The sequence below is a fragment of the Janthinobacterium salmonicoloratum genome, from assembly GCF_051380845.1.
GTDB lineage: Bacteria > Pseudomonadota > Gammaproteobacteria > Burkholderiales > Burkholderiaceae_D > Janthinobacterium > Janthinobacterium lividum_F.
The window spans coordinates 283,010-368,188 of the sequence record NZ_JBNYXV010000005.1; the positions used below are offsets into that span (position 1 = coordinate 283,010).

Below are 85,179 nucleotides of genomic sequence, written 5' to 3' on the forward strand. Positions count from 1 at the left end.
CCATGCGCCTGCCTAGCGCAGGTTGCCCGTATGGCCGAGCGAATAACGGCCCGGCTGCGGCCACACGGTCAGGCCGTGCGGTTCCTGGCCGACTTTCACCTTGGATACATCGCCGCTGTTCGTGTCGATGCGGTAGACCACGTCGTCGAAACGGCCTGACAACCACAGATACTTGCCGTCGGCGGACACATTGCCCATGTCGGGGCTGCCGCCGCCGGGAATCGGCCACTGCGACACCACTTTTTCGCTGGCGAAATCGATCACGCTGACGCTGCCCTTGCCGTTGCGCTTGCCGTGAATGCGGTGCGTGCCGCGGTTGGCCACGTACAGTTTCTTGCCATCACGGCTGGGGTACAGCCCGTGCGCGCCCACGCCCGTCTGGATGAAGCCGATTTCCTTCAGGGTGGCGCCGTCGACGATGTGCACGCCATCGGCGTCCATGTCGGCGATATAGAATTTCTTGCCGTCCGGCGAGATGCGTATGTCTTGCGGCATGCCCTTCTTGACGCTGCAGATTTCATTCGCCGGGCCGCCCACGGGACCGGACTCGGCAAAGCGCTTGGCCGGCATCTGCAATTTCAGGTAGCCGTCGACCTTGCGGCCCACCAGGTCGATCTTGGCGATGGTGCCGTCGAATTCGCAGGTGAACATGGCGTAGCGGCCGTCATTGGAAAAATCGGCATGGTTGATGCCGCCGCACTGGGGCGTGTCGATCGAATATTGCACCGCCATGGTCTTCGGATCGCGGAAATCGAGGCGGTGACGCGCTTCGGCCACGACGATGGCCGACTTCCCGTCCGGCGTGTAATACATATTGTAGGGATCATCAACGGGCACTTCCTTGCCCGGCTTCCCCGTCAAGGGGTCGATCGGCGTCAGACTGCCCTTGTCCGTGCGCTCGGCATTATTCGCCACCCACAGGGTGCGCAAGTCCCACGACGGCACCACGTGCTGCGGCCCACTGCCGACCTTGAACTTGTCGACCACTTTCAGGCTTTCCTGGTCGATCACATAGACATCGTTCGAGCGCAAGTTGGGCACGTAGACTCTGCGCAAGTGATCCTTGACGACGGGGCTCATATTGCTGCTGGCGATGCTGCCGTACACGTTTTTCGGATCCACCAGCGGCGGCATGCCCGGCAGCGGGGAATAGGCGGCTGCCGGCGCTGCGGCGGCAGGGGCAGGCGTACTGGCGCCGATGACCTGGCTGGCCACGCCCAGGCCTGCCAGTGCGGCAGCCAGGGCGGACAAGGTGACGATGGTGCGTCGTTGAGATTTTTTCATGTGATTTCGCGTCGTTTCGTTGCAAAAGCCGGAAGTTAAGCACTTCCAGCGGAAATTATTGATTACGTTGCAGCAGTTGCCGGATGGCGGCCACCGAAGTGTCCACCTGCAGCTTGATGCCGATCTGGCCCAGCTCAGCCGTGGCACGCGTGGCGTCGCCACGCACGCCGTCCGCCACACCGGGCTTCGGTCCGTGGGCCATGGCTTCGCTGCGCACCAGCGACGGATCCGTCGCCAGCATCAGCGCCGCGTCCGCCAAACCCGCGTGCAGGCCGATCTCGGCGCTGCTGTGGCCCCGCTTTTGCAGTTCGGCAACATAGGCCGATTGCGTGATGTCATAGTAGTCGAGCAAGGCGTAAGCACGCGCATCTTTGGCGGAAGAAGCTTTTCCCCAGGCACGATTGAGCTTGTTGGCCACGTTCTGTTCGTTCTTCTGGTAGCCGCCATGGTCGCCGAGGAAGATAATGTCGCGGAAACCATGCTGGCGCAGGCTGGCGGCCGCCCCTTCCAGCACGGCTTCGAAGGCGGCGGGCGGTATCGAAATCGTGCCAGCAAAGCGCATGTGGCCGGCCGGCGGAGAAATCGCGCCTTCCGGCACGTAGGAAACGACGGGCGCGACGATGGTGTTGCCCAGCTTTTGCGCGATCTGCTTCGCCAGCATGCCGGCACGCACATTGTGCTTGCCCAGCGCGATATATGGCCCGCTCTGCTCGACGCCGCCAATCGGCACCAGCACGGTGGTAGCGCCGTGATCGATACGGCTGCGCAGCTCCGTGCTGGTCAGCTCTTCCAGCATGACACTGCTGCTGGCAGGCGCAGCAGCCATGACGGGCGTGACCAGCAGATACGAAAACGTCAGGGCGAACAGGGAAACGAGGGGCTTGCGTGAAAGGCGGAGCGTGAAAGGCGCGCAAGGCGCCGTTCGCTGGGAGAACTGCAGAGTCATAAGCCAACATCTTTCCGAGGTCAAAGCGTGGCGCCATGCCCGGCCTTGCCAGGCAAGCTGGCTGCCACGCAAGAATTGTATTCCATCATGACGGGAACGGCACGTTAATTTGACGCGGCAGTTTGAAAGGAATTGACGAGGGGAAACTATCTATCAGGCTGTTGTCGCGTTAGCCCTGTCCGCCTCGCCATCATGGAGCGTTTCCTTGCGTTTCTCGGCATAGGCCTTGAGCGAGCGCATCGTTCTGGGTAGCCCTTCCCGAACTTGCTTGGCAACGCCTGGCCCGAACAGAAAGGCAAGCGCTCCAGTGAACCACACGCGGTGAACGACTTCCGATCCGCCATCTACCACGGCAACCGTGTGCTCGAAGTGGATGCGAAACAGGGGGATGTAGCCCTCCACGGTGAACGAGCGGCCTGCAGTACGCTCGGTGACAAGCATCGGAATACCCATCCCCTTGCTGGGCACTATCCTGCCCTGTGTTCCAACCGCGAATGCTCCATTGAGCCGGGCTTGCTTTGTATCCGGATCCCACAGGTGCCATCGGTCGACTTCGCTCCAAATTTGGTCGATGACCGTGGGCGGGACTGCAATGCGGATGCTTTCTTCGATATGCGTCAATTGGGTATCTCCCTATCATTTTGATGAAGTTGAAGTAATTGAGCCTTCTATCCGGCGCCGTGCAGCATCTGGATATTGGTCAGCGGCATAGCATTCATCATGCAATGTCTCCATGATCATTGCGCCAGGCAAAAGATACTGCGCTAGCCGAAACAAACACCGCGGCTTTTCCTTTGCATCGACAAAAATAGACTTGCCGGGATTGGAGGATACACTGTAGTTTGTCGGCCATATCAATATAATTGAATCTTGGCGGTATTTGTCGCAGACAATGTCAGGCCGTGCTGGCCGTAAGAATATTGCATTTTAAGAAACTATGGAAGCAACACATTGGCGGGTTCAAGAGCTGAAGCATCACGCAGCGGATATCGTTTGGCTTGATGCCGAGGGTGCTCGCCGTGCGTATGATTTAGTGGGCCTACATGACTCGAAGACGCATCTCGGCCTGGACATTAACACCGTTGGCTCAATCGAGCGGCTCGAATTCGGCAATGATGCGGCCGTCGCGACCAAGTGGTTACGTGCGCGTGTGCCGGAAATTCAGCAGGTCGTAGTGGTGTTTGGAGAAAACGAATGTTTCTTATGCAGCAGCGTGTTCCTGATCGAAAACTGGTCGGATATTTTTGTCCCTTCGCGTGACGACGCGATGGTCTATTCGAACGACACGCCGCTTATCCTGTTTTATTGCCATGAGAATGAATTCGAGGTGGGGCAGCGCATTGTTTCTGATGAAAGGTCGCGTTCGGCCAAAAGCGGACGGATTGCTGGAACGCAGATATTATTTCAACTGTAGTGGAGGCGGGAATTCAAAGCTATCTATTCGCATCGTCAAACGAAGCAAGTGCAAGCGCGTCTTTGTCGTTTGAAGCATTAACGGCGGCAGCCGGTGACGAGCTTTTCGAGGTTACGCTCGCTAGTGATGGTGAATTGGAGTTGCTGATGGGTTTGCTTGGCATTGAACCATTGCACTCCATATCGTTGCGGTTTAACACTGAGTTCCTTGCGCTCTTCGATTATTCCGACAAGTTTTTACCGCAACTGACTCAGGAAGACTTTGACGTATTTTATGAGAAATGGCTACGATTGACTCACCGGAATTCAAGTATGGATGAGTATGGACAGCTATTGTTTCTTCAAGGGCGGGCCGCTAGTTGGAACAGGATGGCCAGCAGATTCATACTCCGCGTAGCCCCAGTGGCATCAGCGGAGTGACTCCCACCGACCACAACGGGACGATCAAGCGCACCCCGTGTACTGGATCGGCAGCTATGCAGCGGCCCATCGGTCCTGAATATTTTTTCTAAACTTACCACCACCATGACGATTTCCGAATTTCTCACCGACGTTCGCACCCCATACATTGACACCTTCGCACGGGTCGCCACTCAACTTGTATCGCATGTAGAGCCGGCATACAGGCAAAGCGATGGATCGCTGGCCGTCGAAGGCTCACTCGGCCTTCCTTGCAGAGTCGACGTCATCCCGATGGAAGGGAACACTGCGGGCCAGACGATTCAAGTCGACTCTGAGACCCAGTTGGAGTTTGATGTAGTCACTTTTGCGTCGGGTGCAGGTACAGTGGTTCTTTCACCGTTCGTTTGGGATTGGATGCCACTCGAAGTGCTTGGTCTGAGCCAAGAGGCCGCTTCAAACGTCTTTAAGTCCTGGTTCCTGAAGTGGTTCGACACCGACGACGAAAATGCACCTACCGAAGAAGGCCTTTTCGGCGTCGTACACTTCATGTCTGAGCTGGAACCCACGGAGGCGGGTTGGAGAGTTACGGTGGATCTTGGCTCGTCGCCGGTGAGCGCAGTTGAAGACCTCTTGTTCCAAATATTGGATGCCGGTGCATCTCAAGTTCGTGTCGGCTGACCCCGTAGTCAATCGAATGTCTTGGCAAACTGCAAGCCCGTCCCTTTTGTCGAGAGTTTTTCTCATAAGTGTCGCGACAGGGGGCATCACCTCGACCAGAGAATGCCCGCTTTGCGACGACAGAACAGATTAACCGTTCGTCCGCTTTGGGGCGGAACCTGCCAACGACGGCAACCGGCCAGAAGCGGACGGTCGCGTTTTTAACCTTTCCTTCGGCCGAGCTTAGCTGCGCAGCTGATCATTTACCTTGGGCTACTCGTGAGAACAAATTTTCATTGCACCTCGATCGAAGATTATGGCAACGGCCGATTAGCAATTGTTCGTGGTTCATTATCGTCGGGAGCTGTTTCCCTAGGGATGTCACTTCAGATTGGATTGAGCGGCACATTTGGCATGACGGTTCCAATCACTGGCATACTCGATTCCGGCGAGCTATTGATTGACTGCGACGATCAGGAGGGCGTGGAGATGCTTCTTGCATTTGATGTGGCGAACGAAGATATCGACCTTGGGTAGAATTCAATATCGCCAGGCCTGCGTTCAGATGTCCGTTTTGGGGCGGAACCTGCCGATGACGGCAACCGGCCATAAGCGGAAGTTCACGACGTTATTGAAGTGTAGTTAAAGGTTGTCCTATGATTAGTAAAGATAACGCTCCGGCAGCATGGGCCATACTGATGTACGAGCTTGAAGATGCGCAAGAACACTTGACCACGCTCATATCGAAGATGAGTAGCGAGGCTGACTACGATGAGGTAAATCTTCGCATTGACCTCGGCCATGTGTTTGCGCACTTGAACAGGGCTTGGCATCTGCGTGACTTGACGGAAGACCTCGATCAAGAGCAGTGGCAGCGCGCCGGCCAATTTCCCAAGGACTTAGACCCGATATAGTTCGTGGACGATTGGCTGGATTCGGCCATTTCCAGACGGTCACTCCTTCCCTGTAATTGATATCGTTCTGTCCGAAATTTTTTGATAGCAGCATACGTTGATTGTGAACTCTACTTGATTGGCATCTTTCATGGATATCCAAACACGCCTGCCACTCCTCGTTCCGAAAGCAATCGCCTGGGCACAGGAGCAGTCTCATCTCATACTGCGCAGCGGCTTTACCTTGAATGAGAAGGGACAGGCGCTCGCGACGCACGTGGGCGTTGCGAAGCCTGGACTAGTCCGAATCAAGCACGTCTCGGAGCTGCCGATGCCGGAAGACCCGTTGCTGCGTGAAGTCGTCGATGCTACCGGCCTAATTGGTCCGAACTTGGCGGGAATGACCCTTGGCTATGGCATTTTCATCGTGGAGAGATATGCTGATGTACGGCTCATTTCCCATGAGCTGCGCCACGTACAACAGTACGAGAGCTTCGGAAGTATCGAAGCGTTCATGCTTGTGTACTTGGCCCAGATTGCTTCCGTAGGCTATTACGATGCACCGCTTGAACAGGATGCACGCGCCTATGAAGTCGATGCGATCTAATTTGGCAATCGACGAGCACGTCGTGTCGATTGTCGGTCGCCCGCCTAATGTCCATCGGTCATCACTGCTGCTTTGCAACTTCTTGAGAAGTAGCTTCGGAGCGTAACCTGCCAACGGCAGCCACCGGCCAAAAGCCGACGCTCGCCGTGGCAGCAAACAACTTGTAGTCGGATAGAGGTTTGACGATGCGAAATACATGCAGTATATGCGGTCGAAAACTGGACCAGAAAGATGACCCTCTATCAGTTGACTGTGGTGGCGATTGTTGGGGCTGCATCGGCGAAATTGAAGCAGACATGGGCGACGAGTATTCGTTAACCAAGGTCAGGGAGGAGTTGGCGAAAGAACTCCGCCCACGATGGGTTGATACGAGCTCCAATTTGTCATCAGAGGTTAAGAAATAACAAGACGGCTATCGGCCACAAGCCGACATTCGAGAAAAATAAATCTAGCTCACAGATAGAGTTTTAGTTTTTAATTCGCAACTCACAAACGAGGCATCTGATGATCCTACTGAAGTCGTCACTGGCATTTCTTTTCGCTGTTGCTGTTTCTGTTTCTGGCTGCACTACAACCCAAGTAGCTGGTTCCTGTCTAACCTCTCCGGGTGGTGCCTGCTACGCAGGACCAGGCGGACCACTGTACGCGGGTCCGGGCGGTGCCATGTACGCAGGACCTGGTGGTCCGCTATATGCAGGCCCAGGTGGTGCTTGTTATGCGGGTCCCGGCGGCGCTTGCCAGACCTTGAATGAGACAAGCAAACAATGCCCGTCAATTTGCAAACCCGTGGTATCGGCAACGGCCCCAAGCAACTGACACCCGTCAGCTCGCTAGCCAGCATCTTCATACCAAGCCGTCGCATTAGCCTTAGATGATAGTCAGGTATGCGGGCGGAACGCCACCAACGACAGCTGCCGGCCACAAGCGGACCTTTAAATGCAGCCAGCACCTAGAGCGAAATGACTCTCAACTAATGATCAAGCTTACGGATTTACAAAGTTCTCGCGCAGTTGTTGACGACCTTGCACAGGCCTATGATTTCGACATCGACCGCGCTTCCCGGGACTATTCGTGGATAAGATTCACTCCGGAACACAGGTTCCTTGTGATCGCAGGCGAAAGCACGGGCGGCGCATTTCTCGCGTACGGCGACGGCGACTTCGACCAAATGCCAATACTTTATGTAACGTCCGAAGGCCAGGCGGGTAAGGTCGCTTCCAATCTCAGTGAATGGCTCGCCATCGTTGTAGCAGTACCTTACTGGCAAGACTTGCTCCATTTTTCGGGCGGTGGCGACCTAGCAGAGATGCGAAGAACAGCTGAACTTGTAAACGGAAGATATGCAGAAGAAGTCGCAGACAGTACGAGGACGCATTTGATGAAGGTCCTGGCTATGCAAGAGATTTCGGATCCCATCGCGGTTTTTCATCGCAACGTTACTGCCACCGATTGCACCGTTGTTGCTGCGGATGGCTGGCGGTACGAGTCACTTTTCAATAAGTTCAGATCGGACGACTTGCGTATCTGAAATCAGTTGGGCAGCAGTGATCGTCCGGTTTGGGGCGGAAGCGGACGGAGCCGATTAGCGCTCTGAATTGCCGACAGTAGCTTAGACTCTCCTGATCCATCGTTCTTGAATGATAAGAAACCGATGGATCGTGCTATGGGCCTGGGTGCCCTGCCAGGCGCCGGGGGAGATATCTCGTAGCTGCCTGATCCAACGGCGAGATCGGGTCCGACCTGTCTATCCCCTGCCCTACACAGTCTTTCGCCGCGCGCAGGCAACAGCTGGTCTTCCCTCGCCATAACAAACGGCGAGGATGGCATATCCGACCGAGTCGGTAGCAGAGCGCCTGCTTCTGCGCGCTATAAGTTGCCGACGACAGGTGCGTGATTACGAGCAGCGCATTGACGTATCAGAAAACATGATTGACTTGGCAATGGGTTCGCTGCTACTGCATCGGCTACATTTCCGCCAAGTTATAAACTGTCTCTCAGACCGCGATTTTCAGCGTGGGAATTTATACCGTACCAGCAGCGTAGGTCCCTTGCCGCTGGGTGGCGTCAGCAGTATCTCGTCACCCGGCTGCATCTCTTCATACATCACCGTGCAGCAGGTCGGCATCGAATGGCCGCGCGCCGGGTACACGCCAACGTCGGTGTGCAGGGTCGCAGCGCGCACGTCCACGCTGGTCTCGCCGGCCTTTCCTGCTTCTTGCAGCAGTTTGCGCAGTGCGGTGACGAAGTCCCCTTTGCTGAGCCTGGCAGGGGCTTGGTTTGCTTTCGGGCGAGCGGTTGCGTCGTTTTTCATGGCAGTTTCTTTCAGTGTATCCATTCCCGCCACTATATCATTCGCCCCTAGCGGCATCTCCTGTATGAGCTCTCCCATGGTCTCAGTAAGCGTAAAGTCAGCGCCGTCTTGAGCCTGGCGTTGATTTGGCAGATGATGGCATCACACCGCTGGGTAGCGGCATGTTTTTTTAAGCTGAGGGGAGCTGTGCGGCGCAGTTCCAGGGCAGGAAGTCGTCGACCCGGCTGAGCGGATGATCGGCGATATTGCTTGCGGCGCCCCACCCTACCATCAGATCCAGGGCGAGCAACATGGCAGTCTGCTGCTCTGTCCCCGGCTGCTCCTCTCTGCTTTTGTCGGCACTGACCCCGCTGTTTTTGTAGGTAATGCTAGCGCCGCGTAGAGATTTTGGTGAAAACAAACGGCCTAGACCAAGCTTTCCACCGTCCGTCGCAAATCCAGGGAGCCTCGGGCAACGCTCGATAAGATTAGCCCATCCAATTAATGAAAGGGAAACTTATGCGCATTCGTCTATGGCTATCGCCAGTCCATGCTTCAAGCCGCGCGCTACGCCTGGGAGCCTTACTGGGGGTGGCGGCATGTAGCGGCTCCGCCCACGCGGGCGAGTCCGATATAGCCGGGCGTATCGCCGGCGGGCTGCGGCCGCGGGTGGACATCGCAGGCGAGCCGGCGCAGACCTTCGATATCCAGCAGCGCCTGCGCCGCTATAAGGTCTCCAGCGTCAGCGTGGCGGTCATCCGCGACGGCAAGATCGCTTGGGCCGGCGTCTACCGGCAACCGTCCGCACCTGCGGCCAACACCGACACGCTGTATCAGGCCGCGTCCATCAGCAAGGGCGTGACCGGCGTGCTGGCGCAGCGGCTGGCGGGCAGCAACAAGCTCCAGCTCGATGGTCCGGTGGACGTCTGCCTGCGGCCGTGGATCCTGCCCGCCGGACAGCAAAGCCCCGAGCATCCGGTGACCTTGCGCAATTTGCTCAACCACACCGCAGGGGCGACCGTGTCCGGCTTCCCCGGCTATCCACCGTCGCAGGCGATCGCTACGGACCTTCAGGTATTCAAGGGCGAGCCGCCGTCGCTCACGCCGGCGGTCGTCATCCAGACCATCCCGGGCGCCGCCTATGCGTATTCCGGCGGCGGCTACACCATCGCCCAAGTCGCCATGCAGCAATGTCTGCGCACGCCTTTTGCGGAGTTGATGCGCCAGCAAGTACTTCAGCCGCTGCGGATGCAGCGCAGCACATTCGCGCAGCCATTGCCGGCGGCAGAACACAACCGCGCGCGCGGCCATTACGCCGATGGCAGCGAAGTCGAAGGCGGGGCCTTCGTCTATCCCGAACTGGCGGCCGCCGGCCTGTGGACCACGGCCAGCGACCTGGCGCGCTTCGCCATCGGTGTCCAGCAGTCGTGGAAAATCGGCACGGACTTTCTGAGCCCCACCAAGGCGCGCGACCTGCTGACGCCGGCGCTGAACAATTATGCGCAGGGCTTCTTCGTGGTCGGCGATGGCGAGCACAAACGCTTCATGCATTCCGGCGGTAACACCGGCTTCAAGAGCACCTACGCGATGTATCTCGACAGCGGCAACGGCGTAGTAGTAATGACCGACGGCGACAACGGCAGCTATCTTGGCGGCGAGATCGTCAAGGCGGTGGCGTCCGCCTACGACTGGCCGGACTTCAAACCTCGCCTGGCCCAGACGGCGGCGCTGGACCTGGCGACGGCCACACGCCACGTCGGCATCTACCAGCTCGACAATTTCGAGGGCCGTTTCGCCAACCGCTACGAACTGCGCTTCGACGGCAAGGACTGGACGATGGTGATGCCGGACATCGGCGCCACCCGGCTGGTGCCGACCGGCAAAACCAGCCTGGTGTCCCCCGAGACCGGCGATATCATCGAACTGACGCAGGATGGCGCCCAAGACCTGCTATTGATCGGGGGGCGCAAGGCCCACCGCAGCCCGGACAGCTGAATCGTCGTCTTTTAACGAAGTATCGTGTCGAAGTGCGTCAAGCTTTCTTGCGCCGAGAAACCGATTGGACATAGTCTTCATGAGTAATTTACGCGTGCATAGCGTCTTTCGTAACGTTATATGAATGTCTGCTGCTGGCTGCAAAAGCGGACTCACACGTCCAAAAGCTAGACAGCCCCCCCCTGACTAGCGAGGAGCCGGCTGTTACCCCTCCTTCCGCCTTGCCAGCCCGGGCAACGTCACGTCCCGCTTACAGCTGCCGAACATCAACGCTCCCACAGGATAAAGCGCCACCACCAAAACCCCGGCGTACCGGGGCCGTCACAAAGTTTAAGCGCGTGCGCTGCGGCCGGGCAGCGCCAGGCGCTGGCCGACGGCAGGTGTAACCCGGGCCGGCGAGCCGCCCGCCACTTTCAACGATTTTGCCTGGGTGTCGCCACGCAGGCGGAACACGGCCACCACGTCGACCAGTTCCACGGCGCGGTCTTGCAGCGAGGATGCGGCGGCGGCGGCCTCTTCCACCAGGGCCGCGTTTTGCTGGGTCACCTGGTCCATTTGCGCAATGGCCTGGTTCACCTGCTCGATGCCGGCACTTTGTTCGTGGCTGGCGTTGGCGATGTCGCCCATGATGTCCGTCACGCGCAAGATGCTGGCGACGATTTCTTCCATCGTCGCGCCAGCCTGGTCAACCAGCGCGCTGCCCGTGTTGACCTTGTCGACGGAATCCTCGATCAAGCCCTTGATTTCCTTGGCGGCAGCCGCCGAACGCTGCGCCAGGTTGCGCACTTCCGTGGCCACCACGGCGAAGCCACGGCCCTGCTCGCCCGCGCGGGCCGCTTCCACGGCCGCATTCAGCGCCAAAATATTGGTTTGGAAGGCAATGCCGTCGATCACGCCGATAATGTCGGCGATCTTTTTCGCCGATTCATTGATCGAGCCCATCGTGCCCACCACTTGCGCCACGACGGCGCCGCCCTTGCGGGCCACGTCCGAGGCGGACACGGCCAGCGAGTTCGCCTGGCGCGCATTGTCCGTATTCTGGCGCACGGCCGAGGTCAGCTCTTCCAGGCTGGAAGCGGTTTCTTCCAAGGAAGACGCCTGCTGCTCCGTGCGCACGGACAAGTCCGCATTGCCGGCGGAAATCTGCGCGGCTGCCACGCTGACCGTATCGGCCGAGGCGCGCACGGTGGCGATCACGCCGACGATGCGCTCCAGGAATTTATTGAAGGCGGTCGCCGTGCGGCCCACTTCATCCATGCGCTCGACGGGCATGGCGGCGGACAGGTCCAGCGAGGCGCTGACACGCTCCAGTGTGTGTTCGATATTGCCCAGGCCACCGCTGATGGTGCGGTAGATATGCCAGGCCAGCGCGCCCGTCAGCAGCACGGCCACGCCCAGCACAGCCAGCATGGTGTTGAACGCCGTGTCGTAGGCGGCCAGGCTTTCCGCCTTCACGTCGTCGACCAGCTTGTTGTTGTAGGCGATATGGTCATCCATGCTCTTTTTCGCGGCGGCGGCCGTGATGGCCAGTGGCGTGCCGGCCAGCAAGGTAGCGCGTACGCCATCCATGTCGCCCGCGTAGGCGGCGGCAAAGAATGGCGCCAGCGCGCGGCGATAGGCTTCCATGGCGGCCTGGTCGGCGTCGAGCATCTTGCTGTCCGTCGCGTCGTACAGGCGCTCGGCACGATAGGTGGCGATGACCTTGTCAAAATTCGTATTGGCATCGGCCACGGCCTTGTCCAGCGCCGTCTTGTCGGTCAAATTAGAGAACACGGACAGGCGGTAGCCGGCCAGGCGCGAGTCGGCCAGGAAACCCTTGGCCGCATTCAAGCCCTGGATGCTGGGAATGATGCGGTTTTGCACGGTATCGAAACGCTCCTGGGCGCGCTGCAGCTGGATGGCGCCACCGGCGCCCAGCAATAGCAGGGCCAGCAAGGCGATGGTCAGGGTCAGAATTAATTGCTTGGTGATATTCATGGTGTTTCACAGTAAAAAATGTGGCCTGGCAAGGCCAGGCAGGATAAGTAGCTGCCGATCAGGCGGCCGGGGATCGGTGGCTAGGCCGCCAGCGGGGAAGCGTCAGGCGTGCGGCGCAGCAAGTCGCCATGCTGGCGGCAAAACGCCAGGCCCGCCTTGTGGCCCACGTCGAACAGCAACTGCATGTTCGAGCTGGACCAGTCCAGGGTGTCGGGCCAGTGCTGCTCCGGAATGCCGCCCATCAGGTCGAGCTTCAGCAAGCGCCGCTTGGGCTGGCCCGTGCTCCTGTCCGTGTTGTGCTCGAGTTCAAACAGGCGCAGCTCGCTCTTGGAAATTTTCACCAGCGGCGTGATGATGGAGCGCACCCAGGCGTCGTACAGGTTGCGCGGCTTGCGCAGCAAGCGCTCGTCGCCCAGGATGTCGAGGATGACCAGAGTGTCGGCGTCATGGTGCTCGCCCTTGCCTTCGATAAACGGATCGAAATTGAGCGTATCGAGCGCCGCGCCTTCGATGTAATCGTCGCCAGCGATGGTCGTGGGTGCGTACAGGAAGGGAAATGACAGGGCCGCACGCACATGGATGGCTTCGATCTCGTGCTTGCCCCAGATTTGCATGCGATGCTCGCTGAGGTTGTAGGCATTGATGTAGAAATCGGGGCGCATGCGCGCCACGCCGGAGAAATCCACGGCTTTTTCCAGGAAAGGCAAGTGCGCGCACAGACCCAGGCTTTTCGCCGACAGGTCCGATGGCGACAGCGACGACACCATCAGCTTGCCCCAGTCCGACCATGCCGTGGGCACGCCCGCAAACGTTTGCTGGAACGCCTGAAAAAAAGGATTGTTGGCCGGCGGCTGGAAGGCGTCGCGAAAGGTGCTCGCGTGCATGCCCGGCTTCTGGAACACCTTGTAGTTGATCGGGATCATCTTGTAGATGCTGTCGGCCACGCCCGTGTCGGCCCAGCTTTGCAAGGCCTGGCGCGGCGTGGCTTCATGCGGCGTCGTGTAAAGCAAGCCCATCAACACACCGGCGCCCGAGGCGGAAATGACGTCGAACTCGATGCCCTCGTCGAGGAAAGCGGCCAGGGCACCGGCGATCAAGGTGGAATTTGGTGCGCCGCCACCAAGCAGCAGACCTGTTTTACGAGCCGGTTTCGCTGTCGCGGCTGGCGCCTGATTTGGCGGCGTCGTCATCACTGTCTTCATGCACACTCCCTGAACGGAACGGGGTTACCACCCCTTAATTGTTGGTTACTACACGCTTATGGCGCCTAATCCTGCACATGTTCCCGCAAGCGGCCAGCCGATGCAATGTTGCAGAAACAGATATGAAATTAACATAAATAAATTCCTTATGGCAATTTCCATAACGCATGACCGGTATTCAGGAAGGCCATAAGCTGATGCCGTGCGGCATGGCGTGATGCGGCGCAGCAAATATAAATCTAACGCGGTTAGGAATAATCGCTTTGGGGTAGGAATATTCCCCAACCAGCCGCCAGTGCGGCGGCCAGGGGCATCAAAGGAATGATGCAGGGTCGGGATGGGGTGAAGAAAAATGCAGGTGGGTACACAAATGGTCAACAAAGACGCGAATTTTGGGCGACAGATGGCGGCTCGATGGCCACAGCACCCAGAACTTGCTCGAGTACAGCAAGTGTTCGGCCAGCACGGCTTGCAGTTCGCCGCGCGCGATGGCGTCGCGCACGATAAAGTCAGGCAGGTAAGCGAGGCCCACGCCCTGCGTGGCGGCGCCGATCAGCGCTTCGATATTGTTGCAGGTCAAGGCCGTCGGCAAGCGCAGCTCGCCGCCGCTGTCGCCCTCGGCGCGTTGCAGCGCCCATTCCTGTAATTTTCCCGTGGTGGGAAATTTATAGCGCACGCAGGCGTGCCCTTCCAGCGCGCGCGGCGTGGCCGGCACGCCATGGCGGGCGAAGTACGCGGGAGAGCCCACGATGGCAAAGGCAAACGGCCCCAGCTCGCGCGCCATCAGCCGCGAATCCGTCAGAGTGCCGCTGCGCACGGCCACGTCGACGCCTTCGGCCACCACGTCGACCAGGCGGTCGTTGAAATCGAGGTCGAGCTCGATCTCCGGGTACCGGCGGGTAAAGTCCGCCAGCAAGGGCAGGATGATGCGGTAGCCGATCACGGGCAGGCTGACTTTGAGCTTGCCACGTGGCGCCTCGGCCAGGTGCGACAGTTCCGCCTCGGCATCACCGAGGTCGGCCAGGATGCGCTGGCAGCGCTCGTAAAACAGCGCGCCCTCGTTGCTCAGGCTGATGCGCCGCGTGCTGCGGTTGAGCAGGCGCACGCCCAGCTTTTCTTCCAGCCGCGCCACGCTCTTGCCTACGGCCGAGGCCGACACACCGAGCAAGCGCCCGGCCGCCACATAACTGGACGTTTCCGCCGCGCGCACGAAGGCGGCGATACCGTTCAAATTATCCATGACACCTCGATTGGGGAATATTTGTCCGCTATGAGTGGATTTTCAACCACTTTTTCATGGATTGCGTCCATATTATCATCAGATTCCCTCTTTTTGGAATCATTCCCATGGATACGAATCACCGTATGAAGCCTGCCTCCCCGGCCCGGCGCGCCTTCGTGCTGGCCGCCGTCTGCCTGGCCGCGCTATGCATGCCGCTCAGTTTTACGGGGCCGGCCATCGCCATTCCCGCCATCGCCGCCGACCTGCACGGCACGCCGCTGGCGCTGGCGTGGATCACGAATGCCTTCATGCTCAGCTTTGGCGGTTGCCTGATGGTGGCCGGCGCGCTGGCCGACCGCTACGGCCGCAAGCGCGTGTTCTTGCTGGGCATGGGCGTGTTTTCCGCCGCCGCGCTGGCGCTGTCGGCCGCACCGGGCCTCCTGTGGCTCGATGTGCTGCGCGCCGTCCAGGGCCTGGGCTGCGCCATGGCCCTGTCGAGCGGACTGGCGGCCCTGGCGCAGGAATTCGAAGGCTCCGCCCGCACGCGCGCCTTCAGCCTGATCGGCACGGCCTTCGGCGTGGGCCTGGCCTTCGGCCCCTTCCTGGCAGGCATATTGATCACCCACACGGGCTGGCGCGCCATTTTTGTCGCCACAGCCGCGGCCGGCCTGACCGCCCTGCTGACCGCTGCGCGCGCCATGCGTGAATCGCGCGACCCGCAAGCCCAGGGCGTGGACTGGCCCGGCGCCCTGACGTTTACCGGCGCCCTCTCCTTGTTTACGTATGGCTTGCTGCAGGCGCCCGACAGTGGCTGGGGTAGCGTCGCCAGCCTGGGCCTGCTCGGTGGCGCGGCCTTGCTGCTGGCCATTTTCATCCGCGTGGAGCGGCGCGCCGCGCGGCCCATGCTGGACTTGACCCTGTTCCGCTTGCCCGCCTTTGCAGGCGTGCAACTGCTTGCGGCCGCGCCCGCGTTTTCCTTTGTCGTGCTGCTGGTATTGCTGCCGGCCCGCTTCATCGGCATCGAAGGCTACACTGCGCTGGAGGCGGGACGCATGATGATCGCCCTGTCCGCGCCCATGCTGGTGCTACCTATCCTGGCCGGCATGGCGGCGCAGCGCCTTGCCCCCGCGCACATTTGCGCCAGCGGCCTGCTGCTGGCGGCGGGCGGCTTGCTGTGGCTGTCCACCTGCGCACCGGGCCATTCGCCCGCTAGTTTGCTGGGGCCGCTATTGCTGATCGGCTGCGGCATCAGCCTGCCCTGGGGCTTGATGGATGGCCTGGCCATCAGCGTCGTGCCCGTGGAGCGGGCCGGCATGGCGGCCGGCATCTTCAATACGACGCGCGTGGCGGGCGAAGGCCTGGCGCTGGCCATCGTCAGCGCGCTGCTGGGCACGCTCACGATGGCAGCGTTGGGCAAGGTGTCCGGCCTCGCCCCGGAGCAGGCCGCGCTGGCGGCACCCTTCCTGGCATTGGGCGAGTTGCGCCATGCCGGCACCCTGCTGCCGCAGGCCGGCGCCGCCGAGCTGGCGCAAGCGTATGGCACGGCCTTCCGCCACTTGCTGTATGTGCTGGCCAGTATTACGACAAGCTCGGCCCTGCTGATCCTGGCCTTCCTGCGTCATCCGTCCGACGCCATGGCGGATACCACCGCACTGCCCGCCTGTAAGCTGCGGAACTAAACCCTCGCACTGATCCACCACCATCCACTCTGCCGTACACGGCGGCGCCCCAAGCGCCGCCGCCCTTCCTGATGTTTCTCCGCAACACCTCAAAAGTGTAAGAAGAATTCAAAGAACAAAACGAGTTTACTTATCAAAGCGCTTTGAACTATACTCAAAGCGCTTTGAAACATATTTAAAGCGCTTTGGTTGTGCGAAGTGATGCGCGCCGATCCCACACCTATAAAAACACTGGAGACACAATGAACAAATTCTTCTTGAAAGCGTTGCCAGCGGCAGTGCTCATGGCCTTGAGCGCGTCGGCCCAGGCTGCCCTGCCGATCGACTTCGGCGGCTACATCCGCTCGGGCTTCGGCACCAGCAGCGAAGGCGGCAAGGAAGCGTGTTTCGGCCTGGCCGGCGCATCGTCCAAATATCGTCTGGGCAATGAGTGCGAAACCTACGGCGAACTGAAATTCGGCGGCGAAGCCTTCAAGGCAGCCAACGGCACCACCTTCCGCATCAATACCCTGGTGGCGTTCTCCGTCAACCAGAATCAGGACTGGGAACAATCGGACCCGTCGTGGCGCGAAATGAACGTGGTGGCCGACAAGATCGGCACGGGCGCCTTCGCCGAAGCGCGCGCCTGGGTCGGCAAGCGCTACTACGACCGCCAGGACGTGCATATCACCGATTACTACTTCTGGAATAACAGCGGCCCTGGCGCTGGCCTGGAAAACATCGACCTGGGCGTCGCCAAGCTGGCCTACGCCATCGTGCGCACGGCCGACGACACGGACAGCAAGCGCATGGGCCTGTCCCACGACTTGCGCTTCTCCGGTATCAAGGTCAACCCGGATGGCGAACTGACGCTGGGCCTGCAATTCAATCAGAAACGCAACGCGCAAGGCGCGGCCCCCATCGCCAGCGGCCATTTACTGACCATCATGCATACGCAAGGTAATCTGCTGGGCGGCTTCAACAAGGTGGCCTTACAGTACGGCAAAGGCAGCGCCGCCAACACGGGCGGCTTCAGCCTGGGCGCCAGCAAGGATGACAAGGTCGTACGCCTGACGGAACAGATCATGATCCAGCCCAAAGGCGCCTGGTCGGGCATGGGCACCTTCGTCTACGAAGACAAGGAAACGGCAGGCGTGAGCAGCAAATGGACGTCGATCGGCGCGCGTCCTATCTACCACTTCACGGACAACTACAGCCTGGCCGTGGAACTGGGCCACGACATCGTCAAGCCGGAAGGCGGCGAGAGCCGCAACCTGACCAAGCTGACCTTCGCGCCGCAACTGTCGGCCGGCAACAGCTTCTGGTCGCGCCCCGTGCTGCGCGCCTTCTACACCTACGCCAAATGGAACAAGGCAGCCCAGTCGGCCGCCGCTGCGGAATCGGCGCTGTCGTCGACGGGCGTGTTCGGTGGAAAAACAAACGGTAGCTCCGTCGGCTTCCAGGTCGAGTCCTGGTGGTAATCGCAGGCTTCTAGAACGTTGGCAAGCGTCCACGGACGCTTGCCACTGGCAGCAACACCGCCCGCTCTCCAAGGGGCATGCTTTAACCGGACCCACCATTTCGCCGCTGCACGCGATGGCCGGCAGCTTCAATGTAGTGATTCAGCAGTATCCTCTTTTAGCGCGGGCGCCCCTGGGTTTGCCCGCGTATTTTTTTGGGCGCTGCCGCCGGTCGTCATGACCCTGATCATTCCGGCATTTATCAGATAAACTACCCCTAATCGCATTGCACTGCTCCGCTCCCGCCCACCGGCAGGACGCTGCCAGCGGCAAGACCCATCCAAGATAGACCCCGACTGCAGCATCCATGAACCTCAAAAATCTCGCCAAAACGCTAGGAATATCCGAAACCACCGTCAGCCGCGCCTTGAATGGCTATCCGGAAGTGAGTGAACGCACGCGCGAAAGGGTGCTGGCCGCCGCGCAGGCGGCTGGCTACCGTCCCAATCCCATGGCGCGCAGCCTGGCCGTGGGACGCACGAATATCGTCGGCATCATCTACCCGCTGATGCCGAACGACCTGGCCGACCCCATGTTCATCGAGATCGTGGGCGGCATGTCGGAAGCGCTGGAAGCGCAGCAGATGGACATGATGATCGCCCCCGCGTCGGCCACCAATGAATTTCACACCTATGAACGCATGGTCAAGGGGCGCCGCATCGATGGCCTGATCGTCGGACGTACCAAACCGTTCGACGAGCGCATCGCCTACCTGGCGCAGCAGGGCATGCCGTTTGTCGCGCATGGCCGCACGCAGCTGAACCAGCCGCACGCGTGGTTCGACTACGACAACGAGGCGGGCATGGGCCTGGCCGTCGAGCGCCTGGCACAGCTGGGCCACCAGCGCATCGGCCTGATCAGCGCCACGCCGGACCTGAATTTCGTGCGCCAGCGCGTCGAAAGTTTCCAGCACGCCATGCAGGCGGGCGGCCTCGCCGTCGACCCGGACAACCTGGTCGACAACGCGCACGACCGCCGCGCCGGCTACCAGGCCATGCAGCGCCTGCTGGCCCGCTCGCCCCGCCCCACGGCCGTCATCGTCGATAATCACATGTCGGGCGTGGGTGCCGTGCGCGCCCTGCTCGACGCGGGCATCGCCATCGGCCGCGAGATGTCGCTGATCGTCTGGGGCGTGATGGAAGATTCCCTGGCCGGCCACAACGTCACTACCGTCGTCCAGCCCGACCCGCGCGGCGCGGGCGCGAAGATGATCCACATGCTGCTGGCCCTGATGGACGGCACGCCCGTCACCGACTTGCAGGAACTGTGGCCGTGCGAACTGTTGCCAGGCGAGTCGGCGGGACCCGTGCCGAACTAAGCGTTTCCCCCTCCCTTACGCCGCCGGCCGCCTGGCCGGCAGCGCCGCATCGTTGTCCTGAATCACCCTCATAAAAAAATCGTATGTCTGGCGCGTGTATCGCTTTACTTTTCAAAGCGCTTTGAACTATACTCATTTCATACCCAAAGCGCTTTGAATTTTAAAATAAGACGTTAGCCTACCAACCAGCAGCGCTGCCCTGATAGCCAAGGCTACAGGCAACTTTTAAGAAATCATTCATGCCGACCATTCAGAACAATCTCGCCCACCTGCCCGCCGACTGGTGGCGCAGCGCCGTCATCTACCAGGTATATCCACGCAGCTTCCTCGACAGCAATGGCGACGGCATCGGCGACTTGCCCGGCATTACCTCCAAGCTCGACTACATCGCCGCCCTGGGTGCAGATATCGTCTGGATCTCGCCCTTCTTCACGTCGCCGATGAAAGACTTCGGCTACGACGTGGCCGACTTTTGCGACGTCGATCCCATGTTTGGTAGCTTGGCCGATTTCGACCGCCTGGTGGCGCGCGCCCATGAACTGGGCTTGAAAGTGATGATCGACCAGGTGCTGTCGCACTCGTCCGACAACCACCCGTGGTTCGTGGAAAGCCGCTCCAGCCGCGACAATGCCAAGGCCGACTGGTATGTGTGGGCCGACCAGAAACCGGACGGCACGGCGCCGAATAACTGGCTGTCCGTGTTCGGCGGTTCCGCGTGGCAATGGGAGCCGCGCCGCGGCCAGTACTACCTGCACGATTTCCTCGCCAGCCAGCCCGACCTGAACTTCCATAACCCGGACGTGCAGCAGGCGCAACTGGACAACCTGCGTTTCTGGCTGGAACGCGGCGTCGATGGTTTCCGCTTCGATTCCTGCAACTTCCCGTATCACGACCAGCTGCTGCGCGACAACCCGCCAGCCGCGCAGCGCGACGCGAGCAGCGTGTCGGCCATCAACCCCTACGGCATGCAAGCGCACGTGTACGACAAGACGCAGCCGGAAAACATCGCCTACCTGCAGCGCGTACGCGCCGTGCTCGATGAATACCAGGCCATTTCCATCGGCGAAGTGGGCGACGACAATGCGCTGGCCACCATGGCCGCCTACACGGGCGCCGACAAGCTGCACATGGCTTACAGTTTCAACTTGCTGACGGCGGAATTTTCGGCCGCGCACATCCGCACGCAAGTCGAGGAATTCGAGGCCCAGGTGGCCGACGGCTGGGCTTCCTGGTCCGTGGGCAACCACGACAGCGTGCGCGTCATGACGCGCTGGGGCGGCGAGAACCCGTCGCCATCGCTGGCCAAGGTGGTGCTGGCCGTGCAGGCGGCACTGAAAGGCACGCCGTGCCTGTACCAGGGCGACGAGCTGGCCCTGACGGAAGCGGACATTCCTTTCGAGGCGCTGCAAGACCCGTACGGCATCCCGTTCTGGCCACAGTTCAAGGGCCGCGACGGCTGCCGCACGCCGATGCCGTGGGTGGCCGATGCGCCGCATGGCGGCTTCAGCAGTACCACACCGTGGTTGCCCGTGCCGCCCGAACACCTCGCGCGCGCCGTCAACGTGGAACAGGACGATGCCGCGTCGCCGCTGCGCTTTGCGCAGAATATCCTCGCCTGGCGCCGTACCCTGCCGCAATTGCTGCGCGGCGACATCGTCTTCTTCGATGCACCGGAGCCCGTGCTGGCCCTGCGCCGCGACTTGCCTGGCCAACCGTCCGTACTGGCCGCCTTCAATCTGGGCACGGAAGCGGTCACGTTCGCCTGGCCCGATGCGGCGCCAGCGGCCGACCTGGCCGGTCACGGCTTGCCAGGTAACAAAGATGGCCAACAGATCAGCCTGCCCCCGCATGGCGGCTGGTTCGGCACCTTGGCGTAAATCGCAGGCTTTGGCGGGCATGCCGCCAATTACAATAACGAGCCCCGCGCATCAGCGGGGCCGAATTGACAGATTGAGGACGACAGACATGGCTGGACTGAAGTTAACAGGCCTGAAGAAGGCATATGGCGACGTGCAAACCCTGCACGGCATCGACCTGGAGATCGCCGATGGCGAATTCATGGTCTTCGTGGGCCCATCGGGTTGCGGCAAATCCACCTTGCTGCGCAGCATCTGCGGCCTGGAAGAAATCAGCGGCGGCGACTTATTCATCGGCAAGACGCGCATGAACGACGTGCCGCCCGCCAAGCGGGGCATCGCCATGGTGTTCCAGAGCTACGCCTTGTACCCGCACATGAGCGTGGCGCAAAACATGGCGTTTGGCCTGAAACTGGCCGGCATGAGCAAGGTGCAGATTGCCGACGCCGTGCAGCGCGCCGCGCAGATCCTGCGCATCGAACCTTTGCTGGAACGCAAACCAAAAGACTTGTCGGGCGGCCAGCGTCAGCGCGTGGCCATCGGCCGCGCCATCGTGCGCAAACCCGACGTCTTCCTGTTCGACGAACCGCTGTCGAATCTCGATGCTTCCCTGCGCGTGCAGATGCGCATCGAACTGGCGAATCTGCACCGCGAATTGCGCTCGACCATGATTTACGTCACGCATGACCAGGTCGAAGCGATGACCCTGGCCGACCGCATCGTCGTGCTCAACGCGGGCCGCATCGAGCAAGTGGGCGCGCCCCTGGAGTTGTACCACCATCCCGCCAATCTGTTCGTGGCCGGCTTCCTCGGTTCGCCCCGCATGAACTTCCTCAAAGGCAAGATCCACAGCTACGCCGACGGCGTGGCCACCATCGCCACCAACGCGGGCGGCATGCTGCAGGCAGTCCTGACGCAGCCGCTGGCCAGCGGCACGCCCGTCACCGTCGGCGCGCGCCCCGAACATGTGCAGGCGTGCGCGCCCGGCGCCACTGCCGCCATCACAGCCACCGTGCAGGCGGTGGAAAAACTGGGCGACATCAGCTATCTGTATGTGCAGGTACCGGGCGGCGACGAACCGCTGGTGGTGCGCGCCGATGCGGAAACGGACTGGGCCATTGGCCAGAGCGTGGCGCTGCAAGTGGCGCCCGCCCGCGTCCACGTGTTCGACGAGCATGGCCAGACCCGTACCTGACACCCGGCTTTAAGGGGCCAGGCGCTACAGGCGCCGCCTGGCCTGGTTGTATCGTTTCAGCCTTGATACTTAACATAAAAAAAGACACTGGAGATTGACATGTCCTTCACATACCCGAAACGCAGCTTCATCAAAACCACCCTGATCGCCGCCGCCCTGGGCGGCATCGGCAACCTGGCCGCCGTCAGCATGGCAAACGCGGCCGAAGCAGGCACCCTCTTGATCTGGATCAATGGCGACAAAGGCTACAAGGGCCTGGCCAAGGTCGGCGAGGAATTCACCAAGAAAACGGGCATCAAGGTCGTCGTCGAGCACCCGGAAGATGCACCAAACAAATTCCAGCAAGCGGCCGCCGCCGGCAAGGGCCCGGACATCTGGATCTGGCCGCATGACCGCATCGGCACCTGGATCGACGCCGGCTTGCTGCAACCATTGACGCCAAGCAAGGAAGCGCGCGCCGCCATCCTGCCGCTGGCCTGGAACGCCTTCACGGTGGGCGGCAAGACCTGGGGCTACCCGATCTCCATCGAAGCCGTCGCCCTCGTCTACAACAAGGACCTGGTGCCGAACCCGCCGAAAACCTTCGAGGAAATCGCCGCGCTGGACAAAAAATTATCTGCCCAAGGTAAAAAAGCCATCCTGTGGGATTACACGAACACCTATTTCACATGGCCTTTGCTGGGCGCGGGCGGCGGCTTCCCGTTTGAAGTCAAGGCCGATGGCCGCTACGATGCGGCCAAGACGGGCGTCAACAATGCCGGCTCGCAAGCAGGCGTAAATGCGCTGATGACCCTGATCAACAGCGGCGCCATGCCGAAGGGCGCCGGCTACGCGGAAATGGAAGCGGGCTTCAACCAGGGCAAGATCGCCATGATGATCAACGGCCCATGGTCGTGGGACAACGCACGCAAATCGAAGATCAACTTTGGCGTGGCAACCATCCCTACCGTCGCCGGCAAGGCGGCCACGCCATTCGTGGGCGTGCTGGGAGCGATGATTTCGAAAGCCAGCCCGAACAAGGACCTGGCCACGGAATTCCTGGAAAACCAGATGCTGCAGCTGAATGGCCTGAAAACCATCAACGCCGACGTCCCGCTGGGCACGCCAGCGAACAAGGTGCTGTTCGCGGAATTGAAAGCCAATCCGAACATCCAGGCGACGATGGAAAGCGCCCAAGCGGGCCGCCCGATGCCAAACAATCCGGAAATGGGCCGCTTCTGGTCGTCGATGCAATCGGCGCTGGAAAACATCACGCAAGGCCGCCAGACGACCAAGGATGGCCTGGACGCGGCGGCGAAGCGGATCACGACGGCGAATTAAGTCATCTCTAGGGGCTTGCCCCTGCGGGACCGGCATGCGCGCCCTGGCGCGCATGCCCCCCAGGTCTTTCACCATCTTCACAGGTATCCCATCGTGCGCAAGTTTATCGGCCCTACGGTATTGACCATCAGCATGGCGCTGGGTCTGTATCTGCTCTTCATGTTGTACATTTCCGGCCAGACCATGCTGGCCGCCGTTTTCCTCGGCTTGCTGACCTTGACGACGTTCGTTTTCACGTCGCCGCGCGCCTATGCCTACCGTTATCTGTTTCCCGGCATCATGGCGGTGATCGTTTTCGTGCTGCTGCCGATGGTGTACACGGTGTCGATCGGCTTTACCAATTTCAGTTCGCGCAACCTGCTCACCTACGAGCGGGCCACGCAATACCTGCTCGACGAGACGCAGCGCGTGGAAAGCGCCGGCTATGCCATGACCGTGCATGCCGACAACAAGGAATACCGCTTGCGCCTGGAAAGCCCGGACACAGGTGAAGTGCTGCTGACGCAGCCGCTGGCCCTCAAGCGCGCCGTGCCCCTGAACGTGGAAGTGGCGCCGCTCGATCCCGTGCAGGCGCCCGTGCTGGCCCCGCCGCTGCCCATCAAGGACATCATCGCCCTGCAAAAGGATTTGAAGCTGCTCACCCTCGTGCTGCCGAACAAGATCGAGCTGCGCATGGTGGGCTTGCGCGAATTCGGCCCCGTCGCGCATGTCTACAAGCAATTGCCCGACCAAACCCTGAAGAAAATCGCCACGGGCGAATTGGTCAAACCGAACTTCAAGACGGGCTTTTATGAAATGCCGGATGGCACGAAACTGGAGCCGGGTTTCAAGGTCAACGTGGGCTTCGCCAACTTCGTGAAGATTTTCTCCGATGAAGCGTTCCGCGGCCCCTTCCTGCGCATTTTCGTCTGGACCATCGTCTTCGCCCTGATCAGCGTGGCCACCACGACGGGCCTGGGCATGGTGCTGGCCGTGCTGCTGAACTGGGATGCGCTGCGCTTCCGCGGCTTGTACCGCACCCTGCTGTTCCTGCCGTACGCCGTGCCGGGCTTCATTTCCATCCTCGTCTTCAAGGGCTTGTTCAATAACAACTTTGGCGAAATCAACCTCGTTCTAGACGCCCTGTTCGGCATCAAGCCCGCCTGGTTCTCGGACACCACTCTGGCCAAGGCCATGATCCTGATCGTCAACACCTGGCTGGGCTACCCCTACATGATGGTGGTGTGCATGGGCTTGATCAAGGCGATCCCGTCGGACTTGTACGAAGCTTCGGCCCTGGCCGGCGCGGGACCGCTGACGAATTTCTTCAAGATCACCCTGCCGTTGATCATCAAGCCGCTCACGCCCTTGATGGTGGCCAGCCTGGGTTTCAACTTCAATAATTTCGTGCTGATCAGTTTGCTGACGGGCGGGCGTCCCGATTTCCTCGACACGACGCTGCCTGCCGGCACGACGGACTTGCTGGTGTCCTATACCTACCGCATCGCGTTCGAGGATTCGGGCCAGAACTTTGGCTTGGCCGCCGCCATCTCGACCCTGATCTTCTTCCTCGTGGCCGCGATTTCGCTGGTCAACATGCGCCTGACGCGCATGAATAAAGCATAAAGGACAGACCATGGCTATCGTTGTCGACCGTTCCAACCGCTGGCGCATCCTGGCGGCCCACGTCGCCGTGATCGCGCTGATCGCGCTGGTGATGTTCCCCTTCCTGATGATTTTGTCGATCTCCCTGCGGCCCGGCAATTTCGCCTCGGGCAGCCTGATACCGCCCGAAATCAGCTTCGAGCACTGGCGCTTGGCGCTGGGCATGTCTTACCAGGCGCCCAACGGCACCCTGGTCGAACCGGACTTCCCCGTGCTGCTGTGGTTGTGGAATTCCATCAAGGTGGCCAGCATGAGCGCCACCGTCACCGTGCTGCTGTCGACCACTTGCGCATATGCGTTCGCGCGCATGCAATTCCGCTTCAAGTCGCAAACCCTGTCCGCGCTGATGCTGCTGCAGATGTTCCCCGCCGTGCTGGCCCTGGTGGCCATCTACGCCATCTTCGATGTGCTGGGCAGCTACGTGCCATGGCTGGGCATCGACCACCACGGCAGCCTGGTGCTGGCCTACACGGGCGGCATCGCCCTGCATATCTGGACCATCAAGGGCTACTATCAAACCATCCCCGTCGAGATCGAAGAAGCGGCCAAGGTCGACGGCGCCACGCAGTGGCAAGCGTTCATCTACGTGCTGCTGCCGATGACGGTGCCCATTCTGATGGTGGTGTTCCTGCTGTCCTTCATCGGCGCCATCATCGAATACCCGATCGCCTCCGTGCTGCTGCATGAACAGAACAACCTGACCCTGGCCGTCGGTTCGAAGCTGTTCCTGTACGAGCAAAAATACCTGTGGGGCGACTTCGCCGCGGCAGCCATCTTGTCCGGCTTGCCCATCACGGCCGTATTCCTGCTGGCACAAAAATGGATGATCTCCGGCCTGACGGCTGGCGGCGTGAAGGGCTGACCATGCGCAGCCCCCTGACTACGCTGGCCGCCCTGCTCCTGTGCGCTTCGGCGCAGGCAGGGAGCTTCGCTGAAAATCCCATCGTTTACTTTGCCGTGACGGACCGTTTCGCCAACGGCAATCCCGGCAACGACCACAGTTATGGCCGCGCCGCCGACCCGCAAGGCGGCGACGCGGGCAGTTTTCACGGCGGCGACATCGCTGGCATCACACAGCAACTCAAAGCCGGCTACTTCCGCGACCTGGGCGTCAACGCCCTGTGGATTACGGCGCCGTATGAACAGATCCACGGCTGGGTGGTGGGCGGCAAGCAGCAATTCCAGCACTATGCCTACCACGGCTACTGGGCGCTCGACTACACGACCATGGATGCCAACATGGGCACGCGCGAAGAATTGCGCGAGATGATAGACGCGGCCCACGCGCAAGGCATCCGCGTGCTGTTCGACGTGGTGCTGAACCATCCCGGTTACGCGGACTTGCGCACCCTGGCGCAATACAAGGTGCCTGTGCTGTGGCCGGGCCATGAAAAGGCCGTGCTGCGCGACTATCACAGCTTCATCGACTACAACAACTTTGAATTCAAGCAGTGGTGGGGCCCGGACTGGGTGCGCGCGGGCTTGCCCGGCTATACCGACGGCGGCAAGGATGATTTCACCATGCAGCTGGCCTACCTGCCCGACTTCCGCACGGAAAGCGGCAAGGCCGTGGGCTTGCCGCCTATCCTGCAGCGCAAGGCCGACACGCGCGCCGTCGCCCTGCCCGACACCACCGTGCGCGCCTACCTGGTCCACTGGCTGGCCGACTGGGTGCGCGAATTCGGCGTCGACGGTTTCAGGGCCGACACCGTCAAGCATGTGGAGCCGGCCAGCTGGCTGGCCCTGCGCGCGGCCGCCACCGATGCACTGAAAGACTGGAAGGCGCGCCATCCCGAGCAGAAAATCGACGACGCGCCATTCTGGATGACGGGCGAAGCGTGGGGCCACGGCCCCGAGCGCAGCAGCTGGCATGACGCCGGTTTCGACTCGATGATCAATTTCGACTTTCAAAACCGCGCGGCCGACGACTGGAAAAGCATCGATGGCGTGTACCGCCAATACGCGGGCTTGCTGGGAAAAAGTCCCCGCTACGACATCCTGTCGTACATCTCCTCGCACGACACCAGCCTGTTCCCGCGCGAGCGGCTGAAACATGGCTTGTCCGCCCTGCTGCTGGCGCCGGGTGGCGTGCAGCTGTTCTATGGCGATGAAAGCGCGCGCCCGCCTGGCGCCGCGCCCGTCGGCGACGAGCAGCAAGCCACACGCTCCGACATGAACTGGACAAGCATGGATGCCGCCACCCTGGCGCATGCGCGCAAGCTGGGCCAGTTCCGCCTGCGCCACCCTGCCCTGGCACGAGGCGAGCATCGCTTGATCGATGAAAAACCGTATGCGTTCGCCCGCGTGATGCAGGATGACGCCGTCATCGCCGTGCCCGAGGCGCAAGGCGCGCTCGTACTGAAAGTGCACGGCGTGTTCACCGACGGCACCAGTGTGCGCGACGCCTACACCAATCAAACCTACATCGTCAAAGATGGCGCCGTCGCGGTGAACGCGGCCGGCACCGTCCTGCTGGAGAAAGCTGCACCATGAGTACCTATGACATTTTAGTGGTCGGCGGCGCCGGCATCGACACAATAGTGCGCGTCCCTTCCCTGCAATTGCCCGTGGCCGATTCCGTGCACGTGCCGCCCATCCACGACTATGTGGCGCACACGGGCAATGGCGTGGCGCTGGGCTGCCATGCGCTGGGCTTGCGCTGCAAGTTCATCGACTTCATCGGCGACGATGCGCAAGGCGCGGCCATCCTGCAGCGCTATAAAGATGCAAGACTCGACTTTTCACATCTCGTCGAACCCTCGGGCACGCGGCGCAGCGTCAATCTGGTCGACCCGCAAGGGCGCAGACTGTCGTTATACGACGGTCGCCATCCGGCAGACGTGCGCATGCCGCCCAACTTCTACCTGCCCTACCTGGGCCCGGCCCGCCACGCGCACTTTTCCATCATGGGCTGGGTGGCCGAGCTGTTCGACGATGCGCAAGTATGCGGCACCACGGTGTCGACCGACCTGCACGACTGGGATGGCGTCAACCCGCACCACAGGACATTCGCGCTGCGCGCCGACCTGGTCTTCCTGAGCACGGCCGCACTGGGCGAACGCATGGAGTCCGTCATGCGCGCAATTGTTTCGGAAGGCCGCGCGCAAGCCGTGGTGGCCATGGCCGGAGCGGACGGCGCCTACCTGCTGGAACGGGGCAGCGCGTCCATGCGCCACTATCTGACGGCAGGCTTGAAATTGCCCGTGGTGGACACGAATGGCGCCGGCGATTCGTTTGTCGCCGCCTTCCTGCACGCCTGGCTGGGCGATGCAGGCCTGGACACTGCCATGCGCCGCGGCGCCATCGGCGGCGCGTTTGCCTGCGCCCAGCGCGGCACGCATGAACGGTTTATCGGGCTGGCAGAGCTGCATGACTTATATCAAGACAGCACTAGCTTATGACTTAATATTCTATCAAGCGTAGCATCGAGCTAACGGGCGCATGGCACAATGGCTGCGGATTTCACCATCGCAGACCATTCGAACCGGAGACCACATGAGAATCGAAACCCTGGCCGTGCACGCCGGCTACACCCCCGACCCGACCACCAAGGCCGCCGCCGTCCCCATCTACCAGACGGTGGCCTACGCCTTCGACAATGCCCAGCATGGCGCCGACCTGTTCGACCTGAAGGTCGCCGGCAATATCTACACACGCATCATGAACCCCACGCAGGACGTGCTGGAAAAGCGGGTCGCGGCGCTGGAAGGCGGCGTGGCCGCGCTGGCCGTCGCCTCGGGCATGGCGGCGATCACCTACGCGATCCAGACGATCGCCGAAGCGGGCGACAATTTCATCTCCGCCAGCCAGCTGTATGGCGGCACCTACAACCTGTTTGCCCACACCCTGCCGCAGATCGGCATCGAAGTGCGCTTCGCCGATGCGCGCCAGCCCGAGACCTTCGCCGCCCTGATCGATGCGCGCACCAAGGCCATCTTCTGCGAATCGATCGGCAACCCACTGGGCAATGTCACCGATGTAGCGAAACTGGCCGAAATCGCGCACGCGCACGGCATCCCGCTGATCGTCGATAACACGGTGCCCAGCCCCTATTTATTCCGCCCCATCGAGCACGGCGCCGACATCGTCGTCCATTCGCTGACCAAATACCTGGGCGGCCACGGCACCACCGTGGGCGGCGCCATCGTCGACAGCGGCAAGTTCCCATGGGCCGAACACAAGGAACGCTTCAAGCGCCTGAACGAACCGGACGTGTCGTATCACGGCGTCGTCTACACGGAAGCGTTCGGCCCCGCCGCCTTCATCGGCCGCGCCAGAGTCGTCCCGCTGCGTAATATGGGCGCGGCGATTTCGCCTTTGAGCGCCTTCCAGCTGATCCAGGGCATCGAGACCCTGGCCCTGCGCATGGACCGCATCTGCGACAACACGCTGGCCCTGGCCAAACACCTGAAACAGCATCCGAAAGTCGCGTGGGTCAACTACGCAGGCCTGGAAGACCACCCGGACCACGCGCTGGTGAAAAAATACATGAACGGCCGCGCCTCGGGCATCCTGTCCTTCGGCCTGAAACTGGCCGCCGGCGAGGATCCACGCGCGGCCGGCGCCCGCGTGCTCGACGCCCTGCAGCTGTTCACGCGCCTGGTCAATATCGGCGACGCCAAGTCGCTGGCCACCCACCCGGCCTCCACCACGCACCGCCAGCTCAATCCCGAAGAACTGGCCAAGGCGGGCGTGTCCGAAGACATGCTGCGCCTGTCCGTGGGCATCGAGCATATCGACGACTTGCGCGAAGATCTGGAACAGGCCTTGAACGCGGCCTGAGGACCTGCCTCAAGCCGCCCGCAGGGGTCTTCATGCCATCATCGACGGCATGAATTCCCCTACCTGTTGCCATGCGCCTGCGCCGGCAAGATAGCAATCCGGATCAGGCAATGCGCAATGCCGGGACGAGCGCCAGTGCTTCGAGCGCTACTCCGCCGCCACGGCGATGGACCCGGCCACCGCATCATGCGGCCGCCAACACTTGTGCCACCTGTTTGACCCTCTCGGCCACCGAACCTGACACATTGACAAAAGCGATCCCTCGCCGCGCCAGCTCGGCCTGATACCAGGCATGCTGGCGCGCACGGAAATCCTCGTCGCGGCGCGTGCCGTCCTGGATGAACGGGAAATCGGGGGCGCACAGCAGCACCAGGTCGTAGCGGTGTTCGGCCAGCTGCGCCAGTTCCTGCTCGGCCCTGCCGAACATCTCGACGCAGTAAAAATACGTCGTCATGGGCGATGTATCGCAAAAAAGCCAGCGCCGTGCAGCCAATAGCGCCTGCGCTTCGCGCCGCAGCTGTTCCCGGCCGATCTTCAGCAAATCATCATAGGCCAGCACGCCATCCTGGCTTTCCCACAGTTCGCGGCCATATTCAGCCACCCATTCCGTCTCGAAATGCCGCGCCAGCGCCTGCGTCAAGGTCGTCTTGCCGCTCGATTCGCCACCGAGCACGCACACGCGCATGACGAAATCGGCGCGCACGATGGGTGACAGGAAGGCGCTGTGCGCATGCGGGTCTTGCCGCACCCTGGTGCCCGATACGGGCACCACAGTTCTCGCCTGGTCCACGCTCATGTGCGCCACCGGCCCGCTTGCAAAATGGCGTTCCAGCACCCGCGCAAAGCCAGGACCGTAATCCTCGCTGGTGAAGACGGCATCGACGGGCAAGTCCAGCAGCGTCCAGCACAGCCAGCCCATGAAGTGGCGGTGCTCGTCGCCATCGGCGTCGTTGTGCGGCAGCACGCGCGCCGGCATGCCGCGCGCCGCACACAGGGCGGCCAGGCGCGCATCGTCCAGCACGACGATCACAGCCTGGGGAAATTCCGCCCGCAACCACCGTTCCCGGCGCGCCGGTTCCAGGCCGGGAAATTCGGGCTTGGTGTAGCTGACCAGCAGCAGCTCTTCGCAGGCCTCCTGCGCACGATTGATCAACAGTTCGTGGCCCTTGTGCAGCGGGCAAAATTTGCCCACCACGAGGCCGCGTTTATAAAGGTTCATGCTGCTGCTTCCTGCAAATCCGAGGTGTATTGAATGATCTTGTCTTCCGCCAGTAAAGTCTCGACCGTAATGGCGCCGAAAAAGGGCGCCAGCAAGGCGCGCGCCTGATCGGCTTGCGGCATGGCGCCCGGCGCCAGGCGCAGCGCAATGCCGCCATCGCCATGCTGGTGCACGCCGAACAGGGCGATGGCCAGCGGTTTCAAGGCATGCGTGATGTCGATATTGTTGATCCATTCGCCCTTGATCGTCTTGTAGCGCAAGGGGCTGCGGCCGGCCAGGCCCACCAGTACAGGGCCGTGCGGGCCATGCGCGAGCGAGGCGTAATCGCCCGTGCGATAGCGCACAAGCGGCAGGCAAAAATTGAAGCCGCCCGTCACGGTGATTTCGCCGCGTCCCCCATCCGGCACGGGCTGGCCCGCACTATCGAGGATTTCCACGTACAGCCGGTGCTGCAGCAGCACGTGGCCACCCGCCTGTTCGTCGTAGACGGCAACCGGTCCCACTTCATTGAGCGAATAGATGTCGAGCACGGGACAGTCGAAGCGTTGTTCCAGGCGCGCGCGCATACCGGGCAATAGCATCATCGAGACGGACAGCAGCGCGGCCGGCTTGTGCGTCATGGGCAGGGTCAGCAACTCGGCAAACGAGATGGGGTCGCCCGCGATCAGCTCGGGCGCCATGGCGTCCACGTAGCGCGCGCGGTCGCCAGGGTCGCGCCAGTCGTCCGGATGCAGGTTGATCTTCGCCAGGCCCGATTCGTTCATCGTGGGTGTGACGGAAACGTAGGTAAAGCAGCGGCGCTGATACCCCAGCAGCATGACGCCCACCTGCCCCGCGCCATGGCGCAGGGTGACGCCGAAGCGGCGCAGCGCGCGCTTGTGGAAGGCCAGGTAGCGCCCCGCCACCAGCGGGTGCGAAGCGATCAGCAGCGGATGGCCCGTGGTGCCCGTCGTCTGGAAATTGATCATGCGCGCCAGGTCCGCATCGTCGGGCACGAAGGCAGCGATATCGTGCGCCAGTTCGGCGCGGCTGATGGGCGCCACGTCGGCAAGGCGGGCGGGCGGCGAACCGCAGGCGCGGTAATGCGGCACCGTGGCGTAGACCGTTTTGAGAAAATCCGCCAGCCAGGGCGGCGGCGCGGCATCGCTCCAGCCGATCGCCGCCTCCATGACTTCCTGCTCATAGGCGCGCAGCGCCGCCACTTCCCCGGCCTGCAGCTTGTTGCCGCTGCGGTTGCGATAAACGGGCGCCGCAGGATGGCTGCGCAGTTTTTCCAGCATGCGCGCGCCCGTTTGCGTCAGGGTGGGACAGTAGTCGCGGTCCGATTCCCAGGCGCCGCCAGGCAGATTGACGTCCACGCTCATTCGCGCGACCACTTGTCGGCCGATTCCTCGGCCGCCTTTTTCGCCAACGCCTCGCGGATTTCCCGCGCGCGCTGTTCGGCCAGCCGGCTCGCTTCGAGCAGGCGCCGGCGCTCCGTACCGCTGATGGCGGACAATCTGTCCGTAGCCTGCGCCACGCTTTCGTCGCGCGGCCGAAATCCCAGGCGCGCCAGCACGATACGCGCCAGTTCCTCGCGCCGCTCGGGGTCTTGCGTAAACTGGTGGGCGGGCGTGGCGGCGGCCAGTTCGCGCGCCGCCTCACCCAGCAACTGCAATAAATCGTGCTGCGGCAGCTGCTGCCCGGTAAACCAGTCGTCGGCCAGCAGCCAGCACAGGATCATGGCCAGCGCCAGCCGGTTGCGGTCCGCCTTCACTTGCGCGCCGATAAAACCCTGCAGTGACGCGGCCGGGGCGCGCGCGCCATGCAGCAGCAGGATGTCGTTGACCAGCGCGGCAACCGCCACCGCCTGCGCATTGGCGACGCCGACGATACGGGGCTCGGCGAGGAATTCGACGGGCGTGTCGGCCAGGCGGTGGGTCAGGGTTTCGAGGTGGGGACCGGGAGTGTGCATATCATGATTGTATATAGTGGCGCCGGCTGAACGCCCGCGCAAAGTCCAGCAAGTCCTCGTAGCGCTCGACGGCGTGGATATCCCAGCCCTGTTCGCGGCGCGCGCGTTTCAGGTCGTCATAGGTTTTCTGCAGCCACTTGTTGGCCGCCGCGCCATCCCAGTCGCGCTCCAGATTCAGGGCCATGGTACCGCCCGCGCCGCCCTGGGCCAGCGCCTTGGCGGAAATATCCCAGCCGCTGTTGCCCAGTTCATCGTTGTCGAACATGGTGGTGATGCCATCGTCGGAAATCATCAAAATGTGCGCGGGCCGCTCGCGCTTGCCCGCATAGGTCTTGCGCAAGCAGTGGATGGGGAAACAGGTGCCGCCGCCAAAAAAATCCGTCAGCACACCCAGGATCATGTCTTCATCGCGCACGAAACCTGGCGTCTGCACCACCTCATTCTTGCCGCTCCACAGGGTCACCTGCACTTTCGCGCCAGCGCGCAGGGCGGACAAGGCGATGACGGCGCCAGCCAGGGTCAGGAACGAGGTGTGCGCCTGCGGGTTCGGCATGGAGCCGGAACTGTCCACGTACATGTCCAGGTCGACGGGCACGGCATCGATGGCGCGCGCCGGTTCGCGGCCATACACGCGGCGCACCGTGGTCACGCCCGGCACGGGGCGCGGCGACTGCATCACGGATTGCAGCCAGTCGATGTCTTCCAGCGGGTCGCCGATTTCCCATGCTTCCAGCCCTTCCATCTGCGGCTCCTGCGATTCGGGCGCGGGGCGGCTGGGAAACGCCACCAGGTGCGGCAAGGCCCGTTCGCGGTAGTAGCGGATGGCGATTTCATGGTCGCTCAGGTCCACGCCCGAGGCCTTTAAAATGTCGCCCAGCTCGAACGGTTCGCGCAACTGGCCACCACCCGGCCTGGCCGGCGCCACGGCTTGCGGCTCCTCGCCATCGAGGCCGGAGATGCGCTTGTCGTGCACGGGATGGATGGCGCCGTCCTCCTCGTCATCCTCGATCTGCTGCGCGCCATACGTCTGGCAGCCACGGGCCGCGTCGCGCGTATCGAGCAGGTAGCGGCTGGGATCAAGACTGTGACCCAAGGCATCCGTGTCTTCCACCAGATAAGGCAGCAGCAAGGTGGCGAAGCGGCCCGCCGCCAGCATCCAGTCGTTCGCATACACGCGGATCAGGCGCGCACCGAGCCAGGCGTCCGTGTCCAGGCGCTCATCGGCCTGGCCGCCGCCCAGCTCGCCCTTCTCCAATTGCCACAGGTTTTCATAGATGCGCATGTACAAGGTCCATACGCCGCCGCTGCCTTTGGCGTCAGCTTGCGCCGTGCGTCCCTGCTGCAGCTTGCGGTAGATGTCGGCCATGCGCAGGTTCGCCTGGCGCTGCAAGCGGTCGTTGATGAACAGGTCCGTGTACAGGTTGGCCACCATCGGTGCGTGCTGTTCCAGGGTGGGCAAGGCGCGGCGCATGCGCGCCAGCAGGCGGAACTGGTCACTGGCGCTGCCGGGCGCGAGGATGTGGTGGCCGATTTCATGCGCGAGCACTTCCAGCGCATAGTCGTCCAGGCCCAGCTCTGTCACCAGCGGCAAGTCCACCACGACGCTCTGGTCCAGCAAACGGATCATGGCAAAGCTGCCGGACAAGCCCTGCTTGCTGGCCTCGACGCGGCTGGCGCACAGGCTCGGGTCGCGCAAGCGCGTAAATTTGCTCCACACGGCCAGGGCCTCGGGCCAGGCGGCGCGCCAGGCGTCGATCAACGCGGTGTCGGTGGCCTTCTTCATGCGAGCGGCAGCAGGCGGATCGCGTGCGTCCAGGGCGACGTGATGGCAACCGTGTGCGCATTGGCGGCAAGGGCGATGTCGCCGGCCGGCACATCGAGCGCGATGCTGCGCGCGCCGATATGCACGGTCGCCCCATCGAGGCGCACGGACGACGGTAGCTCGTTTGGCGCCTGCTCGAACTCCTGCGCCGTGGCGCTGTGCAGCACGGTGCCATAGGCGTCGGCCACCAGCAGGTAGTGGCGTTCGGCGCTGCGTACCGCAAAGCCGCAACCGTCTGCCGTGGCACGTACCTGTGGCGGCGTGCCGAAATCGCCACCGAGGCCGCTGAAGCTGCCGAACTCCCTGCCATCGGCATTGCCGCGCCAGGGATTCGCCAGCAACTGTGCATGCACCTGCGGCCATTGCGCGCCCGGCTCGCCAAAGGCGGCCAGCGCCAGCGCTTGCGGCAAGGTGTCGGCGGCGGCCAGCGCGCCCTGGCGGAAATGCGCGACGCCGGCGCGCCAGGCCAGCACCTGGCCCACGGCGCGCAGCTGCGCGACGCTGCCGACTTGCGGCGCCACGGCGGCCATCCCGGTCTGCCACTGCACGGGACGCGCTCCCGCCACGGCGCCAAGGTGGATGGCGGCGTTGCTCAGCATACCCAGCACCTCGATGGGGGCCGTCGCCAGCAGCGGCGCAAACGATGGCGCCAGTTCGCGCCAGACGCTATTGAGGAAGGGATTTTTCGCCGCCGGACCGGCCAGGCCATGGCCCACCAGTTCCAGGGCCATGTCATAGGCGGCCAGGGTGACGCCGCCCGCGCGCTCGGGCGCAGCGGCGGCCACGGCCACCACCAGCGGATCGACGCCATCGTGCAAAAAGGCGCCAAAGGCGGCCATGTCGAGCGAGGGAAAGCGCCGGCGCGCTTCCAGTGCGCGCGCATTGAACTGGGCGCGGCCGCTGGCAAGTATCGAGGCAAAGGAAGGAGAGATCATCACCGCTCCTCAATCGCTGTGCGAGAAGTGCAGCAGATAGCGTTCATCCCCCAGTTCGAACGCGATCTCGTCCCAGTGGATGGCGTACCAGAAACCGGAGGGCGGCCTCATCGTCACTGTGTGCAGGGAAAATCCGCCCAGCGCGCCGTCGAGCGACGCCAGGAACGCGGCCACCAGTTGCGTGCGAAAGCGCCCGGGTGGCGCCGCCTGCATGTGCTGCGACGAGAAAAACCAGCGCTGGCACACTTGCTCCAGGTGCGCGCGCCCGCACGGCGCCGCATTGACGTGCCACAGGGCTGCCGGCAAGTCGCGTCCAGGTTCGATGACGTGCAAGGCATAATCTTCGACGCGCAAGCCCAGCGCCGTGGCGAGGTCCGGCGCGTCAGGCAGGCGCTGCAACTCGTAGCTCGCGCACAAGTCGCTCGCCTCGCCATTGAGCATGGCCAGCGCTTCCAGGAAGCCTTGACAATGCAGGACGCTCATTGCGAACGCAGCCAGCTGCGGTAATTCGTATAGCGCTGATGCAGGTACTTGAGCTTGAGCAGGTCGTCGTACAGGGGGCCATACAGCTTGCGCCCTTTGGTGCGTTCGCCGATCAGCTTTTCGATGCGGTTCAGGCGCGCCAGGGTCTCGCGCTCGCTGACGCCATCGAGGCCCAGGTCGAATTCGGCCGACAGCACGCCGACGGGATCATCTCGGTCCAGGTCCAGGCGGTTGAATTCATCGTTCGACAAATCGAACAAACGGCGCAGCCAACCCAGCCTGTCGCTGCGGTAGGCGGCGTTTTCCGGCAGCGCGAAAAAGGGTGCGTCCGGGTCCGGCTGCAGCTTGTTATGCAAGACGAACGGCAGCACCTGGCGCAAGTCTTCCAGCTCCACCTCGCCGTTGCCGCGGAAGTAGGCCATGGCCTTGGCGTAGATCAGCAGCGCCATCAGGGTGCGCACGGAGATGCCGTTGAGGGTCTGGCAACCCAGGTCCTTCAGGCGGTCGCGCCCATTGTCGGCCGCCTGCGCGGCGCCACGGTCGGCGCCGGCCAGGCGGGCCGTATCCTTGGTCATGTATTCGAACTGGCCGCCGGCCGTCTCGAACAGCTCGAACTGGCTGGCGAAGAATTCCAGGCGGCGCCGCACGGCGTCGGGTATGGCCACCTGGCGGATGGATTCGCCGATCTGGTCCACCTCGCCTTCCGTGAAGATGATCTCGGGCGGCACCAGTTCTTCGGGACGCACGTTTTCTTCCACACGCAGCAGCAGTTCGTTCAGGAAGCGCGGGTTGAAGGCCAGCGCCTGCACCGTCACGTCGACCCGGTCGCGCAGCGCTTCGATCACCTGATACGTGCCGCCGCCCTGGTCGTCGTTGGCCGTCAAATACCAGGCCGCTTCCGGGCATTCGTAAATATGGTTCAGCACTTCCGCGTAATTGTCGCCCATGACGGTGAGCAGCGCGCTTTGCGTGCGCGTGGGGATGCGGTTGTATTCATCGACGATTTTCACGCGCATGCCCAGCCAGGCGCGCCACGCGATGCGGATCTCGTCCATGCTTTGCGCGTTCACCAGGTCGGCCGGCAGCGGATTGCCAAGCAAATCGGCCACCGTCATCTGCGGGTGGCCATGCTGCATGGCCCGTTTGACTTCCTTGACGGTCGAACCGGCCAGCACCCCCATCAGCAGGGCGCTGGCCGTCTTGCCCCGCCCCGGCCCGCCGACGAACAGGCATTTGCGGCGCGTGGCAAAGGTCAGCAAGGGCAGCAAAATAAAACTGGAATAGCTTTGCGCCGACGGTAAATTCAGGGTGCGCCGGCTGTCGCCAACGGAATACGTCTGCGACGGGCCATCGTTGTATTCGATGTCGTAATGGGGGCTGATGATGGCGTGATTGACGATCCAGAAATAGGCCTGGCGCAGCTTTTCATCGAAAGGCCGCGCTTGCGCCTCGCCTTCTGCTCCCAGCGCGATGGGTCCCTGGTACAAGTCCGCCACGTCGAACTGCCGCGCGGCGGGCGCCGCTTTGGGCTTTGTAGGTGCTTGGGACAGGCGCTGGAAGAGGTTGAAAGCCATGGACAATTTTCAGAAAATCAGTAATTTCAAACCCAGCCATTTGCTGGGGTCACGTAAGTAAAATTATTACATAAAGTACCAGCTAGCATTGTTCAGTTCGCCAGCTGCGCGCGCAGGCGCACTGCCTGCCGCTGGCGATCATAATAGCGCGCTGCTCCTTTACATGCATATCCGAAAATGGCCGCTGGCCGACCCGTTCCAGGCCCAGTTGCTGCGTGAGCTACACGCCGCCGGCCAGCCCGGCAACTCAGCCCGCCATCGGCGTGGCCAGAAACACCGGCTGCCGCTCGGCCAGCGCCGTCAGCGCGGCCACGGCCGGATAGTCGCTGTCCGCCATCACGTCGGGCACCAATTGTTGCGCAAAACTCCATGCCACTGCGATGGTGATGCCGGCAACACTCAAACAGTCCGGCGTCTCTTCGCGCAACGATGCTTCCAGCTGCTTCCAGGCCCCATGCAACTGCAGCTGGACTCGGTCCAGCCAAGGCTGGTGCTGTTTTTCCTGCGGGCGCAAGCGCCGCTCATAAACGATTTGCACGGCTTTGTCGCAGGCTGCCAAAGCATAGCTGGTCTGGCACAGCGCGCGCAGGCGGGCCGGCCCCGGTTCCTGCCTGATGCGGGGAGCATGCGCGACCAGTTCTTCCAGATACGCCAGGATCAGGCTCGATTCCATCAGCACCTGGCCGTCGTCGGTGACCAGGGTCGGCACTTTGACGGCCGGGTTGATGCTCTGTACCTTGTCGAAATCGGAAAACACCGACAGAGGCCGGTGTTCATGTTCCAGGCCCAGCACTTTCATACCAATGGCAACGCGCCGGACGTAGGGCGAATCGAGCATTCCGATCAATATCATGGTCTATTCCTCTCTGTGTGATGTACAAACGCGATGACTTGTGCAGCGACGGGCAATGGCGCGTCTTCCATCAGGAAGTGCCCGGCCTCGTCAAACAGATGCAAGCTGGCGCCAGAAATATCGCGCTGCAGCCGATGGGCATAGGCCACCGGCTGCCACTCGTCCTGCCGGCCCCATAATATCTGCACCGGCATCTTCAAGTATGGTAATTTTTCGGCAAAGTCCATGGTGTAGCAGCCGTTATAGTGCGCAACCTGATGCTGATAGAACGAGGGCTGGCCCACCACGCCGCACAGCGGCTCAAGGTAAGACCGCAGAAGCTCGCCCTGCATCCTGTCCTTGTGAAATACGGCCATGCCGAGCTGGCGCGCCATCGTGCTGCGATGCTCGCTGGCCGGCATCAAAGCACACCCGGCGAATTCATCGCGCATATGCTTCCAGGTGGGCGATGGCCAGGAATCGTAGCTGGGCGCGTCGGCGATGCTCAAGCTGCGCAGGCGCGCCGCGTGGCCGAACGCCAGGCGCAGCGCAATGGCGCCGCCGATATCGTGGCCGAACAAATGGGTGGTGGGTAGTTGCCAGTGGTCGAGCAAGGCCGCCAGCAAGGTCATTTGCGCCGCCACCGAGGTATCGGCGTCAACGGGTCGCTCCGACCGTCCGAAGCCCAGCAAGTCATACAGGTGCACGTGGAAACCGGCATCAACGAACAGCGGCACCAGTTCGCGCCAGATAATGCTGTGCGCCGGCGTGCCATGCACCAGCACCAGCGGCGTGCCTGCGCCATGGATGCCGGTGGCGATACGGTGGCCGTGGATCAGGGCGTGGCCATTCAACAGCGGTTCTTGATACGTCATCAGATGTCCTTTTGTTTGCAGAACCTGAAGGCTAAGGCTAGACTCAGCATGACGCCAGTGACATTCTCTTGAACTTTAATCCAACTTTTGTCATAACCCATGAATTTGCGCCTATCCGTCGACGCCCTGCGTGTGTTCAGGGCAGTGGTACAAACCGGCAGCATGAGCCAGGCCGCCAGCCTGCTCCATCTGAGCCAGTCGGCCGTCAGCTGGAAAATCAAGCGGCTGGAGCAGCAGCTCGATTGCCAGCTGCTGGCGCGCAGCGGTGGGCTGTTTGGCACGACCGACCAGGGAGCCGTGCTGCTGCGGCATGCGGTGAACATTGTCGACGCCCACGATGATGCCATCGCCCATTTTTCGCCATCGGCGATGCACGGCCGGCTGCGCATCGGCGTGACGGAGCAGATTTCATTGACGGACGTGTGTGCGGTGCTGTCGCAGTTTTCGCATCACCACCCCAAGGTGGACGTGCAGCTGGTGGTGGAGCAAAGCCAGGTATTGCGCGAACGCTTTGCCGACGGCGTGCTCGATGTGATTTTGCACCAGGATTTTGCCGGCACGGTGGTGCCGGGCGACACGCTGTTATGGACAGAAACGCTGCATTGGTGCACCGCCACGGCAGAGCAGACTTGGCCGGGGGAGACCGTCAAACTGATCACCTACGGGCCGCACTGCTTTTACCGCCGGCTGGCCGAGGAAAAGCTGGGTCAGGTCGGCATGGCCTGGAGCGTGGGCCTGGAATGCCCGTCGGTGGCGGGCATGCTGACCGCAATTGCCGCCGGCTTGGGCACGGCGGTGGTCAATGAACGCAACTTGGACCAGGGCATACACCGGCATGCGGCACTGGAACGGCTGGCACCGCTGCCCCGTGTCGCCAGCCTGCTGAGGGCCAATGACAAGCTGCCCGACCCGGTGCGTGACGGTTTTTGCCAGCTGCTGCTGACGGCATTGCAGAGCAAGCGATTGTGAGCCGGCCTTGACCCACCACGACAGCACGCCACCGCCCTGGTCTGCCAGGTTTGCATGGTGTACGCATCATGGATTCCGTTGCTAGCGATGCGGCCAGAGCAGGTCAACCTTCTCGTCGTCGGTCAAGCACAAGCGCTTCCCGTCCTTGTCATTGTGCGCACCAAATATTTTCTTGTAGTTGTAGGTCTTGCAGTGCAGCTTCAACCAGGCGTGGTAGTAGTCATCAAGAAAGGCGCTGAATGTCTGCTGGAAGCCTGGTTCGCTTGCGTCTTTCTCTTGCAGTTCGAAGCGGCCTATCCTTGCAACGATGTGCGCGATGTCCGGCCTGCTGACGCCGTCAAGTTTCACGGGGTCGGGCAAGGCGATCCTGAACGCCAGCACTTCCGCGCCCTCCTCTTCCCACCATTCGCGCAAATTGAAGCGGGAGATATCTTTTCCGCTTAGTACCTGTAATCGATCCGCGAGTCTGTCGTATTCGGCGTTGTCGTCGTCGCCATGTGCGTCACAGAACTGCGCATAAGCCTGTATCGATGCCAAAATCGTGGCATACCTTTCTTCCGCCACAGCCAGTTGGGGCTCCAGCTCTTTCCCAGGTATCATGGTTATCCTTGTTTGATGATGGGCGCTGGCACCTCGGCGCGCCAGCGCCACCAGCCCAGCGCCACGCAGGCCACCAGCAAGCACAGCAAGCCCGCCACTTCATGGCGGATTTCATACAGCGAGGCGCCCATCTGGTTGAGCGCGACAAAGCCCTGGATGCCGGCCGTGGATGGCAGCAGCCAGCGCAGCCATTGCAGCACGACGGGCATGGACGACACGGGCCAGGTCAGGCCAGCCAGGAACAGCACCGGCATCGAGGTGGCGATCATCAGCTGCGTGCCCCGTTCGCGCGTGCGGAACAGCATGCCCAGCAGCATGCCGAAGGCCGCTTCCGCCAAGGAGAACAGCACCAGCAGCAAGAGCATGCCGCCGAAGTTGCCGCCACGAGGGTAATCCTGGAACCAGAAGACAAAGCCGAAGAAATAGCAGCAGTTGAGGAACGCCACGCAGGCAAACGCCAGCAGCATGCCCGCATAGCCTCCCGTCGTGCGCTTGCCCGCCAGGGGAAAACTCTTGCGCTGGTACCAGGTGCCGAACAGCATGGTCATGCCGATCAGCAAGGTCTGCTGCACGATCAAGGTGGCCACGCCCGGCACGACATAGGCGCCATAGCCTTCCTTGACGTTAAACAGGGGCACGGCGTCAAAGGCGATGGGCGAACGCTGCTGGTTGGCCTGGACGGTGGACGGTGTTCCCGCGCCCAAACGCTTGAGCTCAATACCGGCCGACACGGTGCCTACCACTTCAGCCAGGCCATTCAAGGCCACCTTGTTGAGCATCAGATACAAGCCATTGCCCGCCACCTGGGCATGGGCGGCGCGGCCGGCCAGCACGTCCGTCTGCAAGCCGGCGGGGAGGATCAATACGCCCATGACCTTGTCGCGCCACAGCAAATCTTGCGCGACGGGCAAGTCCGGCGTGACGGCCACGACTTGCAATGAAGGATGGGCCATGGCAAAGCGCGTCAGCTGGCGCGACATGGCGCTGCGATCCTGGTCGACGACCGCCACGGGCACGCGCTGGACAATTTCCGTCGAGTACGGCAAAGGATAAAAGAAGGAATAGATGATGCCGCCGATGAACAGCAAGGTCAGCGCGCCCTTGTCCGTCAGCATGGCGCGCCAGGTGGCGAGAAAGGCCGGCCACATCATGTGCGCCCCCAGGCGGCAGGCGCATTCGCGCGGCGCGCCAGCAGCAATACGCCCACGGCGCTGCAGCCGACGGCAAAGCCAGCCAAAATGAGCATTTCCTGCACGCCATAGCGCCACGGCGCGCCGGCCAGCCAGTATTTGGTTTGCAGTTGCAGATAATGCGTGAGCGGCAAGGCTTCCGCCCAGGCGCGGGCCGGCGCCGGCATGGCCATCAAGGGAAATGCCTGGCCCGCAAACGCGAAGGCCGGCGCCGTGATGAAGGCGGCGCCCGACAGGGCCAGGCGCAGGGACAGGGTGGCGGCGATCAGCAGGGTGGCCAGGCCACAATAGGCCAGCACCAGCAGCAGCATGCTCAGCAGCAAGGCCGGCAAGCTGCCCGCCACGGCCCAGTCCCGCGCCAGGCTGAAGAACAGCAAGTACAACAGCGCCAACGCGCAGTAGGCGATGAGGGGAAACAGCAGCTTGGCGCCGACGGCGCGCAGCCAGCTGCCATGGGCCGAGGCCAGCCATTGCGGCACCGTGCCGTCACGCAACTCGCGTCCCATACTCGTGACGACGGCGACGACGATGAAAATCTGCAGCATGGCCGGCATCAGGGCCAAGGTTAAAAACGCTTCATAGCTGACGTTGTCGTTATACAGGCTGTTCAAGGTCGTGCGGATCGGTTCGAACTGGGCCGCCGCCTGCACGCCCGACACGCCCTTTTTCATCCTCGCCGTCATCTCGATGCCAGCCGACAAGGTCGTGCTGACCGTGCGCACATCGCGCAGCAAGGCGCCCGCGTGCGAGGAAAACTGCGCGTTGTACAGCCATTGCACGGTGGCTTGCCGGCCCCCCAGCAGTTTCTGTTCGAAATCGTTCGGGATCAGCAGATAGCCAAACGCCGTGCGCTCGCGCAGCCGGTGCAGGGCTTCGTCGCTGGATGCCACTTTCGCCGCCACCTCGATACCAGGTGAGGCGTCGAGCCAGCGCGTGAGCTGGCGCGACAAGGTGGAATTGTCGTTATCGATGACGACGATGGGCAAGTCGCGCGCGATGCCGGCCGAAAACACCAGCCACAACATGCCGCACAGCACGACGGGAATCCAGCTGAGCATGCCGAAGTCCCAGAAGTCGCCGCGCAAGCGCCGCCACTCGCGCGCCAGCGCTGAAACCGGCTCTTTATCCGCTTCGCTCATCGGCTATCAGAGCGGTGGAAACACGACCGACATGCCCGGACGCAAGCCCTCGACCTTGATGGCGGGGCGCAAGCGGATTTCAAACGTGCGCAAGTCCGTGCCGCCCGGACGCGCCGCGCGCCACGTGGCGAAATCAGGCAGCACGGCCACGGAACTGACCTTGAAGCTGAGCTGCTGTTTCAGCGCCGGCACGTTGGCCGTATGCGTGCTGCCCATGCTGAACGCCGCCATTTCATCTTCGCGTACCTGCAGCACGGCCCAGGCGTCGTCGAGGTTCACCAGGGTAATCACGGGAAAACCTTGCGGCGCCAGTTCGCCCGGCTGTATCTGGATCTTGCTGACCTGGCCCGCCACCGGCGCGGCGATCTTCGTTTCCGCCAGGGCGATCTGCGCTTCCGTCAACACGGCGCCCACCTGGCGCGCCTGGGCGGCGGCGGCCGTCTTGTCTTCCGGACGGGCGCCCTTTTGCGCCATATCATATTGCGCGCGGGCAGCCTGCGCCAGCTGGTCGGCGGCGCGCCATTGCGCTTGCGCCTCGTCACGTTTCTGCTGGGCGATCACGCCTTGTTCAAACATGTTGTTGACGCGGGTATACGTGGTTTTGGCGATGGTCGCCCCCGTTTGCGCCCGCTCCCAGTTGGCTTTGGCGGCGGCGATTTCTTCCGGACGCGCACCGGCCTCCGCCTTTTTCGCCACGGCATCGGCCGCCTGCGTGGCGGCCGTCGCTTGCGCGATCTTCGCGTCCACTTCCGGACTCGTCAGCTGGAACAGCAGCTCGCCTTTCGGTACCGTCTGGCCCAGCTTGACGTACAGCTCGCCCACCCTGCCCGGCACTTTCGACGAGACATTGACTTCCTGCGCATCCATCTGTCCCTGCAACGGCAGGCGCTGCGGCTGGAAGGCCTGGTACAGGCCCCAGCCCACGAAGGCCAGAACAATGACAGCGGCGACTATGGCCAATGGTTTTTTGGAGGTACTCATTATTATTTGTCCACAGGTAATTGGATGTCGGCCGCTGCCGCAAGGCTGCCCAGGCGCTGCGTCTCGCCCGTCGCTTCCAGCAATTGCGCCAGCCCCATCACATAGTTATAGGCCGTCTGCGCGCGCTGCGTTTCCACCTTGGCCAGGTTCAGGCGCGCGTCGACCACTTCCAGCGAGGTCACTTGCCCTTGCTGGAAGGCCACCGTTTGCAAGCGGATATTTTCGCGCGCCAGCTCCACCGACGAGGCCGTGGACAAATACTGGATGCGGGCATTTTCCAGCGCGCGCCAGTTTTTCTCGATCAGGGTGGGAATGTCGCGCTCGGCCTGACGCGCCACCACTTCCACCCGCTCCTGGTCGAGCTTGGCGGCGGCGATCATCTTGCCCGTATTGATGCGGTGCACGAGCGGCACGGACACAACCAGGCCGATGGCCCAGTTCGAGCGCACGAGCTTTTCGCTGCCGCGATTTAAGTTGTAGTTACCGATGGCAAAGACTGTGGGCGCGTATTCCTTGCCATGCAGCTTCAAGGCTTGCTCGGCCTGCACGCGCTTGCTGTCGATCTTTTTCCAGTTCGCGTTTTCGCGCATGCCCGTGCTGATGAACGATTGCAAGGTGCCAACCGGCAAGCTATTGACGAACAGCGGCGTGCTGGGCAGCACTTGCGTGTTGACGGCAAGCAAACGGTCAAGCGCCACTTGCGCGATTTCCTCATCGCTGCGCGCCTGCGCTTCCTCGCTGCGGGCGCTGTCCAGGGCTACGTCGGCGCGCAGGCGTTCCGCACGCGAAATCAGGCCGCCCTTTTCCAGCTTGGCCGCGTCGCGCTGGTGCTGCGTCACGCCGGCCGTCACTTCGGCGCGCACGGCCACCACTCTTTTCGCCAGCAGCAACTGAAAATAGCGCTGCGCCACCAGGGTGGCCAGTTGCTCTTCCGCTTCCGTGCGCTCCGCTTGCGCGGCCAGGGTCAGGCTGGAAGCGAGGCCCTTGACGGCGTCCAGGCGCCCGCCCGTGTAGATGGGCCACATGCCCAGCAAGCCGAACGAGGTCAGGTCCGTCACCACTTCGCGGTTCAGGGAATTGGGAATGTGCGGCGTGGGCAAGCCGGGAATCGGTGGCAGCACCGATTCGATGCCGCCCACCACGCCCGACAAACCGCTCGTATCGATACTCAAATCCGTCGACAATCGGCCGCGAAACGCCGTCAAGTCCACGGAAGGGCCATCGATATTCGACAAGGCTTCCGCCTTCAAGGTTTTTGCGCGCACGTCGAGCGCCGCGCCCTGCACGGTGCCCGAAGCCTTGGCGGCTTGCTGCAGCGCTTCGTTAAATGTCAGCGGTTCCGCCAGGGCGGGCAGGGCCGCGCCCAGCGCGCTCGCCAGTAATAATGATAAGTGTCCTTGCAATCTGCCCATGTAGCGTCCAGTCAATGAATGAGGGGAAAGCACGGGGTTGCCATGTTTATACTTTCACAATAGCAATTATATCTACGGATGTCTATTCCAGCCTACACTATTGGTTACGGTAGCTGATACGCAAAAACGGGCGCCTCTTGCGGGGCGCCCGTTTTACGCACAGTAAGCGGCTACCAACTTACTTCTTGGCTTTTTTGGCGCCCTTTTCTTTTTCCTTTTCAAACACGGCAAAGAACTCGGACGCCATGTTGCGGATGGCGCGGCCGATGTTGGCGTAGTCGTATTCGTTCAGGTTGGCCAGCGACACGCGGCCGGACGGGTGCGTCGTGCCGAAGCCGCGGCCCGGCAGCAGGATGACGCCCGTTTCCTCGGCCAGGCGGAACAGCGCTTCGTTCGGTTTCAGTTTTTTCAGCAGCCACTGCGAAAACTCCACGCCATGCATTTGCGCGGCCAGGGACTCCATGTCCAGCAGGTGGTAGTAACGCACGGAATTGGCGTCGTGCACCATCGGCAAGCCCAGCTCGCGGTACAGCGCTTCCTTGCGGCGCAGCACGATGCGTTTCATCGACTGCTTGTACTTTTGCTCTTCATCCATCAGCGAGAACAAGGAGAACAAGGTCATCTGCGCCTGCACTGGCGTGGACAGCCCGGCCGTGTGGTTCAGCGCCACCGTACGGCTGTCGGCCACCAGGCGGTCGATGAATTTCAGCTCGCGCGGCTCGGTGGTAATGGAGTGATAGCGCGCATCGAGCTGCTTCTTGATGGTTTCCGGCAACTTGGCAATCTTGTCGTCAAGCACATTGTTTTCATGCGTGGCCACCACGCCCATGCGCCAGCCCGTCGCGCCGAAGTATTTCGAGAACGAATACACGAGGATGGTGTTGAAAGGGCAAATGGCAAACAGCGAGACGAAATTGTCCGCAAAGGTACCATACACGTCATCGGTGAGGATGATCAGGTCCGGGCGCTTCTTGATGATCTTGGCGATGTATTCCAGGGTCTCGTCATCGATCTTGACGGACGGCGGATTGCTGGGGTTGACGAGGAAGAAGGCTTTCACTTTCGGATCGAGCAGCTTGTCCAGCTCTTTCTTGGTGAATTGCCAATTGTTCGATTGCGGCGCATCGATGTGCACGGTGTTCAGCTTGTAGTCGTTCAGCTGGGGAATTTCGATATACGGCGTAAAGATCGGCATGCCCAGGGCGATCGTGTCGCCTTCCTGGATGATGTGGTTCGATTTCAGGCTGGCGAACAGATACGTCATGGCCGCCGTGCCGCCTTCGACGGCGTACATGTCGAAATTGCCGACGAAGGGATGGTCGCCGATCATTTCGCGGTGGATATACTGGCCGACGATTTTCTCGGACAGGCGCAGCATGCGGTCCGGCACGGGATAGTTGCAGCCGAGGATGGCTTCGCACATCTCATAGAGGAAGTCGCCCGCACTCAAGCCCAGCTGGTCGCGCACATACGACACGGCTGCCTCGATGAAATGCACGCCGGGGTTGCCTTCGTGCTTGCGCACGAAGATTTCAAAGCGCGCCTCGATGCCGTCGCGCGTGGGGAAACCGCCCACGTCGTCCATGTAGACATAGGAACGCTCTGCTTCCGTCATGGCGAACTGGCCGAACTGGAAGAAGCCGTGGCGTGGCGTAGTCGCCAGGAAATTCGGGTTGCCGCGGCCCGCATTGAGCATCAGGCGGTTGCTTTGCTTGGCCGTCTGGATCAGCGCATCCTTCAATTCGAAGGGGCTCAACAGGGCGAGTTTGTTTGGGTTACTGAAATCCATTTTTGCTACTCCTTATAGACTGACAATGTTGAAGGTTCTTGCAAATACATGCAGACTCAAACGAAGGCCACAATCAGCGGCCCAAGCAAGGTCAGGAAAACGTTGGCCAAGGCATATGTGATGGCAAACGGTACGGTGGGAATCGAGTTTTGCGCCGCGTTCAGCACTTCGCCGAACGCGGGGTTGGCACTGCGCGAGCCGGACAAGGCGCCCGCGAAGATGGCCACGTTGTCATACCGCAAGATGTAGCGGCCGATCAGCATGGTCAAAATCATCGGCAGGATGGTGACCACCACGCCCACACCAAACAGGGTCAGGCCATGTTCTCGCACGGTTTGCACGGCTTGCAGGCCGGACGTGAGGCCGACGACGGCAACGAAGCCGGCCAGGCCCAGGTCTTTCAGGATTTGCACGGCGCCGCTGGGCATGTAACCGAAGGTCTGGCGCTTGGCGCGGAACCAGCCGAATACCAGGCCCGACAGCAACACGCCGCCGCCGCTGCCCAAAGTCAGCGGTATCGAACCGATGCGCGCCACCAGCAAGCCCACCAGCAAACCGACGACGAGGCCGGCGCCCATGTAGACGAAGTCCGTCTTGGCGCTCGGCACGATCATGTAGCCCACTTCGGCCGCCACGCGCTTGACGTCCTGCTCGGCGCCATAGATGGTCACCACGTCGCCCGTCTGCACGACGGTTTCCGATTGCATGGGCAAGATTTTCCCCATGCGGCTCAGCTGGACGACAAAGATGCCGTGGCGCACGCCCGGCGCCGTCGCATTGCGGATTTCGCCCACCGTCTTGTTGTGGTAAGCCTTGTTGGTCAGCACCATGTCGCGGCGCTGCATGACCAGCTCCATGCCTTCGACGGCAAGCAATTCCTTGCCCAACTGGGACGAAACGCTGAGCATGGCTTCGCGGCGGCCCACCAGCAGCACGATATCGTCGGCCGCCAGCACCAGGTCCGGGCTGACGTCGATGATCTGGCCATTTCGCTTGACGCGCTCGATGGTGATGGCCGTGTTCGGATGGGCGCTTTCGATCTCCTCCACGGAGCGCCCGGCGCCCGGACCCACGTCATAGATACGGCCGATCAAATCAGGCGCGGCCGGCGTCTGGCCCGGTCCCAGCACCTGCACGCCCGCCTGCAGCGCCGTTTCCGCCTTGATCGCATCTTCGCGGATGCTGCGGCCCATGAGCTTTGGCAAGATATTGACGCAGACGATGATGGCGCCAAACGAGCCGAACACATACGTCACGGCATAGCCGACGGCCACGTTGCCCTGCAGGCGCGCCACCTCGTCGGCAGCCAGGCCCAGCTTGGTGATCGCGTCGCCGGCCGTGCCGATGATGGCCGACTGCGTCAAGCCACCCGCCGCCACGCCTGCCGCCAGGCCCTTGTCCAGGCCAAAGACCTTGGCCAGGATGACCACCGTCAGCAGCGCCGTCACGGCCAGCACGACGGCCAGGATGATTTCACGCACGGACTGGCGTCCCAGGGAATTGAAAAATTGCGGTCCGCTTTCATAGCCGACCGCGTAAATGAACAGGGCGAACAGCACCGACTTGACGCCGGGATCGATGGCGACGCCTACCTGGCTGACGAGTACCGCCACCAGAAGTGAACCGGCGACCCCGCCCAGCTGGAACGAGCCGAACTTGATCTTGCCGATGTAGTAGCCCACTGCCAGGGAGAGAAACAAGGCAATTTCGGGCGACTTCTTGAATAACTCATGCAACCATTCCATGCGGACCGCCTTTCGTATTGAAGGAATTCTTTACTGCGTATGCCTCATGCATGCACCGAGCCGGCCAGCGCCACGATGAGCGGCCCCAGCAGGGGCAGCACCACGTTCGAGATGGCATAGGTGATCGTGTAGCCCAGCAAGGGCGTGGAATTGCCGGCCGCGTTCTGCACGGCCGACAGGGCCGGCGTGCTGCACTGCTGGCCGGCGATGGCACCCAGGAGCACGGGCGCTTCCAGCTTGAGGAAAAAGTGCCCCACCAGCAGGGACAGCGAGGCGGGGATGACGGCGATGAGCACGCCCATCAACGGCAGCGACAGGCCGTATTGGCGGATCAAATCGATCGCCTGCGGCCCCGACGCCAGGCCCACGCAGGCGATGAAGGTGGCCAGGCCGATATCCTTCATCATGTCGAGCGCGCTGGGTTGGATGTCCGGCATGCCCGGCTTTCGCGCCTGGTACCAGCCGAACACGAGGCCCGTCAGCAAGGCGCCGCCACCCGTGCCCAGCGAAAACGGGATGCCGCCCAGCTTGGCACTGAAGCCGCCGATATACACACCGAGCACGATGCCGATGCTGGCGTAGACGATATTGCTGCGGTCCCCAGTAGGCACGCGCTTGCCGATGGCGGCCAGCGCCATGTTCAGCTCGCGCCCTTCCGTCGTGCCGTACAGGCGCAGCACGTCGTCGCGCTGCAGGGCCAGGTCCGGCAAGGGCGGCATGCTGTGTTCGCCACGCACGACGGCCGCGACATGCACGCCGGACGGCAAGGCCAGCTGACGCAAGGGCTGCCCCACAAGGGCCGCCTGCTGCAGCACCACTTCCACGGCAGAGACAGCCATGTTCAAGCCCGTCGTGTCGGCAAATTCTTCGCCCAGGATGGCTTCGGCCGCCACCAGCGCGGGACGGTGGCCGATTACCAGCACTTCGTCGTTGTTGCGCAGGCGCAGTGCAGGCTCCAAAGGCAATACCTTGCCATGCCGGCGCACGCGCGTGATGCTGGCGCGGCCCGCGAAAATATGCTGTAAGGCGTCGAGGCGGCGTCCCGCGCCACGGCTGATGCGATAAGCGCGGCCCACCATTTCCGGCGTGGCCTGCACGCCATCGCCATCGGTCTGCGCGCCGCCCATCTGCGCCCACAATTTGTCCGCTTCCTCGCGCAGATTGACGCGCAACAAGAGCGGAAAAATCTGGCTGGTGACGATGACGATGGCGATCAGGCCGAAAATATACGTGATGGAATACGCGGTGACCACGTTGGCCTGCAGTTCAGCGATGCGGGCCGCAGGCAGCGCCAGCTTGGAGATCGCGTCCGTGGCCGTGCCGACGACGGCCGACTCCGTCGCCGCGCCCGCCATCATGCCGGCCGCCGTGCCCTGGTCCAGGCCCAGGAAACGCGTGGCCAGCAGCACCAGCGCCAGCACCACCACCACTTCGATCAGGCACAGCAGGCCCAGGCGCAAGCCCTTGGCGTTGAGGTTGGCAAAGAACTGGGGACCGCCCGCATAGCCGAGGGCAAAGATGAACAGCATGAAGAAAACGTTCTTGACGCTGGCGTCCAGCGTGATGCCCAGCTGGCCGATCAGCAGCGCGGCGATCAGGGTGCCGCACACGCCGCCGAGTTGGATGGGACCGAAGCGTATCTGCCCTACCGCGTAGCCCAGGGCCAGCGCCAGGAACAAGGCCAATTCCGGCACCTGGTGCAATACGGACGTGATCGAATCGAGCATGGGCAAACCTTCGAAAAGATAACGGATGATTACAAGGGAACAGGGCGTTCGGCTGCTGGCAGCGGCTTGCTTTTGAACGGGCGCACGGGTCCCGCACGACAGCCGCCACGGCGGCTTCTACTGGGAAAATGTTGCAAAGTGGAATTATGTTCGGCGAAAATTTTATAAGTGTCAACAGGTGTTCTGTTGAACTCGCCTTGCGTTTCATCAAACATCACGCGCACGATTGAAGCGGCTGTTTGACACTGGTCAATAAAACTATTAGTAATGTTTTGGACGATACCAAAGCGCCTGGCGCGCCAGCGGCGTCTCCTCCGGCAAGTCGGGATTAGTTAGTTCCAGCACGTGGCGCCGGGATAGCTTCAGACCATCCGCGAGGCGGCCAAAATGGCGCTGGAACAGCTGCGCGAAACTGCCATCGGCAAGCATGCTTTCCAGTCCGATTTCAATGTGGCGCGCCAGTTCCGGCCGGTGCTTGCCGACAAAAAAGTACAGTGCGGCGGGGTAGCGGATGACCAGGTGGGCGTCCAGCGCCAGCGGCAATTGCGCGTGGCTGGCCAACTCGCTTTGCGCCTCGATCACGGACCGGGGAAAGTAGTCGATGCGGCCCGCCGCCAATTGCTGGAACAGGCCTTCATAGGTGCTCGAAGTGTCGAGGCGCAAGCCATTCGCCTGCAGGATGGCGGAGTCTGGCCAGTCGCGCATCTGGCCGGCCGACAGCCGCGCCAGGGCGGCGATGCTGCGCACGGCGCGCAGCAGGTCCGGCTGGCGCGCCTGGATCAGGGCCACGCGCCAGCCGATCAAGCCACGGTCGATAGGGATGCGTATCGGCAATAATTGCGTTTCGCTCGCCCGGCTCGTCATGGCCCACACGACGTCGACGCTGCCCGACGCCGTGGAGATTTCCTGCATGGCGCGCGTCTGCACCATGCGCAGTTCGGAACGGCGCAAGGCATAGGCCTGGCCCGACCGCGCCAGCGCCAGTTGCAGCAAGGCCGTCACATAGCCTTGCTGCGGATCGTTGAGGGCCTGGTGGCGCGGATACACGAGCGGCAGCGGCGACAACGTGCCGGCGACAGCCGCGCCGAACGGCCACAGGCCGGCAAGCATGAGCAGAGGGCGGCGCTGCATGGCCCCTCCTTTCCAGCGCTATCATCAGCGTTCTTATCAGAATGACAGTATCGCGCAGCAGAGCACGCTTGTCGACTGGAATAAGGAAACTGTATATAAAACAACATCAATTCCAGGCTGCACTACAGAGGGGGAATTAATCCAGATCAATAAAACCGCATATAAAAAATAAATCTTGCGTGCTGCTCTGGACGGCATGTGCACCCCTCGCCTACGCTGTTTTTTTATTTGAAAAACAAGAGGAACCCATGCAGACAGCACGCTTGAATATCATCGGGATGGATCACGAAGGCTGCGCCGACAGGCTGACGGGCGCGCTCGAAGCCGTCACGGGCGTGGCCACCGTGTGCGTCTCGCTGGCGCGCCACGGCGCCACGGTACAGTTTGACGAGCGGCTGGCCTCGCAGGAACGCCTGCTGGCCGCCGTCAATGACGCCGGCTTCATGGGCGAAGCGACGGATAAAGAACAGCTGGCCTCGTGCAGCGGCGCCTGCGGCCATTGCCGCCACTGAACGCCTGCTGCCGCCACCTCACCGCTCAGCCTTCCCGCGCGCCCCGGTCGCGCAGATGCGCCAGCACGCGGCGCGGCCCCAGCGCCTGCAGGTCGAACGGCGGCAATTCGATGGCGTCGAGCGTATTCTTGAACAGCAGCCCCAGTTCCGTATCGCCCTCCAGGCTCAGGCGGCGGCTGAAGAACAGGGTGTCCGGATCTTCCTGGCGCCGCGCCAGCAGCATCAAATCATGCACGCTGGCGGCGATGCACAGGTCCGGCGCGTCGACATAGCGCTCGGCCACGAACACCGTGCCCTGCCACTCGAAATCGAAGGCTATGCCCGCATCCAGCAGCCGCAAGCGCAGGCTGCGCCCTTCCAGGCTGCATCGCACGTCGTCGGGTAATTGCGGCGCCAGCAGGCGGTTCAAGCCTTGCACGAACAGCCAGGAGGCGGGATACGGCGGCAGCTTGGACAGCAATTCGGCCAGCGGTTCCGGCAGCCGGTACGACATGGCGGGCTTGCTCATGGGAGGCTTGGCCGGGACGGGCAATCTTTCCAGTTGATCTTGCATGGTGCTTCCTTTCGATGCGTTCAATGGGCGGCGTGCTGTTCCATGCCGGGCTGGCCATGCCAGTAGCCGTCGCAGGCGCCTGCCGGCTGGCAGGCCGCCAGCTGGGCCTGGGCGCCGATACCGCTGACCTGGCCGCGGCGGGCACGGTCGAAGATGGCGATGACTTGTTCCGTATGCATGGCCTGCGGGCTGATGCGCGCCACCGATACGCCCATGTCGCGCATGGCGTCGAGTTCGCGCACCAGGTTGTAGACCAGCGCCGACTGCGTCTGCGTGCCATTCAGTACGAGGAAAGGCACTTCGTCGCGCGTGCGCAGCAGCAGGCCGTCCGGTTCTTCCAGGCAGCTGTAGCCGCAATCGTCCTTTGGCAGGTTGCGGTTTCGCGCCGTGAAGCAGCGCGCGGAAAACGCCAGCGGCATGCGGCCGTAGGCGAATACTTCCGTCTCCAGCCCTTCCGGTTTCTGGCGCTGCATCTCGGCCAGCGCCGTCTGCCCCATTTCCAGCGGCATCACCCAGCGCCGTGCGCCCAGGCGCGCCAGCAGTTGCAGGCTGGGGCCATTGAACAGGTTCAAATGGGGGCCGGCGACGAAGGACGCGCCCTTTTCCATGCAGTGCACGGCGCCCATGTCGTTGGCCTCGACGCCGTAGCGGCCATTGCCCGTGATGCGGCGCAGGGTCGCCAGTTCGGCGCCCGCCTCGATCAGCGCCTGCGTGGACAGCACCACTTCCTTGCCGGCAGCGGCCAGCATGTCGGCGATATCGAGCCAGTCGGCCAGGCGTACTTCATGCCGGCGCGAGCAGACAGTCTCGCCCAAATATACGATATCAACGGCGGTGCCGGCGATCTGCTGGTAAAACTCGAAGACGGTGGCGCGCGGCCAGTAGTACAGCAAAGGGCCCAAAGAGAGTTTTAACATGTTCATCCTTTATTTCCAGGAGCGGTGATAGGCACCGAGCGTGTGCTGCTGGCCCTCGGCCAGCTTGTCCATGGCCGCCATCCAGCCAGGCTTGACAGCGTAGCGCGCATTGCCTTCGCGGCAGGCGTCGATCGCTTCGCGCCACACGCGCGTGACCTGCGCCACGTAGGCGGGGCTGCGCTGGCGTCCTTCGATTTTCACGGCCCGCACGCCCATGGCAATCAGCTGCGGCAGCAGCGCCAGGGTATTCAAGCTGGCCGGCTCCTCGATGGCGTAATACTCTTCGTCATTGACTTCGAAACGCCCCTTGCACAGGGTGGGATAGCTGGCGTTTTCACCTGGCGCATAGCGGTCGATCAGCACGCCGTTCAGGCGCGATTCGAGGCCGTTCGGCGTTTCCAGCCAGCGCACGGATTTCGCGGGTGAGCACACGCCGTGCGTATTCGGCGCCTCGCCCGTCGCATACGACGACAGCGCGCAGCGCCCTTCGACCATCACGCACAGGCTGCCAAAGCCGAAGACCTCAATCTCGACTTCCGTCTTGGCTATCAGTTGCTCTACCTGCGCCATCGACAGCACGCGCGGCAGCACGGCGCGGGCGATGCCGAAGTGCTCGTGATAGAAGTTGATGGCCTCGTAGTTGGTGGCCGAGCCCTGCACGGACAGGTGCAGGCGCAGTTGCGGGTGGTGCTGGGCCGCATAGGCCATCAGGCCTGGGTCGGCAACGATCATGGCGTCGATGCCGGCCTGCGCGGCACGGTCGATGGCGCTGCGCCACACGGCCCAGTTGTGCGGCTGCGGATAGGTGTTCAGCGCCAGCAGCACCTTGCGTCCATATTGATGGGCGTAGCGCACGCCCTCGGCGATGGCCTTCTCGTCGAAATTGAGGCCGGCGAAATTGCGCGCATTGGTGGCGTCGCGAAAACCCAGGTACACGGTGTCGGCGCCATTGTCGACGGCCGCTTTCAAGGCAGGCAGGCTGCCGGCGGGGCAGACCAGTTCCAGCGGTCCGGCCACGCGGGTGGCGGTGGTTGATTCAAGCATCATGATGTTCACAGTCCTGTATCGGCTCAGGGTGCAGACTATAGCCCCGCCCCTAATGCCCAGTCCTTGACGCAGGTGAAGAAATGCATGCATGGCTGGCGCGCATTCAACTTGCTTGACCTGGCTGTAAAATGCCCCATTTTTCTCCTTCTTCGATTGCCCGCCATGACCCGTAAACCGCTGCTGATTTTCCTGCTGACCCTGTTCCTCACCGCACTGCAAGTGCAGTGGGCCGGCCCGGCCGATGGCTATGACGCAGGGACGATCTCCGTGCTGTCGCCGGAAGTGCTGGGCGCGTATCCGGGCGTGCTGCTGCTGTTCCTGCTGGCCGTGTTCGCGCGCCGCCAACTGCCGCTGCTGCGTCAGGCCGCCATCTGCACGGGTCTGCTGGCCATTTACTGGCTGCTGGCGAACTACGTCACTTTCGATATCCGCGTCGCCAGCTGGAGCACCTTTTCGCCGCTGGAAATCTGGGCGCACGTGCTGCCCGCCTCCGTCGCCAGCATCGCCGCATGCGGCGCCGCATTCTTTTGCGCGAGCTGGCTGATCCTGCGCGAAACGCGCTGGAACAAAGCCGGCTGAGGTATATTTTTCACCTGGATCAAGGATACGCGAATCGCTTGCACGCCACCTTTGACTACACTATATTTAGTAGATAACCTTCATAAAAACACCGCATGTTGTGTTTATTGGAGGTTTCATGACGACAAATGCAGTTTCCCCCACACGCGGCCAGGTCGATGTCGCCGCGTCCATCAATGAATACCTGGACAGGCGCGACTGGCGTGTCAACGCCAACGCCAACCAGGGTTACTCGCTGGGCGGCCTGATACTCAATGTCTCGGGCAAGGTCATCGCCAACTACTGGCTGGACCAGGTGTATCCGCCGGAAGTGGGTGCGGCGCACCGCGAAGCGGCGCTGCACATCCACGACCTCGACATGCTGGCCGGCTATTGCGCCGGCTGGTCGCTGCGCACCCTGCTGCACGAAGGCTTGAATGGCGTGCCGGGCAAGATCGAATCCGGCCCACCGAAACACATGTCGAGCGCCATCGGCCAGATCGTCAATTTCCTGGGCACCCTGCAAAACGAGTGGGCCGGCGCGCAGGCGTTCAGCTCCTTCGACACGTACATGGCGCCCTACATCCGCAATGACAGCCTGCGCTACGAAGACGTGCGCCAGTACATGCAGGAGCTGATCTTCAACCTCAACGTGCCATCGCGCTGGGGCACGCAGACGCCGTTCACCAACCTCACTTTCGACTGGGTCTGCCCGGACGACCTGCGCGAGCAGATTCCCGTCATCGCCGGCCAGGAGATGGACTTCAGCTATGGCGAGCTGCAGGCGGAGATGGACATGATCAACCGCGCCTACATCGAGATCATGATGGCGGGCGACGCCAAGGGACGCGTGTTTACCTTCCCCATCCCCACTTACAATATCACCGAGGATTTCGACTGGCATAGCGAAAATGCCGAACGCCTGTTCGAGATGACGGCCCGCTACGGCCTGCCCTACTTCCAGAATTTCATCAATTCGGAACTCAAGCCGAACATGATACGCTCCATGTGCTGCCGCTTGCAGCTGGACTTGCGCGAGCTGCTGAAAAGGGGCAATGGCCTGTTCGGTTCCGCCGAGCAGACGGGTTCCCTGGGCGTAGTGACGATCAATTGCGCGCGCCTGGGCCACTTGTGGCGCGGCGACGAGCCAGCCTTGATGGCGGACCTGGACCGCCTGCTGGAACTGGGCAAGACCAGCCTGGAAATCAAGCGCCGCACCATCGAGGAACTGATGCAGCAAGGCTTGTTCCCGTACACGAAGCGTTACCTGGGCACCCTGCGCAATCACTTTTCGACCCTGGGCGTGAACGGCATCAACGAGATGATCCGCAATTTCAGCGGCGACGCCTACGATATCACGGCGCCGGAAGGCCATGCGCTGGCCGTGCGCCTGCTCGACCACGTGCGCGCCCGCATGGTGCAATTCCAGGAAGAGACAGGCCATATGTACAACCTGGAAGCGACACCGGCCGAGGGCACCACGTACCGCTTCGCCCGCGAAGACCGCAAGCGCTATCCCGCCATCCTGCAGGCCGGCACGGTCGACAATCCGTATTACACGAACTCGTCGCAGCTGCCCGTCGGCTACACGGACGACCCGTTCGAAGCGCTGGAATTGCAGGATGCGCTGCAGCGCAAGTACACGGGCGGCACGGTGCTGCACCTGTACATGACGGAAGCGCTGTCCGACGCGAACGCCTGCCGCGAGCTGGTGAAACGTGCCCTGAGCCGCTTCTCGCTGCCCTACATCACGGTCACGCCCACCTTTTCCATCTGCCCGCGCCACGGCTACCTGGCCGGCAAACATGAATTCTGCCCCACCTGCGACGCGGAACTGATCGCCCGCAAGCAAGCCCACCCTGTTCCATCACTTGAGGAAACGCCATGAACGCACGTCCCGACTTCACTCCCGCCATCACCCTGCTCGACAGCGAACGCCAGCGCTGCGAAATCTGGACCCGCGTGATGGGCTATCACCGCCCCGTCGCCTCGTTCAACATCGGCAAGCAGGGCGAATTCCACGAGCGCCAGTATTTTACGGAAGCGAGTGCCCGTGTTGGCCAGCCCGCCTGCCATGGCGGCTGATTTGAAAGTGGGCGGCCTGACGCCCTTTTCCGCCACCGACTACCCGGGAAAACTGGCGGCCGTGGTGTTCGTGCAGGGCTGCCCCTGGCGTTGCGGCTATTGCCACAATCCCCACTTGCAGGCGCGCACGCCGGAAGGCGCCATGCCCTGGCAGGACGTCTTGACCTGGCTGCGCCGCCGCGTGGGCCTGGTCGACGCCGTCGTCTTCAGCGGCGGCGAAGCGTGCATGGACCCGGCGCTGGGGCGCGCCATACAAGACGTCAAAGCGCTCGGTTTCGGCATCGGCCTGCATACGGCCTGCATCTATCCGCAGCGCCTGCAGGAAGTGCTGCCACTGGTCGATTGGGTAGGCTTCGATATCAAGGCGCCGTTCAGCGACTATCGTCATGTGACCCGCGTGGCCGGCAGCGGCGACCCGGCGCGCGCCTGCCTGGACGCCATCCTCGCCAGCGGCGTCGCCTACGAGTGCCGCACCACCACCCACCCGGACCTGCTGCCGGACGAGCAGTTGCTGGCCCTGGCCACCACCCTGGCCGCAAAAGGCGTCGATAACTACGTGCTGCAGCAATTCCGCGCCGAAGGCTGCGCGGATGCGGCGCTGGCCGGCCGCCCCCTGCACGGCTATCCGGCGGCGCGTACTGTGGCGCAAATCGGCGCCATGTTTCCCCGTTTTACATTCCGTAACCATGCCAATTAAGCCGGCAGCCACATAATTTCGCAAAGCCCCACAAAATTCCCCGTTCTACAACGCTGAAATGTCTTGCGTGCTGTAATGTATCAACTGTGCCGCGCACCACGCGCAGCCGGTCAGATTCCTCACTCCGCATTACAGATAAGCGTCATCCATGAACGATTTCACCGCAGTCAGCCCATGTATCCCTTCCACCCATGCCGACATCCTGTACGGCCCGCCGCGACCGGATCTGCTGCGAGAGGAAGTGCTGGCCGACCTGCTGGAGGCAACGGCCCGACGCTGCCCCGAACAGATCGCGCTGATCGATGGCGAGCGCCGCATCACGTATGCGGAACTCGATGCCCAGGCGGGCCTGGCGGCGTCGCGCCTGGTGGCCGCCGGCGTCAAGCCTGGCGACATCGTGGGCCTGTGGCTGCCGCGCGGCGCCCATTTGCTGCTGATGCAGGCGGCCATCGCCAAGGCGGGCGCCGCCTGGCTGCCCGTCGATGAAGACACCCCCGTCGAGCGCCTGCAAGTGTGCCTCGATGACGCCAATGGCGCTGGCGTCATCAGCTGCGCACAGTTCGCGGCGCGCCTGTCTGATGCCGGCGTCAAGCGTCCCGTGTGGACGGCGGAAAGCTTGCTGGCCCCCGCCACGCCGGGCGAAGTGCTGCCCGCGCGCGGCGCCGTGCAGCCCGAACACCCCGCCTATGTCATCTACACCTCCGGCTCGACGGGCAAACCCAAGGGCATATTGATCAATCAACGCAGCATCTGCCACTTCCTGCGCAGCGAAAACGCCGTGCTGGAAGTGACGCAAGCGGACACCGTCTACCAGGGCTTTTCCGTCGCCTTCGACATGTCGTTCGAGGAAATCTGGATCGCCTACTTGGTGGGCGCCACCCTGTGGCTGGGCCCCAAGGATATCTCGGGCGACCCGGAAGCGTTGCCGCGCGCGCTGGCAGCCAATCACGTCACCGTACTGCACGCGGTGCCGACCTTGCTGGCCCTGTTCGCCGAGGAAGTACCGAGCCTGCGCCTGATCAACCTGGGCGGCGAGATGTGCCCGGAATCCCTGGTCGAGCGCTGGTCGCGCCCGGGCCGCGCCATGTTCAATACCTATGGCCCCACGGAAGCGACCGTCTCGTGCAGCCTGGCGCGCCTGCGGCCCGGTGAAGCCGTCACCATCGGCACGCCGCTGCCCAACTATGGATTGCTGGTGCTGCAGGTGGCTGAAGCGGGAGAAAATCGTCCCTTGACCCTGCTGCCGCGCGGCGAAACGGGTGAGCTGTGCATCATCGGCCCCGGCCTGGCCGAGGGTTACCTGGGCCGGCCCGACCTGACGGTGGAGAAATTCCTGCCCAACCCGTGGGCGACCAGCGAGGATGACGCGCGCCTGTACCGCACGGGCGACCTGGCGCGCATCGATGCCGACGGCCAGGTGCTGTGCTTGGGCCGCGCCGACGACCAGGTGAAAATTCGCGGCTTCCGCGTGGAGCTGGGCGAGATCGAAGCCGTGCTGGCGCAGCAGGCAGGCGTGGGCACGGTGGCCGTATTACTGCGCAAGGATGACGGCATCGACCAACTGGTGGCTTACATCGTCGGCAGCGACGAGGCATCCGACGATGCCCTTGCGGCAAAAACGCTGCGCGCAGCCCTGAACCTGCACTTGCCGCCGTATATGGTGCCGGGCCGTTTTGAATTGCTGCCGCTGATGCCGCGCCTGACGTCCGGCAAGATCGACAGGAAAGCCTTGAAGGCCATGCCCCTGTCCGCGCCACCGGCGGGCGAGGCGGGTGAATCGGACGTGCCGGAAACGCCGGCCGAAGCGGCCCTGTTCGCGGCCCTGGCCAAGCTGTTCCCCGGCCAGGCGATTTTGCGCCAGCTCGATTTCTTCAGCGACCTCGGTGGCCACTCCTTCCTGGCCGCGCGCCTGGCATCCGCCCTGCGCGCCGATCCGGCCTACGCCCACATGACGGTGCGCGACATTTACCAGAACCGGCAGATCGGCAAGATCGCCGCCGTATTGAACGAGGCGCCTGCGCTGGCCACGCCGGAGGCGGAATGGACGCCGCCGTCCGCCATGAAGCGCTGGATCTGCGGCGCGGCGCAGGCGGCGGCCGTGCCGGGCCTCGTCACCCTGCGCATGGCGCAATGGATGGCGCCCTTCTTCACGTATCACTTCTTCACGGGCGACACGGGCGATACCGTGCCGCGCGCCATCGCCGCTTCCATCGGCGTGTTCCTGCTGGCGACCCTGGCCGAATTTGCCATCGCCATCGGCGGCAAGTGGCTGATCGCGGGGCGTTTGAAACCGGGCAGCTATCCGCTGTGGGGTGTCACCTATTACCGCTGGTGGCTGGCCGACCGCCTGGTCGAATCGGCGCCCGCCTACCTGCTCAGCGGCTCGTCGCTGAATAGTTGGTGGCTGCGCGCGCTGGGCGCGAAAGTGGGCAAGGAAGTGGTCATCGGCTCGATGACCCTGCGCGCACCCGACCTGCTGTCCATCGGCGACAACGTCAGCGTGGGCAATGCCGTCAACTTTGAAAACGCCCGGGTCGAACGGGGCCGCTTGCTGCTGGGCCAAATCAGCATCGGCGACGATGCCTGCATCAGTTCCTACGCGATCATGGAAGGCAACACCAGCGTAGGCGCCTTCGGCCACCTGGAGGGGCAATCCGCGCTGGCCGATGGCGCCTCGGTGCCGGCCGGCAGGGTCTGGACGGGCTCGCCCGCGCGCGACATCGGTCCCTACGATCCCGCCAGCCAGCCACCGCGCCCCGCCGTCTCGCGCCTGCGCCTGACGGGCGAAACCCTGTTCTTCTGCTTCGGCATGGTCCTCATCGCCGTGCTGTTCTTCATGCCCGTCTTCCCCAGCTTCGTCCTGATCGACTGGTTCGACGAGCGCGAAATGATGCCGTGGCTGCAGGGCCGCGACGTGACGACCCAGCTGGCCCGCTACTTCCTGCTGGCCTTCCCCGCCAGCGCCGTGCTGATCGTGCTGACCGCCCTGCTGTCGGCCGCCATCCGCTGGGGGGCGCTGCCCCGCTTGAAACCGGGCAGCTCGCCCGTGCACAGCAATATCTATTGCGCCAAGTGGCTGGTCAGCCATATCCAGGAATCGAGCCTGAACGTGTTGCACGGCATCTACGCCACCGTCTACGCACCGTACTGGTACCGCCTGCTGGGCGCCAAGGTCGGCAAGGGCGCCGAGATTTCCACGGCGCTGGGCGTGGTGCCCGACATGCTGACCCTGGGCGACGACACCTTCATCGCCGACGCCGTCATGCTGGGCGACGAGCAGATCGACGGCGGCTGGATGACCATGCGCCCCACCGTCATCTCGCACCGCAGCTTTGTCGGCAACGGCAGCTACATCCCGGATGGCACCGTGCTGCCCGAACACGTGTTGATCGGCGTGCACACGCATGCGCCGCGCAATGAGCAGATGCACAGCGGCGACACGTGGCTGGGCTCTCCGCCCATGCACCTGCCCGCGCGCGAACAGGTCAGCGGTTTTGCCGAGCACCTGACCTTCAAGCCATCGCTGTTGCGCCGCCTGGGCCGCAGCCTGATCGAAGCCTTCCGCATCGTCGCGCCGCATGCGGTGGTGATCGCCGTCGGCTATACCCTGGTGCTGGACGTGATGCCGATCGCGGGCGCCGGACGCTGGGGCGAAGTGGTGGGCGACCTGGCCATCGCCGGCCTGGCCTACGGCATCGGCAATTTCCTCGTCGTCGTGCTGTTCAAGTGGCTGTTGCTGGGACGCTACCGCAAGCATGCGGCACCCATGTGGACGCCGTTCGTGTGGATTTCGGAAGGCGTGACCAACCTGTACGAAGGCATCGCCGTGCCCAACTTCATGCGCTACCTGCGCGGCACGCCATGGCTGCCGCTGGCCTTCCGCCTGTTCGGCTGCAAGATCGGCCGCGGCGTCTACATGGACACCACCGACATTACGGAATTCGACTGCGTGCACATCGGCGATTACAGCGAATTGAACGCGCTCACCTGCCCACAGACGCATTTGTTCGAAGACCGCGTGATGAAGATCGACCACGTGGACATCGGCCAGCGCGTCTACATGGGCCCGCGCAGCTCCGTGCTGTACAGCGCCAAGGTGGGTGACAATGCGCGCCTGGGGCCCTTGACCCTGGTGATGAAGGGTGAACACATCCCCGCCGGCAGCAACTGGGCGGGCTGCCCGGCGGCGCCGCTGCGCAGCTGATCGCATCTGATGAATTGTACGGTGCTCTGGTCGGGGGACGGCGTGCTGGTGATCGGCGTCGCCGCCGCGCTGCCGCGCGCCGAAGCCCGCCTGCGCATTCGCGCCGCCGTGCGCGAAGCGGCGGCCCGGTGGCTGAAGATGGACATCGAGGCCATCTCGGTGGCGTCGACGCCGGGCACCCCTCCCCGTTTGCTGCTGGCAGGACGCGCGGCGACCCTGTCGTTCAGCCATGACGAGGGATTGTCGCTGGCCGCCATCGGCCTGCATGGCCCTGTCGGCATCGACGTCATGCGGGTGCAGGACATATCCGACTGGTTCAATCTGGCGCGCGACTACCTGGGACCGCAGGCAGCCGATGAACTGGCGGCCCGCCCCGCTGCGCAGCGCCCATTGGCCCTGGCGCAGGCGTGGACGGCGCGCGAGGCGGCGCTGAAGCGTGCGGGCTTGCAGCTGGCGGAGTGGAACGGGGCAGCACCGGCTTGCCGCTTGCACGCCCTGGCCTTGGCTGCGCCGCATGTGGCGACCCTGGCATATTAATCTTCCTTCCCTTTGCCGCTACTGCTAACGCTACCGCCGATCTGGACGAAAATCAGTTTTACGATAATACTGACGAATAATCCCAGCACCCCGATCAATTCCAGCATGGTCTTTCCTTTGCAATGAAGCAGACCAGCCCACTCTAACGCGAACACCGGGGCCAGGCTAATATCAAATCAGGCAGTCTCCGATCTCGAAAAGGCATACGATTGATTTCCATCAGACAGTTCCGCTATTTTGTCGAAGTCGTCGATGCGGGCAGCTATTCGCGCGCGGCGGAAAAGCTGTACATCGCGCAGTCGGCCCTGAGCCGGCAAATCAAGGAGCTGGAAACGGAAGTACAGGCCCTGCTGCTCACGCGCGACGCGCGCCATATCGAACTGACGCCTGCGGGACAGGTCTTTTATGAACGGGCCAGGCGCATCCTCGAAGATATCGAGGAAACCGTGCGCCAGACCCGCCACGTGGGACAAGGGGCGCAAGGCATCATCCGCCTGCTGCACTCGAGTTCCGTCACCCTCACGCCCGCCATCGGCGCCGTGCTGAACCGCCTGCTGGCGCAGTTCCCCGGCGTTTCGCTGGATGTGTCGAAAGGCTCGTCGGAAAACCAGGCGGCTGACATCGAGGAAGGCCGCGCCGACCTGGGCCTCGTGCGCCTGCCCACCCTGCGCAAGCATGCGAATATCGTCGTGCGCGAGCTGTACGCGGAAAAGCTGGTGGTGGCCGTGTCGTCGGCCTCGCCGCTGGCCGCGCTGGAGCGCACGACGATAGCCGCCCTGCGCGACGAAGCCTTCGTCTCGATTCCGCACAAGGACCGGGGAGGCTTGAGCTACCTGGTGGCGGGCCTGTGCCTGGCGCAGGGCTTCTTTCCGAAGGCGGCGCGCGCCCTGTCGCGCAAGACCTCGCAGCTGAACCTGATCGAGGCCAACATGGGCATCGCCATCGTCCCGGACAGCATGCGCCTGGTGGCGCCGCCCGGCGTGCGTTTTATTGCGCTGCCGGACGAGGAATCGCATTCCGTCGTGGGCCTGATTTCGCCGCGCGCGGCCAGCGGCATGGTGGCCGCGTTTACGGAAGCGTTCGTGCGCGAGATGAACGCGTTGGCAACGGCCGCCTAACCTTCCGCATACAGCGCGGCATCCACGTCGCGCACGGCCGCCATCAGCAAGGCCAGCTTCATGACATCGAGTTTGCCATCGGTGCGCACGCGCGAGCACAGGTCGATGCCGTAGGGGCGCACCTGGCGCAGCGCATCGGCTACGTTGGTGTCATCCAGCCCGCCGGCCAGGAAGACGGGACGGGGGCTGGCGCGCACGAAGCGCGCGCTGACGGACCAGTCGTGCGTGCGGCCCGTGCCGCCCAGTTCCGGGACCAAGGCGCCGGGGCGGCCAGAGTCGAGCAAGAAAGCATGCACATGGGGCGCGTACGCGGGAATCAGCGCCAAAGCCTCTGGCCCCTCCACGTGGATCACCTGCACGCGCCGCACGTGCGGCAGCAAGCGCGCCAGCTGCGCCACTTCGCCGGGGTCGATATGGCCGACGATCTGCACGGTGGACGGCTGCGTGGCGCACACGTGTTCGGCGATGGCTTGCGCCGTCGTCTCGGACGTCAGCAGGAACGTGGCCACGGGGGGCGGCGTCCAGGCGGCGATCTGTGCGATGCGCGCGTCGGGAATCGGACCGGGGCCGGACGGCATGGCGGCCACCAGGCCCAGTGCGTCGGCGCCGGCGGCAATGGCCAGTTGCGCTTCGTCGATGGAAGCGATGCAGCAGATCTTGATACGGGTTCTCATGGCCTTGCGTGCTCAATAGGGATGGTCAACATTACAACACAGGGCGGCTCGCGCGCCAAGACACGCGGTCAAGGCCGCGCACGATTGTGTGCCAGAATGGGGCCTGCCCCCATACCGAGGAATCCATGGCCGACTACAAAAACCCCAGCTACGTGGCCCGCTCCATGCACCCGCGTTTCGATGAACTGACCTCGCCCGGCGAAGCCGTGCCGTATTCGGGCATCTACCGCTGCGATGGCTGCGCGCACGAGATCGTATCGACGGAAGGACATGTCATGCCGCCGCAAAACCACCATCAGCACAGCAGCGAGCAAGGTGCTATCCGCTGGCGCCTGATCGTCAGTCCGCGCTGAAGGCAGGTGATGCTGCGGCGCAGATTGACAGCCGCCGGGCGCCGGCCGATACTTGATTGATACTGGCTCGCCACTGGAATGCCCGCATGCGCATCATCGATTTTGAAGTCCGCAAGGAGTGCCCGCCGCAGTTGTGCGACTGCGAACGCGTGCGCCTGCTCGACGATGCGCAAGCAGACCTTGCCATCCTGCGCCTGAACCTGACGGAAGAAAAGCGCCTGCTGGCGCACATCGATGGCATCGCCACCTATGCGCAGTTGCAGAAGCTGCAGCTGCTGTTGAAAAGCAAGCTGGGTGTGGAATTGCAGATTGCACCGGGCAGCGGCGAAGTGCGCACCGTGCGCGGCTTCCAGATCCGCCTGCTGGAGCGGCCCGGCCTGTGCCGCAAGACGCGCGCCGCCATTCCGGCCGCCGTGCGCCGCTGCCTGGCCGCGCATCCCGAAATCGCGTTTGCGATCTTGAATGACAACGATTTGCTCGGTGGGGTTTAGACGCTGGCGCGGATGGGAATGACCCTGCCCTTTGCTTCACGCGCCCGCAACTGCCCGCAGCCTCCCTCCACGTCCTGCCCGGCCGAATCGCGCAATTTGGTCAGCACGCCACGCGCGTGCAGAGCGGCGGCAATGGCCCGCGCCTTTTCCCAGCTGGGGCGCTTGAACGGCAAGTCATCGATGGTGTTGTACGGGATCATGTTGAGCACGGCGTACTTGCCCTGCAAGAGCGCGACGATGCCATCCATCTCGTCCTCGCCATCGTTGACACCTTCCATCAAGGTCCACTGGTACTGCACCGGGTAGCCGGTCAGGCGTGCATATGACTCGCCGAACTCCACCAGTTCGCGCGGCGACAGCTTTGGCGCGCGCGGCAGCAGCTGTTCGCGCAGCTCCGGCTTGGTCGTGTGCAGCGACAGGGCCAGCGCCGGCTTGACCCTTCCCTGCGGCAGGCGCTCGAAGGCGCGCGGGTCGCCCACGGTGGAAAACACCAGGTTCTTGTGGCCGATATTGCCCTCGGTGCCCAGCAGCTCGATGGCTTCCATCACATTGTTCAGGTTATGTGCCGGTTCGCCCATGCCCATGAAGACGACTTTTTTCACGGGGCGCAAGGTGCGCGCCAGTACCACCTGGGCGACGATCTCGCCGCTGGTGACTTGCCGGATCAAGCCGTCGCGGCCCGTCATGCAGAACTGGCAGCCGACGGCGCAACCGACCTGGCTCGATACGCACAGGCCGTCGCGCGGCAGCAGCACGCTTTCCACCGTCTGGCCGTCATGCAGTCCCACCAGCAGACGCGCGGAACCGTCCGCGCCAGGATGGGTACTGAGCAATTTCAGCATACCCTGCAATTCGAGGTCGAGCGCAGGCAGTGCCTCGCGCACGGGCAGCGGCAAAAAGTCTTCGGCGCGGCGCCGGCCTTGGTCGTGCGGCTGCGCCTGTATCCAGTCGCGCAGCACGCGTTGTTCGTGCAGGGGCTTGGCGCCCAGGGCGCGCAGGCGCTGGCGGAGATGATCGATTTGCATGGATTCTGAATAAAAAAACGGCGCGCAGGAATGAAGCCAGCGCGCCGTGTTACGGGTAAAAGCGTTACACCTTCTTGACGAACTCCGTCTTCAGGCTCATGGAACCGAAGCCGTCGATCTTGCAGTCGATATCATGGTCACTATCGACCAGGCGGATGTTCTTGACCTTGGTGCCCATCTTGACGACACCGCCGCCGCCCTTCAATTTCAAGTCCTTGATGACGCTGACCGTGTCGCCGTCCTGCAGGATATTGCCGGCCGAATCGCGGTACACCTTGGCGCCCTCTTCCGCTGCTTCGCCAGCCGTGGCCGACCATTCATGCGCGCATTCAGGGCAGATCAACTGGCTGCCGTCTTCGTACGTGAATTCGGATTTGCATTGCGGGCATGGTGGTAATGTGCTCATTTTCTTCTCTGTCTGGTGAACAGCGCGTGCTGTAAAAGCCGACAGTATAGTGCCTACGCCCCGTATCAGCGCGCTTTTTTCGCCATCATTATCAAGGACGGCGAATAATCTCGATGGTGCTGTGGACGATTTCTTCATGGATGCCGATGCGCGTGCGCAGCTCGGCCGCTGTCAGCGAGGCGTCGCGGCTGACGACGGACAAGGCGCACGAATACAGCTGCTTGCCGACTCTCCACACGTGCAGGTCGACGATGCGCGGCGTGTCGCCGGCACTTTCCACTTCCACCGCCTCGCGGATTTCGTCCACCACGGGATGGTCCATCTCGCGGTCCAGCAAGACCTTGCCCGTCTCCTGCATCAGCTTTTTCGCCCACAGCGCCACCAGCACGGCGCCTGCGATACCCATCACGGGATCAAGCCAGCTCCAGCCGTACAGCCATGCGCCGCCCAGCGCGACGATGGCCAGCACGGACGTGGCGGCATCGGCCAGTACGTGGATGTACGCAGCCTTCATGTTCAGGTCTTCGCCATGATGGTGGTCATGATGGTCGTGGCCGTGGCCATGGTGATGGTCGTGGTCGTGGTCGTGGTGCCCGCCGAGGATCAGCGCGCACACGAGGTTGACCAACAGGCCGAAGGCCGCTACCGCCATGGCCTGCGCATAGTGGATGGGCTGCGGCGAAAACAGGCGCTCGACGGAAGCGGCCACCATCAGCACGGCCACGCCCAGCAGCAGGATGGCGCTGGTATAGCCAGCCAGCACTTCGATCTTCCACGTGCCGAAGGCAAAACGGGGGTCGCGCGCATAGCGGCGCGCCGCCGCATACGCAAACGCGGCCAGGCCGATGGCCAGCGCGTGCGAACTCATATGCCAGCCATCGGCCAGCAGGGCCATGGAGTTGTACCACCATCCGGCGACGATCTCCAGCACCATGGTGGCCAGGGTGATCCACATGACGATGCGCGCGCTGCGTTCCGCCTTGTCGCTGGCGCCGCCGAAGACGTGTTCATGCTGCCAGGCGGAGAGGTCTTCGCTGAGGGATTGCGTTTTCATGACGTTCTCCTTATTTGAGGTAGGTGCGCAGGATGCCCGCGATGTCGTCGGCGCCCCTGGCCCGTTCTTCATTGGCCAGGTCGGGACTGGCCACGTGCTCGCGCAAGTGTTCTTCGATGACTTCGGCCATCAGGCCATTCACGGCGCCGCGCACGGCGGCGATCAGTTGCAGCACTTCGCCGCAGTCGCGCCCCTCTTCCAAGCCCCGCTCCAGCCCCTCCACCTGGCCGCGGATGCGCTTCACGCGATTGAGCAGCCTGGTCTTGTTGTGCGCTGTGTGTCCCATGATTCCACCTCGATAAATACTATAGGGGGGTATACTATCAGAAACCGCGTCGACTACGACCAGGCGTAAAAAAAGCCGCGCATCGCGAACGATGGCGGCTATGTCGACCAGGCGAACGCCCGTCAGGGAACGGGCGCAATCTTCCGCAGCTTGCTGGCCAGCGAGGCGTCGGACAATTCGCCCAGGTGGGTATCGACCAGGCGCCCCTGCGCGTCATAAAATAGCGTGGTCGGCAGGGCCGAGGAGCCGGCCGCCTTGCCCAGCGCCGCCTCGCTGTCGAGCACCACATTGCGCAGGGTCACGCCGCTCCTGTCCAGGAAAGCGCCTGCCGCCGCCACATCCTCGCGCTGGTTCGCATACACGAAGACGATATCGGCGCGCGCCTGCTGGGCGGCGGCCAGCACGGGCATCTCGCGCCGGCACGGCGGGCACCAGCTGGCCCACAGGTTGACCACCATGGGCTTGCCGCCGGCCAGCGCCGCCAGGGTCACCGGCGCGCCATCGACCGTCTGCAGCGCCACGACCGGCAAGGCCGTCGGCTTGTCGTAGGCCAGCAAGATCCCTGCGCTCAACACGCTCCAGGCCAGCGCGCCGGACGCCACGCTGATGGCCAGCGGACGGCGCATTGCCGCCATGGCGGCGCGCCGGCAACGCCACGCGGCGATGGCCAGGGCAGCGGCAATGCCGGCCGGCGCCAGGAACCCTCCGTCGCGGATATTGAGGATGGACCAGGGCGCGGCCAAGGGGGAGCTGAAATACTGTTCGTGCCAGCGCAGCACGAACGCCAGGCGCGCCATCAGCAGGCCGGCGATCAGCATGTCGGAAACCAGGGGGCCTGCATCGGGCAGTTGGCGATAGCGCCGCAGCCAGCCCGCCACGCCGTAGGCGACGCACAGGGAAACGAACAGCAGGACCAGGCCCGTGGGCAGGGCCAGGGGGCCGATTTGCAGGGACAACATGGGCGCTTTCAGGATCGTCGAGGGACGGCCATTGTGGCCCATGCGGATTAAGCCGGCGTTAAGAAGCGGCCAGTACCTCTTTGCGTACAAAATGCATGGCTTGCGGCTGGTCCACCAGCACGCACTGTTTGCCCGTGCGCTTGCAATGGTCATGCACGCGCCAGTAAGCATCGTGGCTGACGCAGCCCGTCTGGCAAATCACCAGGTCAGCCGCCACCAAGCCCGCTTCCAGCGCGGCCGCATCGTCGGCGCCATCGTCACCACCCGCGTGATGCAGGAAGCGCCCGCCTGCCTGCTCGATGGCTTGCTGCGCCACGTTGGCGCCGTCCCCTTCCTGGCCCGCTTCCCGGCTTAAGTAGTTGCCCACATACAGCACCGCTTTTTCGCGCACGCCCGCCAGCAAATCAGCTTGCAGCGCGGAGCGGGGCACGGCCGAGGGCATCCACTGCAGGCGCAGCAATTCGCGCATCAAGTCCTGTACCCGCTCGCTGAGCCATTCGACCTTGCGCGCCAGCCGCGCCCGCGTCGGCAAACCCGGCGCGGCCGCCACCAGCTCGGCCAGCTCTTCGCGCGCCAGCGCCAGCTTCGTATCGCGGATGACGACCTGCGCCTGCACCCGCATCAGTTGCGCTTCGAGTTGCCCAATCCGGGCAAGCTGCGCCGCCTGTTCGGCCTGCATCGCGGTGCAACGCGCCTGCGCCCGCCCATATTCACCCATCAGCACACGATGCTCATGCGCGATCAAATCCTCGTTGCCATACATACTGCCCATCATGCCCTCCTTCACACGCATGGCGCCATTGCGCCGGCCCATCGCCACCCTATTGCCACCCTATTGCCACCCTATTGCCACGCATTATAAATGAGAATCATTATTATTTATGTATGCGCGCGTGCGCGGTAGGGGTATGCGAGGGCTGCCGGCGTCAGGCGGCAGGTGGGCAAGACAGGATGCGCTGCCAGACATCTTCCTGCACCTGTCGCACATACCGTGGACCTTCCGGACCGCGATACGTGTCCAGGGTGTTCGGCCACGCGATATCGATGAACAACTGCCGTTTCGCATCGATCAGCAGGGATTGGCCCACATAGTTCCCCTTGATCTCGCCCTTGTTCACGGCCAGCAGTCGCGCGCCGCCGGCAAGCGTCCGCTCTTCAAGCTCCACGCCGCTGCGCTCGGCCACATCGCGCAGCCAGCGTTCGCGCCAGCGCGCCTGCTCCCCGAACTGTTCCTTTGGCGGCCGGTCCAGCTTGACGACGGCCGCCACGGGCCCGCCTATCCCCGCCTGCAGCGAAAAACCCATGCGTTCCTGCAACTCGATCGTATACGCCTCGCCCTTGACATCGATCTGGTAGCGCCCCGTCCCGTCCTGCAACAACAGGTCCACCTGGTGATAGGCGGGCTTGACGCAAGCGGCGTATTGATAGGCGAGCACATCAAGAAACGGTGGTGCGGCGGGGGACGCCGCCGCCATGGCGGGCGACAGACTGGAACACAGCGCGGCGGCTGCCGCGCATTGCATCATATTCATTCTTGCTCCGGTTCGTGTGGGACGGCAATGGCAGCCGAAAAACAGGCACGGCACGCCATTATGTTGCTTCTACATAATATCTTGCACAATTTTTTGCTGATGGTGGCATTGGCAAGAGCTGCACTCTAGCTGATGGGGAGAAAACGGCCCGCACGGCTATCGGACGACGGCCCCTGCGACACGATTCAATTGAATCGCGCTTGTTAAATAACTATTTCTAAGGTGTAATCTTATAAGCAAATCATTGAATTAATTGCAAGTACCCACATTTCGCCACACGGAGTTCCCATCAATGTCCGAATTGGTCCAAGCAAGCGCGTCGCCGTCACCTGCTACGTCACCCGTCGCCAACGGCTTCAGCCAGGCCACGCGCCTGCTGAAGCTGAGCACGCCCCTGGGCCCGGACAAGCTGCTGGCCGAATGCGTGCGCGGCGAGGAAGGCCTGGGACTGGGCTATGTCTTCAACATCGCCGCCCTGTCGCTCGATGCGGCCATTCCCCTCAAGTCGCTGATCGGCCAGCCCATCCTGCTGGAATTGCGCACGGCCGCCGGCACCGAGGACTGGCGCCCTTTCCATGGCCATGTCACCGCGGCCGAACTGGCGGGCGCGAACGGCGGCTTTGCCCGCTACAACCTGACCATGCAGCCATGGACGGCCTTCCTGACCCACGGCCGCGACAGCCGCGTCTTCCAGGACCTGGCGGTACCGGACATTCTCGAAGTCGTCTTCGCCCGATACCAGGGCCAGGGCATGCTGGCGCCCGCCTGGCGCTTCGACCTGCTCGACCGCGCGGCCTATCCGAAACGCAGCATCTGCAGCCAGTACCAGGAAAGCGACTGGGCCTTTGCGGAACGGCTGATGAGCGAGGAAGGGCTGTTTTATTATGCCGAACACACGGGCGATGCGGGCAGCGCCAGCCTGGGCAGCCATACCCTCATCATCGCCGACCACAACGGCAGCTTCAAGCCCAACGTACAGTCCAGCATCGCCTACAGCCAGCCAGGCGCCGTCATGCCGCAAGACACGATGGACCGCTGGCGCATGCAGCTGCGCCAGCAAACCAACGGCATCGAACTGTCGAGCTGGGATTACCGCGCGCTGGGCCAGCGTCCCATCAGCGCCGCTGGCGCCAAGGACGGGACGATGGCGCTGGTCAGCCGCGACGCTCCCGGCGCCTATGCCTACCCGTCGCGCGAGCAGGGGCAACGCCTTGCCGAGCGCCAGTTGCAGGCGCTGACGGCGGCCAGGGAAGTGTTTACCGGCGCCGGTACCGTACGCACCCTGGCGCCTGGCACGACGTTCACCCTGAGTGGCCAGGCGCAAACGGACGCGGCGGGCGATGGCGACGCAGCGACCTTCCTCGTCACCCGCACGGTGCACCTGATGCATAACAACCTCGATGCGGAGCTCGGCGGCGGGCTGCTGCAGCGCTTCGGCCAGGGCTTGCTCGATGCGCTGATCGGCGACGAAGCGGCCGGCAGCCTGCATGCCGTCGGCGATACCATCAGCGAACGCCCGCCCTACCGCAACCGCATCGACGCCATCCACAGCAAGATTCCCTACCGCAGCAGCTATTCCAACCAGCATGGTCAACTGCTGCATCCGCGCCCCAGCATCATGGGCCAGCAGACCGCCATCGTCGTCGGTCCGGCCGGCGCCCAGCTGCATACGGACCGCGACCACCGCATCAAGGTGCAATTCCACTGGCAGCGGGGGGCGCAAAGCCATAGCCGGCTGGCGCATCCGGCGGCCGACGGCCACACGGGCGCGCCCGGCGACGATAGCGCCGGCACCTGGGTCAGGGTCGCCACGCCGCTGGCCCCCGTCGCTGGCGCCAACTGGGGCAGCAACGCCCTGCCCCGCGTGGGCCAGGAAGTGCTCGTCGATTTCCTGGAAGGCAATATCGACCGCCCCGTCGTCATCGGCACGCTGTACAACGGCCGCGGCCAGGCCGACGCGCAAAACAATCAGGTCAGCCAGGGCACGGGCGCGGCGACGGGCAACGCGCCGGCCTGGTTTCCCGGCCAGGCCGGCGCCCATGCCCACCCGGCGGCCTTGTCGGGCATCAAGACGCAAGCCATGCAAGCCAGCCAGGGCGGCGGCGGCGCCTACAGCCAGCTGGTGTTCGACGACAGCCCGGGCCAGGGCCGCGTCGCCTTGCAGCGCCACGCCGGCCCTCACCAGGGCACGGCCGAACTGAACCTGGGCCATTTGCGGCACCAGAGCGACAACCAGCGGCTGGCGCCGGCCGGCTTTGGCGCCGAGCTGAAAACGGAACACAGCGCCGCCCTGCGCGCGGGAGCGGGCATGCTGCTGTCGGCGCATAGCCGCGATGCCAGCGGCAGCCAGATGGATGCGCAGGAAGCGCTGGAACAGCTCAGGCAAAGCTTGCAACTGCAGACCTCGCTGGCCGAGCAGGCGCAGAAACATTTCGCGCTCGAAATGCCCAGCCCGGCCACAGCCGGTGCGGCCGCGCCAGCTTCCGCTGCCACGCCGGACCAGGCGCAGACGCCTTCGCCAGCCGCCCAGCTCCCCGCCCTCGCCCAGATGCAGCACAGCATCGAGGTCCTGGGCGCGACGGCCGAGGGCGCCGCCGCTACGGGCCAGGGCCAGCAGGCGGCGGGCGGCGAAGGCCAGGCCAGCGCGTATGGCGACCCGCAGCTGCAATTGTCCAGTCCGTCCGGCATCGCCGCCACTACGCCGGCAAACGCCGTGCTGGTCGCTGGCGGCAATGGCAGTCTGGCGGCGGGCGCGGATCTCAACTTTGCGGCGCAAGGCAACAGCCTGTACGCGCTGGGCAAGGGTATCAGCCTGTTCACCTACGGCAAGGCCAGCAGCAATGATAAGCCCAACCAGGAAACCGGCATCCGCCTGCATGCGGCCAGCGGCAAGGTCAGCAGTCAAAGCCAGTCCGATGCGACTCGGCTGACGGCGGACAAGGCCATCACCGTCAGCAGCACCGCCAAGAGCGTCACGGCGGCAGCCAAGCAGCACATCCTGATGACGGCCCAGGGCGCGTACATCCGCCTCGAAGGCGGCAACATCATGCTGCATGGCCCCGGAAAAATCGACTTCAACGCCAGCATGAAGGAATTGACGGGGCCGGCGAGCAGCCAGCCCACCTTGCCAGCACTGCCGAATGCGGCCGACCTGGGCCGGGCAGTCGAACTGAACCTGCATTATGGCGATCTCGAGCCTGTCATTAACTCGCCCTACAAAATCACGTTCGCCAACGGCACTTCCCTCAGTGGATTGCTCAACGACAAGGGCCATGCCCGCCTCGAAAACATTCCTCCCGGCGCATACCACATTGAATATGGCGAGGACCAGCGCGACTGGGTAGCGCCGCCATTGGTAGCGGAACCCCGTCTGCAGCAAGCGAGACAGCAGCTGAAACAAGCATCCGCATTGCTGGAAGCGGCCAGGAAAACCAGTAAACCGGATCCCCAACCATGAGCCAGAATTTTGTCGATGAGATTGTAGAGTTTTTCAAGGACCTGATCCTGGGCGACTTCGAGGATGACCAGGGCAAGGCCGCCATGATCGTCGGCGGCGCCATTTCCCTGATCCCCGTGGTTGACCAGGTGATGGACGTGCGCGATGTCTCGGGCATGATCTACCGGGTCGGCAGGAAAGGCGTGTCGCGCGCGACCCGCGATGACTGGGTCGACATGGCGCTGGCGGCGTTCGGCTGCATTCCGGAAGTCGGCAGCCTGTTCAAGACCATCATCAAGCCTTTGCGCAAGTATCGCAAGGAGGTTGGCGCGGCGGCCGCTGGCGGCAATGTCATGATCGAAGCCATGCTGGGCAAGAGCAAGGGCGCCGCGATCAAATTCCTGAAAACCTTCCAGTGGGCGCAAAACACCCAGCTGGCAATCAGCACGGCCATGAGCGCGCTGGACAACTGCGTGCAATTGCTCGGCTACCTGTCGACCAGCCATTGGTGGCTGCCGTCGGACTTGCAGCACCTGGCGCGCGACATGAAGCCGCAAGTCGAAGCGGTACGCGGTCCGCTCAAAGCCGGCATTGCGCAAGGCGCCAAGGCGCTGCAGGAATTGATCGAAGACATGCTGGGTGAAGACGCCTTGTGGGCGGCAAAAAAAATCGCCGTCGTAGCCGGCACCGGCGCCAATACGGCAGCCAGGCACAATCACAAGCCAGGCAACACGCATCCGCACAGCGCCAACGCCCAGTTCAAGTCGCCCACGACAAGCTCAGATAAAAAGTCAAAGGGCGTGGATGCCAAAGCAAAAACCAAAGAACGGGACTCGCCGGGCAAGGGCAAGGAACACAAACCGGTTGACGACTCGCACCGCCAGAGCAGCGACGGCGGCACCGCGCCGGTCAAGAATACGTCGCGGCCGATTCGCGAATTGCTGTCCGAAGTACCATTCGGGCCAAAGGGACTCCTCGGCGAGCATATGGCAGATTATTATCATATGGAACACGTGCTTAAAAAAGCCACGGCCTGGCCGCACGGTAACGTTAATGGAAAATGGCGCTTTGACTACCCGCGCATTGTTGGCCCCGATAACGCACACAGACGCCCGACAGAGCTTGTACCCGAAGACTTAAAAAAAATGGTACAGAATGGTGTGGATACCATCTGGCAGACGAATAGCGATACTTTTCATTTCATCGAAGCAAAATTCGGCGGCACTGTCTACACGCTGTTCAAGAGACTGCAAAAGGAAGTGGAACGTGGCAACATCCCACGCCCCCCAGCATCCCTCAACGACAGACAGCTGATGTTATGGACTTTGCTCGGTGAACGTATAAAGGGTACACAGATGGGCACAGAATGGCTACGCAACAGCACAAAAACCCCCGCAATGAAATTAGACAGAAACTTAAAAAACCGCTGGGTGTATCTGATGCTGGGAAGCACCGCATCCTCCAATCCTTTCGTAACAGCAGGCCACCCGCACGGCAAGCTCAAGTTAGTAGCAGCGCCTGGAGTTGCCGATCATCTTGAAGCGACATTGGAGTTACTCGCCTCAGGCGATCACTACAATATAAAAATACATGACAAACACAAAAAAACTCACGGCATAAGCGATACCTTTGATCATATTGAAATCGATCTCATAGAAAAAAATCGTAGGCGCGTCAAAAAATTATCATCGAAGAATATCACCACTCAACAAGAGCAACCAGAAAAAGATAAAAAATCAGGAAAACCAATTTCAAATAATAGATCTAAGAGAAAATAACAATGGAAATTCTGCCATTTCACCAGCGCCGCCGCCAGCAATTCCTTTATGAGGATCTATACGCGAAGACAAGAAAAAATCAACTCGCGATAATAGATGTTGAACTCGAAAATAAAAGAATAACCGACTCAATGCAGGGAAAATCTTCCGTCCATCATTTTTTGTATTTAGAAGAATTCTGGATCTGGATGCTCGACTATACGGCTGGCGAGCCGATTGATGCACTGGCGCCGCGCATTGCAGACATCGTGGATAAATTTGAAGAATGGAACGAAGTGGATCAACTCTATCAGCAGGAAGCGGCGCTTGAGCTTCCAGAGTATGGGCCATACGAATACGAGGGAGCACCACAGTTTTCCATCCTTTCCGATTATGAAGACACGCTTCAACTACTCAGCATCGCCATCCTGCTACGCGATCAGTGTTCGGTGCGACGCATCATCCACGTACTGCGCAGCCACCGTGGCCACGATGGACTGTTCGAGCAGTTGATTGGCGCATATGTCGAGGACAGTCAAGACCTCGACGCCTGCATTATCAGCAAACCCTACGACACCCTGCTGCAAGTATTCTATGAGGAAGATGAGAAAGCTAGCTTAGTCCTGCTTCAAAAATACCTGAAACAGTGGTACCCAGCCATGAAAAATCATCCGCGCTGGTACGATGAGCATCTCAACATCAACGAGGAAGGCTATGCCGCCTATTACGGCTACTGGGCATTCGAAGCAGGGGCGACCGTCTTTATACTCGACCTGGACGACAGCCAGATCGACCATTTGGTCTACCCCAAAGACCTGGTCGATTATGCACGACAGTTATGGGAAGAAGGCCGCTTTACCAGTCAGGAAACAGAACCACTGATGCGCAAGGGACGCGTCGACGGTGGCCAGCCCTGCCCTCAATCTGGCTTCTGGGAAACCCCGGCAAAGTTACACAGCCGTAGCCATTTTGAGCAAGGCCAAGTCATGCCTGTTTTTGATGATGCGGCATACGGTGAAACCATCTGGCATTGGAGTGAAGAACAATAGCCAAATTCCATCTTGCACAGCCAGCGGCTGGCCCCGCGCCGAGCTGCGCCAGCGCAGGAGCCTTTGGAATTGCGCGCCTACGCCGGCGAGGCATGCCCACAGACCGGTCAGTGGCAAGCGCTCGATATTCCGCCGCAAACCCGGCGATTTGAACAGGGTGAAGTCATGAGCAATCTGGATTCTACCTATGCGTGACGGTGTGGCGCTTCCTGAACGCATGAAGAAACAGCGACGGTACTGATGTTCAAGACCATCGACCTGATGCTCGACTGGAAAGGGCAATCATGGATTACGGTTTCAGCATGCGCATACCTTCCTTGACAAAAATACAATTTACCCAAGAAAAAAGCACGTAGACATGGAAGATTTATCCTTTCATCACCGACGCAGACAGCAATTTCTCTATGAAGAACTTTACAATAAAACGCGATTGAATCAATTGTCGCTAATTGGAGGAGGAATTGAAAATAGAAAAATTACTAAGACGATGCAACAAAATGCTGCGATTCATCAATTCTTGTATTTGGAAAAACTCTGGATCTGGATGCTCGACTATACGGCAGGCGAACCAATCAATGCGCTAGCGCCGCGCATCGCAGGCATCGTCGAGAAATTTGAAGAATGGAATGCGGTCGATCAACTCTATCAACAGGAAACGGCAATTGAGCTTCCAGAGTTTGGGCCGTACGAATATGAGGGAGCACCGGAGTTTTCCGTCCTTTCCGACTATCAGGACACACTACAACTACTCAGCATTGCCATCTTGCTGCGCGATCATCATTCGGTTAAACGCATCATCTACATGCTACGCAGCCACCGTGGCCGTGATGGCCTGTTCGAACAATTGATTGACGGGTATGTGGAGGATGGGCAGGCGCTTGGCACCTGTATCCTCGGCAAGCCCTATGACACACTGCTGCAAGTGTTCTATGAGGAAGACGAGAAGGCCACGCTCGACCTGCTGCAAAAATACCTGAAACAGTGGTATCCAGCGATGAAAAATCATCCCCGCTGGTATGACGGGCATCTGAGAATCCGGAACGAAGGCTACGCGCCCTATTACGGTTACTGGGCATTTGAAGCGGGTGCGACGGTTTTTCTACTTGACCTGGACGACAGCCAGATCGACCATCTGGTCTATCCCAAGGACTTGGTTGACTACGCGCGCCAGCTACGGAAAGAAGGCCGCTATACCAGCCTGGCTGCAGAACCGCTGATACACAAAGGGCGTGTCGAGGGCGGCCAGCCCTGCCCGCAAACTGGCTTCTGGGAAACCCCGGCAAAATTACACAGCCGCAGCCACTTCGTGCAAGGCAAAGTAATGCCTGTTTTTGACGATGCGGCATACGGCGAAACAATTTGGCATTGGAGTGAAGAACAATAGTCAATTTTTCATCTCACAAAGCCAAGTATGTTAGGTATTTACATTGAACGCAAGTCCGACAACATCTTACAGAAATCTGCACCAATCAAGAAAAATGGTACTTCGCCATGAAAAATAGCGTCTTGCGCAAACGACGTCGGCAACAATTTCTCCACGAAGAACTTTACAATAAAACACGGGAAAATCAATTCCTCCTCATTAAAGTAGGACATGATAATGAAAAAATAGCCAGCACAACACAAAGCAAAAATTCGATTTATCAGTTCTTGCATCTTGAACTATTTTGGCTCTGGATGTTGGACTACACCGCAGGCGTCCCCATCCATGAACTTGCCTCGCGCCTTGCCGCCATTATCGACGCATTTGAAAAATGGAATGATGTATATCAATTGTTCCAACGGGATGCTGCACTTGAATTTCCAGAATTTGGCCCTTACGAATATGTCGGCGCCCCGCAATTTTCCAATCTTTTTGAATACGAAAATACCCTTCAATTAATTAGCATTGCCATTTTACTGCGCGACCAGCAATCGGTCATGCGCATCATTAATGTACTACGTAGTCACCGTGGTCAAGATGGCCTATTCGAACAATTAATTGGAGGATATGTCGAAGAAGAAATAAATCTAGACAGTTGCGTTCTTGGAAAACCCTTTGACACGCTGCTGCAGGTATTTTATGAAGAAGATGAAAGTGCGACCCTCAATCTTGTGAAAAAGTATTTGAAATTATGGTATCCAGCCATGAAGGATCATCCACGCTGGTATGACGAACACTTGCATATCAACGAGGAAGGTTATTCCGGTTATTATGGTTACTGGGCATTCGAAGCAGGCGCAACAGTCTATCTACTCGATCTCGATGACAGCGGCATCAATCACCTGGTCTATCCAAAAGACCTTGTAGACTACGGGCGAAAATTACGCGAAGAAAACCGTTACACCAGCTTATATACGAAACAGCAGCACAATGTCCGCCGTGTTGAAGGGGGAAATCCGTGTCCCCAAAGTGGTTTCTGGGAAACCCCAGCAAAATTACACAGCCGCAGTCACTTCGCGCAAGGTCAAGTGATGCCTGTTTTTGACGATGCGGCATACGGCGAAACAATCTGGCATTGGAGTGAAGAACAATAGTCAATTTTTCATCTCACACAGCCAAGTATGTTAGGTATTTACATTGAACGCAAGTCCGACAACATCTTGCAGAAATCTGCGCCGAACAAAAAAAATGGTACTTCCCCATGAAAAATAGCGCCTTTCACGAACGACGTCGGCAACAATTTCTTTATGAGGAACTTTATAAAAAAACACGGACAAATCAACTTTCCTTGATCCGGGGAGGAGAAGAAAACAGAAAGGATGCATATTCGATAGGCGAAAGTTCCTCCGTTCATCATTTCCTGTATCTGGAATTACTCTGGATATGGATGCTTGACTACACGGCTGGCATAGCCCTCGATCAACTGGCACCTCGAGTCGCCGATATCGTGGACAAATTTGAAGAGTGGAACGAAGTGAATCAAAAGTATCAACAGGAGTGTGCACTGAAGCTGCCTGAATATGGTCCATATAAATATTCGGGGGCGCCCGATTTCTCGACACTTTCCGACTACGAAGACACACTGCAACTACTCAGTATTGCCATCTTGCTGCGCGATCAGCGTTCGGTCCAACGCATCATCCACGCACTACGTAGCCATCGAGGTCAAGATGGCCTGTTCGAGCAATTGATCAGTGCTTATGTCGACAACGTCGTCGAGCGCGATACCTGTGTGCTTGGCGTCCCTTATGACACCTTGCTACGTGTGTTTTATGAAGAAGATGAGACGGCCACACTCAGCTTGCTCAAGCAATATTTACAACAGTGGTATCCGGCAATGAAGGATCATCCACGCTGGTATGACGAGCACCTTAGGATCAGCGAAGAGGGCTATGCTGGCTATTATGGCTATTATGGCTATTGGGCATTTGAAGCCGGAGCGGCGGTCTTTATTCTCGACCTGGACGACAGCGCTATCGATCATCTGGTCTACCCTAAAGACTTGGTCAATTATGGCCGCAAGTTACGCGCGGAACACCGTTACACAAGCATGGATACTGACTTAATAAATAAGGCCGGTCGTGTTGAGGGTGGCCAGCCCTGCCCTCAAACTGGCTTCTGGGAAACCCCAGCAAAGTTATACAGCCGTAGCCACTTCGCGCAAGGCCAAGTGATGCTTGTTTTTGATGATGTGGCATACGGTGAAACCATCTGGCATTGGAGTGAAGAACAATAGCCAATTTTCCATCTCGCACAGTCAGCGGCTGGCCCAGCGCCGAGCTGCGCCAGTGGAGGAGCCATTGGAATTACGTGACTACGCCGGCGAGGCCTGCCCGCAGACCGGTCAGTGGCAAGCGCTCGATATTCCGCCGCAAACCTAGCGATTTGAACAGGGCGAGATCATGAGCAATCTGGATTCTGCCTATGACTTGACGGTGTGGCGCTTCCTGAACGTATGAGGAAACAGCGACTGTACTGATGTTTGAGACCATCAAACTGATGCTCGACTGGAAAAGGCAATCATGCATTGCGGTTCCAGCTCGCACATCCCCTCTTTGACACGAATACTATTTATCCAAGAAAAAAAGGTTTGTTGGTATGAAAGTTTTACCATTTCACCGGCGCAATCGCCATCAATTCCTTTATCACGAGCTTTACACTAAAACTCGAGAAAATCTACTCGCATTAATTGAAGTCCGGCTTGCAAATAAAAAGATAGTAGGATCAACGCTGGAAAACTCTGTAGTGCATCAGTTTTTGTATTTGGAAGCGTTCTGGTTATGGATGCTGGACTACACAGCGGGTGAGCCGATCGCTGCACTGGCGCCGCGTATCTCCGGTATCGTGGATAAGTTTGAAGAATGGAATGCAGTCGATCAATTCTGTCAACAGGAAGCGGCGCTTGAGTTTCCGGATTATGGTCCGTACGAATACAACGGAGCACCAGACTTTTCCACTCTGCAAATTATGAGAACACGCTACAGCTACTCAGTACTGCGATATTACTGCGCGATCAACATTCGGTCTTACGCATCATCCACGTGCTACGCAGTCACCGTGGCCAGGATGGCTTATTTGAGCAATTGATTGGCGCATATGTCAAGGATAAGCAAGATCTTGATTCGTGCATTCTCAAAAAGCCCTATGATACTTTGCTTCAGGTTTTCTATGAAAATAATGAGAGAGACACACTCAATCTGCTTCAGAAATACCTGAAACAGTGGTATCCAGCCATGAAAGATCATCCCCGCTGGTACGACGGGCATCTGAGAATCAGGGACGAAGGCTACGCGCCCTATTACGGTTACTGGGCATTTGAAGCGGGTGCGACGGTTTTTTTACTTGACCTGGACGACAGTCAGATCGACCATCTTGTCTATCCCAAGGACTTGGTCGACTACGCGCGCCAGCTACGGAAAGAAGGCCGCTATACCAGCCTGGACTCAGAACCGCTGATGCGCAAGGGACGCGTCGAGGGCAGCCAGCCCTGCCCTCAAACTGGTTTCTGGAAACCCCAGCAAAGTTATACAGCCGTAGCCACTTCGCGCAAGGGCAAGTGATGCCTGTTTTTGACGATGCGGAATACGGCGAAACAATTTGGCATTGGAGTACGGAACAGTAACCTCCGTGACAGCGTGGAGGATGTCCCCACCGAAGTGCGTCAGCGCTGGGATAAATGAACGCTCTACGGTATTTATGCTGATAAACCTACAGGGAAACAATGAGTACCAGTCCATTCAATGCACGGCGCCGGCAGAAATTTCTCCATGAAGATATTTACCATAACACGCGAAAAAATCAACTCGCATTATTTGAAGGACAACTTCTCAACAAAAATGTGGCCGAATCGGCACAAAGTCAAACGGTCATTTACCAATTTTTGTATTTGGAAGTATTTTGGATCTGGATGCTCGACTACACCGCTGGCGAGCCGATCGAGGCACTGGCGCCCCGCATCGCGGGTATCGTGGATAAATTTGAAGAATGGAACGAGGTGGATCAACACTATCAGCAGGAAGTGGCGCTCGATTTTCCAGAAGATGGGCCATATGAATACGAAGGTGCGCCGCAGTTTTCCATCCTTTCCGATTATGAAGACACACTGCAACTACTCAGCATCGCCATCCTGCTACGCGATCAGTGTTCAGTGCGACGCATCATCCACGTACTGCGCAGCCACCGTGGGCGCGATGGCCTGTTCGAACAATTGATAGCCGAATATGTCAAAGACGGGCAGGACCTCGACACCTGCATCATAGGCAAGCCCTACAACACCCTGCTGCAAGTATTCTATGAGGAAGACGAGAACGCTGCCTTAGTCCTGCTTCAGAAATACCTAAAACAGTGGTATCCGGCCATGAAAAATCATCCGCGCTGGCATGATGAGCACCTTCATATTAGCGAGGAAGGCTATGCCGCCTATTACGGTTACTGGGCCTTTGAAGCCGGTGCGACCGTCTTTATGCTCGACCTGGACGACAGCCAGATCGACCATCTCGTCTACCCCAAAGACCTGGTCGATTATGCGCGACAGTTATGGAAAGAAGGCCGCCACACCAGCCTGGAGATGAAACCATCGGCCGAACGAGAACCCGGTGTATAGAATGAAAAATCCACCATTTGATGATCGTCGTCGCCAACAATTCCTTTGTCAGCAACTATATGAGAAAACCCTGGAGAATTCACGCGCCCTGCTACAAGTTCAGCTGAAAAACAAGGAATCAGCTGAATTCGCTGACGACATCAGTTTGGCGCACCATTTCTTATATCTTGAAAATTTCTGGATCTGGATACTCGATTACACCGCTGGCGTGCCAATCGAGAAACTTGCGCCACGGCTGTCTGATATCGTGGACAGGTTTTCGGAATGGAACGAAGCCGATCAGTATCGACAAGAGGAAATCTTGTCGCAATATCCCGAATATGGCCCATACCGATACAGGGCAGCGCCGAATTTCGGCGACCTGTCCGATTATGAAGATACGCTGCAATTACTAAGTGTCGCCATATTATTGCGCGATCAGCGCTCGGTCATGCGCATCATCCGCATATTTCGCAGTCACCGGGGACAGGACGGCCTGTTCGAACAGCTGATTGGCGCGTATGTGGACGATGAGATGACCCTCGATACCTGCATACTAGGCCAGCCCTACGACACGTTGCTGCAGACTGTATATGAAAGCGATGAGGATGCGGCACAAGCGCTCATCAAAAAATATTTGACGCAGTGGTACCCTGCCATGAAGGATCATCCACGCTGGTATAACGGCCATCTGCGCATTAGCGACGAAGGCTACGCTCCCTATTACGGTTACTGGGCATTTGAAGCGGGCGCAATGGCCTTTGTTTTTGACCTCGATGACAGCGGTATCGATCATTTCGCCTATCCGACAGATCTCGTTGCGTATGGGCGTGCACTGCGCGAGGAAAACCGTTATACCAGCATAGATATGAATGAGGCGGGCGATGACGGGCATGTCGATGGCATACAGCCCTGCCGTGACACGGATTTTCGGGAGTAAGAATGCAGACACTGAACGAATACACTTTTTTGGCCAGGCGCAGGGAACCGCTGCTGTCCTACGCGATTTACCTTGAAAGCAAGCACGGTATGGAAGAAGGCATCGGCATGGTGGCCGCCGGCTTGCTACAGCCGGCGGAAGTGCTGCGCGATGTTCCGCCAGAAAATTTCATGACAGCCACGCGCGAACGGGCCTGGGATGGCATAGACCTGCTCAGCCTGGCTTACAGCGCCGGCCATGCGACAGCCGATCTGCGCGCGCTGTATCCCACGATACTGGAATACTGGGAAGAGTTTACCAACTATGACAGGGCTTAATGAGATGGTCACCCTCCACCCTATAAGTTACTAAACTTGTAGGGTGTTTTCATTTCTGAAGGAGGCCATCATGGAAACCGTTACGCTCATCGGCATTGATCTCGGCAAA

77 protein-coding genes are annotated in these 85,179 nt (G+C 61.4%); 40 read left to right on the top strand and 37 right to left on the bottom strand.

Features of this window, described 5'->3' with window-relative positions:
- Window positions 1-12: 12 nt before the first annotated feature.
- The 3 genes from ACQ4WY_RS22755 to ACQ4WY_RS22765 all read right to left on the bottom strand — a co-directional run bounded on the left by ACQ4WY_RS22755 (window position 13) and on the right by ACQ4WY_RS22765 (window position 2,851).
- A complete protein-coding gene (locus tag ACQ4WY_RS22755) occupies window positions 13-1,284 on the bottom strand; it encodes a YncE family protein (protein ID WP_436506025.1) in 1,272 nt (423 codons plus the stop codon).
- Window positions 1,285-1,339: 55 nt separating this feature from the next.
- The gene (locus tag ACQ4WY_RS22760; RefSeq protein ID WP_436506026.1) at window positions 1,340-2,230 is read right to left on the bottom strand and encodes a creatininase family protein; all 891 of its coding nucleotides are present in this window, start codon (window positions 2,228-2,230) and stop codon (window positions 1,340-1,342) included.
- 153 nt (window positions 2,231-2,383) lie between these two features.
- Window positions 2,384-2,851, bottom strand: coding sequence for an SRPBCC family protein (locus ACQ4WY_RS22765; RefSeq protein ID WP_436506027.1), 468 nt, complete (start codon window positions 2,849-2,851; stop codon window positions 2,384-2,386).
- Window positions 2,852-3,167: 316 nt separating this feature from the next.
- Here ACQ4WY_RS22765 and ACQ4WY_RS22770 point away from each other — a divergent pair, with 316 nt between their 5' ends.
- The 6 genes from ACQ4WY_RS22770 to ACQ4WY_RS22795 all read left to right on the top strand — a co-directional run bounded on the left by ACQ4WY_RS22770 (window position 3,168) and on the right by ACQ4WY_RS22795 (window position 7,730).
- Window positions 3,168-3,644, top strand: a complete 477-nt coding sequence (locus tag ACQ4WY_RS22770; protein WP_436506028.1) for a hypothetical protein — start codon at window positions 3,168-3,170, stop codon at window positions 3,642-3,644.
- A gap of 524 nt (window positions 3,645-4,168) precedes the next feature.
- Window positions 4,169-4,723, top strand: a complete 555-nt coding sequence (locus tag ACQ4WY_RS22775) for a hypothetical protein (RefSeq protein WP_436506030.1) — start codon at window positions 4,169-4,171, stop codon at window positions 4,721-4,723.
- 258 nt (window positions 4,724-4,981) lie between these two features.
- The gene (locus tag ACQ4WY_RS22780; protein ID WP_436506031.1) at window positions 4,982-5,239 is read left to right on the top strand and encodes a hypothetical protein; all 258 of its coding nucleotides are present in this window, start codon (window positions 4,982-4,984) and stop codon (window positions 5,237-5,239) included.
- Between the two features lie 119 nt (window positions 5,240-5,358).
- Entirely contained in the window at window positions 5,359-5,616 is a 258-nt protein-coding gene (locus tag ACQ4WY_RS22785) for a hypothetical protein (protein WP_436506032.1), read from the top strand.
- A gap of 130 nt (window positions 5,617-5,746) precedes the next feature.
- The gene (locus tag ACQ4WY_RS22790; RefSeq protein WP_436506033.1) at window positions 5,747-6,202 is read left to right on the top strand and encodes a hypothetical protein; all 456 of its coding nucleotides are present in this window, start codon (window positions 5,747-5,749) and stop codon (window positions 6,200-6,202) included.
- A 973-nt stretch (window positions 6,203-7,175) separates the two neighbouring features.
- Window positions 7,176-7,730, top strand: coding sequence for a hypothetical protein (locus ACQ4WY_RS22795; protein ID WP_436506034.1), 555 nt, complete (start codon window positions 7,176-7,178; stop codon window positions 7,728-7,730).
- Window positions 7,731-8,210: 480 nt separating this feature from the next.
- Here the strand turns inward: ACQ4WY_RS22795 and ACQ4WY_RS22800 are convergent, their stop codons facing one another.
- Window positions 8,211-8,513: an HNH endonuclease gene (locus ACQ4WY_RS22800; RefSeq protein WP_436506035.1), complete on the bottom strand. Its 303-nt coding sequence runs from the start codon at window positions 8,511-8,513 to the stop codon at window positions 8,211-8,213.
- Window positions 8,514-8,682: 169 nt separating this feature from the next.
- The gene (locus tag ACQ4WY_RS22805) at window positions 8,683-8,805 is read right to left on the bottom strand and encodes a hypothetical protein (RefSeq protein ID WP_436506036.1); all 123 of its coding nucleotides are present in this window, start codon (window positions 8,803-8,805) and stop codon (window positions 8,683-8,685) included.
- 206 nt (window positions 8,806-9,011) lie between these two features.
- Here ACQ4WY_RS22805 and ACQ4WY_RS22810 point away from each other — a divergent pair, with 206 nt between their 5' ends.
- Entirely contained in the window at window positions 9,012-10,487 is a 1,476-nt protein-coding gene (locus tag ACQ4WY_RS22810; protein WP_436506037.1) for a serine hydrolase domain-containing protein, read from the top strand.
- A 330-nt stretch (window positions 10,488-10,817) separates the two neighbouring features.
- Here ACQ4WY_RS22810 and ACQ4WY_RS22815 read toward each other — a convergent pair whose 3' ends face one another.
- The 3 genes from ACQ4WY_RS22815 to ACQ4WY_RS22825 all read right to left on the bottom strand — a co-directional run bounded on the left by ACQ4WY_RS22815 (window position 10,818) and on the right by ACQ4WY_RS22825 (window position 14,906).
- Window positions 10,818-12,464, bottom strand: coding sequence for a methyl-accepting chemotaxis protein (locus ACQ4WY_RS22815; RefSeq protein WP_436506038.1), 1,647 nt, complete (start codon window positions 12,462-12,464; stop codon window positions 10,818-10,820).
- A gap of 80 nt (window positions 12,465-12,544) precedes the next feature.
- The gene (locus ACQ4WY_RS22820; RefSeq protein ID WP_436506039.1) at window positions 12,545-13,666 is read right to left on the bottom strand and encodes a patatin-like phospholipase family protein; all 1,122 of its coding nucleotides are present in this window, start codon (window positions 13,664-13,666) and stop codon (window positions 12,545-12,547) included.
- A gap of 313 nt (window positions 13,667-13,979) precedes the next feature.
- Entirely contained in the window at window positions 13,980-14,906 is a 927-nt protein-coding gene (locus tag ACQ4WY_RS22825) for a LysR family transcriptional regulator (RefSeq protein ID WP_436506040.1), read from the bottom strand.
- Between the two features lie 125 nt (window positions 14,907-15,031).
- On the opposite strand from ACQ4WY_RS22825, the gene ACQ4WY_RS22830 reads away from it, so the two are divergent.
- The 11 genes from ACQ4WY_RS22830 to ACQ4WY_RS22880 all read left to right on the top strand — a co-directional run bounded on the left by ACQ4WY_RS22830 (window position 15,032) and on the right by ACQ4WY_RS22880 (window position 30,181).
- Window positions 15,032-16,567, top strand: coding sequence for an MFS transporter (locus tag ACQ4WY_RS22830; protein WP_436506041.1), 1,536 nt, complete (start codon window positions 15,032-15,034; stop codon window positions 16,565-16,567).
- Between the two features lie 242 nt (window positions 16,568-16,809).
- Entirely contained in the window at window positions 16,810-18,027 is a 1,218-nt protein-coding gene (locus ACQ4WY_RS22835; protein ID WP_353657844.1) for a maltoporin, read from the top strand.
- A gap of 346 nt (window positions 18,028-18,373) precedes the next feature.
- Window positions 18,374-19,384 (top strand): substrate-binding domain-containing protein, encoded by a 1,011-nt coding sequence (locus tag ACQ4WY_RS22840; RefSeq protein WP_436506042.1) that lies wholly within the window; start codon window positions 18,374-18,376, stop codon window positions 19,382-19,384.
- A 239-nt stretch (window positions 19,385-19,623) separates the two neighbouring features.
- Entirely contained in the window at window positions 19,624-21,261 is a 1,638-nt protein-coding gene (locus tag ACQ4WY_RS22845) for an alpha-amylase family glycosyl hydrolase (protein ID WP_436506043.1), read from the top strand.
- Window positions 21,262-21,349: 88 nt separating this feature from the next.
- Window positions 21,350-22,435 (top strand): ABC transporter ATP-binding protein, encoded by a 1,086-nt coding sequence (locus tag ACQ4WY_RS22850; protein ID WP_070259173.1) that lies wholly within the window; start codon window positions 21,350-21,352, stop codon window positions 22,433-22,435.
- Window positions 22,436-22,534: 99 nt separating this feature from the next.
- The gene (gene malE / locus ACQ4WY_RS22855) at window positions 22,535-23,755 is read left to right on the top strand and encodes a maltose/maltodextrin ABC transporter substrate-binding protein MalE (RefSeq protein ID WP_436506044.1); all 1,221 of its coding nucleotides are present in this window, start codon (window positions 22,535-22,537) and stop codon (window positions 23,753-23,755) included.
- Between the two features lie 93 nt (window positions 23,756-23,848).
- A complete protein-coding gene (gene malF / locus ACQ4WY_RS22860; protein ID WP_436506045.1) occupies window positions 23,849-25,360 on the top strand; it encodes a maltose ABC transporter permease MalF in 1,512 nt (503 codons plus the stop codon).
- Window positions 25,361-25,370: 10 nt separating this feature from the next.
- Window positions 25,371-26,261: a maltose ABC transporter permease MalG gene (gene malG / locus ACQ4WY_RS22865; RefSeq protein WP_353657849.1), complete on the top strand. Its 891-nt coding sequence runs from the start codon at window positions 25,371-25,373 to the stop codon at window positions 26,259-26,261.
- Window positions 26,219-27,892: an alpha-amylase family glycosyl hydrolase gene (locus ACQ4WY_RS22870; protein WP_436506046.1), complete on the top strand. Its 1,674-nt coding sequence runs from the start codon at window positions 26,219-26,221 to the stop codon at window positions 27,890-27,892. The genes malG and ACQ4WY_RS22870 overlap by 43 nt, the downstream gene beginning before the upstream one ends.
- Window positions 27,889-28,800, top strand: coding sequence for a carbohydrate kinase family protein (locus tag ACQ4WY_RS22875; protein ID WP_436506047.1), 912 nt, complete (start codon window positions 27,889-27,891; stop codon window positions 28,798-28,800). Before ACQ4WY_RS22870 ends, ACQ4WY_RS22875 begins: the two co-directional genes overlap by 4 nt.
- Before the next feature lie 94 nt (window positions 28,801-28,894).
- Window positions 28,895-30,181: an O-acetylhomoserine aminocarboxypropyltransferase/cysteine synthase family protein gene (locus tag ACQ4WY_RS22880; RefSeq protein ID WP_353657852.1), complete on the top strand. Its 1,287-nt coding sequence runs from the start codon at window positions 28,895-28,897 to the stop codon at window positions 30,179-30,181.
- Window positions 30,182-30,365: 184 nt separating this feature from the next.
- On the opposite strand, the gene ACQ4WY_RS22885 is transcribed toward ACQ4WY_RS22880, so the two are convergent.
- The 9 genes from ACQ4WY_RS22885 to ACQ4WY_RS22925 all read right to left on the bottom strand — a co-directional run bounded on the left by ACQ4WY_RS22885 (window position 30,366) and on the right by ACQ4WY_RS22925 (window position 39,875).
- On the bottom strand, window positions 30,366-31,400 hold the full coding sequence (locus tag ACQ4WY_RS22885; RefSeq protein ID WP_436506048.1) for an AAA family ATPase: 1,035 nt from the start codon (window positions 31,398-31,400) through the stop codon (window positions 30,366-30,368).
- Entirely contained in the window at window positions 31,397-32,764 is a 1,368-nt protein-coding gene (locus ACQ4WY_RS22890) for a phenylacetate--CoA ligase family protein (protein ID WP_436506049.1), read from the bottom strand. Before ACQ4WY_RS22890 ends, ACQ4WY_RS22885 begins: the two co-directional genes overlap by 4 nt.
- The gene (locus ACQ4WY_RS22895) at window positions 32,761-33,354 is read right to left on the bottom strand and encodes a hypothetical protein (protein ID WP_436506050.1); all 594 of its coding nucleotides are present in this window, start codon (window positions 33,352-33,354) and stop codon (window positions 32,761-32,763) included. Before ACQ4WY_RS22895 ends, ACQ4WY_RS22890 begins: the two co-directional genes overlap by 4 nt.
- Before the next feature lies 1 nt (window position 33,355).
- Entirely contained in the window at window positions 33,356-35,137 is a 1,782-nt protein-coding gene (locus ACQ4WY_RS22900; RefSeq protein WP_436506051.1) for a vWA domain-containing protein, read from the bottom strand.
- Window positions 35,134-36,111: a hypothetical protein gene (locus ACQ4WY_RS22905; protein ID WP_436506052.1), complete on the bottom strand. Its 978-nt coding sequence runs from the start codon at window positions 36,109-36,111 to the stop codon at window positions 35,134-35,136. The genes ACQ4WY_RS22900 and ACQ4WY_RS22905 overlap by 4 nt, the downstream gene beginning before the upstream one ends.
- Window positions 36,112-36,120: 9 nt before the next feature.
- On the bottom strand, window positions 36,121-36,594 hold the full coding sequence (locus tag ACQ4WY_RS22910) for a hypothetical protein (protein WP_436506053.1): 474 nt from the start codon (window positions 36,592-36,594) through the stop codon (window positions 36,121-36,123).
- Window positions 36,591-38,168: an AAA family ATPase gene (locus ACQ4WY_RS22915; protein ID WP_436506054.1), complete on the bottom strand. Its 1,578-nt coding sequence runs from the start codon at window positions 38,166-38,168 to the stop codon at window positions 36,591-36,593. The genes ACQ4WY_RS22910 and ACQ4WY_RS22915 overlap by 4 nt, the downstream gene beginning before the upstream one ends.
- A 247-nt stretch (window positions 38,169-38,415) precedes the next feature.
- Complete coding sequence (locus ACQ4WY_RS22920; RefSeq protein WP_436506055.1) at window positions 38,416-39,021, bottom strand: glutathione S-transferase; 606 nt, start codon at window positions 39,019-39,021, stop codon at window positions 38,416-38,418.
- Entirely contained in the window at window positions 39,018-39,875 is an 858-nt protein-coding gene (locus ACQ4WY_RS22925; RefSeq protein ID WP_436506056.1) for an alpha/beta fold hydrolase, read from the bottom strand. Before ACQ4WY_RS22925 ends, ACQ4WY_RS22920 begins: the two co-directional genes overlap by 4 nt.
- A 99-nt stretch (window positions 39,876-39,974) precedes the next feature.
- Between ACQ4WY_RS22925 and ACQ4WY_RS22930 the strand changes: the two genes are divergently transcribed.
- Window positions 39,975-40,844: a LysR family transcriptional regulator gene (locus ACQ4WY_RS22930; RefSeq protein ID WP_436506057.1), complete on the top strand. Its 870-nt coding sequence runs from the start codon at window positions 39,975-39,977 to the stop codon at window positions 40,842-40,844.
- An 81-nt stretch (window positions 40,845-40,925) separates the two neighbouring features.
- Here the strand turns inward: ACQ4WY_RS22930 and ACQ4WY_RS22935 are convergent, their stop codons facing one another.
- The 9 genes from ACQ4WY_RS22935 to ACQ4WY_RS22975 form a co-directional block, all read right to left on the bottom strand.
- A complete protein-coding gene (locus tag ACQ4WY_RS22935; RefSeq protein ID WP_436506058.1) occupies window positions 40,926-41,444 on the bottom strand; it encodes a hypothetical protein in 519 nt (172 codons plus the stop codon).
- Window positions 41,445-41,446: 2 nt separating this feature from the next.
- Window positions 41,447-42,595 (bottom strand): ABC transporter permease, encoded by a 1,149-nt coding sequence (locus tag ACQ4WY_RS22940; protein WP_436506059.1) that lies wholly within the window; start codon window positions 42,593-42,595, stop codon window positions 41,447-41,449.
- The gene (locus ACQ4WY_RS22945; RefSeq protein WP_436506060.1) at window positions 42,592-43,773 is read right to left on the bottom strand and encodes an ABC transporter permease; all 1,182 of its coding nucleotides are present in this window, start codon (window positions 43,771-43,773) and stop codon (window positions 42,592-42,594) included. The genes ACQ4WY_RS22940 and ACQ4WY_RS22945 overlap by 4 nt, the downstream gene beginning before the upstream one ends.
- A gap of 6 nt (window positions 43,774-43,779) precedes the next feature.
- Entirely contained in the window at window positions 43,780-44,754 is a 975-nt protein-coding gene (locus ACQ4WY_RS22950) for an HlyD family secretion protein (protein ID WP_099387282.1), read from the bottom strand.
- A gap of 2 nt (window positions 44,755-44,756) precedes the next feature.
- Window positions 44,757-46,166 (bottom strand): TolC family protein, encoded by a 1,410-nt coding sequence (locus tag ACQ4WY_RS22955; protein WP_436506061.1) that lies wholly within the window; start codon window positions 46,164-46,166, stop codon window positions 44,757-44,759.
- Between the two features lie 178 nt (window positions 46,167-46,344).
- The gene (locus ACQ4WY_RS22960) at window positions 46,345-47,955 is read right to left on the bottom strand and encodes a bifunctional aspartate transaminase/aspartate 4-decarboxylase (RefSeq protein ID WP_436506062.1); all 1,611 of its coding nucleotides are present in this window, start codon (window positions 47,953-47,955) and stop codon (window positions 46,345-46,347) included.
- Window positions 47,956-48,011: 56 nt separating this feature from the next.
- Window positions 48,012-49,700 (bottom strand): aspartate-alanine antiporter, encoded by a 1,689-nt coding sequence (gene aspT, locus ACQ4WY_RS22965; RefSeq protein WP_436506063.1) that lies wholly within the window; start codon window positions 49,698-49,700, stop codon window positions 48,012-48,014.
- 44 nt (window positions 49,701-49,744) lie between these two features.
- A complete protein-coding gene (aspT, locus tag ACQ4WY_RS22970) occupies window positions 49,745-51,427 on the bottom strand; it encodes an aspartate-alanine antiporter (protein WP_436506064.1) in 1,683 nt (560 codons plus the stop codon).
- 261 nt (window positions 51,428-51,688) lie between these two features.
- A complete protein-coding gene (locus ACQ4WY_RS22975; protein ID WP_436506065.1) occupies window positions 51,689-52,558 on the bottom strand; it encodes a substrate-binding periplasmic protein in 870 nt (289 codons plus the stop codon).
- Window positions 52,559-52,806: 248 nt separating this feature from the next.
- Between ACQ4WY_RS22975 and ACQ4WY_RS22980 the strand changes: the two genes are divergently transcribed.
- Window positions 52,807-53,070, top strand: coding sequence for a heavy-metal-associated domain-containing protein (locus ACQ4WY_RS22980; RefSeq protein ID WP_436506066.1), 264 nt, complete (start codon window positions 52,807-52,809; stop codon window positions 53,068-53,070).
- 25 nt (window positions 53,071-53,095) lie between these two features.
- On the opposite strand, the gene ubiT is transcribed toward ACQ4WY_RS22980, so the two are convergent.
- From ubiT to ubiU, 3 genes are read right to left on the bottom strand one after another with little or no spacing between them, the layout of a single operon-like run.
- Window positions 53,096-53,623, bottom strand: coding sequence for a ubiquinone anaerobic biosynthesis accessory factor UbiT (ubiT, locus tag ACQ4WY_RS22985; RefSeq protein ID WP_353657873.1), 528 nt, complete (start codon window positions 53,621-53,623; stop codon window positions 53,096-53,098).
- A gap of 20 nt (window positions 53,624-53,643) precedes the next feature.
- Window positions 53,644-54,540: a ubiquinone anaerobic biosynthesis protein UbiV gene (gene ubiV / locus ACQ4WY_RS22990; protein ID WP_436506068.1), complete on the bottom strand. Its 897-nt coding sequence runs from the start codon at window positions 54,538-54,540 to the stop codon at window positions 53,644-53,646.
- A gap of 9 nt (window positions 54,541-54,549) precedes the next feature.
- A complete protein-coding gene (ubiU, locus tag ACQ4WY_RS22995; protein WP_414654798.1) occupies window positions 54,550-55,587 on the bottom strand; it encodes a ubiquinone anaerobic biosynthesis protein UbiU in 1,038 nt (345 codons plus the stop codon).
- A gap of 162 nt (window positions 55,588-55,749) precedes the next feature.
- On the opposite strand from ubiU, the gene ACQ4WY_RS23000 reads away from it, so the two are divergent.
- From ACQ4WY_RS23000 to ACQ4WY_RS23030, 7 genes are all read left to right on the top strand, one after another.
- Window positions 55,750-56,166 carry a hypothetical protein gene (locus tag ACQ4WY_RS23000; protein ID WP_436506069.1) on the top strand — a complete coding sequence of 139 codons (417 nt, stop codon included), beginning with the start codon at window positions 55,750-55,752 and terminating at the stop codon, window positions 56,164-56,166.
- A 118-nt stretch (window positions 56,167-56,284) separates the two neighbouring features.
- Entirely contained in the window at window positions 56,285-58,033 is a 1,749-nt protein-coding gene (locus ACQ4WY_RS23005; protein ID WP_436506070.1) for a ribonucleoside triphosphate reductase, read from the top strand.
- A complete protein-coding gene (gene nrdD, locus ACQ4WY_RS23010; protein WP_131686758.1) occupies window positions 58,030-58,230 on the top strand; it encodes an anaerobic ribonucleoside-triphosphate reductase in 201 nt (66 codons plus the stop codon). The genes ACQ4WY_RS23005 and nrdD overlap by 4 nt, the downstream gene beginning before the upstream one ends.
- Complete coding sequence (locus tag ACQ4WY_RS23015; protein WP_436506103.1) at window positions 58,220-58,927, top strand: anaerobic ribonucleoside-triphosphate reductase activating protein; 708 nt, start codon at window positions 58,220-58,222, stop codon at window positions 58,925-58,927. The genes nrdD and ACQ4WY_RS23015 overlap by 11 nt, the downstream gene beginning before the upstream one ends.
- Window positions 58,928-59,075: 148 nt before the next feature.
- Complete coding sequence (locus ACQ4WY_RS23020; RefSeq protein ID WP_436506072.1) at window positions 59,076-63,131, top strand: Pls/PosA family non-ribosomal peptide synthetase; 4,056 nt, start codon at window positions 59,076-59,078, stop codon at window positions 63,129-63,131.
- Window positions 63,132-63,152: 21 nt separating this feature from the next.
- Window positions 63,153-63,668: a 4'-phosphopantetheinyl transferase family protein gene (locus ACQ4WY_RS23025; RefSeq protein ID WP_436506073.1), complete on the top strand. Its 516-nt coding sequence runs from the start codon at window positions 63,153-63,155 to the stop codon at window positions 63,666-63,668.
- A gap of 209 nt (window positions 63,669-63,877) precedes the next feature.
- Complete coding sequence (locus ACQ4WY_RS23030; RefSeq protein ID WP_436506074.1) at window positions 63,878-64,786, top strand: LysR family transcriptional regulator; 909 nt, start codon at window positions 63,878-63,880, stop codon at window positions 64,784-64,786.
- Here ACQ4WY_RS23030 and ACQ4WY_RS23035 read toward each other — a convergent pair.
- Entirely contained in the window at window positions 64,783-65,460 is a 678-nt protein-coding gene (locus tag ACQ4WY_RS23035; RefSeq protein WP_436506075.1) for a phosphoribosylanthranilate isomerase, read from the bottom strand. The genes ACQ4WY_RS23030 and ACQ4WY_RS23035 overlap by 4 nt on opposite strands.
- Before the next feature lie 125 nt (window positions 65,461-65,585).
- On the opposite strand from ACQ4WY_RS23035, the gene ACQ4WY_RS23040 reads away from it, so the two are divergent.
- Both ACQ4WY_RS23040 and ACQ4WY_RS23045 read left to right on the top strand, forming a co-directional pair.
- Window positions 65,586-65,813, top strand: coding sequence for a hypothetical protein (locus tag ACQ4WY_RS23040; protein ID WP_070218305.1), 228 nt, complete (start codon window positions 65,586-65,588; stop codon window positions 65,811-65,813).
- Window positions 65,814-65,899: 86 nt separating this feature from the next.
- Window positions 65,900-66,304 carry a hypothetical protein gene (locus tag ACQ4WY_RS23045; protein ID WP_436506076.1) on the top strand — a complete coding sequence of 135 codons (405 nt, stop codon included), beginning with the start codon at window positions 65,900-65,902 and terminating at the stop codon, window positions 66,302-66,304.
- Here the strand turns inward: ACQ4WY_RS23045 and ACQ4WY_RS23050 are convergent.
- From ACQ4WY_RS23050 to ACQ4WY_RS23080, 7 genes are all read right to left on the bottom strand, one after another.
- Window positions 66,301-67,329, bottom strand: a complete 1,029-nt coding sequence (locus ACQ4WY_RS23050; protein ID WP_436506077.1) for an RNA methyltransferase — start codon at window positions 67,327-67,329, stop codon at window positions 66,301-66,303. The genes ACQ4WY_RS23045 and ACQ4WY_RS23050 overlap by 4 nt on opposite strands.
- A 64-nt stretch (window positions 67,330-67,393) precedes the next feature.
- Window positions 67,394-67,735 carry a zinc ribbon domain-containing protein YjdM gene (locus ACQ4WY_RS23055; protein WP_096234803.1) on the bottom strand — a complete coding sequence of 114 codons (342 nt, stop codon included), beginning with the start codon at window positions 67,733-67,735 and terminating at the stop codon, window positions 67,394-67,396.
- A 91-nt stretch (window positions 67,736-67,826) separates the two neighbouring features.
- Window positions 67,827-68,789, bottom strand: a complete 963-nt coding sequence (dmeF, locus tag ACQ4WY_RS23060; RefSeq protein WP_436506078.1) for a CDF family Co(II)/Ni(II) efflux transporter DmeF — start codon at window positions 68,787-68,789, stop codon at window positions 67,827-67,829.
- Window positions 68,790-68,799: 10 nt separating this feature from the next.
- Window positions 68,800-69,075, bottom strand: coding sequence for a metal/formaldehyde-sensitive transcriptional repressor (locus ACQ4WY_RS23065; RefSeq protein ID WP_436506079.1), 276 nt, complete (start codon window positions 69,073-69,075; stop codon window positions 68,800-68,802).
- A 122-nt stretch (window positions 69,076-69,197) separates the two neighbouring features.
- Window positions 69,198-70,034: a TlpA family protein disulfide reductase gene (locus ACQ4WY_RS23070; protein WP_436506080.1), complete on the bottom strand. Its 837-nt coding sequence runs from the start codon at window positions 70,032-70,034 to the stop codon at window positions 69,198-69,200.
- Between the two features lie 58 nt (window positions 70,035-70,092).
- Window positions 70,093-70,656, bottom strand: coding sequence for a DUF2325 domain-containing protein (locus ACQ4WY_RS23075; protein WP_436506104.1), 564 nt, complete (start codon window positions 70,654-70,656; stop codon window positions 70,093-70,095).
- Window positions 70,657-70,960: 304 nt separating this feature from the next.
- Window positions 70,961-71,566, bottom strand: coding sequence for a hypothetical protein (locus ACQ4WY_RS23080; RefSeq protein WP_436506081.1), 606 nt, complete (start codon window positions 71,564-71,566; stop codon window positions 70,961-70,963).
- Between the two features lie 292 nt (window positions 71,567-71,858).
- On the opposite strand from ACQ4WY_RS23080, the gene ACQ4WY_RS23085 reads away from it, so the two are divergent.
- The 11 genes from ACQ4WY_RS23085 to ACQ4WY_RS23135 all read left to right on the top strand — a co-directional run bounded on the left by ACQ4WY_RS23085 (window position 71,859) and on the right by ACQ4WY_RS23135 (window position 85,070).
- Entirely contained in the window at window positions 71,859-75,023 is a 3,165-nt protein-coding gene (locus tag ACQ4WY_RS23085; RefSeq protein ID WP_436506082.1) for a type VI secretion system Vgr family protein, read from the top strand.
- The gene (locus tag ACQ4WY_RS23090) at window positions 75,020-76,780 is read left to right on the top strand and encodes a hypothetical protein (protein ID WP_436506083.1); all 1,761 of its coding nucleotides are present in this window, start codon (window positions 75,020-75,022) and stop codon (window positions 76,778-76,780) included. The genes ACQ4WY_RS23085 and ACQ4WY_RS23090 overlap by 4 nt, the downstream gene beginning before the upstream one ends.
- A 2-nt stretch (window positions 76,781-76,782) precedes the next feature.
- Window positions 76,783-77,808, top strand: coding sequence for a PoNe immunity protein domain-containing protein (locus ACQ4WY_RS23095; RefSeq protein ID WP_436506084.1), 1,026 nt, complete (start codon window positions 76,783-76,785; stop codon window positions 77,806-77,808).
- A gap of 358 nt (window positions 77,809-78,166) precedes the next feature.
- On the top strand, window positions 78,167-79,192 hold the full coding sequence (locus ACQ4WY_RS23100) for a PoNe immunity protein domain-containing protein (protein WP_436506085.1): 1,026 nt from the start codon (window positions 78,167-78,169) through the stop codon (window positions 79,190-79,192).
- Between the two features lie 107 nt (window positions 79,193-79,299).
- Window positions 79,300-80,325, top strand: a complete 1,026-nt coding sequence (locus ACQ4WY_RS23105) for a PoNe immunity protein domain-containing protein (RefSeq protein WP_436506086.1) — start codon at window positions 79,300-79,302, stop codon at window positions 80,323-80,325.
- A 107-nt stretch (window positions 80,326-80,432) separates the two neighbouring features.
- Complete coding sequence (locus ACQ4WY_RS23110) at window positions 80,433-81,467, top strand: PoNe immunity protein domain-containing protein (RefSeq protein WP_436506087.1); 1,035 nt, start codon at window positions 80,433-80,435, stop codon at window positions 81,465-81,467.
- Between the two features lie 362 nt (window positions 81,468-81,829).
- Entirely contained in the window at window positions 81,830-82,318 is a 489-nt protein-coding gene (locus tag ACQ4WY_RS23115) for a hypothetical protein (RefSeq protein WP_436506088.1), read from the top strand.
- Window positions 82,273-82,791 carry a PoNe immunity protein domain-containing protein gene (locus ACQ4WY_RS23120; RefSeq protein WP_436506089.1) on the top strand — a complete coding sequence of 173 codons (519 nt, stop codon included), beginning with the start codon at window positions 82,273-82,275 and terminating at the stop codon, window positions 82,789-82,791. The genes ACQ4WY_RS23115 and ACQ4WY_RS23120 overlap by 46 nt, the downstream gene beginning before the upstream one ends.
- A 161-nt stretch (window positions 82,792-82,952) precedes the next feature.
- Complete coding sequence (locus ACQ4WY_RS23125) at window positions 82,953-83,834, top strand: PoNe immunity protein domain-containing protein (protein WP_436506091.1); 882 nt, start codon at window positions 82,953-82,955, stop codon at window positions 83,832-83,834.
- 1 nt (window position 83,835) lies between these two features.
- On the top strand, window positions 83,836-84,753 hold the full coding sequence (locus ACQ4WY_RS23130) for a PoNe immunity protein domain-containing protein (RefSeq protein WP_436506092.1): 918 nt from the start codon (window positions 83,836-83,838) through the stop codon (window positions 84,751-84,753).
- 2 nt (window positions 84,754-84,755) lie between these two features.
- Entirely contained in the window at window positions 84,756-85,070 is a 315-nt protein-coding gene (locus tag ACQ4WY_RS23135) for a hypothetical protein (protein ID WP_436506093.1), read from the top strand.
- Window positions 85,071-85,179: the final 109 nt, after the last annotated feature.

What these genes read in the sequence shown, in the direction of transcription:
- ACQ4WY_RS22755 (WP_436506025.1), bottom strand. Translation starts at nt 1,284, where the DNA reads ATGAAAAAATCTCAACGACGCACCATCGTCACCTTGTCCGCCCTGGCT.
- ACQ4WY_RS22760 (WP_436506026.1), bottom strand. Translation starts at nt 2,230, where the DNA reads ATGACTCTGCAGTTCTCCCAGCGAACGGCGCCTTGCGCGCCTTTCACG.
- ACQ4WY_RS22770 (WP_436506028.1), top strand. Translation starts at nt 3,168, where the DNA reads ATGGAAGCAACACATTGGCGGGTTCAAGAGCTGAAGCATCACGCAGCG.
- ACQ4WY_RS22775 (WP_436506030.1), top strand. Translation starts at nt 4,169, where the DNA reads ATGACGATTTCCGAATTTCTCACCGACGTTCGCACCCCATACATTGAC.
- ACQ4WY_RS22785 (WP_436506032.1), top strand. Translation starts at nt 5,359, where the DNA reads ATGATTAGTAAAGATAACGCTCCGGCAGCATGGGCCATACTGATGTAC.
- ACQ4WY_RS22790 (WP_436506033.1), top strand. Translation starts at nt 5,747, where the DNA reads ATGGATATCCAAACACGCCTGCCACTCCTCGTTCCGAAAGCAATCGCC.
- ACQ4WY_RS22795 (WP_436506034.1), top strand. Translation starts at nt 7,176, where the DNA reads ATGATCAAGCTTACGGATTTACAAAGTTCTCGCGCAGTTGTTGACGAC.
- ACQ4WY_RS22800 (WP_436506035.1), bottom strand. Translation starts at nt 8,513, where the DNA reads ATGAAAAACGACGCAACCGCTCGCCCGAAAGCAAACCAAGCCCCTGCC.
- ACQ4WY_RS22805 (WP_436506036.1), bottom strand. Translation starts at nt 8,805, where the DNA reads ATGTTGCTCGCCCTGGATCTGATGGTAGGGTGGGGCGCCGCAAGCAAT.
- ACQ4WY_RS22810 (WP_436506037.1), top strand. Translation starts at nt 9,012, where the DNA reads ATGCGCATTCGTCTATGGCTATCGCCAGTCCATGCTTCAAGCCGCGCG.
- ACQ4WY_RS22815 (WP_436506038.1), bottom strand. Translation starts at nt 12,464, where the DNA reads ATGAATATCACCAAGCAATTAATTCTGACCCTGACCATCGCCTTGCTG.
- ACQ4WY_RS22820 (WP_436506039.1), bottom strand. Translation starts at nt 13,666, where the DNA reads ATGAAGACAGTGATGACGACGCCGCCAAATCAGGCGCCAGCCGCGACA.
- ACQ4WY_RS22825 (WP_436506040.1), bottom strand. Translation starts at nt 14,906, where the DNA reads ATGGATAATTTGAACGGTATCGCCGCCTTCGTGCGCGCGGCGGAAACG.
- ACQ4WY_RS22830 (WP_436506041.1), top strand. Translation starts at nt 15,032, where the DNA reads ATGAAGCCTGCCTCCCCGGCCCGGCGCGCCTTCGTGCTGGCCGCCGTC.
- ACQ4WY_RS22835 (WP_353657844.1), top strand. Translation starts at nt 16,810, where the DNA reads ATGAACAAATTCTTCTTGAAAGCGTTGCCAGCGGCAGTGCTCATGGCC.
- ACQ4WY_RS22840 (WP_436506042.1), top strand. Translation starts at nt 18,374, where the DNA reads ATGAACCTCAAAAATCTCGCCAAAACGCTAGGAATATCCGAAACCACC.
- ACQ4WY_RS22845 (WP_436506043.1), top strand. Translation starts at nt 19,624, where the DNA reads ATGCCGACCATTCAGAACAATCTCGCCCACCTGCCCGCCGACTGGTGG.
- ACQ4WY_RS22850 (WP_070259173.1), top strand. Translation starts at nt 21,350, where the DNA reads ATGGCTGGACTGAAGTTAACAGGCCTGAAGAAGGCATATGGCGACGTG.
- malE (WP_436506044.1), top strand. Translation starts at nt 22,535, where the DNA reads ATGTCCTTCACATACCCGAAACGCAGCTTCATCAAAACCACCCTGATC.
- malG (WP_353657849.1), top strand. Translation starts at nt 25,371, where the DNA reads ATGGCTATCGTTGTCGACCGTTCCAACCGCTGGCGCATCCTGGCGGCC.
- ACQ4WY_RS22870 (WP_436506046.1), top strand. Translation starts at nt 26,219, where the DNA reads ATGGATGATCTCCGGCCTGACGGCTGGCGGCGTGAAGGGCTGACCATG.
- ACQ4WY_RS22875 (WP_436506047.1), top strand. Translation starts at nt 27,889, where the DNA reads ATGAGTACCTATGACATTTTAGTGGTCGGCGGCGCCGGCATCGACACA.
- ACQ4WY_RS22880 (WP_353657852.1), top strand. Translation starts at nt 28,895, where the DNA reads ATGAGAATCGAAACCCTGGCCGTGCACGCCGGCTACACCCCCGACCCG.
- ACQ4WY_RS22885 (WP_436506048.1), bottom strand. Translation starts at nt 31,400, where the DNA reads ATGAACCTTTATAAACGCGGCCTCGTGGTGGGCAAATTTTGCCCGCTG.
- ACQ4WY_RS22890 (WP_436506049.1), bottom strand. Translation starts at nt 32,764, where the DNA reads ATGAGCGTGGACGTCAATCTGCCTGGCGGCGCCTGGGAATCGGACCGC.
- ACQ4WY_RS22895 (WP_436506050.1), bottom strand. Translation starts at nt 33,354, where the DNA reads ATGCACACTCCCGGTCCCCACCTCGAAACCCTGACCCACCGCCTGGCC.
- ACQ4WY_RS22900 (WP_436506051.1), bottom strand. Translation starts at nt 35,137, where the DNA reads ATGAAGAAGGCCACCGACACCGCGTTGATCGACGCCTGGCGCGCCGCC.
- ACQ4WY_RS22905 (WP_436506052.1), bottom strand. Translation starts at nt 36,111, where the DNA reads ATGATCTCTCCTTCCTTTGCCTCGATACTTGCCAGCGGCCGCGCCCAG.
- ACQ4WY_RS22910 (WP_436506053.1), bottom strand. Translation starts at nt 36,594, where the DNA reads ATGAGCGTCCTGCATTGTCAAGGCTTCCTGGAAGCGCTGGCCATGCTC.
- ACQ4WY_RS22915 (WP_436506054.1), bottom strand. Translation starts at nt 38,168, where the DNA reads ATGGCTTTCAACCTCTTCCAGCGCCTGTCCCAAGCACCTACAAAGCCC.
- ACQ4WY_RS22920 (WP_436506055.1), bottom strand. Translation starts at nt 39,021, where the DNA reads ATGATATTGATCGGAATGCTCGATTCGCCCTACGTCCGGCGCGTTGCC.
- ACQ4WY_RS22925 (WP_436506056.1), bottom strand. Translation starts at nt 39,875, where the DNA reads ATGACGTATCAAGAACCGCTGTTGAATGGCCACGCCCTGATCCACGGC.
- ACQ4WY_RS22930 (WP_436506057.1), top strand. Translation starts at nt 39,975, where the DNA reads ATGAATTTGCGCCTATCCGTCGACGCCCTGCGTGTGTTCAGGGCAGTG.
- ACQ4WY_RS22935 (WP_436506058.1), bottom strand. Translation starts at nt 41,444, where the DNA reads ATGATACCTGGGAAAGAGCTGGAGCCCCAACTGGCTGTGGCGGAAGAA.
- ACQ4WY_RS22940 (WP_436506059.1), bottom strand. Translation starts at nt 42,595, where the DNA reads ATGATGTGGCCGGCCTTTCTCGCCACCTGGCGCGCCATGCTGACGGAC.
- ACQ4WY_RS22945 (WP_436506060.1), bottom strand. Translation starts at nt 43,773, where the DNA reads ATGAGCGAAGCGGATAAAGAGCCGGTTTCAGCGCTGGCGCGCGAGTGG.
- ACQ4WY_RS22950 (WP_099387282.1), bottom strand. Translation starts at nt 44,754, where the DNA reads ATGAGTACCTCCAAAAAACCATTGGCCATAGTCGCCGCTGTCATTGTT.
- ACQ4WY_RS22955 (WP_436506061.1), bottom strand. Translation starts at nt 46,166, where the DNA reads ATGGGCAGATTGCAAGGACACTTATCATTATTACTGGCGAGCGCGCTG.
- ACQ4WY_RS22960 (WP_436506062.1), bottom strand. Translation starts at nt 47,955, where the DNA reads ATGGATTTCAGTAACCCAAACAAACTCGCCCTGTTGAGCCCCTTCGAA.
- aspT (WP_436506063.1), bottom strand. Translation starts at nt 49,700, where the DNA reads ATGGAATGGTTGCATGAGTTATTCAAGAAGTCGCCCGAAATTGCCTTG.
- aspT (WP_436506064.1), bottom strand. Translation starts at nt 51,427, where the DNA reads ATGCTCGATTCGATCACGTCCGTATTGCACCAGGTGCCGGAATTGGCC.
- ACQ4WY_RS22975 (WP_436506065.1), bottom strand. Translation starts at nt 52,558, where the DNA reads ATGCAGCGCCGCCCTCTGCTCATGCTTGCCGGCCTGTGGCCGTTCGGC.
- ACQ4WY_RS22980 (WP_436506066.1), top strand. Translation starts at nt 52,807, where the DNA reads ATGCAGACAGCACGCTTGAATATCATCGGGATGGATCACGAAGGCTGC.
- ubiT (WP_353657873.1), bottom strand. Translation starts at nt 53,623, where the DNA reads ATGCAAGATCAACTGGAAAGATTGCCCGTCCCGGCCAAGCCTCCCATG.
- ubiV (WP_436506068.1), bottom strand. Translation starts at nt 54,540, where the DNA reads ATGTTAAAACTCTCTTTGGGCCCTTTGCTGTACTACTGGCCGCGCGCC.
- ubiU (WP_414654798.1), bottom strand. Translation starts at nt 55,587, where the DNA reads ATGATGCTTGAATCAACCACCGCCACCCGCGTGGCCGGACCGCTGGAA.
- ACQ4WY_RS23000 (WP_436506069.1), top strand. Translation starts at nt 55,750, where the DNA reads ATGACCCGTAAACCGCTGCTGATTTTCCTGCTGACCCTGTTCCTCACC.
- ACQ4WY_RS23005 (WP_436506070.1), top strand. Translation starts at nt 56,285, where the DNA reads ATGACGACAAATGCAGTTTCCCCCACACGCGGCCAGGTCGATGTCGCC.
- nrdD (WP_131686758.1), top strand. Translation starts at nt 58,030, where the DNA reads ATGAACGCACGTCCCGACTTCACTCCCGCCATCACCCTGCTCGACAGC.
- ACQ4WY_RS23015 (WP_436506103.1), top strand. Translation starts at nt 58,220, where the DNA reads ATGGCGGCTGATTTGAAAGTGGGCGGCCTGACGCCCTTTTCCGCCACC.
- ACQ4WY_RS23020 (WP_436506072.1), top strand. Translation starts at nt 59,076, where the DNA reads ATGAACGATTTCACCGCAGTCAGCCCATGTATCCCTTCCACCCATGCC.
- ACQ4WY_RS23035 (WP_436506075.1), bottom strand. Translation starts at nt 65,460, where the DNA reads ATGAGAACCCGTATCAAGATCTGCTGCATCGCTTCCATCGACGAAGCG.
- ACQ4WY_RS23040 (WP_070218305.1), top strand. Translation starts at nt 65,586, where the DNA reads ATGGCCGACTACAAAAACCCCAGCTACGTGGCCCGCTCCATGCACCCG.
- ACQ4WY_RS23045 (WP_436506076.1), top strand. Translation starts at nt 65,900, where the DNA reads ATGCGCATCATCGATTTTGAAGTCCGCAAGGAGTGCCCGCCGCAGTTG.
- ACQ4WY_RS23050 (WP_436506077.1), bottom strand. Translation starts at nt 67,329, where the DNA reads ATGCAAATCGATCATCTCCGCCAGCGCCTGCGCGCCCTGGGCGCCAAG.
- ACQ4WY_RS23055 (WP_096234803.1), bottom strand. Translation starts at nt 67,735, where the DNA reads ATGAGCACATTACCACCATGCCCGCAATGCAAATCCGAATTCACGTAC.
- dmeF (WP_436506078.1), bottom strand. Translation starts at nt 68,789, where the DNA reads ATGAAAACGCAATCCCTCAGCGAAGACCTCTCCGCCTGGCAGCATGAA.
- ACQ4WY_RS23065 (WP_436506079.1), bottom strand. Translation starts at nt 69,075, where the DNA reads ATGGGACACACAGCGCACAACAAGACCAGGCTGCTCAATCGCGTGAAG.
- ACQ4WY_RS23070 (WP_436506080.1), bottom strand. Translation starts at nt 70,034, where the DNA reads ATGTTGTCCCTGCAAATCGGCCCCCTGGCCCTGCCCACGGGCCTGGTC.
- ACQ4WY_RS23075 (WP_436506104.1), bottom strand. Translation starts at nt 70,656, where the DNA reads ATGCGGGTGCAGGCGCAGGTCGTCATCCGCGATACGAAGCTGGCGCTG.
- ACQ4WY_RS23080 (WP_436506081.1), bottom strand. Translation starts at nt 71,566, where the DNA reads ATGAATATGATGCAATGCGCGGCAGCCGCCGCGCTGTGTTCCAGTCTG.
- ACQ4WY_RS23085 (WP_436506082.1), top strand. Translation starts at nt 71,859, where the DNA reads ATGTCCGAATTGGTCCAAGCAAGCGCGTCGCCGTCACCTGCTACGTCA.
- ACQ4WY_RS23090 (WP_436506083.1), top strand. Translation starts at nt 75,020, where the DNA reads ATGAGCCAGAATTTTGTCGATGAGATTGTAGAGTTTTTCAAGGACCTG.
- ACQ4WY_RS23095 (WP_436506084.1), top strand. Translation starts at nt 76,783, where the DNA reads ATGGAAATTCTGCCATTTCACCAGCGCCGCCGCCAGCAATTCCTTTAT.
- ACQ4WY_RS23100 (WP_436506085.1), top strand. Translation starts at nt 78,167, where the DNA reads ATGGAAGATTTATCCTTTCATCACCGACGCAGACAGCAATTTCTCTAT.
- ACQ4WY_RS23105 (WP_436506086.1), top strand. Translation starts at nt 79,300, where the DNA reads ATGAAAAATAGCGTCTTGCGCAAACGACGTCGGCAACAATTTCTCCAC.
- ACQ4WY_RS23110 (WP_436506087.1), top strand. Translation starts at nt 80,433, where the DNA reads ATGAAAAATAGCGCCTTTCACGAACGACGTCGGCAACAATTTCTTTAT.
- ACQ4WY_RS23115 (WP_436506088.1), top strand. Translation starts at nt 81,830, where the DNA reads ATGAAAGTTTTACCATTTCACCGGCGCAATCGCCATCAATTCCTTTAT.
- ACQ4WY_RS23125 (WP_436506091.1), top strand. Translation starts at nt 82,953, where the DNA reads ATGAGTACCAGTCCATTCAATGCACGGCGCCGGCAGAAATTTCTCCAT.
- ACQ4WY_RS23130 (WP_436506092.1), top strand. Translation starts at nt 83,836, where the DNA reads ATGAAAAATCCACCATTTGATGATCGTCGTCGCCAACAATTCCTTTGT.
- ACQ4WY_RS23135 (WP_436506093.1), top strand. Translation starts at nt 84,756, where the DNA reads ATGCAGACACTGAACGAATACACTTTTTTGGCCAGGCGCAGGGAACCG.